Below are 115,343 nucleotides of genomic sequence, written 5' to 3'. Positions count from 1 at the left end.
CTCATCGGTTTCCCTCCTTTCGAATTTCAATCTCAAGCAGATCGGCCAGCTCGTAAGCGGTAAATCCAATCTCCGGGCGGATCATCCGATAGAGCGGAATCGCCTCGGCCAGCTTAGCCGTCAAGTGGAAGTGCCAATCCAGCTTGTTCAAGCGTTTCAAGAAGAGATTGCGGTACGTATGTTGAAAAAGAAGGTTCATCCGCGCAAGCCCGGTCACGGGGGCAAGCGTCGGCTTGGGAACGGCTTTCTTGGTAAGCTCGAAGATCCCTCCGAACGGAAGGGAACGGGACGCATAGCGGTCTCCGACCGGAACCGCGAATTTCGTCTCGCGCTCGAAGAGCGGCTTGAGTCCCTCCGACGGTCGGCCGAAGGCCTCCAGGCTTTCCTGCCACAGCTTCTGCTGAGGGTAGGAAGGCGTCACAAGCGGCATCCCCGCCGCATCAAAATGCACGGCGATCACATCGTCGCTCGCCAAAGCATGCCCTCTTTCCATGAGCGCGGAGGCGAGCGTGGACTTGCCCATGCCCGATTCCCCCACGATGGCATACGCTTTGCCGTCCAGGGCAACCGCGCTTCCGTGCAGCGGGAGAATCCCCCTCTGCATGAGCACCGCCCCCATGCACGTGCCGAGCAGGTACAGGCGCACCTTATCCAGGTCGGCACCCGCCAGCGGAGATACCTCAATCACCCGCCCCTCGCGAACGGCAAAAAGAGCGAGCCCCGGGATATGGAGCAGCAGTCCCGTCTCCGCCGCGACGATTCTCCGGGAGGAGGCGGTCATCTGCTTCCATTCGTCAGCCAGGGGCAGGAGTCGAATGGAGAGTTCCTCCTCGTCGAAGGCATCCGCGGCGGCCGGCAGTTCGGGGAAGGGGAGTTCGCTTCGGATCCGCAGGCCGAAGGCCGTTACGCAAGCATCCTTTGTCATCAGTGGCATCGTTCTTCCTCCACGCTCATGTTCGAGGCTTCCGGTAGAACGTGTTGGCAACGAACACGTTCTAAGGAAAAGCCCTCATACCTTTTGAGGAGTACAAGGGCGTTTGTCTGCTTCTAAAGCATTTAGAATCCTTAGCTGTGATTGAGGTGGGCGACTTCGTCCTCGTCTTCAATGAAGCTGTCCGGGAATGCTTTGCCGGGACCAGCCATCGTCATTTGAACGCTGAGCACTTCCAGCTCGGGTTGTTTCCACTCCTTTTTCATCGTCTCACCTCCTTTCAAAGCGTGTGTGGAGAAAGCGGTATACGATCAGGCTGCGCATGAGAAGCCGCAGCTCGGGATCGAAAGCATCACTCGCCTTGGGGCCGCCGCGAAAGCGGGCAAGGCTCCCCCGAAGGGCATCCAGGTTCACATACTCCCGCATGAGCGGACTCTGCAGCATCTCTTCCAGCTCCGAGAGGAAGGCGCTCCAGCGGGGCGTGATCCGGTGCAGCCAATCCGCAGCCTGCACCCCGCGCTTCCGCTGATTGAGCCGGACCTCGTCGGCCAGGATGCCGGGAGTGGCCCGCCGGATCAGAGAGCGCCCCGCACCGTCTCGAACGAACTGCTCGAGCGGCAGCGACAGGCAGAACCGGATGACCCGGAGGTCGTTGGTCGGATCGCTTCCATGCACACCATGGCGCAGGGAAAGCTGGGTGAAGGACGTCCCGCTCGCATTCCAGAGGCTGTTCACCGCAAAATGCTTCTCTCTCGCCTCGATGGCGTCCGCCGCCTTGAGCGTGGCGTGGCCATCCACGGCAAACCCGCGCGCCTCAATCCGTTCGAAGGCATTCGTGCGGGCGGCAAAGGCGGGGTGAATCCATTGAGGGAATTCAAGAGAGGGAACGGCCGATTGCCTCAGAAGTCCCTGGAGAGCCGGAAAGGCCTTGCTTCCTACAACAGAGAGAACACGTCCTCGCGGAACCCCCATTTTGCGACTGTAAGCGGTCAGCTCCCGCATAAGCCGGATGAGCTGAAGCCTCTTCAGGATCAGGCTGTAGTAATCGAGGGCAGGCCCCCATGAGATCGTATAATTGCCGCGCGCACCGGTGAACAGAAACCCGATTCCCCGCTTGCTCGCTTCTTCCATGATCCCTTTCAGCCAATAGGAGTTCTCGAAGAACTTGTAGGGCATTTCCATCAGATCGAGCCAGAAGTCGATCACACCGAGCGGATCGCTTCCGGGAAAATCGCAAAAGGTCGTCTCCATATTGGGATGATGGGCGACAGCCGCCTGCATGAACTCTCGCTCATCCGCCATCAGATGGCGCGGCGTCCAATCGAGGAAGTCGGCAGCCGGCACGTAGCTGAACGTCTGCAGCGTCCGCCCTTCTTCCCGAAGGCCGAGAGCGGCGAAGCTGGCTACCGTACCGGAATCGAGTCCGCCGCTCAGTTGGGCGCCGATGGGAAGGCGCGAGCGGAGACGAGGCTTGATCGCCTGAGCGAGCACCTCGCGAAAAGCTTCCTCGTACTCGCCATCGCTTCGCAGCCGGAGCGTCTCGTTCGGAAGAACGCGGACATATTCCCTGAGAGCAAGAGCCCCGCCAGGGCGGCAGACAAAGCAATGTCCGGGAGGAAGCTGCCGGATGCCCTCATAGACCGTCAGGGAAGCATCCGCGGTGTCCACCATGCCGGTGATCGCCAAGTACTCGGCGAGCCATGTCTCGTTCAGCCTCCGCTCTGCTCCCGGCAAGCGAAGAAGGGGCTCCATCCTCGTGCCGAAGGCGAAGGAGCGGCCTTCGTGGCGGTAGTACAGCGTTCGCTTGCCGGAATGATCCCGGGCCCCGAAGAGGGCTCGCCTCGTCTCATCCCAGATGACGAAGGCAAAATCCCCGACCAGCCGAGCCGGCGCCTCTTCCCCCCACTTGCGGTAGCTGAGCCGAATCAGCTCGCTGTCCGTCACGCCATCACGCCGGTGAGCTGGAATCCCGAGCAGCCCGGTGAGCTCCTCCCGATTGTCCAGAACGGCATCCGCCGTGATGACGAGTCCGTCCTCCCCCCGATAGGGAAGGCTTTCCCCTACGGCCTCCGGGGTAAGCCAGCGGGCTCGGCATGCGAGGAAAACGCCGTCCGCCGACCAGGTGCCAACCCGATCCTCCAGCATCCCGTCAAAGCCCGCCAGCAACTGGCGGCCCTCCTCAACGGAGACGGGCTCGCCCGTGTAGCGATAGATCCCGGCGATTGCGCTCATAAGGCTATCTAGCTCCCTGTGATCGTGTTCGTTGTCGTTCGTTCGGTGTTCTTTATAGCGAACATGGGACTAGTGTATCAGGTCCATTTTCGGTTGTCAACTGTTCTCAATCAAGAATATTTCCAAAATAAGGGGCGACCGCCGACGCGCTTTTTTGCGCCGGTGATCGCCCCCTTTTCCTAATGGTGCCGCTCATTTCAGGATGTTGCCCGAAACCAGATCGTTCGCTTTTGTCTCCAGGACCGCCTTCACCAGCACATTATCCGTAACGGTGTATGCCGGTGCTCCCACTCCCGCGTAGAGGGTGGAGATGCCCTTTGCCGCAATATTGGTCACAACGGTGTTTCCGGTGAAGCGTGCCGAGGCAACGGTATACGGATTGGTTCGTTTCGAGGCGTCATTCAGTCGAATGACCCCGGCGGAGGTGCTCGTCAGCTTGTCGAGGCGGAAGGTACTGTTCTCCACCACGACCTCTTTGGCCGCCTGAATCGTCAAGGCCGGGTTGTTGCTGGCCACCTCGAAGGTGGAATTACGCACGATCAAGCTCCCGTCCTTGTTCTCAAAATACAGCCCCATCGTCGTGGAGCGGAAGGTGCTTCCGTCCAATACGGTCGATCCGGAGTAACGCGTGCTCAACTCCCGCAGATTCCCCGGAGCCGATTCGAAGACACTGTCGATATAAGTGCCGCGCGGAAGGTTGCCCCCGCTGTGTCCGATGAGCCGAAGCCGCTCGTAGATGCTGCCGTCCTCGATCCCGCCGCCGATCGTTCCGATCTTGGTTTCCCCATAGACGGTGACATCCCGGAGGGTGATCGGCTTGCCCCAGAGGGCAATCGCGTTCTGCTGCTTTTTGTTGTTGTACATGACGACATTCGAGACGGTGACCCCGAACGGAACCTTGCTGCTTATGCTGAGCACCGAATCCGTGAACGTCATCCGGTCAATGACGATGTTCGGTCCGTCGAAGGTCGTGTAGGAATCGTTCATGCGATTGTCGCGCAGGGTCACATCATGCGAAGCATTAATCCGCGTTCCGTCGAAGTGGTTGTTCGTCACCATTACGCCGGTAAACGGATCGGAGACCGCCAGCCCAATGGCTCCCTTGGAGGCGAAATGATTGTCATCCACCGTGGCATTCTGCCCGTCATACAAGATGAGGTCATAGGCGGCATTGTTCCAGAACTTGTTGCCCCGCACCGTGATGTTGGTGTTGCGATGGCCGTTCTCGCCGAAGCCCCCCTCCACATCGATGCCGGACTGGGGAGCCGTTCCTTTCATATCGTGAAGGTAATTGGCTTCCACCAGCACGTTATCCGCGCCCCCGATGGTAATCCCCTGTCTGCGGTTGTAAGCGAACTCGGAGTTTTTCACCGTCACATTCTTGGACACGGCCTTGTTCCACAGCTCCATATAGATGCCCGAGGTCGTTGTTTTGGCAAACACCGCCTGCGCATAGGCAGCTCCTTGCGGCAAAGATATGATTGTCCGCGCCTTCTGCCCCTTGAGCGCCGTAAGGAACGTGTTGTCCGCCTTGTAAAAGTAGAGGTCGAACCTCGCGGGAAGGTTCACGAGAGTGGACAGCTCGAACTCCTTCTCTCTCTGGATGACGGAATTCGTCAGCGGAAGAGGAGAGACCGTGCGGATTTTGCTCGTGCTGGCCACTGGCTTGCCGCTGTCGTCGATGCTGCCCAGCGTGAAGTGCGCCGGGTAAAAGTCTTTGGCCATCGTTCCCTTGCCCCCGATGGCAAGACCGTCCCCCGTGAATTTCAGCGCTTTCAAGCTGTTGATCGTGACATTCTTTGCTCCCTCCACCACGATTCCATAGCCGCTCTCATGGGTGCCGGAGGTGTAGAGGCTTTCTTTTTTCGTATAGTCGTGCTGGTCTCGATCTCCGCGATAGGTGCCGCCCTGAATGGTGACATTATCTGCACCGTAGCCGATATAGAGCGTCTGATAGCTTTCCTTGTCGTTCGGCTCCTTCTGAATGACGGTGTTCGCATCGAGCGTAAACGTCATTTCGCCCACCATTTCAATCCGGCTGTTTTTGTCGATCAGGTAGGTGCCCTTCGGCAGGCTTGTGGAGCGAATGCCTTGAGACTTGGCCCACACGAGAGCTTTGTTGATCCCTTTTGTCGTCTCAACGGGGTGTGTGCCATCCTTATAAATGCCAAATCGGGCGAGTTCAATCTCATAATGCGGCACACCGAGCGGGGTGCCGATCACCGTCTCCTCGTTTCCGTCGGCGCGTCCGTCGGCGGGTGGCGCCAAAAGGGCCGCCGTCGCCAGCAGCAGGAGAGCCAGCATGCCCTTTCGCCATGTTTTCATATCCTCTTCCTCCTTCAAGACTAGAGAGTGGAAGGCACAGAGCGCACAGGTTAGATCGTTGTAACGAACGATCGCGATCGGGGATACGACCGGCAGCGAGGGTAGAAAGACACGCTCTAGTTCAATATACGATCCCTTTACCCAGCTCGTGCTCAGCAGACGCTTATCTTGCTTTCCCGCCTGCGCGGAAATGTTTCCCGTTCCCCGGCATGCGCCTTTCCGTTCTTCTTGACGAACAAACCTTACCATCTTTTTCTATTCCGACGCAATAAGAAAGGGCGGCTATTTTGGAGGGAAGGTTCTCCTATTTTGTCGATTTCTGAGCAGGGTTCCCCCGTCGTTTTGTCGAAAAGGGTAGAGAACAAGGAGGAATGAACTTGCTAACCCACACGAAAACCGCACGCAGCAAACGCCGTTTTTTTCGCCGCCGCGTACTGGCTGTAGCCCTTCTGGTTGCTCTCTTAACTGGAGTATCCGACGGCTTCGCCTTCCGCACGGCCTCCACCACCGCCCATGCCTTGAGCAGCGACAGCTCGAGCTATACAGCCGATCAGTTGGATGCGCTGACTTACCTAAATGAGGTCCGAAAAAAAGTCGGGCTTACCCCTGTGAGGCTGGATGCCAGCCTGACCAAGGCCGCTCTTGCCCATGCCGCCTATTACAACCAGAACAAAAAAGTGTTTGAAACGCTGTCCTTCCATTACGAGGCCCAAGGGACCCCCGGCTTTACGGGAAGTCGCGCAATTGATCGCATGAAGGCGGCCGGCTGGACGCACAGCAAGTCGGGAGTTGCATGGGGAGAAGTGATGAGCTTTCAGGAGCCGAACAGCCCCGCCGCCATCACCTCATGGCTCGATACCAGCTATCACCGCACGAACATTCTCAATCCCCTCTTCGATCAGGTCGGCATCGGCATCGTGGGGGGAACCGTCGTAATGGATCTGGGCGGACCCGGCACCGCCTATCCAATTGAAGGAGGAATATCCGTCTATCCTTACGACGGCATGACCGCGGCTCCGATCGGCTTTTACGGGAATGAGGTGCCCAACCCGCTTGAACAGTTCCAAGTCGACTATTCCGGCTACGTCGTGTCCGCCGTCACCTCGGATGAGATCACTGCATACCGAGCGGTCATCAAAGACGAAGCCGGAAAAGAGGTTCCTTTCTTCCACGAACAAGATGGAGAAAATACCGTCTTCCTGTACCCCAAGAAAATCTTGACCGGCTATCATACCTACACCGTAACCTTGAACTACCAAATCGCAGGCTCATCCGCTCCCCTCAGCAAAACGTGGTCCTTCAAGACGGGAAAGGGACAAACCCTGACCTACCTGCTGGCTCTTCAAGAAGAGGTCATGGTGAACGAGGGCGGCAAAGCCTCGCTTCTTGCCCAGGGGATCTATAATGATGAGGTAAGGGAGCTGTTGACGAACGGAGTCCGCTATTCCAGCAGCGCCAAAGAGCTCCAGGTTTCCTCTCAGGGCGTCGTTACCGCGACCAAAGCCGGAACCTACAAAGTTACCGCAACCGCAGGCGAAGGTAAGGGCAAGAAGGCGACGTTCACCATCAAGGTTTATCCGAAATGGAAAACGAAGTCGTACGCGGTGTCGTCCGTACGCCTCCCCTCGGTTGCTACCAAGCATCCGCTGAAATCCAGCATCGAATGGGGATTGCGGAACGGGATCGTGGCCGCAGGCAGCGACGGCCTGCTCCGCCCGGATACTCCGGTCAGCGAAGCTGAATTCTTGACGATGTTTCTGAAAGCCTACAAGGTGAACATCGGGGCCTATGCTCCCAAGAAGGTCAGCCACTGGGCCGATGCCGCTTATGTGATCGCCAAGGATCGCAACTTCCCCTTAAGCGGCATTGCCAAACCCGCGAATCGGAACACGCCCATTCAGCGGCTCCGCATCGCCGAGCTCGTCAGTGCTGCAGACGGCTTGAACTTCACCGGCTGGAGCGCCGTCCAATACGTGCTGGGCCACGATTACATCAAAGGAAAAACCGGCTCCTCCCTAGACGGGTTTGAGGCCTATCAAACCGTGACGAAGGCGGAAGCGCTGGATCTGCTGCAGCATTTGCAAAAGAAACTAATAGAAGTGAAAGGCCGGCCGGTCGATTCCAGCGCGAAGACGCTGCTTCCCGCCATGCCGCCGGAGCAGCTCTACGCCGTTCCCGCTGTTCTTCCAGACGGAAGCCTCTACGCCCAATTCCGAAAGGATCGCACCTTGGTTGTAGACGGCCGGTTCTCGGAATTCGCCGGACAGACCCTCACGTTTCGGGTACAGGAAAACGTGTCAAACAGCAGCTCAAAGGCCATCGAGGACATTCCCATTACTCTGGACAGCCAAGGAAGGTACCACCTCGAGACCGGGCCCTATTCCCCGGCTGTGCTGAATCTTTTCCTGGAGACCGGGAAGGTCATCTACGGCTTGACGGTGTACCACAATACGATCAACGGTTGGGCAAAGTAAGCATCCCCGGCCTGACTACACAAAAAGAGCGAGGCGAACGGAGGGTACCTCCGTTCGCCTCGCTTTTCAAGTTCCGCTTAGGATTCGGGCATTCCGCGGCCGATCTCTCAATCAGCTTCGCACAAACCCTTCCTCCTGCAGATACTCCACTGCTTCCTCATAGGTCTCGAAGGCGGAGTCGATCATGTCGCCTGCAAAGGTCATCCACATCTCATCCTCAGGTTCAAAATGCAGGTCGAGCCGATGGCCGTCTGCATTGCGCCACTCCTCGCGCAGCTCCGTGAAGACCTCCTCATCTTCTGCGGAAGAAGCTCCTTCCACTTCGTCGAGTTTCTCCTCTTCTTGGGCATCCTCCGGGCCGAGCGAACGAATGGAGCGGCGAATCAGCGTTTTCAGCTCATCCGCAGTCAATTCCCGAATATTCGCAAACCCCTTCTCGTCAGTTGGAACACCGCCCAGGAGTCCGGCATACACAAAGCCGTTGCCGTTTGGATGCAGGTGGTAGACGACGATCTTTTTCTCCTGAATACTGCCTTCAAAATGATAATTCACTCGTCCCATCGACACTTCTTTCCGAGTAAGCTCGGGGAACGAAGCGGCGATGGCGTCTTTTTCCTCAAATGAGATCATAGGCTCCTCCTCTTGCTCTGAAGCGCGTTGCCATCCTTTAAGTATACCCCAAAATCAGCTTCGGTTTATAGCTTATTTACATAGCCGGCTACACTTTGTTTCATATTCGCCATTTCCGAACATTAACTGCACCTTTTCTATTAATCTTTTGTAAATTCCCTCCCTTTCGCATTGAAATTAAGATAGAATATCAATATAATAGAATAGTTTTATAGGATAACATTTATAACGCAGAGAGGGATGAAACGTAACGTGAAGAACGGGTTCAGAGAGAGAATCACCAAGATCGGCGCATCTACGCTGGTCGCCAGCTTGCTGACCATGCCATTTGGCGGGTTGTATGCAGCGGCAGCAGACGGCAACTCCACGTTGAAGATGAGAATTCTGGAGACGACCGATGTGCACACGAACCTCATGTCTTACGATTACTACAAGAGCGCGGCCGCTCCGACCGTAGGGCTCGTCCGTACGGCAAGCTTGATCAAGGAAGCCCGCAAGGAAGTGCCGAACACGGTCCTCGTGGACAACGGCGACCTGATTCAAGGCACCCCGCTCGGAACCTACAAGGCTCTGATCAGTCCGACCAAGGCTAGTGAAATTCATCCGGTCTACAAGGTGATGAACGCGCTCGACTATGACGCCGCCACCTTCGGCAACCACGAATTCAACTACGGTCTCCCTTTCCTGGAGCAAATCATTCAGAAGGCTGAATTCCCCTATGTGAACGCAAACGTGTACGTCGATGACAAGGATAACAACCCGGACAACGACGTCAACAAATTCGTTCCCTACAAGATTCTGAACAAAACCTTTACCGATGAGAGCGGCAACACCCAAACCGTCAAGGTGGGTGTACTCGGCCTCGTTACTCCGCAAATTCTGCAATGGGACAAAGCGAACCTGGAAGGCAAAGTCATTGCCAAGGACATCGTCGCCACGGCTGAGAAGTTCGTGCCGAAGATGAGAAGCGAAGGCGCGGACGTCGTCGTTGTCATGTCCCACTCGGGCTTCAACGGCAATGCCAAAGCCGGCGCTCTGGAAGAAGACGTCGTGTACCCGCTGAGCAAGGTTCCGGGCATCGACGCCATCACCTTCTCCCACACCCACAAAGTATTCCCGGCTGCTACCGAAAAGGCGCTTGACGCGCTCTTCAAGGATGCTTCCGGCAAGGTATACCCCGGCGTTGACAACGCCAAGGGCACGATCAACGGAGTCGCCGCCGTCCAAGCCGGCTACGGCGGTGCCAACCTCGGCGTCATCGATCTGACGCTGACGAAGAAGGACGGCAAGTGGGCTGTTGAGTCCACGCAATCGTCCACGAAGGCGATCTACGACACGGCCGCCAAGAAGTCGCTGGCTGACGAAGATCAAGCCTTGGTGAGCCTGGTGAAGGCCGATCACGATGGAACGGTTTCCTACGTGAACAGCCCGATCGGAACGACGACCGCTCCGATTCACAGCTACTTCGCCCTCGTGCAGGACGATCCTTCCGTGCAGATCGTAACGGCTGCTCAAAAGGATTACGTCGCTACTTATTTGAAGAAGAACCTTCCGCAATATGCGACCCTTCCGATCCTGTCGGTCGGCGCACCGTTCAAGGCTGGACGCAACGGCCCTGAGGAATATACCGAAATCGCCAAGGGACCGCTCGCCATCAAGAGCGCCGGCGACCTGTACCTGTATGACAACACCCTGAAGGCGATGCTCGTCAAGGGTTCTGTCGTTAAGGAATGGCTGGAAATGTCGGTAGGCAAATTCAATCAAATCGACCCGACGGTGAAGGACGAGCAAGCGCTTCTGAACGGCTCCTTCCCGGTCTATAACTTCGACGTCATCGACGGCGTAACGTACCAAGTCGACGTGACCAAGCCGGCGAAGTACAAAGCGGACGGCACCGTAAACGACGCCTCCTCCAGCCGGATCGTTAACCTGGCATACAACGGCAAGCCGGTTGATCCGAACCAAGAGTTCGTCGTTGTCACCAATAACTATCGCGCAAGCGGCGGCGGCAACTTCCCGGGTGTGAAGGCCAGCAAGATCATCCTCGACTCCCCGGATGAAAACCGCCAAATCCTGATGGACTACATCACGGCCAAGAAGGAAATTAACCCGACGGCTGACAACAACTGGTCCATCGCCCCGATCAAGGGCGGCGAAAGCCTGAACGTTACCTTCACGACGGCTCCGGTCGCCGAGAAATACGCCAAGGATACGACCAACATCACCTACACCGGCAAGACCGACGACAAGGGCTTCGGTATTTTCAAAATCGACCTGTCCAAGGAAGTAACCCCGACTCCGGAACCTGCAGCCGAATTCCCGGACGTTGCCAAGACGCACTGGGCTCATGAAGCGATTCAAGCTCTGACTGGCAAGGCCATCGTGAACGGCACCCCGGAAGGCACCTTCAAGCCGGAAGCTTCCGTAACCCGCGCTGAATTCGCCAGCATGCTGGTTCGCGCACTCGGCCTCGGCGCCACCACGAAAGCTCCGTTCAAGGACGTAGCGGAAACGAGCTGGTATGCCAGCGCCATCGCAGCCGCTTACGAGAATGAGCTTGTCAAGGGCGTCAGCGCTGACAAGTTCGCTCCGAACCAACCGATTACCCGTGAAGAAATGGCCGTTATGGCCAAGCACGCTCTCGACGTTCGCGCAGCAGAGAAGCTGACGACGACCACGAAGGCCGTCTTCGCCGACGGAGCTTCCATCAGCTCCTGGGCATGGGACGCTCTGAACGTCACCGTCGATCGCGGACTGATGCAAGGCCGCGGCAACAACTCCTTCTTCCCGAAAGCCACCACCACCCGGGCAGAAGCAGCCAAGGTCATCTACACGCTGATCACGGACGTCAACGTTCAACTGCTCAGCATCAATGACTTCCACGGTCAACTCGACTATAAGAAAGTAAACAAGGATGCCACCGGCAAAGTAACCTCCACGCTCGGCGGCGCCGATTACCTGGCCGCTTACCTGAAGGCACGCGAAGCCACGAACCCGAACACGCTGCTCGTCCACGTGGGCGACGCCGTAGGCGCCAGCGCTCCGGTTTCGGCTCTCCTCCAGGACGAGCCGACCATCGACTTCCTGAACCGCCTCGGCTTTGACGTAGGCACGCTCGGCAACCACGAATTCGACAAGGGTGCCGAAGAAGCCCTCCGCCTGATCTACGGCGGCAAGAACCCGAAGACCGGTACGGACTTCGCCGGTGCAAGCTTCCCGTATGTCGCAGCTAACGTCCTGTACAACGGTAAGCCGATGCTCGATCCGTACGTCGTGAAGAAAGTCGGCGGCGTGAACATCGGATTCATCGGACTCGTCACCAACATCACCCCGTCCATCGTCAGCCCGGCCGGCTTGAAGGGCGTTACCTTCACGGATCAAGTCGAAGCCGTGAACAAGGCTGTTAAGGAACTGAAGGCACAAGGCGTTCGCGCCATCGTCGTTCTGGCTCACGATCCGTTTGAAGGCACCGCAGCCGCTCCGACGGGTGAAGTCGTCGACCTCGCCAACGGAGTAGACGATGAAGTCGATGTCATCTTCGCCGGTCACAACCACGGCAAGCTTAACACCACGATCAACGGCAAGCTGGTTCTCGAAGCCAACTCCTACGGCACCGCCTTCGGTGACGTAGAGCTGACGATCAACCGCGCTACGCAAGACATCGTCGCGAAGAAAGCCGAAGTGGTCGATGTCGTTCAAGAAGGCGTTACGCCAGACCCGGAAATCAAGAAGATGGTTGCCGACTACATGGAAAAGAACGCACCGGTCATGAACGCCGCCATCGGCAAGGCTGACGCCGCAGTAACCCGCGAAGTGAACGCTTCCGGCGAAAGCGCGCTCGGTAACCTGATCGCCGACGGCATGCGCGACGTGATGAATGCCGATTTCGCCTTCATGAACTCCGGCGGGATCCGCAACGACCTGCCGCAAGGCACGGTTACCTACGGCAACATGTTCGCCATCCAACCGTTCGGCAACGTCCTCATCAAGATGACCCTTACGGGCACTCAAATGAAGGACCTGCTGAATGAGCAATGGTCCGGCACCGCAGCGAAGATCGGACAAGTCTCCGGCTTCACCTACACGTACGATACCAGCAAGCCGTACGGACAAAAGATTCTCGAAATCAAGAAAGCCGACGGAACTGCTCTGAAGGACGATGCTACCTACACCATCGTCGTGAACGACTTCATGGCAAGCGGCGGCGACGGCTACAAAACGCTGATCAAGGGCACGAACCGCATCGCAGGTCCGGTTGACCTTGACGCGACGATCGACTACGTCAAAAAGAAATTCGGGACGGGCAGCATCACGGCCAAGATCGAAGATCGCTTCAAGAAAGTGAACTAATCCTTCCCACATCCCGCGTCGTCCCTTTCAGGGCTTGAGCGGGCGGGTAACCAAAGAGGGCATGACCGACAGCCGCAGAAGCGGCCGGGGTCATGCCCTCTTTTTTATCGGAGGGAAACAGTTCGGAATAAGAGTTGATCAGCACGAGGAGTGCAACTCTCCACTCCCGGCTCACTCAGAACGGATAGAGCAAGGGCAGCGCCGCGACCATCACGAGTCCCATCACGATCTGCAGGGGCAGCCCGACCTTCAGGTAGTGGCTGAACCGATAGCGTCCCGCCGACATGACCAGGGCGTTCGGCGGCGTCGAGAACGGGGAGGCGAAGCACATGCTCGCCCCGATCGCCACCGCGAAGAGGAACGGATAGGGGCTCGCCCCGTACTGGACCGCCGCTCCCAGGGCGATGGGCGTGAGCAGCACCGCGCAGGCGGTGTTGCTGATGAACATCGTGAGCACCGAGGTGGCGGCGTAGATGCCGGCGAGCAGAGCGAACGGGCCCAAGTGGCCCAGCGACTCCACGAGCCCGCGGGAAAGCAGCTCGGCGGCGCCGGTCTTCTCGACGGCGGTGGACATCGGGATCATCGCGGCGATGAGGACGACGCTCTCCCAGTTGATCGTGCGGTAGGCGTCCTCCATGCCGCGGACGCAGCCGAAGACGACCATGAGGACCGCTGTGAGCATGACCGCCGCGACCGGAGGCACCAACTCGGTGACGAGCAGAACCACGAGCAGGAGCAGCAGCCCCGCGGCGATCGGCGCCTTGTTGTCCCTCGTCAGCTTGCGGGATTCCTCCTGCGGCTGTCCCACCACCACAACCTCGGAGCCGGATGCCGCCAGCCGCGCGATATCCTCCCACGTGCCCTGCACGAGGAAGGCGTCGCCCATGCGCATCTTCTCCTCCTTGAGGTTGTGAAGCAGGTAATTCTGCTGGCGCTGAATCCCCAGCACATTCAAGTGGTACTTCTCCCGGAAGCCGGAGTCCTTCACCGGCCTGCCGATCAAGCGAGAGCCGGGGGCGAGCAGCACCTCGGCAATTCCGATGTCGCTGGTCGCATACGGCCTTTCCTTTGCAGGCAAGCCCTCCTCCAGGCCCTCGCGGTCGAGCAGGTCCAGCCCGTCCTGGTGGGCGAAGGCCTCCACCTGCTCATGAGCGCCGTGCAGGTAGAGAATGTCGTCCGCCTGAATCATTGTCTCCGGGCCGGCGATCTCCTGGTTGATCGTCAGGAGGATTTGATCGCGCGCAGATGTTTTCCGCCGAATCTCAATGATGGTCAGCCCGTAATGGGCGGCGATGCCCAGCTTCAGCAGCGTCTTGCCGATGAGCGGCGAATCGCGGCGAACCCGGACGCGAAACAGGTTTTGCGCTAGCCGGTATTTCTCCGCCAACTCATCCGGCGAGCGCCCGCTTCGCCCGGTTCGCTTCTCCCCTTCATTCTTGGGCAGGTACCGGCGCAGGAAGAGCATGCCCAGCACACCGGTCGTCACGCACAGGATGCCGGTCGGAGCGAAGGAGAAGAACGACAGCTTGCCGTAGCCTCCCTTCAGGAGTGCGTCCTGAATGACAAGGTTGGGCGCCGTTCCGATGGAAGTCAGCATCCCGCCCAGGCTGCTGGAAAAGGCAAGCGGCATGAGCAGCCGCCCGGGATGCGTGTCGGCGCTAAGCGCCAGGCTGACGACAATCGGCATCATAACGGCGACCGTTCCGGTGTTGCTGACGAACGCGCCGATGCCCGCGGTTACCAACATGACCATGACCAGCAGCTTCGTCTCGCTCTTCCCCGCGAGCTGCAAGAGCTGCCCGCTCGCCCGCTTGGCAAGTCCGGTCTGCAGCACCCCGCCGCCGACCACAAACAGCCCAATCATCATGATGACGATTGAATTCGAAAAGCCGGCGAGTGCCTCCTCCGGCGTCAAGATATCCGATACCAGCAGGACGAGCAAAGCCCCGATCGCCACGAGATCCGAGCGCAGCTTGCCGGAGACAAACAAGGCGGAAGCGACGGCCAGCGTCGCCAGGGTAAGGAGCATCGGTCCATTCACAGAGGCTCTCCTCCTCTTCTAGTGAGCTTTTCTAGTCAGGTGGACCCTCTCCTATTCATTTGGAGAGGTTGTCCGTTGTCCCTTGCATTTTACCAAAAGCAGAGAGACCCGCGCCACACGGCCCCGTGCATTCATGAAATTGCCGCAAACCGGAACATGTTGGGGCAAGCAGCCATGGTATAATTTGGTCATCTCTACCGATAGAAAGAAAGGGAGACTCGCTATGAACGTTCTCGATATCAAACCCGGCGTGAAGTGGCTCGGGGTTCAGGATCATGAGATTCGCGTATTCGACATCATCATGGTGACCGAGTTCGGCACCTCATACAATTCGTATCTCATTCAGGGAACGGAGAAAACCGCCCTGGTCGAAACGGTGAAGGTGAAGTTCTGGGATTCCTACCTCGCCAAGCTTCAAGAGACGGTAGACCTGAAGTCCATCGATTACGTCATCGTGGATCACACGGAGCCGGACCATGCGGGCTCTTTGGAAAAGCTGCTGGAGCTCATCCCCGATGTAACCATCGTCGGCTCTCCAGTGGCGCTCAAGTATTTGAAAGCCATCACCAACCGCGAATTCAAGGCCATGCCGGTGAATGCCAAGAGCACCCTGGACCTCGGCGGCAAAACGCTTTCGTTCATCCCGGCTCCTCTGCTGCATTGGCCGGACTCGATGTATACCTACCTTCACGAAGACAAGGTGCTGTTTACCTGCGATTCCTTCGGCGCGCACTATGCGTTTGACGAGGTGCTGCTGTCGAAGGTCCAGGATCGGACGGATTATTATTCCGCATTGAAGTATTACTACGACTGCATCATGGGGCCGTTCAAGTCAAGCATGACCTCCGCCATCCAAAAGATCGAGCATCTCGACCTCGACGTCATCTGCAACGGCCATGGTCCGGTGCTGGATGTGAACCCGCGTGAAATCGTCGAGCTGTGCAAGGAATGGTCCGTGGAGACCAATCCCAACAGCGGGCGCTCTGTGGTGGTGCCCTACATTTCGGTCTATGGCTACACCGAGCTGATGGCCCGCGAGATCAAGCGCAGCATCGAAGATACCGGTGAAGGCATCGAGGTCACCCTCTTCGATCTCACCGCCTGCGAGCTGTCCGAGGTGCTGGACAAGATCTACTGGGCGGACGGGCTTCTGTTCGGTTCCCCCACGATCAACGCCGATACGCTGCCGCCCATCTGGAACCTGCTGTCCCACCTGAATCCCATCGTTCATGGCAAAAAGCTCGCAGGCGTCTTCGGCTCTTACGGCTGGAGCGGAGAAGCGATCAAGAACATCGAAGCCCGGCTCGGCCAGCTTCGGCTCAAGGTCGTCCCGAATCTGAGGACCGTCTTTAAGCCGAGCGAAGACGAGCTGACGGAGGCCTACGAATACGGGCGGCGGTTTGCTCAGGAGCTGGTGAACCCAGGCACCGGCTTCCCCGTCGAAGCCGAGGCAGAGGCCGTCGTGTGAGCTTGTTCGACATAGGCCCCACGATGAAGAGGGAACAGCTTTTCTGAAGGAATAAACCCAATGGAATGGGCAGGAAAGGACCGAATTCGGACAATTACCTCCGAATTAGGGTCCTTTCTTTTTTCACTAGGACATGCCAAATTATGATAAAGTAGAGAAAATCGGATACATGGAACGCGCACTCGATTGGCTTGAAGACAAAATACCTGACATGAATGAAATTTTTTCACTCATTCCCCGTAGTATCTACCAACACCTAGCGAATCGTCTTTACCATCTGAATGGCGCTCGGAAAGGAAGCCCGTCTCTCTCATTTCCGAACAATGCCGTCCATTCGCATAAGGAGGGATTCTATTCTCGATGAACAACCGATTTCTCAAGCTGCTGGTCCTCATTCTCGGGGTGGCCGCTCTCAATATTGTCGTCTTCTCCCCCGGTCTTCTCGGGGTATCCATCGGCAGCAATGCCCTGGCTACCGCCTCTGGCGTTACGATCCTGGTCGCGAGTGTCCTCACGCTCCTTTATGGCAGCTATACCTTGCTGCAAGCACCCCCCAGCGCCCCTCCGATTCGCGAGATTCAGTCGCACGAGGATTACGTGGAAGCGTTCCGCCGCTATCGGCGCCTTAAGCCGCTGGAGGAGGAGCTGACGCTCGGGCTCGGTCAACTGGAACGGATGCAGAAGAAGAAGGAAACCCTCCTCGGTGTCCTCGACCAGCGCTTTTCCCCGGAGGAGCTCAGCTATCGTAAATTCGCCACCGTCATTCAAGAGGTAGAGAGCTTGTTTTATCGCAATGATCGAAGCCTCCTCAATCGGCTGCAAGTGTTCGATGAGGCGGAATATGCCAGCCTGTCCAAACCGAAGACATCCTCCCTCGCTCCGGATGTCCTCCGTCAGCGGGCGGAAGTCTATCAGGATCATTTCTCCTTCGTGCGCGGTTCCTTGGAAACCAACGAGGAGATTCTGCTCAAGCTCGACAAGCTGTTGCTCGAAATCTCTCGTCTGGACAGTTTGGAACCGGACGAAATCGAGAAGATGCCCTGCATGCAAGAGATCGACGTGCTCATTCAGCAAACCAAATACTATAAGAATTGAGAGGTACCGCCATGCGGAACAAAGGCAAGTTCTTCATCATCTCGGGACTGATCGTGGCACTCGTCTTCGTCCTCGTCTACTACGGCGTTAATCTGACCTCCAACCTCGGGAAAACGGAGAAGCAGGTAACGGCGGAGAGCGCGTCCAAGCAGCTCGACAAGCTCTATTCCAGCATTGACGTCATCCAAGGGGAACCGGTCAAAGGACAGATCGACCTGAATCCGGCCGATGTGGCCGAATCGCTTCCCGACATCTCGAAATACCCGATCACCGTCGAGAATAACACGGACGCGTATGTCGAAGTCTTTTCCTCGACCGAGAAGTCCGGTTCCGGCGTAGACGGCTGGCTCACCGAAGCCGCCCAAGCCTTCAACCAGGCCGGCATCTCGGTGAACGGCAAGCCCGCCTCCGTGAAGCTGCGCAACATCGCCTCCGGGACCGCTGCCGACTACATCCGATCTGGCAAATACATTCCGGATGGCTTCACCCCTTCCAACGAGCTGTGGGGCGAAATCGTAAAAGCGAACGGCGTGAAGACGGAGCTCGTCGCCAAGCGGCTCGTCGGCAACGTGCCGGGCATTGTGATCGCGAAAGCCAAGCATGACGCCCTCGTCGAAAAGTACGGGGCCGTCAACGTGAAGACGATCACGGAAGCCATCGCGAATAATGAATTTTCCATGGGCTACACGGACCCCTTCGCCAGCTCGACCGGTCTCAATTTTTTATTGACGGCGTTAACTACGTTCGACAGCAGCAACCTGCTCAGCGAAAAGGCTGTCCAGGGCTTTGAGAAGTTTCAGGCGAACGTCCCCTTTCTCGCCTCCACGACGATTCAAATGCGAGAAGCCGCCAAGTCCGGCATGCTGGACGGCTTCGTCCTCGAATACCAGACCTACGTCAACGCTGCGGACCTGAAGAGCGGATACGTCTTCACCCCCTTCGGCGTGCGGCATGACAGCCCCCTCTACGCACTCGGGGACCTGTCGCAGGAGAAACGCGATATTCTGAAGGCTTTCGCGGATTTCGTCACGGAGGCCAAGGTCCAGGAAGCCGCCAAGGAAAAAGGCTTCAACGCCCTCAACGAGTACAAATCCGAGCTCCCGGCCGTCGATGGAAGCACCCTGTCCGCCGCCCAGAAGCTGTGGAAGGAGAAGAAGAACGGCAGCAAGCCGATCGTCGCCGTCTTCGTCACCGACGTCTCGGGCAGCATGGACGGCGAGGCGCTGAACCGCCTCAAGGAATCCCTCCTCAAGGGGCAGAAGTTCTTGGGCAAGGACAACAGCATCGGGCTCGTCTCCTACTCCAGCAACGTCACCATCGAGCTGCCGATCGCTAAGTTCGATACGAATCAGCAGTCGCTGTTCGTCGGTGCCGTGAACAACCTGCAGGCCGGCGGAGGAACCGCCACGTTTGACGGAATAACCGTGGCCCTTAAGATGATCCAGGAGCAGATGGCCGTCAATCCCTCTGTGAAGCCGCTGATCTTCGTCCTGAGCGACGGAGAAACCAATGAAGGCCATTCCCTGAAGGACATTCGCAGCCTTGTGGAAACCTTCAAGATCCCGATCTACACGATTGGCTACAATGCCAACATCAAGGCGCTGGAGAGCATCTCCTCCATCAACGAGGCCGCCAGCATCAACGCGGATACGGACGACGTCGTGTACAAGATCGGCAACCTGTTCAACGTCCAAATGTAGAAACCACCACATCTTAAAAGGGGGATGGAAGAATGACATTTTCGATGGAAGTGGCTAGCCCGGATACGATTAAAGCGGTGATTGAGGAGGAGGTCAAGCCGGTCCCGGAGGAGGTTGCGAAGCTGCAGGAGATTGCGAACAGCAACGTGGCGGCAATCCTGCAGCTCGACCTCGATTCCCTGGAGAAACGCAAAGACATCCTCAAATCCATCGACTCCTTCGGACTCGATACCATGCAGACATCCTCCACCAAAAACTCCCTCCTGCAGGTGACCGTGGGCAACCTCTCCAAATCAGGAGATGAGGGCGGGCAAGTCTCACGCGGCTTAACCGAGCTGCACACGCAGCTCAAGGATCTTGACCCCAGCATGGTCGACTTTGCAAAAACCGGCTTCCTCGGCAAGCTGTTCAACCCGATGCGCGCCTACTTCTTGAAATTTCAAAAGGCAGACAGCGTGATTGCCGACATCGTCACTTCGCTCGACAAGGGGAAGACGACCCTAAAGAACGACAACACGACATTGGAGCTGGAGCAGCAGACACTCCGGGAGCTGACCAAAAAGCTGCAAAAGGAGATCCAGCTTGGCTTGCTGATGGATACCACCATTGAAGCTCAGGTGGAGGAAGCTCGACTCCGCGCCGAGGATGCCGAACGCGTCCGCTTCATCACGGAGGAGGTTCAGTTCCCTCTGCGCCAGCGGGTCATGGATATGCAGCAGATGCTGGTGGTGAACCAGCAGGGTATCATCGCCATCGAGGTGGTCATTCGGAACAATCGTGAGCTCATTCGCGGCGTGGACCGCGCCAAGACGGTCACCGTCTCCGCCTTGAAGATCGCGGTGACCGTGGCCAGCGCCCTCTACCACCAGAAGATCGTGCTGCAGAAGATCGATATCCTGAATCGCACGACGAACAACCTGATCGCCGGTACAGCCACCATGCTCAAGGAGCAAGGCGCCGAGATTCACAAGCAATCGCTTGAATCGAGCATCTCCGTGGAGACGCTGCGTCAGTCGTTCGCCGACACGCTGTCCGCGCTCGAAGCGATCAGCACCTACAAGCAGAATGCCCTCCCCCGCATGCGCGAGACGATCCTCCAGTTCCGCGAGCTGGCCGACACGGGCGAGAAGAGCATTCAGCGTCTGGAAAAAGGACACACGCTGGGCTTGTAGGCCAGCCGACCGGACGGATATTCGCATTCTCCCAACCTTCCTTGATTCCGTGAAGCTTCACCTTAACGCGTAAATGCTGCACCTTATCACAAAAAAGCTCCACCTCCGCTTCATACACGGGGTGGAGCTTTTGCATGGGTTAGAGCCTTTGCACGGTTTGAAAGCTTTTACACGGGGCGGCGCTTTAAACGGTTGCCATCCCTTCCTAAATCCCAACGTCCCTTCTTCCGCTTAGGTGACTCGAAGCGCTGGGGTTGCCGTTGTCTCATGGAAGACTAGCCTTGTCCCGCCTTCTCCGTTCAGTCTTCACCCACCAGCAGTCGGGCAAGCTCGGCGTAGCTGCGTGCCACTTCGGTCGGTGCGCCTTCGGATTCGGGCTCTACCTCGCGGTGATTGAACCAAATGACGTGCCAGCCCGCCGCGAGTGCCCCCACCACGTCATTGCGCCACGAATCGCCGATGTACACGCTGGACGAGGCTTCTGTTCCCGTGACCTCATTCGCATGGGCGAAGATGCGCGGGTCCGGCTTGTCCCAGCCGACCGCAGCGGAGATGAACCGATGGTCCGCCGGAATAAGTCCATCCATGCCAAGTGCGCGGATCTTATTCCGCTGATGCTCCGCCGGCCCGTTCGTGATCAGGCCCACGACCTTGCCTTCTGCGAGCAAGCGCTCCATCAGCTCCCGAACGCCGGGGTAAGGCTCCAGGGAATACTGGCAGGCGATGTAGGCCGCTTGCATCGCTTCCGCTTCTTCCTCCGTGAGCGCGACATCAAAGTCACGGAAAGCGAACCGAAAGCGATCCCGCCGCATGACCTCCATCGCCGGGCTCCCTTCCATCGTGCCTGCACCGCCATAATCGGCAGACAGGGTATCGCTGTAGTACCTCATCCGGTGGTAAGCCTCTTCATAGGGAAAGGCGTCATTCGGGCCGAGCACCGCCTCTACCGCTTTTTGAAACGGCCACAAATGGTCGTACAGCGTATCATCCACGTCGAAAAAAACAGCCTTTGTCTTCCTCAAATCCTTTTGCATACCATCCCATCCTGTCTACGAGTGTGCATGCCCCCATCTTATCACATTCGTCCTTAGATGGATTCGTCAACCCTTCAATACCGCTTTCACATAATGACTCAAGGAGTCGGTCCCGCCTTCGCCCTCCAGCAGGATCACCTCCATCTCCGGAACGCCGCCCCGCATGGTCACGTTCAGCAGATGATGGATGTCGCCTTTGCCCTTGAACGAGCTGAGCCCGCCCGTTTTCCCCATCTGAATGTACTGCGATCCGCTTTTTTCGGTAACCTCCAAGTGATGGATATGCCCGCTCACCACCGTGTACCGGCGGCCAGCAAGTAGCTGTTCCAGTCTTTCAAATGCCGGATTGCTTTTCTTCCAGGCAGGCTGGTGCAGGAGGAGGAACGTCCACTCCACATCAGCATGCTTCTCTACCACATCTGCAAAGAATGCGAGCTGCTCTTCCCCGATATGCGGATTAATCAGCGCATCCTCCGTATAATGCGGATCGTACTCCTCGCGGATCGCTGCCTTGTACGCTTCCTCATAGGAAAGCTGCGGGTTCGCCAAGAGACAGCGGTTCACTCGCTGCCCCGACGCAAGCTCCTCTGCATCCGGCTCCGATTCTGCCTCCGTGTTGGCCACGAGGAACAGCGTCTTGCCGTACCGGAAGGCGTAATAATCCGCTCCCTTGCGCTCCCGCCACACCTTCCGCATCGTTTCCGTGCCGTAATCGTGATTGCCCACCGTCTGAAAAAGCGGAATGCCGACGCCCGACAAATAAGCGTCCACGCGCTCCCACTCCTCATGGGCCTCCCCCTCGTCTGTCCAATAGCCTTCCACAAGATCGCCAATGGTGAGAATGAAAGCCGGATTCAGCTTTTTGGCCGCCTCCAGGCCTCGTTCAAACACGCCAGAAACCGCTCCTCCGGTCCGGTCGCCCATAATGACGAAGGAATAATCCCCGCTCATTTCCTCGGGAAGCCTGCCAAACCATGGTCGCAGGGCGGTAAAGGCAAACGCATCGGCCATCATCATGCTCGTATTTTCCATGAAACCTCCTCCTTTCCTATTTGATACCCGATTGCATAAAGCTATCGATAAACTGCCTCTGGAATACGAAGAATCCGATGAGCAGAGGGGAGATCACAAGTAAGGTAGCCGCGCTGACCTCCGTCCACTGGGCGCCGGTCTCGAAGGACTGGGCGAAGATGGCAAGCCCAACGGTGAGGGGACGGTTGTTTACCGAGTTGGTGACGATCAGCGGCCACAAAAAGTTGTTCCAATGATAGCTGACCGAAACGAGCCCGAAGGCGACATAGGCGGAGCGCGCCAAAGGGAAATAGATCGTCCACATGATTTTCCACTTGCTGCAGCCTTCCATCACGGCGGCCTCATCCAGCTCGGAGGGAATCATTTTGAAGGTCTGGCGGAGCAAAAAGATGCCGAAAGCGGAAGCGAAATACGGGATCATGATGCCAAGCTTCGTATCGAGAAGCGAAAAGTCCCTCAGGACGATATAGTTGGGGAAAATCAGAACATCCGCGGGAATCATGATCTGAACGGTAAAAAGCAGAAAGACCACATTGCTGCCCCAAAACTTAACCCGTGAAAAAGCGAACGCCGCCATCGTGGAGGTAAGCATCTGAATGAGGAAAATGCCGACAGCGATGAGAATCGTATTTCGATAATAAATAGAAAACGGCGCAGCGGACCACACGGTAGAGAAATTATCCAAGGTGAACTGCCACGTCCACTTCGGCGACAAGGCCAAATCCTTGGGGCGGAACGCCGTCACCAGCACCCATCCGAGCGGAACCACCCAGACAACCGCCATCAGGTACATAAGCATATAGAGGGGTGAAACCCGTTTGATTCGATGCAGCATCCTGCGCAGCTCCTTGCTTTTTGGTCTTATTGGTAATGAATTTTTTTGTCCATGCCGAAAAACTGCAAAGCGGACAGCACGAGCAGCAGCAACACCATCGCCACCGTCAGGGTGGAGGCCATCCCTTGGTCCCAAAAGCTGAAAGCCGTTTCGTAAATGTGATAAAGCAGCAGATTGCTCGCGTTGTTTGGACCGCCTTTGGTCATGATCCACAGATGGTCCATCAGCTTGTAGGAATTCGTCAAAGCGACGATCAGGACGAATAGCGTCGTCGGCAGAAGCAGCGGGAACGTGATTTTGCGAAAAATGGTCCATCCCCCTACCCCGTCCGTCTCAGCGGCTTCGTACAGCTCCTTGGAGATGCTTTGCATACCCGCCAAATAGAAGATCATGAAATACCCGGCTTCCTTCCAGACGATCATCGCGATCATCGCCCACATGACGAGATGAGGAGAGCCCAGATAATTGTGTTCCCCACTGCCGATCACCGACACCAGCCGGTCCAGCAGCCCATACTGGGGTGTGTAGATGAACAGCCAGATGTTGGCGATGGCGATCATGGGAATGATGGTCGGATAGAAAAAGGCGGTGCGCACCAGGCCTCTAGCCTTCAAAGCCTTGTTGGCGAAAACGGCCATGGCCAGCGCCAGAGCCAGCGCCGCCGGGATCGTCCCTGCCGCAAACCAGAGGTTGTTCATGAACACCTTGCGGAAGATCGGGTCGTGCAGCATCGTTTTGTAATTATCGAAAGCGACGTAGATCGGTTCACGAATCGATAAATCCGCTTGATAGAAGCTCAGCTTTATCGTGTTGGCAATGGGATAGTACGTAAACAGCACCAAAAAAACGAGAGACGGGAAAAGCAGCATCCAGGCGAATGCGTTTGTTCGGATCCAGGCCATGCGCTTACCTTTACTCACGAGATCTCCTCTTCTTCCGGTTGATTTGTTCTTGTCGGATAAGGAGCGGGCGCGGGCAAGGTTCCCGTCCAATCCGGAAACGTCCCGCGCCTGGCATCCTTTTTCCTGCCTGATCCGATTATTTGTTGAACGGGGCCAGCGCCGCCGTCGCTTCTTCCTGGGCCTTCTTGAGCGCCGTCTGGGCATCCATGCTTCCCGTCAGAACCGCCTGCAGATTGTCGCTGAGGGCTTTGGTCACTTTGCCGTTGTTGTGGGTAGACAATTCCGCCGCGGCCACCTCCAGTTGATCCCGGGCCACTTGCGCTGCGGGGAAATCGGCGATATAGGCCTTCATCGTCTCCGTCTCGTAAGCGGATTTGCGCACGGCGACATATCCGGTATCCCGGCTCCAGGCCGCCGCTCGCTCCGTCTCGGTCATGAACTTGATGAATTTCCAGGCTGCGTCCTGCTTCTTTTTGTCGATGTCTTTGAAAATATAGAAGTTGCCGCCGCCCGTCGGCGAGCCAAAGGTTTTCTTCTGCGGCAGGAAGGATACGCCGAAATTGAATTTGGCGTTCTTCTTGACGTTGGTCAAGTTCCCTGTCGTGTGGTACATCATGGCCGTTTTCCCTTGAATGAAGTCGGAAGGAACGGTTGCCCAATCCGTAACACCGGTGGGCGTTGCCTTATGCTTGCCGGCCAGATCCGTCCAGTATTGCAAAGCTTCCACGTTTTCCGGCGTATCGAAGAAAACTTGCTTGCCGTCTTCGCTCATCAGGTTTTTGCCGTTTTGCAGAGCGAAGGTTTGGAACATCCAATAGGAGAAGCCGGATACTGGAATTTCCAACCCCCATCTGGCCTCTTTGGTCAGCTTCGTCGCATATTGGGCCAGCTCGTCCCAGGTTTGCGGCGCCTTTTCCGGATCCAGTCCAGCTTCCTTGAACATATCCTTGTTGTAATAAAGCACGATGGTACTGCGTTGGAACGGAATGCTGTAGGTCTTCCCTTCCGTCTGCGAGTTGGCCATGAACGCCGGGTAAAAGTCAGTAAGGTACGATGCATCTTCTTGGGCGATGTAATCGTCCAGCGGGATGACAGCATCCATGTCCAGCAAGCTGTACAGCTCGGTGCTGAGCAGCACGGCTACATCCGGCGGGTTCTTCCCTTGGACCCCGGCTTGGGCCTTGATCGTCGTATCCGAGTAGCTTCCCGTATAAACCGGTTTGACGACGATGTTCGGATGTTGCTTTGTGAATTCCTCTGCCATTCCTTCAATGGTTGCCGTCAGAGGACCGCCTACCGCGATAGGGTAGTAGAAGGTCAGCTCCACCTTCTCATCCTGGGATGTTGCGCTGCTCGTTGGTTGTTCTCCTGCGGCCGTCTCTGTCGGCTTGACGCTTGCTGCGCTGTCTGCCGGAGCACTCGTCTTCCCACATCCTGCCAGCATGGCGGCGATCAGCAGCAGCGGCATTGCTATTTTCTTCATACGCATTTGGTTCTCTCCCAACCATTTTTTATTTTGTCGCGCTACCGGCATTCCGGCATAGGAACGGCGGGAAGCGGTACAATACCTTGCCATTACTCATTCCTTGCACCTATTAAGGGCATAGCTCTTCCAGCGTAACTAGCGTGTAATCCGGCCGGATCCCGGTGGCGTCCACATCCCGGGTAGAAGCTGCACCCGTCAGCACGAGGGCGGTGGACACGCCGTTTTGAATCCCGAACAGGATATCCGTCTCCAGCCGATCTCCTACCATCAGGCAGCGGTGGGGCGGCACACCGACCTTCTCGAACACCTTCCGGGCGTAATAGGCCGAGGGCTTGCCGATGACGAATCCGGCTTGTCCGCTGCTGGCGGCCTCGATGGCCCGGACCATAGACCACGTATCCGGTAAGACGTCATCCTGGACCGGACAGAACGGGTCTGGATTGGCGGCGATCAACACCGCCCCGTTGCGGACGGCCTTCATGGCCGCATGGAGCTTCCGGTAATCGAAGGCGCGGTCCATGCCAACGAGCACGTGGGTGGCGGCCAGCGGGTCCCGGGACAGTCGGATTCCGGCCTCCTCCAGCTCTTCCATCAGAGCGGTTTCCCCTACCGCGTAAATCAGCGAAGCCGCACTGGTTTCATGAAAATATATCGCGGACAGATAAGCAGCCGTGACGATCTCGTCCAGCTCCGCCGCAAGCCCCAGCCCTTTCAACCGTTCCCGGCACTGCCAGCGGGTTTGCGTCGTCGTATTCGTCAGGAACATGACCCGCTTCCCCGCCCTCCGTAAGTGTGCCAGCGTCCGCTCTACCCCCGGAAGCAGTCGATTCTCCAAATAGATCGTGCCATCCAGATCGAAGAAGTAAGCGTCAAAATCCCATGATGGCAGCAAAGCCAGACTCAACTCCTTTGCGGCGGACAACGCAAATAACCCTTTATCCAATAACGACAGGTCCGCCGAATTGAAGCGGCACACGTCCCGTTCATTGCATAAAGGGTTTTCTCATCGTCTCAACCCTCATTGTTCAATTGGTTGTTTCCTAATTCCACTATAAAATGCGATTGTTTTCAGAATGTTTCTCTTTTTTGGGGATTTCGTAAAGAAGACAGTCAAGTCCAAAGCCCCTTGTTCCCCGCCGATACGGCCAGTGCGCCTGCGTTCAGCGCGGCCTCGACTTCCTCCGGATGCTTGATCAATCCGCCCGCGATAATCGGCGTATCCAATTCCTGGCGCAGTTCCCGGATCACTCGCGGGATCAGCCCCGGCATCACTTCGATCGCGTCCGGCTGGTTTTGCCGGATCGCATTCAACCCGTGCTCCAGCGCCGCCGTGTCGATCAGAAAGACTCGCTGGATAGCCAGGAGTCCGCACTTCTTTGCTTGCTTGATCAGATGGCCCTTGGTCGAGATGATGCCCGCCGGCTTGATCCGTTCCGCCACGTATTTGACGATGATGGGATCGCTGCCGAACCCGGCGATAAAATCGATGTGGATGAACACTTGTTTGTTCCGCCGGGCCATCTCGGCAACGTAATCCCCGATCGTAAACAAATCCCCCGATAGCAGAAAAATGACAGGAAGTTCGCTTTTGCAGGCGATTTTCAAGTCCTCCGCCTTCAGGACGGACGGAATGATCCGGTTTGGCCCCAACCGCTTTTGCAGATTCCCCACCGTGTTCGGCTCCTTTCGGCCTTCTTTATAGAGAAGTGTACCGAAGGAAGGTTTGCCGAGCATAAAGGCTTGTCCGTAATTGTGTAAACGTTATCCATTGCCTAAATGTACTGAGAAGGCGCTAGTCAGACGAAGGGTAGAAAGGAGCTGACTTACGCTCCCTTCACCACTTCTGCAACGCCTTCCTCTAGCGAAGTTACCGGACGCCCGAGGAGCGTTTCCAGATCGTTCGAGTGCACCTCAAGCTCTCCGCTACGGATGGCTTTTTGGATCAAAGACAGGATTTCGACCACTGGAGCAGGCAACCCGGCACCCGCAAGAATCTGCTCATAGGCCGCATCATCTACATGTTGAACGGTTACTTCCCGGCCGATTGCTTTGGCAATCGCTGCTGCGTACTCGTCGTAGGTGGAAGGCTTTCCGCTCAGCTCATAGATGCGGTTCTCGTGACCCGTTCCGGTCAGAACGGCAGCGGCAGCTTCCGCATAGTCCTCCCGGGTCGTCCATCCCGTCAAGCCCTGACCCGCGGATGTAACCAAGGGAGCGCCTGCCAGCACACCTTTTACGGTGTTGGTCTCGTTCTCCACATACCAGTTGTTGCGGAGGAAGGCATACGGAATGCCGGTTGCCTGGATCTCCGCTTCTGTCACTTTGTGGACCTCAGCCAGAAACAGCTTGCTTTCTGTCGCTTTGCTTACGCTCGTATAAGCGATGAATTGGACACCGGCCTTCTTCGCGGCAGCTACGGCCGTTTTATGCTGAGCAATCCGCGTGTCATTATCGCCCTGCGACGAAATGAGCAGGAGGCGCTCAATGCCTGCAAAAGCCTTATCCAGGGATGCCGCATCCTCGTAGTCGCCCTGACGAACATCCACGCCGAGCTTCGCCCACTCTTCCGCCTTATGAGGATCTCGAACGCTGATCGCAATCTGTTCGGCCGGAACCCGCTTCAAAAGAGCCTTTACCACTTTGTTTCCCAGAAGTCCGGTTGCACCGGTTACCAAGTATTTTGCCATGTGAGGCACCTCCATAAATTTGAATTTCGTAATAACCGCATCGGTTACAACATAGGGTGAAAAAGAAGCTCCGAAGAGCGTACTGCCTGCCGTAACCGCGTGGAACGATGCACCAGCTTTGCGCCCACACAGAAGAGGGTTCTTCGGGGAATGCCTTAGCTTCCCCGAAGGATCTTTTCCTTATTCCTCATCAGGCTTCCAGCAAATGCGGTTTGAGTCCGTCCATCAGCTGACGGATCGTGACGCTTGCCAAGCGAGCCTCAAAGGCTTCCTGTGCCGCACGCATTTCAGCCCGGAGAATGGACTCAATGTTGCGCCCGACCGGACATGCCGGGTTCGGATTCTCATGAAAATGAAACAGTTCTCCCTCCGAAGCGGAATCAACCGCCCGAAAAACAGTAAGAAGCGTGATTTCCTCCGGGGGAACCTTCAGCTTCGCTCCGCCTATACCGGCACGAACCTCGATCAAGCCCGCCTTTTTCAGCATAGCGGAGATTCGCCGGATGATCACCGGGTTCGTGTTGACGCTCCCTGCGAGGATGTCGCCTGTGCATTGCTCGGGATCGGGTGAAACCGCGATGAGAGACAGCACATGGACCGCGATGGAGAACCGGCTGCTGATCTGCTTCATGCTTCCCAGCCCCCTTTCGATGTAACCATTTTAGTTCTATCAAAAATGGATTGTCAAGTCTGCTCCATTATCCCGCCATGTTGTTGATGGAGTCCTGAGGCGAGAACACCGAAATGTGATCCACCTTGCCCTCTCCACCCGGAACGGCAAACTTGAGCTCATATTGATCACTCACGCGATAGATGTAGATGGTGTCTTTTCCGCTCTCCTTGGTGTCGGTCGGCTTTCCGAGCTCCGCCTTTACCTCGCTCCAGGTCAGCTTTTGAATCTCGGGTGCGTTCGACCGAACGTCGAAGATGAGGCTCCCCTTGTTCCAGCCGATGACGGCGTTCTTGCTGCTGTAGGTCGAATAGGTTCCTTTGCTGCCTGCGGGGTAATCTTCCTTGTCCGGCTCGCCCCAGTCCTTCTTCACGTCCTCGATCAGTCCGATATGCGCAGCATAGGGAACACCGGGCACCTTGCCTTCCTTGGCCACCTTAACGAGCTCGCGGATTTGCTTCTGCGCAGCGGTCGCTTCTCTAGATGCTGTCGGCTTCGGTGTCGTCTCCGATGTAGGAGCAACGGAGGTGGAAGCGGAAGCAGCGGGCGACGCTGTCGGCACCGTTGTCGGGGCAACTGAGCTTGTGGGAGCCAAGGCGGAAGGGGCTGTGGAGGGGCTTGGCGCCTCACTCGTGTTGGAAGAACAGGCGGACAGAGCGAGCACGCCCGATAGGGTCATTGCGGTCAGAATCCTTTTGGCTGGGGTCATAACAATCGTCTCCTTGGTGTGGAATGGGCAATGTCGTAAAAAAGACGAAACGGCCAAGACAAACGTTGCGGTTCGCTTCTCTACTTATTCTTACCCTTTCCAATTGCATTGAATTTCAGTTAATTCCGATATGGTAACTTTATATAACGCATAAATCGTAGTTATCACTTATCAACTCTATATTCTACCATTATGCACTTATATATTCTCTTTTTCAGGATGATTAAGGAATTTTATACCTAACCAAATGTCAAAAATATTAACACATTATATAGATTTTCTAGAACTCTGGTGGTAGAATCTTGGTATTCTTTCTCCTCATCTTGGAAAATATCAAAGCCGGACGTGAGAGAGGAACGTCTTCTGTTTCCGATATGAGAGAAAAGAGACTACATAGTATATCGTGAATATGGAGGGGAATTGATTGGAGAAAGGTATTAAGAAACTTTCGCTTCTTGCGCTGGCCCTCGGGGTTACGGTAAGCGGCATCCCGGGCCTTGCATCCGCCGCGAACCTGCCACTGTCCGATAGAGCTCTGGCAGAGGCCCTCAAAGCTGTTCAACCGGTCATCTCTTCGAAGATCGATACGACCTCTTCGAAGAAAGTTCGTGTCGTCGTTCAATTGAGCGCTCAACCCGCTGCTGTTGGAAAATACGCTGCCAAGCAAGGTCTGAAATCCCTAGCTGCCGAAGCTACGGAAGCCAAGGTTCTCAGCCAGCAAACCAGCGTCTTGAACAAAGCAGAATCCAAAGGGATTGATCTCGAGGTCAACTATCAATACGATACGGTACTAAACGGCTTCGAAGTAACCATTCCGGCCAACGAACTGCCGGAGCTCGCCAAGATTCCGGGTGTAGCCTCGATTCATGAGAACAGCACTTGGTACGCCGAGCCGGATCAAACCGACACGACGGTTACCACGGCAACCTATGACAATGCTCCGATCAAGCAAGTCAGCGCCGATTGGGCTTGGGCTCAAGGCTATACAGGTGCCGGCCTGAAAATCGGCGTCATCGACACCGGGATCGATTATCTGCATCCGGATATTGCCCCTGCATACGTAGGCGGCTATGACTCCTTCTACAAGGACAATGATCCCTACGAAGAGCACCCTGTATGGGAGGAAGACTTCCCTGGAACGAGCCACGGTACCCATGTTGCAGGTACAATCATCGGACAGTTCAAGAACACAGGAGAGTATGCTCAACAAGGGATCGCCCCTGGAGCCAAGCTGTATTCCTACAAGGTACTGGGACGAGACGCGGAAAGACCGGATCGTGCCAGCGGCTCCACCGCACAAGTTCTGGATGGAATCGAGCATGCAGTGAAGGACGGCATGGATGTTCTGAACCTGTCCCTCGGCTCCGATGCCGAGAAGGATACTAACTCTCCAGAAGTCATTGCATTGAATAATGCAGTTCTGTCCGGAATCACGGTCGTTGTTGCGAACGGCAATGCCGGTCCCGGGTATAAAACAATGGGCTCTCCGGCATCCACTCAACTGGGTATTTCGGTTGGCGCGGTTACAAGTGAATCCAAGCATTACGATGCAACCTTCACCCCGATCGTTGTTGACGACAGTGTTAACACGGCGACCTACGCTACTTATGGGAAAACCAGCCTTATGGCTTGGACAACCCTCGAAGATGATTTCGTTAAAACCTTTGGAACAGATCCCATTCCAGTTGTTTACGTAGGCTTGGGAGATGTGGCGGACTATTACGAGAAGGATTCCGCAGGGAAACTTATCAAGGACAGCAACGGAAACTTTGTTCAGAAAAATATTGAAGGAAAAGTAGTCCTCATCTCTCGCGGATCGTTGACTTTCGTGGACAAAATTGCGATTGCTAAGGAGTTTGGAGCAAAGGCTGCGGTTATCTTCAATGGTAACGCTGCCGGGACCCAAGCCGACTTGAGGGAGTCCATCAATGGCCGTGACGGCTACATGAATGTATCGCTCGGCGACAGCTTCAACTTCCTCCCGACCTTTGATCTGTCCGGTAAGAACGGACGGGCTCTTGCTCGATTGATCGTTCAACAAGGCAAGTCTCTCGAATTCAAATTCAGCCCGGACTATCCTTCTACTATTATTGCCGGAGATGAATTGGCTACCTTTACTTCGATGGGACCGAACTTTGACAGCAACCTGAGCATCAAACCGGATATCAGCGCACCTGGTGTGAATGTGATGTCTACTGTCCCGGCTTACGGAAAAGATTTCGAAGGCGTTTCGTACGATTATGCCTATGACAGATTGAGTGGAACCAGTATGGCTACTCCTCACGTGGCCGGTCTTGCCCTTCTGATCAAGCAGGCTCACCCGACTTATACCCCATTTGATGTTCGAGCCGCTCTGGCCAACACGGCGGATGCTCTGGATGCGACTGGACAATACGGGTCCCACGATTACTACTTTGCAGGTCCTGGCCGTGCGAATGTCAAGAACGCCATTCTTACCCCAGGGCTATTGACAGCCGTTGAACCGATCTCCATCGTTAGCCCTGATTACACCTGGAAAGATGTTGTCAATTACAATCCAACGGCGAGCTTCGGGCTTGTAACAGCTGGTTCCGATGCAACCAAGCAGCTTCAACTCAAGAATACCTCGGACAAGGCCCTTTCGTACACGGCATCCATCGAGTGGCTGGAAGGCCTGTCCGATCCTGACAATGTAAAAGCAACGGTTCCGAGCAAGGTTTCGGTTGCCGCAGGCTATGGCAACAGCCAGACCTTTGACCTGGCACTGACGGTTGGAGAAGACACCGCTCCAGACTACTGGTATGAAGGTGCGGTAGTGCTTACGCCTGATAACGGCGGACAAACTCTTCGTCTTCCGTTCGTCGTACACGTTGGCGATACCGAAACTCCCTTCATCGACATCGATCAAATCACGCTTACCAACAAGCTCATTTACCCGAATCGAGTTTCTCAAAACACGACCGACCTTTCTTACCGCCTGAACTCAACGGAGGCGAACCTCCTCCAAGTGATCATCGTGGATCTGGACGGGAACGAGATCGCAGTTTTGGATGAACTGTATACGGGCGACAAGACGATCCCAGCCGGAACCTACAAGCTGGACGGCATTGACGGGACCTACTACGATGCTGAAGGAACTCTCCGAAGCTTGAAGGATGGCACTTATTCGATTTATATCTTTGCAACTCTTCTCGATTCGAGTGGAGAACCGGTTAGAGAATCTGACGATTCTCTCAAGGTAAACTACATCGGCATCACCTCTTTCCATGTTGATAACACCTCTACTTCCGGTGGCGGCGGAGTCTTCATTCCTGCTCCTACCACCAATGAAGCAGCCTCCTCGGTTGTCGACCAAGGCCTGAAACAACAAGCCGTCACCTCCGCTTCCGAAACCAAGGACGGAGTAGCTACGGTAACCGTTAAGGACGACGCCCTGAAGGCAGCCGTGACTGCAGCTGGAACTTCTCCTGCAGCCATCGTGATCACCGACAGTGCGGCGAATGCCAAGCTGTCCCTTACGGCAGATCAAGTCAAGCTGCTGAGCGCCCTTCCGGCCAAGAGCACGATCGTCTTCAGTGCAGGCACCTCTGCGGTCGCCCTGCCGACTGCTCTGCTGGCAAATGCACCTGCATCGGCTAAGCTGGAACTGGTCGTTAAGCCTTCGGAGGAAGCCAAATCTTCCTTCACGGCTAAGCTGGGAACCGGCACTCTTGTCGGAACGCCTGTGGCCTTCGAAGCCAACTGGGTAACCGAAGCCGGCAGCAAAGCAGTAAGCACGCCGAACAATGTCTTCATCAAGCGCTCCTTCACCGTACCGGGCAGCATCGAGCCGAACAAAGCCGGTGTTCTCTTCGAAAAAGACGGTGTTGTAACGCCAGTATCCTCCGTCTTCAAGAAACAAAGCGATGGCAAGACCCTGGTGACGGTAAACCGTCCGGGCTTCTCGGTCTATGCCGCAGCAACCCGCACGATTGCCTTCACGGACATCGCTGCCTCCGCTGCTGCTGACCAAATTCAAGCTCTTGCCAACAAGTGGATTATCGACGGAACGTCGGCCACTACCTTCTCTCCGAACGCAAACCTGACGCGCGCTGAATTTACGGCCCTGCTGGTTCGCGCACTCGGGTTGAAGGCAACGGCGGCAGCCTCCTTCACCGATGTGAAGTCCAGCGACTGGTTCGCTGCTGATGTAGCAGCTGCTAGCGAAGCTGGCCTGATCAAAGGCATTGGCGGCGGCAAGTTCGCCCCGAACGACAAGGTAACTCGCCAAGAACTGGCTGTTATCCTCGACCGTGCACTCAAGCTCACCGGTATCGAGCTGAAGCCTTCCGATCTCAATCCGAAGGTTCCTTACACCGATGAAGCGTCTGTTGCCGGATATGCCAAGGACAGTGTGAAAGCACTGACCGAAGCCGGCGTCATCAAGGCAGACGGCACTACCTATCGTCCGAATGTCGCGGCAACTCGTGACTTCGCAGCAGCTGCTCTCTACGCTCTGCTGACAAAGACCGGGCTCTCGGAATAAGCTTCTTACCAAGTTTTATCTGTTGGCCTCCCCATCTCCGATTTATCGGAGATGGGTTTTTTTCTTCTATATCAAAAACACAAATAGACCGGATCACACCTCTCTAGAAGCGAGGATGATCCGGTCTATTTGTGTTTCACAGTCAAAAGAAGCAACCGTGTCATCTTTACCACAAATCAGGCACTACCTCAACCGCCGCCATTTCATCCAGACGGCGTCGAGCACATCCACGAGGAGGAACAGAACAAAGCCGCCTGCGCTCAAGACGAGAATGCCCGCATACATCTGCGCATAGTCCATGCGCAGCCAGGCGTCCATGATGAAGTAGCCCATCCCGTACTGGGTGCCGTAAATCTCAGTGAAGAAGAGCACCGAGATGGCCGTGCCGAGGGAAATGCGGACCGTGCTCAGGATGACGGACAGCGCGCCCGGCAGGGTAACATGCCGGAACTTGGCCATGCTCCCTGCTCCAAGGGTCGTGAGCACATCGTAGCTCTCCTCCGGGATCGCCTTCACGGCATCTCGGACCGAGATGATGATCTGAAAGACGAGAATGAGTCCGATCAACAGAATCTTCGAGGTCTCCCCCAATCCGAACAAGAGCATCGCCACCGGCAGGAGGGCGATCTTCGGAATCGGATAGGTCAGGTACACGACAGGGTCCAGTAGCTTGTTCCAGAAGGCAGAGCGGCCCATGAGGAGGCCGATGGCCAATCCGATCACGAGGGAGCCTGCGATCCCCGCTGCGATCCGGTAGAGACTGTACGCCACATGGCGACCGATTCCTGCCTGAACAAGCTCGTTCATCGTCCCGTACACCGGAATCGGCGATGGCAGGATCGGGTTGTCGATGAGGAGCGCCAGGACATACCAAAGGATATGCATGCCGGCGAGGACGCCGACGAGAGAGAGCAGCCGATTCATCATCTTGCGCTTCGTGTTCACCATGCGTCTCGAATGACCCTCCGCACGAGGTTGGCCTGCTCGAAGAAGCAGGCGCTCTCGCGGCGCCCTTCCCATTCCAGTTGGCTTGCCGGGTTCTCCAGAAGCCGGATGTCGGCTTCCGGGTTCTTCGGCATGACGAGGATGCGCTCGCCCAACAGCACCGCTTCCTCTACGTCATGCGTGACGAAGAGGGCGGTGGCGGGATGCTCGCGCCAGCTCATCCAGAAGAGCCGCTGCATGCTCTCGCGCGTCATCGCGTCGAGAGCGGAGAACGGCTCATCCAGCAGCAAGAGCGACGGCCGAAGCGCAAACGCGCGGGCGATCGCCACGCGCTGCTGCTGGCCGCCGCTCAGCGAAAGCGGATAGCGGCTCCCGAGCCCGCCGATGCCCATGGCGGCGAGCCAACGGTCCGCTTCCGCCTCTCGCGCCTTGCGGCCCGGCGCAACTCCCGTCCCGGCGAGTTCCATCGCCGTGACGATGTTCGCCCGCGCGGTCTTCCACGCCAGCAGGCCGAAGTTCTGCGGCACGAAGCCGATGCGCGTCTCCTTGGGGCGGACGGGCCTTCCGGAGAGGCGAATCTCGCCCTCCAGCGGCTGAACAAGCCCCGCCACCGCCCGCAGAAGCGTCGACTTGCCGCAGCCCGACGGGCCGATGATGCAGGTGATGCGGTCCTTCGGCAGCGTCAGCTCCAGCCGATCCAGAGGACGTTGACCATTCGGGTACGCAATGGTCAACTGCTGAAAGCGAAGCCCTTCCTCAGTGTCGGTGCCGGGAACTGCCGCCGTCCTATCCTGCAAACCAGCAGCAGGAACGGCCCCCGACACCCCCTCCGATGCAGCAGCGGATGCGGCCTCCGCCGTTGCAGAAGAAGCAGCTGTTTTACTTGACCCCGACATCCGAAATCACATCTTTCGGGGCGAGGTCCTTCTTCAACAGCCCCTTGGTCTTGGCCCAGGCAAACGCCGCTTCCACCTGCGCTTCCTCCATTTGAACCGCATGCGGGTACTCCGGCAGGGCGATTTCGCTCTTCAGGTCTTCCGGATAGCCCACTTCCTTGATGAACACATCGAGATAATCCGCTTGATCATGACTCTTCATATAGTCGGAGGCTTCATTATAAGCGGCGTACATTCCTTGAATGGCTTCCGCCTTGGCATCGATCACCTTTTGCGGAACCGCCAGAACGAATGGACTCAGGCCCGCTTCCTTCTCGGTAGACAGCACGCGCAGTCCGGCAGCCTTGCCCATCGTCACGAACGGCTCCGGCAGAATCGCAGCGTCGGCCTTGCCATTCTTCAGCAGCTCCAATCGAGTCGGGATTTGTGGAACTTCCGTGGCCGTGATATCGGCATCCGTCAAGCCAGCTTGCTTGAGCATCTGCGAAATGGTGTATTCCGTCGACGTGTTTTTAGAGAAGATGACCGTCTTGCCCTTCAAGTCTTCGACCTTCTGGATCGAGTCGTTGCCGGTGAGCAGGCTGAACCCGCCGATGGTGGTGCTGGCAATCTTCACGTCCAACCCAGCCTGATTGTAGATGGAGATGGCGACGAGGTCTGCGCTGATCGCATCGAGCTTGCCGGCCTGGAAGGCCGCATCGCGGTCTTTGGCACTCTTGAAGGTCTGGATGTCGAATTTCACGCCGTGCTTCACATCGAAGCCTTGTTGCTGAGCGATAACAAAGGGAACTTCGTCAATGGACGGAAGCATGCCGAGCGTAACGGTAACCGGCTCCTTCGCCGTATCGGCCGGCTGAGTCGCCCCGTTCTCCGACGAGGTCTTGCTGCCGCAACCTGCAAGAGCAAGGGCAAGGGTAGTTAAAAGAAGTCCGCTGCGAATAAAAGGTTTCATAGGGTTTCCTCCACGAATGAATGAGCATGCACTCCTGCACGCTCCTCATGTTCTCTGATTGGTCTTAGAGCGTGTTCGCAAGCCCATGAATGAACCCGGTTTGCCAACACGTTCAGGATGAATGATTATAGAAAAGCATCGAGCACACCGCAGGTCAAAAAAACAATGCTCACCAGCTCGTTGATGTTGTACGAGGCAAAGGTGGCATGCTGGAGATGGTCGGGCTTGACGACGCGATGCTCCACAAGAAGCAGCAGCAAGACGAAGACCATCCCCGTGTAATAAATCCAGCCGAATTCCGGGCGAAGCAGGCCGACGACGATCAGGCAGATCATCGCTACCGAATGAAGCATACGGGAGATGACCAGCGCGAAAGCCACGCCGAACTCGGTCGACATCGAGTACAAGCCGTTGGCATGGTCAAACTGGGCATCCTGCGCGCCGTAGATGATGTCAAAGCCCGCCACCCAGCACATGTTCGCTCCCGCAAGGAAGATCGCCGTCCAGGAGAAGTGGCCCGTGACGGCCAGCCACGCCCCGACCGGTGCAATCGAGCAGGTGAACCCGAGCACGAGATGGCACAGCGGCGTAAACCGTTTCGTATACGAATAAATTACCATAAAAAAAATCGCCGGGGGAGCCAAAACGGCACACAGCGGATTCAGCATCAGGGCAGCGGCGAGCGTCACGACAAAGCAGACGACAGAGAGCCAGAGCGCTTCCTTCTTGCTCATCTCTCCACGCGGTATTTGCCGGTTCGCCGTGCGCGGGTTGCGCCGATCGAACTCCGCATCGATTACCCGGTTGAGGGCGTTAGCCCCCGTTCGGGCGGCCAGCAGCGCCACGAGAATAATGGCCAAGAGGTCCCAGGAAGGCAATCCTCCCGCTGCGAGGAGCAGTGCCACGATGGCGAAGGAGAACGAGAAGATCGTGTGCTGGAACATGACCAGCACCCCGTAAGAGTGAAGCTTCCCATAGAAGCGGCCGAGAAGGCTCATGACAGCCGACCTCCGTTATCCTTGCTCTCATCAGAGCCTGCCGCAAGCAAGCCTTCATCTCCATCTCCTGCAGACCTTGCCTCCGCTCCCTGCGGCTCCTCATACGCTGGTTTCTCCACGGTCCCTTCTAAGATGAAGTCCCGAATCATCTGGCGTGCTTCCATCGCCTCCGGCATCGGAAAGAGCGGCCAAGCATGCATCATATCCGAAAACTCCGCATAGCGTAAGGCAACATGCTCCTGCTCCAGCTTCTCTCTCAAAAGCCGGGCATCCGGCAGCAGGCAATCCGCCGTCCCGATCAGCACCAGGGTTCGCGGAAGTCCCGCGAACGGACCGAACAGCGGGCTTGCGAGCGGGTCTCGCACGCCAGGCTCGCCCGCGAACCAGCGGCCCACCTCCGCGAGCCCGGGCGGCTGCAGGAATACATCCGCTTCCGCGAGCCGTTCCGCCTGGATCTGCGGATTGTTCGTCGCCACGTCGACCCATGGCGACAGCAGGGTCAGGCTCGCTGCCTCACGCCCGCTCTCGATCCCCCGTTTTGCCGCATTCAACGCAAGCGCGGCTCCGGCAGAATCTCCGATCAGGTGCACCGGTCCGTTCGTCTGACTGTGAACAAAGTCATAGTACCCGGCAAGCAACCGGTTCAGCGGAGCTGCGGTTGTCGCCGGGACCGTCGGATAGTTCGGAACAACAACGGCAAGCCCGGTTAACGCATGAAGGGCTTCCGCAAAAGCAAAGTGCGGGGGCAAAATCTCTTCAATATAAGCCCCGCCATGGTAATAGACGAGCACGCCCGAATGGGCTGACTCTTCGCCATAGCGATAAACCGCCATCTGTTCGCCATCCGGAGCTTCGTAGCTCTCGGTCTGCCAGTCCTTCCTCCGCACCTTCAAGGCCGGGTAGGGTGGCAGGCTCTGAACATAGTCGCGGATGGTCTCAGCACTCTGCCATTTGGCGTGAAAGCCCTCTTGAAGCAGTCGTCTCTTGATCTCGACGCTCTCCACGCTTGGCATGATTCCACCCTCTCTTCTGTGAAACGTCTCACACACATACCTCAGTATAGGATTTGCCTGTCCAGATAGCAATCCAAGAATTTGCCAGATGCCGCCTCGTGGTATACTGTGGAGGGAAGGGTGATTGAGATGAGCTCCATGACATTTAAGGCCTACGCCATAACCAATGAAATCGACTTAAACAAGATGGCGCTCGACTGCGGAATCCCCAAGAAATACACCTGGGAAGAGCCGCTCGTCCTCCAGGATGAAATTCTGGACACCATCCTTCGCAAAAAGACCGCCCCACAGCAAAAGGTGCTGGTCTTCTCCTTCGGCAGCGTCGTATTCCTCAACCACACGCAGCCCGATGAAATCACAACTTTTTTGAAATACGTGCAAACCTTCGAGCCCGAAATCAACCTCGCGGACTTTGATCGGTACACGGACGATTATCGGCTCCATATAGGAGAGACGGAGACGCTTCATCTTACAGACGAGTACGTCATCGTGCCGACGTTTGAACTGTTCTATCCCGAGTTGATCTCCACGGTTTTGGCCAAATCCGTCGCCCTGGAGAAGACGGAAGAGCAGCTCGGCAAGATTCTCGATCGGCTGGAGTCCATGATCGATCGTCTGGAAAAGGCCAACCTGCGCATCAGCGACAAGGAGCTCGCCAAGACAACAGCTCGAATCGTCCGCCACGAGTACAACACGATCGCATACATCATGATTCTTGATAAGCCGGACATCACCTGGACGAACAGCGAGGCGGGAGACTTTTACCACCAGATGTCCGAATTCTTCGAGCTTACCGACCGTTATGAGATTCTGAAGAGCAAGACAGAGATTCTCTATAACATCATGGAGGGCTTCTCCACCATCAGCCACTCCAACCGCGGCCTTTTTGTCGAGTGGGTCATCGTGCTTCTGATCGTCGCTGAGGTGATCCTCATGATCATCGAAGCGTTCCGCTAGGAGGGAGCACCATGCCGACCCTGAGGTTCAAAAGCTGTGTGATCGGCCCCCCGATTCCGCTCGACAAGCCCGCTTCCTTCTTCCGAATCGAACGGACGGCAAGCTGGAAGGAGTATGTGGAGCTTACGGGGCGCCATCTGGAGAGCATTTTGCAAAAGCCATGCGAGGACAAACGCGTCTACCTGTTCGAATATGGCTCGATCGGCTTCCTTAACTTCAATGAAGGGGAGCTGCAGATCTTCCTGGATTTCTTCGCCGGGCTGGTGGACGAAGTGGATTATTCCATGATCGCCCGTTACACGGAGAGCCATGTGTTCCAAGTTGAGGAAGACGGAACCTTTGCGCCCTGGGAGGGAGCCACCCGCACCTTCCGCCTGGAGGAATCCATCTTCCCGCTCGTGGCCAGCCTCCTGGCCAAGTCGGCCGCGCTCACCAAGGTGGAAGCGGATGTCAGTACCCACATCGACGAGTCCGAGCCCTACATCGACAAGCTGCGTCGAGGAAGCCTTCGCTTCAATAAGAAAGGCTCCTCGCACATGCAGGCGAAGTTCCTCAAGTTTGAATACACCAGCATCATGACCATCCGTCTGTTCGATCGCGCGACCGCCGATACGGACAGCCCGAACAGCCGGGCGCTCTACGATGCCCTCGCGGAGCATTATGAGCTGAATGACCGCTTCGATGTGCTGAACAGCAAGATCAGCAGCCTCCGTACGACGATGAAGACGTACAATTCCCTCAGCTACAAAACCAATGAGAACCGCCTGTACGTGCTCGAGATTTTCCTCCTCGCCCTCTTTCCGCTGGCGAGTCTCGTGCGAATGTGGCTCTCTCATTGACGGATGGACCCATTCAACATCAGAAAAAGGCTCCCTCCTAGGCGGCAGGCGATTCGTTCACCTGACCTCCGGGTAGGGAGCCTTGCTCGTTAACACCACCGGCATTCAACAAATATTCCATTTTCTTGGAGCTGCCAGCCTGCTACAATGAGGAAGATTCTGTATTTTACTTCAAGAATGAAATGGGGCTCGTTAATGTCGGTAAAAGGTCTGTTTTCTCGAAATACTTTGGTTAGTATCATTTTGATTTTTCTTATTGGGTCGGTACCTTCTCAAGCCTTCGCACAACAAGCGGATAGGGCTACCGCCGCTTCTTCACCGTCCACGAAATGGGAAACCGTTATCCCAGGTGAGTGGGACAAGATTTATCCTGTATCTGGCTACTATGTCGTGTTCAAGAACAAAAAGCTCGGGCTGTTTGATTCGGAGGGCAAGCTCATCCTGCCGGCGACATACTCCAACATCGTCTGGTCTGACACCGGCAACTTCCTTGGCGTTCGTTCCCTTTCCAAAGAAACGAATGAATACGTAAATCCGAAGGGAGAAGTGGCCTTTGCGCTTCCTGCCGATAAAGAAGTCTCCTCGTTCGTGAGCGGACGGGCCATCGTAAAAACACCCATCCGTCTCTTTGATGATAGCATACCCTCTGCGGGTGTAATTGACGAGAGAGGGACACCCATTATTCCATCGGGAAAGTTTTTAATGCTAGAGCGCGGCTCAGATGGAAAGGGAAAGCCGATTTACTTCTCCTACACCCTAATCGATTCCGGAAAAGAGGATGAAGAGGAAGAGCAAACCTCTCTTAAAGTCGGCATAATCGATGAGAGCGGCCGCGAGCTGGTTCCACCCATTTATGACCGTTTTTATGGTGAGTACCTTCCGGAACAAGGGTACCCTTCCATGAAGAGTGATTTTCTCTTTGCAAAAAAGAACGAAAAAATCGGAGCCATCAACCTGAAGGGTGATGTGGTTCTGCCCTTTGCCTATGATGAGATCCCCGACCCACGCGCCGTTAGTGCAGATTTCATTCTGGCAGAGGGCTGGAGCTATTTTGAACGTGGCGTTCAGGTGGTAACCCAGAAAAACAAGGTGGGACTCATCGACAAGCAGGGAAGAGTCATCATCCCGTTTCGCTTTGACGAGATCAAGGGATTCCGGAAAGGAACGTCAGCAGCGGATACCTGGTATCAAGTGACCTCCGGTAATAAGAAGGGTCTCTTTACTGGAGCTGGCGAGAAGCTGGCCGAACCGGTGTGGGACTCCATCGAGCTTCTGACGGACGGACGCATAGTGGCCACCAAAGGCAGCAAAATCGGCTTTTTTGATCAAACCGGCAAAAAGCTTACCGATGCCATCTACGATTCTGTCCCTTCTCTCACCGCCGCTTTGTCAGAGAAAGTGGACGGTGGACTGTATCTTATGAAAAAGAACGGAAAGTTCGGCTATGTCACGTCCTCCTTCCAGGAAGCTGTCAAATTCGAGTATGATCAAGCCTTGCCCTATCGAGAGGGGAAGGCAGCCGTAAAGAAAAACGGCAAATGGGGCTTTCTCGGAAAAGACGGCAAGCTGGCACTCCCCCTCCAGTGGCAGGAGGCGCAACCGTTTGGCGAGGGGCTTGCTCCTGTCAAATCGAACGAGAAGTGGGGATATATTGCTCCAAGCGGCAAGCTTATTCTCTCCCCGCAGTGGGATGAAGCCGAACCCTTCCATAACGGAATGGCCCGTGTACGGAAAGGAAAAGTCATTTCTTTTATCGACCCTAAAGGGAAGGTTCTTTTTGGTGAAGGAACCCTGCGAACACAACTACGAAAAATCGAAGATTACCCGGATGTTCTGTATATGACCGCCTTGGACTCTTCAGGAATCGGCCGGGTATTAACCCGCTCTGAAACCTACCTGTTCAATAAGTCCGGCAAGCTTCTGACAGGAGAAGGCTATACCACCATCACCCCGTTTGAGAAAGGAATTGCGCTCGCCTTCAATGGGGAAGGGGCTTATCGGAGAGGGCGAGAAGATGAGGGGAAAGCCGTCCCCTTCACCTCGAATTTCGTTGACGAATACATGGATTATTCCTACCGTCTAGCCGGGCCCTTCATCCCCGAACCGTTTGATAGCGAGAATGGGACCTTCTACCTTGTAAATGAAAAAGGGGAGCAGCTTGCTTCCGTTCCTCAGTACATTGGAGAGATGTGGTTCGAGGAAATTCACGCCATGAAAAGTCACCCGCAAGCGGTCGAATGGTTTGCGAAAGTGAGTGCCAGGGAACCATTCATTAGCGGAAAGACAGGCTCTTACGGGGTTTACCGGTTGAAGCAAGTAACGAAATAGACCCATCCCGCATCAGAAAAAGGCTCCCTCTCGGGCGGCAGGCGATTCGTTCGCCTGACCTCCGGGTAGGGAGCCTTCCTTGTTAACTGAATTAATCTTCGAATTCGACGTTGTGGTAGACCTGCTGGACGTCGTCCAGGTCCTCCAGCACATCGATCAGCTTTTCAAATTGTGCGACCGATTCGGCCGGCAGCGTGACGTAGTTTTGCGGGAGCATGGTCAGCTCGGCGACGGTGAAATCGTTCACGCCCGCTCCGCGAAGAGCTTCCTGCACGGCGCTGAATTGATCCGGCGCGGCGTAGACGATCACGGAGTCCTCTTCCTCCAGGATGTCGCGGGCATCAACGTCCGCTTCCATCAGGATTTCGAGCACTTCCTCGGCGGTCTTGCCTTCCAGACCGATGACCGCCGTCTGGTCGAACATGTAGCTGACCGATCCGCTTACGCCCAGGTTGCCGCCATTCTTGTTGAAGGCGGAGCGCACTTCGGAAGCGGTGCGGTTCACGTTATTGGTCAGCGCGTCGACGATGACCATCGCGCCGTTCGGCCCAAAGCCTTCGTAACGGAGCTCGTCGTATGTCTCGTCCCCGGCACCCTTGGCCTTGTCGATGGCGCGATCGATGATCGCCTTCGGCACGTTGTAGGTCTTGGCACGCTCTAACACAAATTTCAAAGCCTGGTTGGAATCCGGGTTGGGTTCCCCCCGTTTGGCCGCAACATAAATCTCCAAGCCGAACTTTGCATACACCCGGCTGACGTTGGCATCTTTGGACGCTTTCTTTTCCTTAATGTTGTTCCACTTACGACCCATCGGTTATCGCTCGCTTTCACGGTTTAGTACACAGTCGCTATCTATTATAGCTTTTCCCGTCGCTTCCGCCAACTCCATCCAGCCCCATTGTCGCTTCTTTACTGGCGCTTCCGAAAGAGCGATCGCCACCCGAACACCCTCGCTCGCACGAACACCCGCGACGCAATGGCTGCCAGTGCATAGAGCAAGACGAGCAGGAGTACAAACTGCCGTAACAGAATTACACAGAGAAACCAAGAGAGATACAATTGCCACCGCTTCAACTTTCGAGTAGAGGTGGGCAGATGCAGCACCCGATAGATCCAGTACCGATTTTGAAGGCTGCCCAGATATTCGTCACGGATCTGCTTGTTCTCCGGGTTGAGGCGGACGGCATTCTCCATATACAGCGTTTCCTTCTTGTAATCCCTGCGTACATGCGCCGCCCAGCCGAGGTACAGGAACACCAGAGGGCCTTCGGGATTGATCCGAAGGGCAGCTTCCTCTGCTTCCACGGATGCCGGATCGTTCTGACAGTTCGCCTCGAGGTAGCTGAGAGAGGCGAGGTACAAGGCATTTTCCGGATCCAATGACAGCGCCTCTTTCAACGCAGCCCTCGCGTCCGATACTTGTCCCTCCTTGTGATAAACATTGAACAGAAGATAGGGATAATGAGGTTCCGTGGGATCGATTCGCCGGGCTTCCTTCACATCCCGATGGAACTGAAAGTAATTTTTTTGATCGTAGAAGAGATTCACTCGGACAAACCAACCCAATTCACTGGCTGGATTCAGTCGCAGCGCCTCGTTGGCCCAATGAAGGGCCTCCTCATACCGCTCCTGCTTCAGGAAGATTCTCCCCATGAACGCATACGGCGCATCAAAATCGGGATCGTCCCGAATCCAATCCTCCGTTTCGCGGATCGCCTCCGGGTATCGCTTCCAGTCCAATAGTTGAGCCGCCCGTTGCGCGTGAGCAGACAATGCCATCGCCAGTTCTCCTTGCTGCCTATTTGATCCGGTGCGTGCGAATATAATCCAGTACCAGTTCGTAATCTTTATTCGTGTCGCTGAAGGTGGCGTAATTCTTCGCGGTGGAAAACCATTCCAGTGTCGTGGCCTTGCGCGCCTGGAAGACCGCCTTCAGATCTTCATCCGTAATCGGCTGAATGCTGCCGGACTCCAGAGAGCGCTCCAGTGCCTTTTCGACGGCATCGCGCACGATCTGCTCCAGATCCGCTCCGGAAAAGTGCACCGCGCCCTCCGACCATTTCTTCAGGTTCAGCTTCTCCTGCGGCTTGCCGGCGAACTTGAGCTCCAGGATGCGTTCTCGTTCTGCCGGCTCAGGCGGGGAAACAAAAAGTAGATGATTGAACCGGCCCGGCCGGCGAAGCGCCGAATCCAGGTACCACGGCGTATTGGTCGCCCCGATCACCATAACCTCTTGATTGTACGAGGACACCCCGTCCAGCTCGGTGAGCAGTTGATTCACGAGCATGCGGTCGTGGTGCTGGCGCATCTGATGACGGCTGCCGCCGAGGGCGTCGAGCTCGTCGATGAAGACAACGCACGGCTTTTCCTCGCGGGCTTTCTCAAAGATATCATGCAGGTTGTTCTCGCTGCCGCCCACGTACATATTCAGAATGGCCTGCAACTCGATATGGATGAAGTTAGCCCCGATCTCTCCGGCAATGGCTCGTGCCAGGAAGGTCTTCCCGCAGCCGGGGGGGCCGTAGAGCAGCATGCTGCCTCCTGCGGTTCGGCCGAAGGCCTCGAACATCTCGGGCTGCTTGAGGGGAAGGATGAAGTTCATCCGTATTTTCTTCTTGAGCGCTTCCATTCCGCCGACATCTGCGAAGGTCGTTTTGGGCTGCTCCGTCTCCACCATGTCGCCTTTTTCCCGGTTAAAGGAAATAACCTTCAGGTTGCGTCTTTTTTCGTTGTTCGGGCCCTCTTCCCCGTTCGGGGGCAAGCTGTTGTTGTCATCCGCCATGCCTGTTCCTCCTTGTGTTCACCTGCTGCGATCGATCTTGCATCCTAAGATAATTTCATTCTACCAAAACCAGCAGCGATCCCGAAAGAGAGAGCCGCTTTCTTCTGTGTCATATCCCGTTGATCTATTCTACGGAAATGTAAGCCGTGTCTTCGTCTGGAAAATCATCCGGGAACGCCTCGCAAGGCGTTTCCCCCGACAAAAAGCCGTAAAGAAAGTCTGTCATCCTCACGGGGTAGACGTGACAGTCAGGAGATCTCGATTCGTAGACGACAACCGTCCATTGATCGGGCGGCCCCTCGGTGAGCCAATAAAGTTCGTCTCCGTTATCTGTATAAGCCCAAGGAAGCAATCCTCCTGGCGCAGGATAAGCCTCGTATGGGTAATACTCGGGAAAGTTCGTTTTGGATACTAGATACGCCTCGCACAGTTCGCGCTGCCTGATCGACAAATTGATATTGACGTCCGGATCAAACGGCGTCAGAATCCACAAAAAGTCACCGACCCCTCCCGTGCCATAAATACGCAGAAACTCCTTATAATCCGCCGGGAGGTCCGTTCCCAACTGCTCCGCTGCCTCCCGCCACTCTTCTACGCTGCCAGGCTTATGCGGCGTCTCAGGTGGTGTAAGAATTGCGATCAACTTGTCCATTTTGCCAGTCTCCTCTCTTCCTCGGAATCATGCTGGCTGCAAGAGTTTCAATGCGAGATTCCAAATGAAAACCGCCCTGCCCAAATAAGCGTTGGGAAGAGCGGCGATTTCGATGCATTCCCATCGGATGCGCTAGTCACGATCTCATTCGTTGTCTTACTCAAAATCCTTCTCTCCGGTTACCGTTACCGAGTCGGAAGGCGTAAGCTCAACCGATACGGTTCCCTTCGCCTTTTGGCCGACCAGCTTGATCCGGGACGTACCGCCGGGTACATCCAGGGTCATCTCTCCTTTACCTTCCCCCTCAGCCAGCACCTGAACCGTACCGTCCGGCGGCAGGTAGACCAGCTTCGTCTTCCCCTTGGAGGCGGACAGCGTCCAGCTTATCTTGAGGGAGCCCGCATCGCTCTTGGGGTTATCCAGAGTCCACATCGTAAGCATGCCGCTGAAGCCTCGGTAAGACAGCTTTCCTCCGTTCGCATCGTTCTCTCCCTGCTTATCGGCAAAGGTGAAGCTGTCTCCCTCTCCTGCGATTTTGGCGGAATCGTTGTACACGGACACTTGCGCTGCCGATGTCCTCGCCCCGCACCCCCCGATGACGAGGCAGAGCAGCAGCACACCCCATACGCTCCAACGAGAACGCTTCGCTCTTGGGTTCATCTGATCTCTCCTCCGAGCCATTCTCCTTTTCCTCACCATACTACCAGATTGTTCCTTAAACACGCTAGTGCGTTCATTCACAATCCTTTCGCTCTTCGGATCGGAAGTCCAGTTCTTCTGCCATTTCCGAGGAAAAGGCTGATCGTCCTGCGGGAGAACCCAACTGGGAGGACCTGCTCCAAGCATGATCTCGCGTTTCCCGATGTGGAGCTTCCTGCTTCAAACGAGCAGAACGCTGCCTGCGGGCAACCAGCGCGTATCCTGCTCCATATAAGAGTACGAGCGAAGCACCCGCCACGAGCCCGCTCCCCTGTCCGGGGATGAGCGGCATGCTGAGCATGATGACGGCCAGACTGACGATGGCGATCCAGGAGGTAACAGGAAACCCGTGAAGACCGTAGGCTTCCACGAGGGGCTTCCGGTTGCGGCGGCGAAGCCGCCAATGGCTCAGCATGATCATCAAGTAAGCGAAGAGCAGGGTGAAGCCCCCGGAGCCGACCAGGAACAGGTAGACGTTCTGCGGCAGCAAAAGCCCCAGCCCGAGCGCAGCCAACATGGCGGCACCCGAGAGCAGAATTCCGCGCCGCGTGGATCGGCCGCTATCCCGCATCCAACGGGGAGCATGGCCCTCTTCGGCAAGGGAGCGCAGCATACGGCCCAAGCCAAACAGTGAAGCGAGCATCGTGGAGAGGATCGCCGAGACCAGCACGAGGTTCATGACAAAGCCCGCCCAACCGAACCCGTGCAGGGACAAAGCACTGACGAAGGGGCTGACGGAGGTGGACACGCGAGAGGAAGGCAGCAGCAGGAACAGCGAGGCCATGGCTCCCAAGTACAGGACAATCAGCAGCCCGATGGTTCGGTTGATCGCGCGCGGGATGGTTCGCTTCGGGTCTCGGGCCTCGGATGCGGCGAGTCCCAGCACCTCGAAGCCGGCATAGGTGAACATGACCATCAGCATGCTGCCTGCGATGCCGCGGATTCCTCCGGCGAACCAGCTTCCCCCGGTAAGCTGGCGCAAGCCCTCTGTGAGGGGAGAGGCTCCAGCGGCGGCTCCGGTCCTTCCCGTCAGTAGGCCGATGGCAAGAAGCAGGGCAAGCAGGATGAAGCCGGCAATCGCCGCCAGCTTGATGGCGGCCAGCCCGCTCTCCAGCTTGCCGAGGTACTCGGCTCCCAGCAGATTGAGCAAGGTGACGCCGACGATGATTCCGGCTCCTACAAGCGGCGTAGACAGCCCCGGGTACCACTCCCGAAGGAGCGTCGAGGCGGCGATCGCTTCGCTCGACATGGCGAGCACGAGGCCGGTCCAGTACACCCACCCGACGGTGAAGCCCGCCCCCCGACCGAAGGCCTTCTCCGCATAGGTGCGGAATGAGCCGGCTGCCGGGTTGGCGACTGTCATCTCGGAGAGAGCGGACAAGATCCAATACACGAGCACCGCCCCCACAACATAGGCGATCAGTACGGACGGTCCTGCCGCCTGGATCGCCACCGCTGAGCCGAGAAAGAATGAGCCGCCCACCACCGTCCCGAGCGCCATCATGGCAAGCTGCCACGCGGTGAGTCCCTGATCCTTTCGCTTCCCTGTCATGCGCTTCCCACCCTTGATTTTTTGCTGTCAGTATTTGCTTGCAGCGGGGATGTTAACCGCGATGCCCCCTCCCTATCTACTCATTCCGTCTGCTCAAAAAAGGCGTGGGGCTTTGCCCCACGCCTTTCCCCATGATTGAATTTTTCCGCTTCTGCCGATCCATCCGGCTGTCGTACGAGGCTCACACCCGGGCGTCAAAGCTGCCGTCCGGCTGAATTCCGCCCGTTCCCGGAGCGGGGCCGTTCATCTCTCCTGCGGGTGGGGCAGTCGGCGCAGATCCTCCCGCTCCTCCGGCAGAGGTTCCTTCTGATACGCTCGCCTTCTGTTGGGTAATCTGCTGCTCGAGCTGCTGGATTTGCTGCTGAAGGGCCTTGATGTTCTGCTCCTTCGTCTTGGCATCCTCCTGACTCGCCTGCTCCTTGCGAATCTCCGCCTGCAGCTTGGCCTTTTCCTTCTCCAATGCGGCCGTTTCATTCGTCGAGTTGGATGAACTTTTGGAATAAGCTGTAGATGCGGTCGAACTTCCTAGGGATGACACATTCATGAATCGTTCCTCCTGTGGTATAGGGTTACGGTCAACCCTCACGTTACCAGAGGCGCCTTAAATGAACCTGAAATGGGGTATAGGCAATGCCTATCAGGCAGATAGCCTTTTGATCTTAGACTCGTGTGCCCTCCAGCCGTATAGTAGGAGGCAAACCTGTTGATCGGAGGAAAATCCGCTTTGCTCTCATCCGTTCTGCTCACCCTGCAGCATGTCAGCCTGCCCCTGATCATTCCCATTGTTGCCGGAGCCCTGCTCGCCCGCTTCAAGGGGCTCGATACGAAGCCACTGCTCACCTTGTATCTGTACGTGCTCAGCCCCGCCATCATCCTGGACACGCTTCTCACCGCGGAAGTCTCCGCCCAGGATGTCTCCGGCATTGTCGCCTTCGCTGTGCTCAACCTGCTGGCCCTATGGGGCCTTGCAAGCGGGCTTAGCCGGTTCCTGCGGGCCGACCCCGCGCATACAGCGGGGCTCACCCTCATCACCACCTTCACCAACAGTGCCAACTACGGCCTGCCGCTGGTGCTGCTCGCCTTCGGACAGGCGGGGCTGGACAAAGCCTCGGTCTATGTCATCACCCAGATGATCATCGTGAACACGGTCGGCATCTATTTTGCCGCCCGCTCCCATTTCACAATCCGGGGCGCGATCCGTTCCGTCTTCTCGCTTCCCGCTATCTATGCCGCGCTGCTGGCTCTGGCGCTGCGCCTGCTTGCCCTGCCGGTTCCGGCAGATCTCGCCCGAGGCGTCTCCCTGCTCGCGGATGCCTATTCGCCCGTCGTCCTGATCGTGCTGGGGGCGCAGGTCGCCCGCATTCGCACGCCTGAAGCTCGTGAGCTGCCCGCGCGGCTCTTCTGGACCGGACTGGTCGTGCGACTCGTGCTGGCTCCGCTCGTCGCCTTGCTCCTCCTGCTCCTTCTCGGCATCGACGGGACGCTCTTTGACGTCCTGCTCGTTCTCGCGTCGATGCCGGTGGCCGTTAACGCCGTCGTCCTCGCCGAACGCTTCGGCGCGGCCCCCGTCTTCGTTTCGAAATGCATCGTCTGGACGACGCTCGCCTCGTTCCTCCTGCTGCCGCTCCTCATCACGCTGACGAGCTGATCGACACGCAGGCAAGGCTGCACACAGCCAGCTTGTTACAGCCAGCAATATTGCTTCCGGTAGCTGGAGGGAGAGACGGAGGTGTGCTTTTTGAACATTCTCCAAAAATGAGTGGTATCCCGGAACCCCACCCGCTCCATGATTTCAGAGATCGGAAGCAAGGTGTCCCTCAGCAGCGTTGCCGCCAGTTGGACCCGGTACTTGATCAAGTAATCGATGACGGACAGGTGGGTGTGCTGATAGAATTGTGCATTCAGCGTGGTCCGGTTCACGTGAAAGGTCCGGGACAGCTCGTTCAGCGTGATTTTGTTCGGGTAATGGGTATGCAGATAAATGAGTACTTCGTTCACGATATCCGGACTTCCCGCCGTCTCCTCCTCTGCCGAATGCCCCGCTTGCTCCTCGACTCGGGAGAGAAGGACAAGCACTTCCAACAGCAGAGAGCGTGACCGGCACGGCCAGTTAAACCCGATTTGAGCCTCCAGCACTTCAGAAAGCTCTGTGAAGGTCTTGGCGATGTGCCGGGCGCTGGCCGCATCCATCGGGAGGAGGAGGGGGTAGGGCCCGCTTCTTTGCGTAAAGGGGGAAACCAGATAGCGGTCCTGCTTTTCCGTGTCGGAAAAATCGGATTCGGGAGACCGGACATTGTGGAAGTCGAATTTGCTGTTCACCACAAACGGGTCGAACTGAACCGCCTTCATCTCAATCTCGGAGGAAGCATGCAGCTTGGGGTATTCCGTCTCGTTGATGCACAAGACCACCGGAGCCGTCCAGGGGGTATCCACTCCTTCGAACGACAGATGCCCCGAGCCCTTTTCGATCACCACAATACTCCAGCAGGGCGATTCGGGCAGCTTCTCCAGAAAAGAAGCCTCCTCCGAACTGGATAAAGGCAGTCGGTACCCCTTATGAATTCCCCTGCCGATGGTCACAAACTCCACGGAGCTCACCTCGGATCGTTCTCTCATTCCTCCTGATTATACAGTTCATTTCCAGTTTGTTGGTAGCTTTCCGAAAAAGGAACCTGTGAAAAACGTTGCAGAAAAGCAAACTCGTATTGCGGATCAACCATTCTCGCTGCAGGGACTTCCCCTTATGATGAACTCGTAGCAACCATTAATCATAAGGAGAGGGTTGAGCCATGAAGGTTCGGATCAATTCCAAAGGAGTGGCTTCCATGCTTGCGGTTGTTTTGTGTACGGCTTTGCTGGGGGCTTGTTCAAAACCGGACGAGGGCAAGGAGGCGGCAACCGAGAAGCCAACGGCAGTCGCCAGTGTTCTTCCATCGCTTGACAGCAGCAAGGCAAGCGAGAGCCCGAGCCCCAGCAGCACCCCAAGCGCGACACCGTCCCCTGCTCGTACCATCCCGGCCAAGCCGGTCGAGAACGGCCCGCTCACCATCCAGTATGTGGGCAATTCGTGCTTCTACCTAACCTTTCCGGACGGCACCACCCTCATCACCGATCCCTACCCCCACAAGTATGATTCGCCATTCGGGCCTGCTCCGGAAATGGATGTCGATGCGATATCCATCTCGCACTATCACCCCGATCACATGCCGGACGCCGACCAGTTCAAAGGAAATCCGATGCAGCTCCTTCCCGGTCAGATGAAGCAGCCCGTGCAAGTCGGAGGGGTGGAGGTCACCGGGTACAACTCCAAGCACGTCGCCCATGCGGGAGACAACGAAATCTTTGTTTTCCGGTATGGCGATCTGAAGATTGCTCACATGGGAGAGACCGATAAGATCGAGACGCCGGAGGCCATCGCGGCTGTCAAAGACGCGGACGTGGTGTTGGCTTATGCAGGAGGGTATGGCTCGGATACGGTGAAAAATGCAGTGCGGTTCAAAGCGCTCTATGACCTGGGAGTAAAGGTTTTGATCCCTCAGCATTTCAGCAATGACCCGAAGAATATCTTTTATGATGGTCCCACCATCGACCAGGTTCTGGCGGATGTGCCGAAGGGCGTCAACATCGTCAAGACGGATAAGTTTGTGGTGACCAAGGAGACGGAGAAGCAATTCATTCAACTGGACCCCATCAAGCGATAATAGAAAGAAGCCTTCGACTCCACGAGAAGTGGGGGAGAAGGCTCCTCTTACTACTGCGAGATCGAACGTTACGCAAACGGACTACCTTTCCACTTTGGGAAGCGGCAGGGTGGCAGGACCGGTCACAACCTTGCCCGTATAAGTGAAGCGCGAGCCATGACAAGGGCAGTCCCAGGTGCGGTCTCCTTCGTTCCATTCCACTTCGCAGCCCATGTGCGTGCATGTGGCGTCTAGGAGGTGAAGCTCCCCCTGCGGATCCCGAAAAGCCGCCGTCCGCCGCCCGTCAACCCGAAGGATCGCTCCGTCGCCTGGTGCGAGATCATCCAGCTTCCTCCAATGCCATTCCAGCTTGGCGCCTGCAAAATGTTGGGCGACGGTCCCCACATTGCTTGCAAGGCCCGGTACATCCGGGTCCAAATGAAAGCGGCTCGGGCTGTACAGCTCCTCATAGGGGGTCGCCTGGCCGGTTAACAGATCACGAAACAGGAGAGCGGAGATCGTCCCCGTCGTCATGCCCCATTTGCGAAAGCCGGTCGCGACATAGCTGTGGGTTCGTTTGGAGCTGACCCGTCCGATATACGGGAGCTTGTCTGTCGTAACATAGTCGTGGGTGGACCACCGATAGGGGAATTCGGATACGCCGAGCTGGTCGCGGGCCCATTTCTCCAGCGCTTGGTAATGGCGGATCGTACACCCTCCCTCTCCCGTGTGATGGGACTCTCCGGCGATCAGGAGCAGGCGATCCTCCCCATACGACAGGGAGCGTACCGAACGGGTTGGTTTGTCCGCACTGATATACATACCGGGGATGAGGGAGCCCGGAGCTCGAGCCGCGAGAATGTAAGAGGACTCCGGATGAACCCGCGCGAAGAAAAAGCCGCTTTCGTACACTGGATAATGCGAGCACGACACCAGGTCCCGGCAGATGATCTCAAGCCCCGGCGCAAGGATCGCCCGCATGGGCTCCTCTTCCTTCACTTTTTCCACTTCCGTATGCTCGAAGACTCGGCCGCCCCTATTCACAAACTCTTTGACGAGATAAACCAGATAGGGAACCGGGTGAAACCGGGCCTGTCCCGGCATCTTCAAGGCGCAGCGAGCCGAAACGGGAAGAGGCATCTCGGTCACAAGCTCTCCCGGTATCCCCAGCTCCTGATAGGCGGCGAATTCCTTGCGAACCTGCTGCTCTCCCTCCTCCGTGGTTGCATAGACGTAAGCATCCTCTTCGACCAGATCGCATGAAATTCCGGCCTCCTCCACCACCTTCCGAACGAAGGCGATCGCCTCCTGGTTGGCGCGGTAATAGAGTCCTGCCTTTTCCCGACCAAAATGCTGCATGTATTCGTCATAAATCAAGTCGTGCTGGGCGGTCAGCTTCGCCGTCGTATGCCCGGTGGTCCCTCCGAGCAAGCGGCCGCTCGTCACAAGAACGACCTCCTTGCCGGCTTTGGCCAGCAAATAAGCGGTGGTAATCCCAGCGATCCCTCCCCCGATGACGACAATCTCGGTTTCGAGCGTTTCCGTCAGCTTCGGGAACTGTGGAACTTCGGCGGAAGCAAGCCAATACGACTGCGGAAAAGGCGACAAGCTCATGTTCCATCCTCCTTGGCCACTAAAGTGTAAGGGGAGTTCCCTTCACAATGGGTTCTTCTCTTTCCACAGTTTGGCTATTCAGAGAAAAAAGATACGTTCCCCCGCTTATCTTCTCTCTCTTGTTTTTAAGAGTAGGGGATCGGAGCCGTTTGCATAAAAAAGACACGGCCTCTCTCGAGGGCCGTGCTTTGGTCTAGTCTTCTGTAGGTTCGGGAGGTCCGGTAGGTTCCGCAGGTTCGGCTGAATGGCCGGCAGGCTGACCAGGCTCGTCGGCTTCGGTCGCCAACCGCTCCACAAACGGCACATCCGCGGGGGCAAAAGTGTAATTCCTTAGCTCCGATCGTTCCGCCCAGCACCACTCATCATGGTCAATCAGCGCAACGCTTCCTTCTCGATATCGGGCCACCCAAGCGATAAGCCGGATCGAAAACGTACCGTAATCGTGCTCGTGGGTACCGAAGCAGGCCAGAGGCTCGATGACAATGCCCATCTCCTCCTTCAGCTCGCGAATCAGGCAGTCCTGCGGCGATTCTCCCGGCTCCAGCTTCCCGCCGGGGAATTCCCAGAACCCCGCCTGTGATTTCCCGGGAGCGCGTCGTGCAATCAGCACTTGGTTCCGCTCGTTGCAGATAATCGCCGCTGCTACCTCGATCAAGGCTTGTCCCTCCTCTTCCTGACAGGTTGCAATGCATCAAATCAGCTTATGTTCATACCACTTCGTGCCGCGGTATCTCCAAAGGAAGATCGCCCCGCGCACGCCCCATTCGGCCATCATGGCAACCCACACGCCAAGGATGCCGAAGCCGAACACGATGCCGAGCAAGTAGCCCAGGATCACCCGGAACAGCCACATCGTCAGCATGGAGGTGATCGAGGTGAACTTCGAGTCTCCGGCCGCGCGCAAGGCCGACGGGGTGATGAAGCTGACCGGCCACAGCAGGACCGAGACGATGGTACAGATCAGGACGATGAGGAAGATGTCGCCCACAATCTCGGCAGGCGGGCTGAATAGGTTCACCAGCGGATGGAAGAAAGGCATGAGTACAAGGCCGGTTATGAACAGCAGTCCGGAGCCGAACCACAGGAACGAGCGGATAAATTTGCGGGCATCGGGGATGTCCCCGCTGCCGATGCATTGCCCGACGACCGTCACGACGGTCAGCGAGAGTGCTGCCGCAGGGACTTGGAAGAATCCCGCCAGGGAGGAGCTGATCGCATTCGTGGCGATGGCGTTCGTGCCGAGGCTTACGATGAAGGTCTGCGTCAGCAGCTTGCCGCCGTTAAAGAACATCTGCTCCGCCGCAAACGGCAGGCCGATGAACAGGATTTTGCGCAGCATCGAGATGGGGAAGTGGAACAGGTTCCACACCTTGATCCGAAGAGAAACATCGATCTTGAACAGATAAAAGAGAGCGCAGGCAGCCCCGGCATAGCGAGCGATGTTAACCGCGAGGGTCATGCCGTAGACCCCCATGTTCAGCCACGTGATGAACACGATGTTCAACAGCACATAGGTGAGGTTCATGATGAGCGACAGCATGAGCGACGCTCTCGTTTTGCCGATGCCGCGAAGCGCTCCGCACACCGCCTGCACAACCCCAATCCCTGCATAGGAGATGCAACTGCCGATCAGGTAGGTGCGCGCGCTGTTCAGAACATCCGGTTCAGCGGAGCCGAAGAGCACATTCAAGACCGGATTATGAAAGGCAACGAAGAGCAGGCCGATGACCAGCGAGAGCAGGGTTACCGATGTGACAGAGCTTGCGGCCGCCTTGGCGACCATCTCCTGATTGCCGCTGCCTTTGTACTGGGCCACCACAACCGTACCCCCGGTTGCAACCGCGACAAAGACGTTGATGAGGAATATGTTCAGCGAGTCGACCATGTTGACCGCACTGACCGCTGCCATCCCGGATGAGCTGATCATCGCGGTGTTGACCAGGTTAAGCCCGACGATAAACGCCTGGTCGATCAGGATGGGCAGGAACAGCGCGATAATCTGTCGATAGTCCATCGATTTCCCGGAGAGGTGCCGGGTCAAAAAGCTTTTGCCTCTCTCGCTCACTTGCATGGAGTTCAAATCATCACATTCTTTTCTTAAGATTGTTGGGAACTATTACCCTATAAACGAAAAAAAGACTCTTCCACCGAAGAGCCTACCCCTGCGCTTCGATATAAGGTCAGGTCTATGCTTCAGGCCTGGGTTGGCATTCCGTTTGAAAAGTCTGACATCGGCTAGCGGATGCCATCGGGATAGAGGATACCACCGGGGGGACGCTTTTGTCAATGAAAGCGTTCGGTCCTCCTCGGTCCACCCCGGGCAGGGAAGAACCCCGGCATTTCTAGTTGCCATCCCCCCCCGCCCCCGTCCCACTCGGCCTTCCGCTCAGCCATTCGGGGGGGCAGGGGTTTCTATCATTCCTATCTGACGGAAACCGAGAATTTCCTCTCGTTCCCTAACCACCGACAACCGAGAGTTCTCTCTCTTTCCCTATCTCACCGGGAAACGAGACTCCCCTCTCGCTTCGATTCCTGCTTCTCTAGGCCATTCCGTTGCCATCCAGCATCCGGTATCCGACGCCTACCTCGGTGACAATGTATCGGGGCTCTGCCGGATTCTCCTCCAGCTTGCGGCGGATATTGGCCATGTTTACGCGGAGTGCCTGAGTTTCATTGGTGTAAGGACCCCAAATTTCCTTGCAAAGGTAAGCATGCGTAAGAACCTTGCCCGCATGCTTCGCCAACAGCAGCACGATCTTGTATTCGATCGGCGTGAGGTGGACATCGGCGCCGGCTACCGTGACGCGGCGCAGCTCATCATCGATGATCAGCTCGCCAGCCGAGAAGCGGAGACTGCCGCCAGCGGCCTCCGAATCCTGGGGCCGCTGGTTATGGCGAAGCGCCGTGCGGATGCGAGCTAGAAGCTCCGAGGTGCCGAACGGCTTTGTCACATAATCATCGGCGCCAAGGTCGAGCGCCTCCACCTTCTCGCGCTCGTGGCCGCGGGCCGATACCACGATGATCGGCACACGGCTCCACCCGCGGATGGTCTCCAGCACCTGGACTCCATCCACGTCCGGAAGCCCGAGGTCGAGCAGCACGAGATCCGGGCTGCGGGATGCCGTGAGCGCAATCGCCTCCTTGCCGCTTCCCGTCCGCACAACCTGATAGTCGTTGGAATGGAGGATCGCCGTGATGAAGTTGCTGATTCCTTCCTCATCCTCTACGACGAGAATGAGCCTCTTGTTGCTCATGGCGTTTCCCTTCCTTTCATCGGCAATGTGAAGCGGAGAATGGCGCCGCCCTCCGGGTGATTGCCCGCCTCCATCCTTCCTCCATGCGCCTTGATGATGGACATGCAGATCGACAGCCCGATACCCATTCCCCGCGAGGAATCCGCTTGTTTTCGTTCGGGAGAGATGTAGCTCTCGAATAAGTGAGGCAGGTCCTGTTCCGGGATTCCTTCCCCATTGTCGCGGACTTCAAATACGGCGAAAAGTCCTTGCTTACGGACACGGACTTCGATCAGGGTGTCCGCCCCCGAATGCCGAACCGCATTTTCCACCAGGTTGATCAGTACCTGCTCGATCAGGGTCCCATCCATGGGGACAAGCAGCAGCTCGTCGGGAATCGTCACCTGGATCTTCCGCTCGGGGAATCGCTTGCGAATGCGGCTGATCGCCTCCGCGACAATCTCCTCTACCGCCTCCGGCGCCGTTGCCACGTTCGCACCGCTTTCGTTGATGCGCGTCACCGAGAGCAGGTTCTCCACGAGCCGAATCAGCCATTGGGAATCCTCCTTGATGTCAGCCACCAGCTTGCGACGCAGCTCAGGCTCTAGCTGCTCCTCGCTTTCGAGAAGGACGGAGCTGGCTCCCAGAATGCCGGTTAGCGGCGTGCGGAGGTCATGGGAGATGGCCCGGAGCAGGTTGCTGCGCATCTTTTCCTTTTCCGATTGAAGGAGGATGTTGCGTTGCTCGTCAGAGAGCGCCTGCCGCTCCAGCGCCATGGCAACCTGAGAAGCGATCATGCGCAGGAAGATGCGATTCATCTGATCCAAGAGCCTCCCGTTCGTGCAGGATAAGCCGATGACACCCAGCACCTGCCCTTGCGCCATGACCGGCATGTAGAACGCCTTCGCCCCCCTCAGCGTGTCGGTTCCCGCTCCAGCCCGCTTTTGATTCGCAAATACCCAGTGGGCAACTGCCCGCTCCTCCTCCGTCTTCAAGAATGCTGCGTCTTGTTCTTCTTCTGGAGCGGGTTGGATCGTACAGCCCGCCCAGCCGTCCATCGGGTCCTGGGTATAGAAGACGACCGACCGCTGAAAGAGGTTGATCAGGTAGTCATTGGTCAGGTTCACAATGGGCTCAAGCCCGCGGGTGACGAGCAGCTTCTTGTTGATCTCGTACAGGACCTCCGTTCGCCTCTCCCGTTCGGCAGCGAGCTTCGCCTGTGTCTTGATCCGCACCGTCAGGGCGCTCGTCACCAGCGCGACGATCAGCATGATGACAAAGGTGATCGGGTAGCCCGACTGAAACGCGCGCAAGGAGAAGTAAGGCTCAATGAACAAGTAGTTGAACGACAGGACGCTGAGGATCGACGCTGCTACCCCGTAGACATAACCGGGGGTGAACCGGGAGATGACCAACACCGACAAGATGTCGATCATCATGATATTCGGCTCTCCAATGCCAAGCTCCCGGAAGGCATACGACAAAAGGGTAGCCGCCGCCAGCACCGCCAGCGTCTTCATGGTATCAAACCCATTGATGTTCAACTGGTGCAGGAGCCGGGGAGAACGGCTCTTCTTTCGCTTGCGGCGAGGGGCTTCGCTGTCCGCGATGATGTGGATCTCCACATGGCCGAGCCGATCGATCAGTTGATCGGTGAGGTCGCTTTCGAACAGGCTGCGCAGGCTTTTGCGCCCTTGGGTCTTGCCGATCACGATGTTCGTTACGCCGGAATGGCGCACATATTCCGCCACAACGGACGCGATCGCATGGCCGTTCAAGGTGACGATGTTGGCGCCAAGCCGCTCCGCCAGCTCCAGATGGGCGCGAAGTCGTTCGCGCTCCTCCTCATGGAGCAGCTCGCTGTCCGTCGTCTCTACATACAGCGCCGTCCAAGGCGCATGGAAAGCCTCCGCCGTCCGGGCCGTCCAGCGGATGCATTTGGCCGAGGACGGCGAGGAGCTGATGCAGACGAGCATCTTAACGCCCGCTCGGCTGTCCGTATGCCGCGATGCTGCTCCAGGCTCGTGGCTAACTCGGTCAGCCGCCCGACGCATCGCGATCTCGCGCAGATGGCGCAGGTTCGAGACGGTGAAGAAATGCTCCGTCGCCACCTTCGCCCGCTCCGGCCGGTACACCTTTCCCTCTTGAAGCCGCTTGAGCAGCTCCTCCGGCTCAATGTCAATCAGCTTCACCTTGTCCGCCTGATCGAAGACCGAGTCGGGGATTGTTTCCCGCACGCGCACCTCCGTGATGCCCTGCACGATATCGTTCAGGCTCTCCAGATGCTGCACATTCACCGTCGTGTAGACGTCGATTCCCGCACGCAGCAGCTCTTCGATGTCCTGGTATCGTTTGCGGTTGCGAACACTGTCCGCATTGGTATGGGCGAGTTCGTCGACGAGGATGAGCTCGGGTCTGCGCTCCAGCGCCAGGTCCAGGTCAAACTCCTTCAGCTCCATCCCCTTGTGCCGAATGGTCTTGGGCGGCAGAGCGGGGAGGCCGCTGAGCAGCTGCGTCGTCTCCGGTCTCGTGTGCGGCTCCACGTAGCCTGCCACCACATCGACGCCCGCCTGGAGCTGCTCCTGGGCCTCGTTCAGCATCGCATACGTCTTCCCCACCCCGGCCGCATACCCGAAAAAGATCTTCAACCGGCCGACCCGCTTCGATTCCTCCGAACGAATCCGCCGCAAAATCCGGTCGGGGTCGGGCCGCAAGTCTTCTTCGTGTTCCATGATGAGCCGCCTCCTGTGGGGAATGTCCGTCCGTTCGCGTGATGCTCGCCAGCTTGGTCGATCTATATCGGTCTGATGCGCCTGCCGCATTGCGCGGGTGATTGTCGGGTATATGTGGGGGGGCGCTTTGTTTTTGCGGCAAATTAACGATATGAAAAATCATTATTTCACTCTTTGCGCGCCGATTGGATCAATTAAGGATACCGGAGATCGCTATTTCAGCAAACATGCTTCTTTACGGGCGCTTTGGAACAAGTAAGGATATGAAATATCGTTAATTGATCTTTTCCGTGCCATATTCGCTGAATAAAGATAGAAGAAATAACTATTTCTGTAGCACAACGCCGTGCAGCTGCGGGCAAGAGAGGCACGGCCCATTGAGAATCCCATTGGCCTTTACGGGCCTTCCCCCCCAACTCTCGCTTGCATCGGCCGCTAGCGGGTTAAGCCGTCCAGCTCTGCATTCACCCGCAGCACGTTCACGGCCGGCTCGCCCCAGAAGCCAAGGAAGCGCTCCGTGGTGTGCCGCTCAATCATGCGGCGGACGTCGTCCTCCGCTATTCCCCGTACGCGGGCGATGCGGGCGACCTGATAGTCCGCCGCCGCAGGCGAGATCCGCGGGTCCACTCCGCTGCCGGACACCGTCACGAGGTCCTGCGGGATCGCTGCCTTGTTACCGGGATCAAGTGCCTGCCACCGGGCGACTCGCTCCGCAACAGCGGCTTCCTGCTCCTTCCCCGTTGCGGAGAGATTGGAAGCCGCTTGAACCGGGCGGCCGATCAGGTAGCGAGGATCGGCAAAGGATTGGCCGAGAAGCTCCGAGCCGATCGCCGCCTTTGTTCCATCTTTTAACGTTACGCTCATTATACTCCCATTCGCTTCGTGCGGATAAGCCAGTTGAGCAACGCCTGTAACCAGGCCGGTGTAAGCCACCCCCGTCAACAGGGTCAGCAAGGCGAAGCTGACCAAGGTCGGTCGGAGGAGATGCAGGAAAGTACGCATGAGAACCAGACTCCTTTCGAAATAAAGACACAGCATGTTCATCTCAAGCGATTAGCAATCAAGCATTCGATTACCAACCATTCAAGCGATTCCCAGAGCGGTGAGCAGCAGGTCAATTCCCTTGATGGCCACAAAAGGAGCCACTACGCCGCCAAGCCCATAAATCAGCATATTGCGGCCGAGAAGCTTGCCCGCAGGCATCTCCCGGTATTTTACGCCGCGCAGAGACAGCGGGATCAAGGCGACGATGATGAGCGCGTTATAGAGAATAGCGGATAGGATCGCGCTGGTGGAGCTCGTTAACCCCATAAAATTCAGCTTGGCCAGCTCCGGGTAGATGCCGAAGAACAGCACCGGGATGATGGCAAAATACTTCGCCACGTCGTTCGCAACGCTAAAGGTCGTGAGCGCGCCACGGGTCATGAGCAGTTGCTTGCCGATCTTCACGATGTCGATCAGCTTGGTTGGATTGGAGTCGAGGTCCACCATGTTGCCCGCTTCCTTCGCCGCCTGCGTGCCGGTGTTCATCGCCACGGCCACGTCAGCCTGTGCAAGCGCCGGAGCGTCGTTCGTGCCGTCGCCGGTCATGGCGACCAGGTGCCCCTTCGCCTGATAGTCGCGGATGAGGTCCAGCTTCGCCTCCGGTGTCGCCTCGGCGAGGAAGTCATCCACGCCTGCCTCGGCGGCAATGGCGGCAGCGGTCATCGGGTTGTCGCCCGTGATCATGATCGTCTTGATGCCCATCTTGCGAAGGTCCTCGAAGCGCTCCTTCACGCCGTTCTTCACGATGTCCTTCAGGTAGACCACCCCGAGCACCACGCTGTTCTTCGCCACGACGAGCGGAGTACCGCCCGCATTGGCGATTTGCCGAACAAGCCGGTCGCAGGCGTCCGGGTATTCCCCGCCGCGCTCCAGCACAAACGCCTTTACGGCATCGGCTGCACCTTTGCGTATTTCGTTCCCCTGATAATCGATGCCACTCATCCTCGTGCGGGCGGAGAAAGCCACGAAGGAGGCCCCGAGCTGTGCGAGCTCCCGCCCTCTCAGGTTGAAGCGCTCCTTGGCGAGGATAACGATGCTGCGGCCCTCTGCCGTTTCGTCCGCCAGCGAGGACAGCTGCGCCGCGTCGGCGAGCTCTTCCTCGCTCACGCCGGGAACCGGGAGGAATTCGCTCGCCTGGCGGTTGCCGAGCGTGATCGTGCCGGTCTTGTCGAGCAGCAGCACGTCGACATCTCCGGCCGCCTCGATCGCCCGACCGCTCATGGCGAGCACGTTCGACCGGTTCAGGCGGCTCATGCCGGCGATGCCGATCGACGAGAGCAAGGCGCCGATCGTCGTCGGCGCAAGGCAGACAAGCAGTGCGACGACATTGGTGATGGAGATGGCGCGTCCGCTTCCGGCGAGGCGGCTCGAGAAGTCGGTGAACGGCAGCAGGGTAACCGTCACCGCGAGAAAAATGAGCGTTAGGGTGACGAGGAGAATCTGCAGCGCGATCTCATTCGGCGTCTTCTTGCGGGCAGCTCCCTCCACCATCGAGATCATCTTGTCGAGGAAGCTCGTACCCGCCTCCGCCGTGATCTCGATGACAAGCCAGTCGGAGACAAGGGTCGTGCCGCCGGTAACCGCGCTGCGATCCCCGCCCGACTCCCGGATGACCGGAGCCGATTCGCCGGTTATGGCGCTTTCGTCCACGGAGGCGGCTCCCTCGATCACATCGCCGTCCATCGGGATCTGGTCGCCTGCTTGCACGTAGACGAAGTCCCCTTTTTTCAGCGCGCTGGACAGCACTTCTACAAAATCCTCATGGTTCCTTGCGTCTTTCAGCTTGCGGGCCAGAACATCCTTGCGCGCACTGCGCAGACTGTCCGCCTGCGCCCGGCCTCTCCCTTCTGCGAGGGCTTCCGCGAAGTTCGCAAACAACACGGTGAACCAGAGAATGATCGCTATGGCCAGAACATACCCGGCCTTCTCGTCATGATAGCCCGCGAATGTCAGGCCATACAGCACCGACACCAGGACGGCTCCCAAATAGACCACGAACATGACCGGATTGGATGCCTGGACGCGGGGCGAAAGCTTCGCGAAGGATTGCTTGATCGCATCCCGGTAGATGGCCGATTTGGAGGATGCTCCGTTGTTGTCTGTCATGGAATTCACCTCATTAATAGTTGGTCAGGAAGTCAGCGATCGGCCCCAGCGCGAGCGCAGGCAGAAAGCCGAGTGCGCCGACGAGCAGAATGACGCCGAGCAGCATGCCGATGAACAGACCGCTTGTGGTGGACAGCGTTCCTTCGCTTGCCGCAACGGTTTTCTTCTTGCCCAGGTTGCCTGCAAGAAGCAGCACGGCAACCAGCGGGATGAAGCGCGCCGCCAGCATGATGAAGCCGCCTGCCACATTGGTAAACAAGGTGTTGGCGGCATACCCGCCGAAGGCGCTGCCGTTGTTATTGGCCATCGAGGTGAACGCGTACAGCACCTCCGAGAATCCGTGCGGCCCGGGATTGGTCAGCCAGGAGGATGCCGCAGGCAGGCTGACGGCGACGGCCGTCCCGATCAGCGTTAAGAGCGGCGGGGTGAGCACGATGAGGCACACCATCTTCATATCGTAGGGCTCGATCTTCTTGCCGAGATACTCGGGGGTTCGCCCGACCATCAAGCCGGCGATGAACACGGTGAGGATGACGAATGCGATCATGCCGTAAAGCCCGCTCCCCACACCGCCAAAAACGATTTCGCCGAGCTGCATGAGGAACAGCATCATCATGCCGGAGAGTGGCGTGAAGCTGTCATGCATGGCATTAACGGCTCCATTCGAAGCAGCTGTGGTTGCGGTCGCCCACAGGGATGAGGTGCCGACCCCATGAATGACCTCTTTCCCCTCCATGCTTCCTCCGGCGGCAACTCCGCTGTAGACCGGGCCCAAGCTATGCTCGCTGAAGGTTACGATAGCCAAAGCGGCAAGGAACAGGACGAGCATGACGGCATAGAGCGTGCGTCCTTCCTTCCGCTTCTTCACGGCAACGCCGAAGGAAACGCACAGCGCAGCGGGTAGAAGCAGGATCGCGAGCAGCTCCAGCAGGTTGCTGAAGGCGGTGGGATTCTCGAGCGGATAAGCCGAATTGGCTCCGAAAAAGCCCCCGCCGTTCGTTCCGAGCTGCTTGATGGCGATCTGGCTCGCCGCCGGGCCGAGCGGCACCAGTTGATTCACGCCATCTGCCAGCGTATGGACCCAACGGTAGGAATCGAACGATTGCACCACACCTTGAGAGACGAGCAGGAGAGCGAGAACGAGAGAGAGCGGCAGCAGAATGTACAGCGTCCCCCTCACCAAATCGCGCCAAAAGCTTCCGAGCGTCCCTTTTCCCGTACCCAGAAACCCGCGGATCAAGGCGAAAACAACGGCCAGTCCGGTTGCCGCGGACACGAAGTTTTGGACGGTGAGGCCTAGTGCTTGCGTAAGATAGGACAGAGTCGCCTCACCGGAATAAGCCTGCCAATTCGTATTGGAGACGAAGCTGGCGGCGGTATTGAAGGCAAGACCCAGGCCGAGCGCCCCTTTGTGCTCGGGGTTAAACGGCAAGCCTCCTTGCAAAAGCTGCAACAGCAGGACGACCACAAGCCCAACGCCGCTGAACAGGAGGACGGACCCGGCATAGCGCCAAGCCGTCATGTCCTCCTCCGGTTTCACGCCCATGCAGCGGTAGATTCCTCGCTCTACGGGAGAAAGTACGCGGCTGAGCCACACCCTTTCCCCTGCCATTACTCTGGCCATATATCGGCCGAGAGGAATGGAGAGTCCAATGAGGAGAAGCAGGAACAGGCCATCCTGTAGAACAAAACCTTTCATGGCGAATGCCAACCTCCCTTTTTCAATAAGGAGCTGCGAGGAAATGAGCGATACTTATTTCGTCGCAGTCTCTCAGCCCCTGGTACGTGTTTGCAAACCCGCTCTGGGACACGCAGTTCGTCAGCAGCCCGCCCCGGGATCAGAAGCCCTATGACTCCATCTTACGAAGAAGGGGATAAATACAGGGTTAAGAAGCGCGGGATCGCCATAAAGATGGTGTTAAGACGCATGAAAGCGGATTATGACAATATTTTACAGTTGAAACATTGTTCTTGCGGTTGTCTTTCTTTATAATAGAGAGGGATCGAGTACCGAATTGCCAATAAGAAACGGAGGTGGCTTTTCATCGTGGACGATGAACCTGAGAGTGCTCCTCACAGGGAGTGGATGATCAAGCACGAGGCAATACCCGTTCTTCCTCCTCAACGAACGGCGAGATTTTACCCGCGGATTTGAGTTTCACCTACACCCCCGCCTATTGAATCTCACGAACATGGAGGATGAACGAACCACATGATAGCCATTATTGTTCTTGTCTTGCTCATCGTTTTGAACGCTTATTTTGCCGCTTCCGAAATTGCCCTCATCTCGTTGAATGACAACAAGATCCGGGCCATGGCCGAGAGCGGTCATAAGAAGGCCAAATCCCTGCAGAACCTTCTCAGCGAGCCGAGCCGTTTCCTCGCAACCATTCAAATCGGCATTACGCTGGCCGGCTTTCTTACCAGCGCCTTTGCTGCAGACAGCTTTTCCACGGACCTGGCGGCTTGGCTTCTGTCCCTCGGCGTTCCTCTGTCGGAGGGCGTGCTCCAGACGCTGTCGCTCATTCTGATCACCTTGATCATGTCTTACTTCTCTCTCGTGTTTGGGGAACTCGTCCCCAAGCAGCTCGGGATGCGCAAGTCTGAAACCATCGCCATGATGGCGGTTGGTCCGCTGACCTTCCTATCGAAGGCCGCTTCGCCCGTCATCAAGCTGCTGACCGGGTCGTCGAACTTGCTGGTTCGCCTGTTTGGGGTGGACCCTAAGGACAACCAGGAGCAGGTGACCGAGGAAGAGATTCGGATGATGGTCGACGTCGGCAACGAAAGCGGCGCCATTCAAGAAACCGAGAAGCAGATGATCAACAACATCTTCGAGTTCGACAACAAGACCGTGTCCGACATCATGACCCACCGCAGCCGCGTGGTCAGCCTGCCTGTCGACCTGCCTCTTACCGAGGTGGCCCACCTGGCCAATCTCGAAAAATACTCCCGCTTCCCCATTTACGAGGGGAATGTGGATAACATCGTCGGCGTCCTTCACACGAAGGACCTGATTCAGTACTTGGACGGCCACAGCGGCATGAAGGAAGAGTTCTCGCTTCGAGCCCTTATGCGTGTCCCCTATTTCGTCCCCACTTCAAAACGCATTCACTTCCTGTACCGCGAGCTCCAGAAGAACAAGAACCACATGGCCATCGCAATCGACGAATACGGCGGCACCGCCGGGATTGTCACGATGGAGGACCTTCTGGAGGAGATCGTCGGCAATATCTTCGACGAGCATGACGAGGAGGAAGAGCTGGAGATCGAGACGGTGGCGGAAGGCGTTCACCTGATCAGCGGCATCACCAGCCTGCGGACACTGAAGGACTTCCTGGACATCTCGCTCCCTTATGAGGAATACGACACGCTAAGCGGGTTCCTGATCGGCCAGTTGGGCCGAATTCCGAAGACAGGCGAAGAACCCGTAATCGAATTCGGCGGGTACCGCTTCCTGGTGCAGGATGTCTCTGACAAACGTATCCTGCGCGTGAAGGCCAGCCGAATGACTGCTTCCCCCAATGAAGCGGACGCATCGAACCCATAAAACAAAGCACGATCTCCGGACCACAGCCTGCTGGCGGACGGAAATCGTGCTTTTTTCTTTGGTCAGGGTGGTGCTGTGACAGCGGATGACTTGGGTTAACCCATTTTCTCCCTATTCAGCACAGTTCCAATCCTTATACACTGGAATTATCGATGACACACACGATCAATAAGCCAACTCAAAGGAGAAGACGCGCTCATGTGGATGAAGCAATTGGCAGAAACGACGGCTCCAGCCGCCTATGAAAAAGGAACAGCCCAGATGTGGACGGACCCCTACATCTCGGAGCAGCTGCTGCATGCCCATTTGAATCCGGACATCGATGCGGCAAGCCGCACCAAAGAAACCATCGAACGGTCTGTGTCATGGATTCACGAAGAGCTTTGCGGAGGGGATCATTCTCTCGCCATTCTCGATCTGGGCTGCGGCCCCGGCCTCTACGCCAATCGATTGGCGCAACTGGGACATCCCGTTACGGGGATCGACTTCTCGTCCCGTTCCGTAGACTATGCTCGGCGGCAGGCAGACGAACAGGGGCTCCGTACGGTCTTTGAAGTTGGAGATTATTTATCTTGCGAGATCCCGGGCACCTACGATCTCATCCTGTTGATCTATTGCGACTTGGGTGCGCTGAATCCCCAGGAGCAACATCTCCTTCTCACCAGGGTCCAACGTGCATTAAAGCCAGGCGGGCGGTTTGTATTCGATGTCTTTCAGCCCAACCGGTACCGCGATCACCGGAACGCCCGCACCTGGCATGCCGCCGAAGGCGGGTTCTGGAGAAAGGACGCTTACCTCTGCCTGGAATCCACTCGCTGGTATGAACAAGAAGGTGCCCATCTCCATTCCTATCACATCTTGGATAAGGAACAGCGGATGGACACCTATCTCATTTGGGACAAAACATTCACGCCGGTGGAGCTCTCGACCTTGCTTGAGCAGACCGGATTCGGTCAAGCGGCATTCTGGGGAGATTGCACGGGCAGCCTCTATAAAGCTGAAGCGGATATGCTATGTGCCGTGGTACCGCGGGATTTCAGTTGTTAATCGGGCTTGAAACTTTCTGTCCTCCATCTTCGTTATATAGATGCATCTACTAATGATTAGGAGGATTCCCATGAAAAAGAAAAGCCAATGGATCTCGGTTGCTGTCACATTCGGGCTGCTCGCCGCGGGGAGTGCGGAAGCAGCATCGGATTCGGCAGCTGCCGACACGACGATATCCGCTTCAACTTCCGCCCCCCTTGCTGTTCCTCCGTCTTCTCCCATTCAGCCTTTTGGCATCTATACCGGTTACGTTTATTTATCTAGTTCGTCCGATAGCCTTCAGTTATTGGGAAGCGGCTCTCTGTCCATTACCGCCTCTACCTTTGCCAAAATTCCGGTAGATACCATCGGGGCCAAGCTTCAACTGGAGCAATGGAACGGCAAGGATTGGGTAGCGGCAAGTGCGGAAACGAACCAAAAGGGAAGCCGTGTCTCCACTTATCGAGCCGCTACCACCTGTTACGTTACGAAGGGAGGTATTTATCGGGCAAAGGTTACTCATTACCTGGTACACAACGGCTTAGCGGAACAGGTTGTGGAATATACGGAATCGCTCTACAACTATTGAGCCATTATTCCTTAATTCCTGCCATGAAAAGGAGCGTATCAGCCGGAACTGCCCCTCTAAGGGTTACATATAGATCGCCCGATAGAAAGTCAAAGCTGCTCTGTCCATCCAATGTCTCAAACAGGAAAGCGTCATTTCCTCGGAACTTTAATACCCTTAGACTTCCGTCCTTGTCCTTGTAGTCCATTCGCATTTTGCTTCCGGGACTGAGCCATTCGATGCTTAGGTGGATCACATGCTTCTTCGCTTCATCCATATAGGTGAAGATAGCTGCAGCTTGTTTCGCCGGAGCCGTCGGACTGGACAAGTAAATATCCGCCGTATCGAGAGCAAAGCCCTCCGGTACCTTAGGCTTCAAAGGGAGCGGATAGGGAAAGGCCCTCTCCGCCTCTTCCCAGGTGTGAAAAGCCGTCTGCACAACCTCGCTGTCTACCAATTGAATGAGGTGATCCTCCTCAGCCGGTTCATCATCAGGCGGGAGGGACACCGGAGGCGATTCATGAATCATATCCTCCGCACCAAACACAACTCGAGTCACTCCATCCCGAGCTTGGATCAAGGAATCGAACAGAGGCGTGAACGCCTTGGTCAAGCCCGGGCTATTAAAGAGGAGAGCTCCTATCAGGAACGAAGAAGCCACATACGGAAGGACTCGCAGCCGATTGCTCCGCTTTCGGCTGCGCTTTAATTTGGCATCGACACGTTTCCACGACTCTCCGGGATCAGGGATATCGCCCTTGTTCTTCACGGCTTGGTCCATCGCTTCCTCAAAAAGCCGATCAAATGGATCTTCGCTCATCGCGTTCCTCCTTCCAATCGCGGTTCAACCTCTTCTTCATCGCTTCCCTTGCCCGGTATAATTTATACTTGACGACTTCTTCTGTGATGTCGAGCTCGGCCGCGATCTCTCGGTAGCTGAGCTCTTTCTTCCACCGAAGCTCGATGAGGACCCGGTATTCCGGCTTAAGTTCAAGCAGGCACCCCTCAATCGCTTCGGTCAGTTCCATAAGCTCCACTTGCTTTTCCGTAGAGCCGGGCTCGGTTGCATATTGAATGCTGTCACTGATATAAACACTCTCCGGATCGACTTCGTTGCGCCTTTTTTTGGATTTTCGCAAATAATTATAAGTCATATTCTTCACCACAACGCGGATCCATGCCCACATCCGGCCTTCTTCCTCCAGAGGAGGAAGATGACGCACCACCTTCAAAAAGGCATCCTGCAGGACATCCTCCGCTGTTGCGTGATCATTCACTACATAAACAACCATCCGGTAAAAGGTCCGGTAATAGTCCTGATAAATCTCCTTTTGACAAGCCGGGCTCAGCGATTCAAACTTCGCGTGGGCCAAGAGTTGGAGCTTGCTCGCCATGTCCCGAAGCCTCCTCTTGGGAAAGAAAACACTACAGATACAGATATATCCATAAGACCTCGTCCATTATAGCAAAAAACAAACCTCCCACACGAGGAGGTTTGTCCATATCGTCCATATTTTCTTAATTTTTCACACCTCATCCCATTTTTCCCTCTTGATCACAAGAATGGGAGGGCGCATCTTCACCAGGCAGCGTGCTCTTATAGAACGTTCCCCAATCATACATCGCCCGGATGACCGGCTCCATCGTAAAGCCCAGCTCAGTGAGCTCGTATTCCACACGGGGCGGAACCTCGGCATAGACGGTTCGTTTCACAATCCCGTCCTCCTCCAGCTCGCGAAGCTGCAGCGTCAGCGTCCGATGAGTCACGGCGGGCATCATCTTTTGCAGCTCGTTAAACCGCTTCTTTCCCGCCAGCAGCCGGTACAGGATGACGCCCTTCCACTTGCCGCTCATGATGCGGAGAGTCGTCTCCACCGCGCACGGCGGCACAGCTGAAGCAGACGAGCGCGTTCGACGATCCATCTTCATTCCCCCTTGAACTTTAGGATAAAAAAAGATACCTACGTTTCTATTTGTATATTATGTACCAAAGTTTTGCGTACTTCAATTCTGAATCGCGACCGTCTATACTGATACCAAAACCGAAGAAGGAAGGGTTGTTCCATGTCAGACGTCCGCAAGCAGATTCTCGACGCCTTTCAATTCCGCCACGCGACCAAGCAGTTCGATTCCTCGAAAGCCATCCCCGAAGAAGATTTTGAGGTCATCCTGGAGGCCGCCCGGCTGTCTCCCAGCTCCTATGGCTTTGAGCCTTGGAAATTTCTCGTCGTGAACCGTCAGGAGCTGAAAGATAAGCTCGGGCCGATTGCCTGGGGAGCGCAGAACAGCTTGAAGGGAGCCCGCCGTTTCGTCATCCTGCTCGCGCGCAAAAAGCCCGATACTCATTACGGCTCCGCCTACATTCAGCACATGATGAAGGACGTCCAGCATCTGTCTGACGAGGTCGCCGGGATGAAGCTGGCTTCGTTCGAGAACTTCCAGAAAAACAACTTCGAGCTTTTGGAAAGCGATCGTGCCTTATTCGACTGGGCCTCCAAGCAAACCTACATCGCCCTCGGCAACATGCTGACCGCGGCTGCTCTCCTCGGGATTGACTCTTGCCCGATCGAAGGGTTCCATCGCGCCGCTGTGGACCAGTTGCTGGCGGAAGAGGGGCTCCTCGATTCGGAGCATTTCGGCGTCTCGGTGATGGCCGGCTTCGGTTATCGGGCCGTGGAGCCGTATCCGAAGACTCGGCTTACCCGTGAGGAAGTCGTTCAGGTTATCGACTGAGCTGAGCCGGGGAAGCCAGTCGGGCGATCCACGTACGACAAACAAGCGAAAGCGCGAGAGGCCTAACGGCTCCTCGCGCTTTCGCTTGTTTCAATGCCGGACAGTCTCACTTCTTCCAAAACGAGAAGAAGGAGCTCTTGACGGCCGGGCGGCGGTTCGGGTCTACCACCTCGCGGTAGGAGGGACCCTCCAGCTTCTCCATGAGCGCTTCTGCGCCGTGACGCAGCTTGTGATCCATCTCCTGTGTATAGAGCGGCAGCACGTTGTAGATGCGCAGGGTCTCCCCGCTGTCCATTTTAAGCTCTGGAAAAGCCGGTCCGCCGAGCGTCGGCGGCATCAGCATGACGCCGCTAAGCTTGGTGCGGGACGCAAACGGCTCGGCCGGATCTCCGTTCGGGACCGTATGCCCCGGGCCCAGCCAGGTCTCGTACTCGTGAGGCAGGCGAGAAAGAATCTTCAGCCACCGAATCGGCCAGTAGTGATTCTCATCCTGGAAGGCATCATCGGTCAGCGGCCATGAGGAAGGCAAGGCGATCATCAGCTCCGCAAACCGGTAATCCGGCAGCTCCTCGGGCGTCGTCATGGGCAGATAGCTCATCCCGGTCGTGAAGAGTACGGTATAATCCCGCTCTGCGGACGGGGGAATCACATGGACGTCCACGTGAATGGTGTCCGACAGGATTTCGTGGAAGACGCCCTCCGATTTCCCGATGTGCTTCTCGAAATGAGCCTCGATCTGCTCGCTCCACCCTTCCCTGCCGTAAGACGGGGCTCTCCACTCCTCGGTTTCACGACCTTGATGCCGGTAGATCGGCTGGCCGGATGGGGAATACTCCGACGGTTCTGACATGCCTTCTCCTCCTCATGCGTTGTTCTTCCTCTTTCTTACCCCGCGAAGCGGATTAAATCACACCTTGAGCCAGCATGGCATCCGCTACCCGGCGGAAGCCGGCAATGTTCGCGCCTACGACCAGATTGCCCGGATGCCCGAACTCCTCGGCCGCTTCCACCGCCTGCTGGTAGATGCTTCTCATGATGCCATGCAGTTTCGCGTCGACTTCCTCGAAGCTCCACGCCTGCCTCATGCTGTTCTGCGCCATCTCCAGCGCCGAGACGGCGACCCCGCCGGCATTCGCCGCCTTCGCCGGGCCGAACAGCACGCCGGCTTCCAGGAAGACCTCCGTGGCCTGCAGCGTCGAAGGCATGTTGGCGCCTTCGCCGATTGCCTTCACGCCGTTCTGAACCAGCACGCGGGCGGCTGCTTCATCCAGCTCGTTCTGCGTGGCGCACGGCAGCGCGATGTCACAGGCGAGCGACCAGATGCCGTCGCAGCCTTCGTGGTACGTGGCGCCGGGCCGCTCCTCCACGTAAGCGGAGATGCGCTTCCTCTCCTGCTCCTTCAAGCGGCGCACCAGCTCCAGGTCAATGCCGGCAGGATCGTGGATGAAGCCGCCGGAGTCGCTACAGGCAATCACTTTCGCCCCAAGCTCCTGCGCCTTCTGGATCGCATAGATCGCCACGTTGCCCGAGCCGGAGACCACCACGGTGCTTCCTTCGAAGCCGAGGCCGCGCGAGGCAAGCATCTCCTGCACGAAGTAGACACAGCCGTAGCCTGTTGCTTCGGTTCTGGCCAAGCTGCCCCCGTACCCGAGGCCCTTGCCTGTGAGGACTCCCGCCTCATAAGCCCGGCGAATGCGCTTGTATTGCCCGAACAGGAAGCCGATCTCCCGTCCGCCTACTCCGATGTCTCCCGCCGGAATATCCGTATCCGGCCCGATGTGGGCATAGAGCTCCGTCATGAAGCTCTGCGCAAACCGCATGACTTCGGCGTCCGACTTGCCCTTCGGGTCGAAATCGGAGCCGCCCTTGCCGCCGCCGATCGGTTGACCGGTGAGCGCGTTCTTGAATATTTGCTCGAAGCCGAGGAATTTGATGATGCTGGCGTTCACCGACGGATGAAACCTCAGTCCGCCTTTATACGGTCCGATGGCACTGTTGAACTGAGCACGGAATCCGCGGTTCACCCGCACGACGCCTTGATCGTCCACCCAGGGGACACGGAAAGAAATGAGCCGTTCCGGCTCGACAATACGCTCGAGGATGCCCTGCTCCTGATAGATCGAGTGCTTGGCCAGCACGGGAGCCAACGAGTCCAGCATTTCCTTGACCGCTTGGTGGAACTCCGTCTCGTTCGGGTTACGCCGCTGTACCGTCTCAAAGACGGTTTCAATGTACTCTCTTGCCTGTGCTTCCTTTTCTGCTGCCATTTTCGCTCGACCACCTTTTGATCTGATGTGGAATACATACTCCTACATTTTCGCAAATCATGAGATGGATCGGCAACCAAAAAGAAGCTTTCAGTGTGACAACCAGATAAAATACCCGCGCTTACAGGTGTTTCACCATGGCCTTCTGCCCGGCGCTCTCGGCAAGCACCTCAAAGCCCAACTGCTCGTACAACGCATTCGCGGCTGTATTCTTGGAGAAGACGTTGAGAACAAGCTTACGGAACCCTTCCAACTCGGATCTCTCCGCCAGATAGGTCAGGATCATACGTCCGTACCCCGCTCGGCGAAACGATTCATAGATGAACAGGTCATAGATGAACGCCACTTCCGTTTCGAGCATCTGCCTCTTCTCGTACCAGAGAAACCCAACCTCTTCGCCTTGCCCGTTCGCCATGATGTGCAAATGCTCACACACCGTTTCCTTCGGAAGAAGCCTGTCCACCTCTGCCTCGGCCAACGCTTCGGCTTCGTCACTCTCCTTGAAGCCCGAGTTCACCAACTCGATCCTGTACTTTTCCACGACATCGGCCCGGTAACGGCGGTACTCCTCCCGAGTCATCTTTCGAGATGCAGTGACCTCGCTCATTCAGCCTCCTCCTTCCCTTTTTCGATGCGTTTCCCCTTACTATAACAGTCTAAGCGATCCTTTATCTGTAAAATTCTCCACTTCACGACGAATTTTGTCTGCGGATTGTGCAACCAGAGGGAACGGTGCGGAGTTTCTTTAATGAGGGTTTGACATGAATGGATTACAAGTGTAGGATTCAACTATCAGGATTACACGTGTAAGATTTCAGGAGGAGAATGGCCGTGCCTACGGAATTGCCTCGCATCTCGGATGCGGAATGGGAGATCATGAAGGTGCTGTGGGGGCGTTCCCCGCAAAGTGCGAACGAAATCATCGATGCCCTGGATGGAAAAAGGGACTGGAACCCGAAGACGGTGCGGACGCTCATCAAGCGGCTGACCGAAAAGAGAGCCATCGGCTATAGCCAGGAAGGACGCAGCTATGCTTACTTTCCACTCGTCCGTGAAGAGGATTGCGTGAAGTCAGAGACTCACTCGTTCCTGAAGCGGATTTACGGCGGAACCCTGCAGCCGATGCTGGTTCATTTTCTGCGGGAGGAGAAGCTCTCCCAAGAGGAGATCGCCGAGCTGCGCAAGATTCTGGATGAGCGAAAGGAATGATGGCCGTGCTAGCGCTTTTGGAAACCGTATTCGCCAAGACGCTCCTGCTCTCCGCCATGGCGAGCGTGCTCATCTTGCTCCTTCTGGCTGTCCGCCGACTGCTGCGAAACCGAATCTCCCCCGATTGGCTCTACCTGCTATGGCTTCCCCTCTTGCTCCGGCTCCTTCTCCCGTGGACCCCGGCAAGCCCGGTCAGCGTCTTCAATCTGCTGCCCCTGGAAAGCCATCTTGAACTCGGGCAGACGGATGCAAACGGGACACTTGATTGGGGACGGTTGATGATTCCGCGGACGCTCGTCCCTTCATCCCCCGGTGAATCTCTGCCGAACTCTTCTGCACCGGCCAGCCTATCTAGGGAAACACCCTTATCCCCGTCAATTTTGCAAGAGGCAGGGGAAGCCCCCGCTGCCGCTAATCCGACGGCCGATGATCCGGTAATCGGCGCCACCCGCATCCCTTTCCCCGCCTTCACGGTCGCAGCCATGCTGTGGTTGGCCGGATGCGGCGCATTGCTCACGGCGATGGCCGTCACGGGCCTGCGCTTCCGCGCTCGCATCGGTTCGGATGCAGCCACCCCGTCGCCGGATATCCAGCGGCTGTTCGAGGAATGCCGCCGCGAGATGAAGGTTACCCGGCCCATTGCCCTGCTGCAGACCGACCGCGTTGGAGTGCCGACCTTGTTCGGCCCGTTCCGCCTGAAGCTGCTGCTGCCCATCTCCTGCTGGCAAACCCTCCGCATAGAAGAGGTGCGCCACATCTTCCTGCACGAGCTCGCTCACGTGAAACGGCGGGACATCCCGCTCAATCTCATCGCCGGCCTGCTGCTTGCGGCCCATTGGTTTAATCCCTTCCTCCATTCCGCGCTGCGGCTCATGAGAGAGGATCAAGAGACCGCCTGTGATGCACTTGCCATGACTCGGCTCGCTCCCGGCGAGCGCAAGGAATACGGCCTCACCATCTTGAAGCTGGCGGAACGATTGGCCTCTCCGCTGCTTCTCATCGAGGCAGCTCGCATGTCCACGAGCCGAAAGGAGCTGCGAAGACGAATGACACTCATTGCCAAACCGAGACAAGGATCCCTCGCCAGTACGCTAGCCGGTCTCGCGGCCCTCTTGGTCTTGACCGGCTGCACCTTGACCGGGGCCAAGCTCAGCGGCACCCAGTCCCCGGTGTCTGCCGCGGCATCCTCGGTTCCCCCTTCGGGTCCATCCGCATCTGCGGCTCCGACAGCCGCCTCAGCCTCCGAAGACACCCTAACGCTTCAATCCGGGAAGTACACCCTCACAGTGAAGCCGGTCGACTCTTCGTCTCTGGGGATGGACCATTCCTTCACGATAAAGACAGGTGATCAGGAGCAAGCCTACCTGTGGAGGTATGGAGGAGCCGGTGCGACTCCATCACTAGAGGAAGCGGATGTGACCGGAGACGGTCAGCCGGAGATCGTCGTCCACGTGCCGATCGGCAGCGGAACCGGCGTTTCGGTGCATGACGTGCACATTCTTCGGGCGGATACCTTGCAGGAACTGCCGGTCCAGGACCCGATCGAGGCCCTGAACAAACGCATCCGCTCTTCGATCACAGTTCATGAGGACCACACGGATGTGGATGTCGAGCTGGACGGAAAGCATGTGAGCCGGGTATACACTTATGGGAAGAGCTCTTGGGGAAACGGAGTCGGTTTCGGCTCCATCGTTTCTTATGACGTCGCGGATGGACGGCTTCGCTCCCTTCTCGCCGGGCAAGCCTCCATGAGCGAATTTCCCGTTCAGGTGGTGGTGGAGTATGACCACTCCCTGAAGCTTCAAGCCGCCGCTCTTTCTTACGGCGGGAACTTCTCGCTGCCACTTCGGGAAGAAGCCATTCGGGAGCAGTTGAAGCGCAAGCTTCCTGTTCAAGATTGGACACTTAGCAAGGATCGCGAGGGGGTCCACTATACCGTCTCCTTCCCAGCTCCGACGGACGGCGGGGAAGCTCTGATCCTGAAGGTCAATCCGCTTACCGGCACGGTACACGACCAGACCTCAGGCTCCCCCCTCTTTAACCTCGTTAACGAGGAAGCGCCTAGCCTGTATGAGCTCACCAATGGAACGAAGTATCAGGCTGCGCTGCAAGGGCTGATCCAACCGCTTCTGAAAGCAGCCGGACTGAAGCCGGCAGCGGCAGACGATGGTTTTGCGGGCTTCGAAGGCGATGGCAGCGTTCTCCTGGATGTCGTGCAGGACGGCAAGGCGTTCACGGTCAAGCTCGATCCGTTCGTCGGCCAGTGGGAGGTCAAACCCTGAAGCCCTGACACGCGCTTTTTCCTTAAGCTTCTCCATCCGTTGGCCTCCGGCTCCGAAATGCACAAAAAAACCGCCTCTGGTTAAGAGGCGGTTTTTTGCATTCGATTCCGGTATTCCAGATCGAATCCCTTACGCTTGCTTGAACTCGATCGTATCAATCTCAAGACCCGGCTTGACGAAGTCAAGCTTCATCTCGTATGTCCCGACCTCAAGGGCGATTCGGACGAGGCGCTGACGCACCCACTTATCCTGCGTTCCGTTGGTCTGAACAGTCGTGAGCGGCTCTCCGTTCAGCGTCACGTTGCAGGCGCTTTGCGCGAGGAACGCACCTGGAGACTTCATCTTCACGTCCACCCAGTATTCTCCGGCTTCTTCCGCCCGGAAATAGGTCGGGCCGTCCACGTTCGGCTTCACTTGCCCATCATCGGCCAGCGACTGCGCATTCTCCGGCGCAAGCGTCGAATGGGCAGCAAAGGTCGGAGCCGCTTCTGCCGTCTTGCGTTCACGGGAGAACACCGGCGCTTCCATGATGAAGCGGCAGATGTTGATCGCCGAGCGCTGCAGCTCGCCTCGCGTCAGCGTGCCGTTCGCCAGCGATTCCAGCGTGTTGTCTTCGTTGGCGTTGATATCCGCACCGTAGTTGCTGATGACCATGTACAGGTCGTTCTGCGCCCGCACCATCGCATTCGTAAGCTTGGCACTCGGCTCTCCGCCTGTGACTACATCGTTCATCATCGCCCACCAGTCGGTCATGACGATGCCTTCGAAGCCCCATTCCTGGCGGAGTATGGTCGTGTTCAGGTCATAGTTCGACGCAGCCCAGTGGCCGTTGATCGGGTTGTAGGACGTCATGATGCAGTTGGCGTTGCCGGATTTCACGGCAATCTCGAAGCCCTTCAGGTAAATCTCGCGAAGAGCGCGCTCGGAGACAACCGCGTCCACGCGGCTGCGATGCTTCTCCTGGTTGTTGCAGGCGTAGTGCTTGAGCGTGGAATTGGAGCCGCCCTTCCGTATGCCGCGCGTCGTGGCAGCGGCAAAGACTCCCGTCACCAGCGGATCTTCCGAGAAATATTCGAAGTTCCGGCCGTTCAGCGGACTGCGGCGGATGTTCATGCCCGGGCCGAGCAGAGCGTCGATCTCGTTGCGCACGAGCTCCTGGCCTTCCAGAACATACTGCTCTTCCACCAACTCGACGTTCCAGGTCGCAGCTTGCAGCGTGCCGATGGCCACCTGGGTTGACTTGTGTCCGCTGTCCATGCGGATGCCGGACGGACCGTCCGCCGTGCAGGCGACCGGAATACCGAAGGCAGCAAGGCGATCGGTCACGCCGCCGAAGGCAGACGCCGTTCCCGGCGTGACGAGCGGACTGCTCATGCCTTCTCCGCGCACGAGAGCGGCGAGGTCTTCATCCCTCAGTTGGGCGACGAAGGCTTCCAGGCTGACCTTGCCAGCCCGCACGTCCTGCAGCTTGTGGCCAAGGTCGCCGGTCGGCGCCAACGTCTCCGGCAGGTTCTTCTCGATTCGCTCTGCGAGGGACACACTACGCTGAGGAACCGCCGCATACGTCAGTTCATACGTGCCGTCTTCGCGGCGAGCTCCCGGTACCATACGGGTGAAGGCCTCCGTCGGAGCGCCCGCTTCCTGGAGCTGCTCGACCACGCGAAGCTCCTCCAGGGCATAGCCGATTTGACCGTCCACGAGGACCTCCTCGAGCTTTCGCACGCTCGTTCCGACGAAGAGGCGGTACGTTCCCGCTTCCAGCACATACGCCGAGGCATGGCCGGTCACGCCGCTGTCGTCATACGAGGCGAGCGATGCAAGCGGGACCCGTACCGTAACCCGGTGAGCTTGTCCGGGCTGAAGCACTGGCGTCTTTGTGAAGCCCGCAAGCACCTTAACCGGCTTGCCGAGCTTACCTTGCGGCGCTTCGACATACACTTGCACGACTTCCTTGCCGACATACGAGCTGCCGGTGTTCGTGACGAGGGCCGCAAGCTCAAAGACTTCTTCCCCGCCCTCCACCACAAGATGCGCGGCTTCCGTCTCTACCGAGAAGGTCGTATACGACAACCCATATCCGAATTCAAAATGAACCTTTTCCGGATGGAAGGTTTCAAAGTAGCGATACCCGACGTAGATGTCCTCTTGGTAGAAGTTCTTGTGCTCGTTGCCGTAGTTGACGGTGGAAGGGTAGTCTTCAATGGAATAGGCAATCGTGTCCGTCAGCTTGCCGCTTGGGGTTACTTCCCCCGCCAGCACGTCTGCGATAGCGTTGCCGCCTTCCATTCCTCCTTGCCAGGAGTAGATAACCGCGCCGATCGGGTGAACGTAATCCGGTTCATCCAGCCAGCTCATGTCGATGATATTCGAGACGTTCAAGACCACGATCGTCCGCTCAAAATGAGTGGTCACTTGCTTCAGGACCGTCTTCTCTTCCGGAGTCAGCTGGTAGCTGCCCGCTGTGTCGGCATTGTCCTGGTCTTCGCCGGCGGTTCGTCCGATGACGATGATCGCCTTGTCCGACTTCGCCCGTGCACCCGCCAGCAGCTCATCGGTGAGCACCATCTCCTTCTGATGCCAAGGCTCGGCAGCCCAGCCTCCGCCTCCGTTGTCGAACGGATTGGCTTCAATCCACTTGGCGTATACGGCAGCGAGCTCTTCATTTACGCGGATGTTCGCCTTGCTTCTGAGTCCGTCGAGCAGGTTGGTCGTATAGGTTACGTGCACGCTGCCGCCGGATCCCGTACCGCTGCGATAGTAGTTCACCTGCGTACGGCCGAATACCGAGACGGTTTCTCCATCCCGAAGCGGCAGCAACTGACTGTCATTCTTCAACAAAACTGCGCCTTCTGCGGCAACCTTCCGGCTGAACTCCGCAAAGCCTTCCAAAGGAATCCCCAATTTCTTCGTTGTCAAATGTCCATCCTCCTGATTGTCTTCAAAAACTGATCGAGCGTCCTATCAAGATTACCTTGTTCCTGTCGAAAAAACCAGAGAGGCTTGCCGAAAAAAATCGAAGGATTGTCGAACTCAGCGGCAGGTTCCATCCGCATCACAGGATAATCCCTCCGGGCCTTCGGATGCTTCCAGCGCTTGCTTGTTCAGTTGATCCTCAATAACCCGTTCCAACTGTTCCTTGCCCGCAATGCCCTGGATCACCTGATCTCCAATGAAAAAGGTCGGCACTGCCCGAATGTTCGCCTCGTATGCGTGCCGGAGCGCGGCCTGGTGAGCCTGCTTGTAGGTCCTTTCCGCGAGCGCCTGCCGAAACTCCCCTTCATCCAGCCCCACTTCCCCCGCCAGATGAGTCAGCACCTCGGGCTCTCCGATATTCTGTTCCTCTCCGTAAAAGGCCCGGAATACGCGGTCGTGATACGCCTTGCCCAATCCGCGCTCAAGCGCAAACTGGTAGCCCTCAAAAGCGAGATGCGTATACGGATGGGGCGAAACGTGCGGAAGCTTCATGTCCACTCCCCACCGCTTGGCGTATGGAGCAATGGTCGAATCCCAAGCCGCTTTCTTGGGAGGATCGTTCCATGGATCGAGAGGCTCGGCCGGATAGGGGCGCAGCTCGAACGGCATCCATTCCACCTCCACATCCTTTCCTTCAATGGCTTCCTCGAACGGACCCTTGCCCAGGTAGCAGAAGGGGCAGACATAATCGGAATACACTTGAATCTTGAGCGTCATCAGAATCTCCTCCTTGGAAGGAACGATTTGTAACCATTTTTGTTACAGGTTATAGATAAAAAACTAGGCAGGGAAAAGGATCGCCTGCATCATATCACTCAAGGTAACTTGGCTGAGTTCTCTCTCCATGGCCGTCTGAGCTCGGCAAAAGGCTCCCTGCAGCGCGGCCTGAATGTTCTGACCGACTGGACAGTCCGGATTCGGATGCTCATGAATGGCGAACAGCCCTTCCTTCGGATCGTCTTGAACGGCCCAGTAAATGTCCAGAAGGGTCAGCTCCTCCGGCAATCGAGTTAAACGAGCTCCCGCTACGCCGGGCATCGTCTGCACAAGCCCCGCTCGATTCAGCATGCCTATGATCCGCCGGATGACGACCGGGTTGGTGTTTACGCTCTCCGCTATTCGATCCGAGGACAGCCTCTCATCACGTTGGGTCACCAACAGCGACAGAATGTGCACGGCCACGGCAAATCGGCTGTTTCCCGTCATCCTCTCGCCCTCCCTCCACATTCAACACCTGTAACCATATTAGATACAACTATTCCTCCTGTCAAGCGAATCACCTCCAGCATGTCGGCGAGCTCCTCCCATGCCTCATCCCGGCTTTCGGCGGCGAAGTACTCCTCCCCCTCTTCCCTTAGCTTGGCATTCAGTTGGTCGCGGTATTCGGCTTCTTCCAGCACGCGCGTACGGCACACGCGGCCGCTCTCTCGGATGATCTCGGGAATGCCGTCCCGAACCAGCTTGGGGTAGGTCTTCATGGTTGTACTCTCCTTTTCCCAATGAAAACGGACATCCTCCACCCTTGGCCGCCTGAGTGTCGGCATCGGATGGCGTCGAGCCATCGCTAAGGTGTGGGGATGTCCGTCGGTTCTGTTAAGCGGACGACTAGGCCAGCTTGGTGCCGCAATTGGAGCAGAAATTCGCCCCTGACGTCTTCGTGCCGCAGTTCGGACAGAAGTTCGGCTTCTGTCCAGCGCCCGCTCCGGCAGGAGCATTCGCCGCACCCGCGCCACCGGCATTGGCTGGCCCGGCGTTGTTGGGGTTCAGGTTATTCAGCATCTCCTTGGCCATGTTCATGCCCATCATCATGCCGGCCATGTCCGAGGCTGCGCCCCCTCCCTTCACCTTGCCTGAAGCGATGCCGTCGGTCATGCTCACCTGCTGGTACTTCTGCAGGTTTCCGATCATTTCATGCGAAGCGGTCTTCGTAATCATGTCCTGAATTTCCTGCGGGTAATTGAAGCTCATCACCTGGAAGCCCGTGATCGACAGCCCGCTGTCCATCACCTGCATGTCGAGGTCCTCGCGAATGCCCTTCGCGATCTCATAAGCATTCGCCTGCAGGTTGAACATGTCCTTGCCCTCGCGGCTGATCCATTTCATGAGCAGTTGATCGAGCACCGCCGTGATGCGCAGCTTGACGTCCTCGACAAGGTAGCTTTCCTTCACGCCCGCTACTCGATCAATCAGCGTAACGTAGTCGCTCACCTTGAATTGGAACGTACCGTTGGCGCGAATCGGCATCCCGCCCGGAAGCTGGGGCGTCGGGATGAGCACCGGATTTTGCGTTCCCCATCGAACCGTGAACTCCTTCGTATTGACGAACAGCACTTCCACGCGCATGCCGCTGTTAAAGCCGAACTTGAAGCCCTTCAGCGTCGACAGGAACGGGATGATCTCAGACTCGATGTTGAAGGAGCCGTCCTCCTGGAAGATCCCCTCCACCTTGCCGTTGTTCAGGAAGATGGCATCCTGCCCCGGACGGATGATCAGCTTGCTGCCCTTCTTAATTTCCCGGTTGCTCCACTTCCAGAAGATCATGTCATCGCGGAACTCTTCCCATTCCACCACGTTGGAAAACTGATTTTTGAAAAAGACCATCTTGCTCCCATCCCTTCTCTTCGCTTAGTAGGAACCCCGGCTTCCGCTGTGCGAGTGGCCTCCGCTTGAGGTTCCACCGCCTCCTCCGCCGCCGGAGTTGTTGTCGTTTGAAATTTTGGTTTTGGTCACGGTTGTGCGAATGTAGCGATCTTCCTGATCCAGCAAGGACGAGCTATTGTGATTGAGATACGTCCCTCCGGTTACCGTTACCCGCCCGCCGGAGCGATAAGCCATCAGGCCGACCACCACTCCTCCGATCACCAGCGCTCCGCCAAGCTGAACCCAAATGTTAAACAGCGGGTTATCCGGGTTCACGCCCGGCTTAAAGCCCATGTAGCGGTTTGCTGTTTTGAGGTACTCCTCAAATGCCATTTTGTAGTTGTCATCGGACAAGTAAGGAGTGATCCGAGCCTTGATTTTATCCAGCCGTGCGTCATCCAGGTAGGTCTTCGCTTTATAGAAGCCCGCCAGGTAAAGCTCCCGGTTCTTCGTGTCGAGTGTTAGGATCGCCGCATTGCCATGAGTTTTATCATACCCCGGGCCATGCTCATCATAAAAATCCTCCGCCAGCTTCTGGACGTCTGTATTCTCAGGATTCAAGGTCGTGTAGATGATAAAATCCGTCTCCCGATCCGGTCCGTACTGATTGGCGAGCTCGTTCAGCTCCGTGCGCTCTTCCGGGCTTAACAGCCCGGCTTCGTCGTAGACTAAGGTCTTGTTTTCCCCTGCTGCCATCGTTGCCGGAATCCAAGCCGGGATACCGCTGAGCAGGAGGAATGCGACCAGAGCGAGAAGCAGCCTTTTTGTTCTCACAGGAATCCTCCTCCCATCAGCCATGCGGCGATCTTCAGAACCAGGAAAGAGGCAGCGGAGACGCCAGCAAACCAGCCAGCAACCTTCCCCTTGCTGATCGGCGGCTTGCCGACCACCTTGCCCGTCTGCCCATTCATGGCGAAGGTGTACTCCGCCCGATTGTAGTCGTACGCGACCATCCATACCGGAAGCAGAACGTAATCGGCCAAGTCAACTTCCGTATCGATCCGGTAATCGATCAAGCTTGCCGTCGTATATCCGGTGACCGTAGAGGAGACATAAGACTCGATGTAAGGCCGAACCTTACCTTGGGCTCGGGGGAGCAGTTCCTCGTCGTCGTAGCTGTATTTCTCGGCGAGATAGCCGGCCAGATAGGGCGTTTTGAATTCCTTCAATTCTTGGTAGGGAAAAGGCTCCAGCTTATCCATCAGCCCGTCGTTCATCTTGGCTGAAGCATCCACCGGCAACCGGACGAAGTTGGCCTGGACCTTTCGGTAAATCTCATAGTGCTGCGTCTCGGTATATTGGTACTCCCCTTTGACATAGGAGCGGACGCGAGTGGCTTGACCGTGAGCCTCTACCCGATGATTCAGGTCATACAGCCAGAAGGGTACATAGATCCCGGTGACGCTCTTGATTCGGTCTGCTGTCATGAAGCCCCTCGGGGTCAAGAGGCCCCGGCGGCACCACTTCTTGAACGCTTGCATCGCCTCATTCTTGCTGATGGCGAAGGGAATGACCAGCGCCGGAGCCAGCGCCCCCGACAGCCGATCGCTCAGCACGACGGCCGATCCGCAGAAGCTGCACGTCGTCGCGCTCGTCTCCGGTTCGGTGACGAGAACCGCTCCGCAGCTCGTGCAGTGGTACTCCTTGATTTCCTTATCCTCGAATACCTGTTTCTTCACAGGCTCGGTCAGCTGTTCGATGTTATCCTTCCGCCCGCAGCTCGGACAGGACAGCATTCCCGTCGCGCTGTCAAACACCATGCCGCTTCCGCAGTTCGGACATTTGTACTCCAAGACCGGCAATCCGCTCACCTCTATGCGCCCAACCGTCACTCGGTTGGCTTATTCAACTTCGCCTTCAATGCCTCCAGCTCATCACGAGGATTCGCACTCATCCGCTGTGCTGCGGCTTGCCGCTCCGCCGGGTCTCGATCCAGCTCGGCCAGCTCCCGCTCCAGGCGATCCCGTTCCCCGTTGCCTCTGAGCTCAGCCAGCGCCAGCGCCTCGTCGAGGGCCAGGCTCGTTTGGTCCCGAAGGGTTCCGAGCTTCGCCGTACCATCCGAGCCTGCTTGAGCTTTCCAGGCAGTTTGTCGTTCCGTCAGCTCGCGGATGTCTTCCGTCAGCTTATCCAGAAGCTGCTTCATCTTACCCGCATTGGACGACGCTTCCTCGTGGGCCGTTTGTAAGTCATTCCACAGCCCGACCTGCTTTTCCTTTTTCTCCAGAAAACGGAGCGCCGCATCGTCTTCCCCGTCAGCAACGGATTTCTCCGCATACCGCTCCAGCTTGCGAATCTCCGCCGTGCATTCATCGAGCGCCCGCTTGGCCCGGTTCTCCGCCGCCATAACGGCCGCTGTCTCTGCCTTGACGCTGCCGAGATCCTGATTCAGCCTGCGCATGTATTCGTCAATCCGAGCCTCCAGATCGTCGCCTCGCTTACCCAAATCCCCGATGTTCGCCTTCATGATCTCCGTAAACCGGGACAGAATCCCCATTCGCCAAGCCCTCCTTTGGTCGATGATGCTTCTCCCTCTATTATACCGAAATGGGCTGCTGTTGGTTTCATACCGACAAAAACCCTCCCCCTAGAGGTGTGTTTGGAATCCGAAGAAACCGATCAAATTTGACCGAAGACTCGGGATCGCCAACACGCTCTTGCTCAAGGGAAGGGCTTCTTTTCTTATCGAGGGAGAAGTTACAGCTTGCGAGCGAATTCATTGAGCCGCTCCGCCATGCGGTAGATGTCGTCGATGAAGGAGGCAATCTCCCGCGAGGAGCTGTCCTGCTCCCCGACGATCTTCGTGATCTCCTGAATGGACTCCTCCATTCGGCCGGAAGCGGAACGAAGCTGCCCGAGGGTATCCTGAATCGTCTGCGTAGAGCCGACGGTCGCATTCGCCAGCTTGCGAATCTCTTGGGCGACAATGCCGAAGCCCCGGCCCTTCTCTCCCGCATGCGCAGCCTCTATCGCCGCATTGATGCCGAGCAGATGCGCTTGGTCCGCCACTCCCTTGATCAGGGAGAGCACTGCCGACGTTCCCTTCACCTCGGTAACGGTCTGCCCGGCAAGAGCACGCAGATCAAGGGTGAACTGGGACAAGCGGGCGGAGCCTTCCGCCACTCGGGTCAACTCTTGGTTGGCGTGGCTGAGGGAGCGAGACAGCTCCTCCGAGATGTCCTTCAGCTCGCGCTGCCTGCGAAGCTGGACGGCAATACCGCCGATGACCTGTCCCTGGGAATCGTGCAGCGGCACAGCCGTCCCCGTAAACTCCACGCCGTAGAATTCCTTGGGGACATCGGCCCGAAGCGATACGTTCTCCTGGATCGCCCGCATGAGCGGCTCGTCGGGGCTCAGCTTCTGCCCTGCTTGGATATGCAGATCGAGCTCCTCTCCGGGCCAATAGCCGAGAAAAACCTCCCGGTCGCATACCGCTACAGACAGATCGGCGGGAATGGCTGTTTTCCAGACCGGCACCATGTTCACAAATGCTTGAAGAGAGGAAATGACCACTGTTTTGATCTCCTATTAAATGATATTTATTATCATTTAATATATCGACATCTCTTTTGCCGGAGTGTAGAGACCTCTCAAAATTCAGTCCGCAGAGGATGCCTTGTCGACGCGGTTCTTCCCTGGTCTCCTCTGGTTGGTCACTCCGTAGGGAACATGGGCACTTGGGGAAATGCTGGCCACCCCTTCGATATGGGAGATTTGATCGTCAAAAAAGATATGCGGACGGAATACCTTCAGAATCCTCCCCTTGTCGATCCCTCCCAGAAAGAAGGTCTCGTCCACATAGATTCCCCTTTTGCGCAGCGTGGTCACCACCCGCTCATGGGCCGGTGCGTTGCGGGCGGTGACGATGGCAATCCGAATGCAGGGGACATAGTCCGCTTCCTGCTCCATTCGCTTCTTCTCCCACTGCTGAAGCTTGGACAGCTCCCGAAGCAGAGGGCCGAGCGGTCCCTCCGGGAGCGCTTCATGCGCCATGTCCCTCTCCCGCGCATGGAAGGCATCCATCCTCTCCTGCTGAAAGATCGCTTCTGCCGAATCGTCGGCCAGAATGCCGTCGAAGTCGAAGGCGATGCGCAGTTGCTCTTCCTCATCGTCTACAAATTGCGTGGGAAACACCTTGGCAGCCGGCAGCCCCTTGGCCACGGCCGCCTCCACATCCGCCGTATTGCCGGAGAGGAACAGCGAGGCATGGAACGCCTCCATGTATTCGATGGGATTGGCCCCTCCCACAAAAGCAGCCCGAGAAATGTTCAGTCCGTATTGCCGAATGGAATTCATGACCCGCAGACCGGTGTCGGGATCATTGCGAGAGAGCAGCACCACCTCGACCGGCTTGTCATCTTCCGCTTCCCCATTGAGTCGCAGCAGCCTTTTGATCAACGGAAACGCTACCCCCGGAGTCAGAAGCTGCTCCTCATGCTCCCGCTGGTAGTCCCGATAGTCAGCCTCTCCCTGCTCGCGAAAATTCGATCCGACTCCGCCGGAGCGTGTTTGCAAACTGATTTCTGGCCGAAGAGGTGGAATGATTCTCCCTGAATCTAGTCATTCATGGCTAGTCTCCAGGCGATGTAGACCTGCTGTTCAGCCGTTTCATGGGTTTGCAAACACGCTCTAGATCAAACAAGGCGCTGGATGCAACCGAAACCACGAACTTTTTGTCAATGGGATACCCCATACCCATCTGGCTCCTCCTCTTTACCGCTTGTCCCTCTGGTTGTGTTTTCAAATCGGCTAGAAATCGCTATAGTTATCCTTATCATAAAGCGAAATGTCCAAAAGGAGAATCCTTGCATGACCCTTTACCTTGTTGTTCTGATCATCTTGCTCATCAGCGGCTCTCTCATGCTGGCGGTGGCGAATGGTGAGCCGCGCACCTTCATCGGCCATCGCACTCCGGCGAGCACGCGAACCCCCTTGACCTGGCGGTACGCCAACCGCATTGCCGGCTGGGTGACGATCACCGCATCCGTCGCCGCCATCGGCATCGGATTCCTGCTGCGTGATTCCATCGAGGCGCGCCGCAGCCTCGCCGCCCTCATCGCGGTGGCGGCCGTCGTCGTCGTCAACCTCATCGTGACAGAGACGGCGCTTCAGAAGCAATTTGATGCGGAAGGCAATCGACGAAACCGCCCGAATCTGGGGCCGTGAGAAGCACAAAAGGACGTCCGCCCCGGACGTCCTTTTTATACGGTCCGCACAGGCGGACATGAAACCTTTTCCAACCCCCTGCTGTCTACCTACTGAATCCCGATCAAAAGGTAGGTTTCGAATGCTGCCCCTTAACGTCTGAACACCACAACCAACATGGTGGAAGAGGTCAAGCTGATGGTTGCGATTCAGCAGAATGAGCAAGGAGCTTGGACCATTCAGCCCATCGATTCATTCGCCGGTTCCTCGTACCGAATGAACCATTCACCCAGAAGAGCATCGCTGGTGTAAGCCTCTGCAGGCAATTCCTTCTCGACGAAGGCTCGCACCGCATCAGACTCCAGATCGTACATCACTTCCAGCTCCTTAGAGAACAGCAGCTTCTCCCTCGGAAGCAGCTCCTTCAATGCGGGTACGGGACGCGCCGTCGGCGTCTCGTTCCGTACCTGCTTCAACGCCTCAATGTATTGCTGCAAGGAGCGGGCCCCGACCACCTTAACCCCCTGCTTTTCTTCATTGAGGAAAATGAGAGTCGGGAAGCCTCGTACACCGAGCGCTCTCGCCAGAGCGAAGTCTTCCTGCAAAAGGGAATGGCCCGCGCCATGCTCCGCCTCATTCACCACCGCTGCACCGTCCAGGCCGAGCCCCTCTACCAGTTCAATCAGGATCTCGTCCTTCCCAATGTTCCGGTTGAAGGCAAACACCGCTTCTCTTGCTCGGCGCAAAAATTCGTTGGCGAGTGCCGCATCCTGGATCTGAATCACTTTGAACACCCGGGAAGGCGGATAAGAGGATAGCACCGGATCGAGCCTCCACAACGAGCCGTCAATCGGCATGCGGGAGTGCTCGCCGACTTCCTTCCAGTGGAGCTCTACATCGGCCGGCTGGCTGATTCCGTTCTTGGCATCCCCAAAGCCCTCCCAGCTCTCCAGAAGCCCTCCCATTACCGTATGGAATCGGAAGAATTCCCCGTACTGTTCCTCAAACCGCCGGAGCACAGGCTCGAGCGCCCAGCAATGCGAGCAGATCGGATCGGTCACGTAATACAGATCTACCTTCTTCTGCGGTTTGCCGAGATCGATCCACTCCGTGCTCTCGTCGCCGGCCTCGCCGCACGTTCCTGTCTTCCAGTCACACGCCATGTTGTTCATGCGGATTCCTCCTTGTTTGACTCTTCATTTCGATTGGTACTGCTGCGCCCACTGCTGAACCGGTCCAAGCGCTTCGGTCAACGCCCTTCCCTTCTCTGTCAGTCGGTATGCGATAACCACCGGGGTTCCGTTCGTGACGACCTTCTCCAGCAAGCCGTGCTCCTGAAGCTCAGTCAGCTTCAAGGAGAGCGCCCGCGGTGTGATGTCCTTCAAATCGCGCTGAATCTCGGAGAAGTGCGCCTCCCCTTTCGGAAAAAGCGACAGGTAGTGAAGGATGAGCCCGTTCCATTTCCTCCCGAGAATGTGAAAGGAGTACTCCAGATAGGGACAAACTTGGATCATAAACGCGACCTCCTTTGACAGAAGTGTATCATATATATTTTATATTCGATATACTTTTTATAGTCGAAATTCAAAAAAAGAAACCCACTCATCGAGAGCAGGCTTCTTCTCCTAGCAAAAGGATGCTATTAATTGCGGATGAGGTAATCGAAAGCGCCGAGAGCAGCCGTAGCCCCCGAGCCCATTGAGATGATGATCTGCTTGTAGGCGCTGTTGGTGCAGTCGCCTGCGGCAAACACGCCGGGGAGGCTCGTCGCACCGTGACGGTCGACGACGATCTCGCCGAAGCGGTTGCGTTCAACGCTGTCGCCCAACCATTCCGTATTCGGCACGAGGCCGATCTGGACGAACACGCCCTGCAGCTCGACATGGTGCTCGGCTCCGGATTCCCGATCAATGTACGTGATTCCGTTCACTTTATCGGTGCCGGTGATTTCCTTCGTCTGCACATTCTTCAGAACCGTTACGTTCGGCAGGCTGAGTAACCGTTCCTGCAGAACAGAATCTGCCTTCAGCTCCGGCATGAACTCAAGCACGGTGACATGCTGGACGACGCCAGCCAGGTCAATGGCGGCCTCAATACCGGAATTGCCGCCGCCGATAACGGCGACATGCTTGCCTGCGAACAGCGGACCATCACAGTGCGGGCAATAAGCCACGCCCTTGTTCTTGAATTCCGCTTCGCCGGGAACGTTCACGTTACGCCAGCGAGCACCCGTCGAGAGGATGACGGTTTTGCTCTTCAGCACCGCTCCGCTCTCCAGTTCGACCTCGACGTAGTCCTTCTTCTCCACGCGTTTCGCGCGTTGAAGCTTCATGACGTCGACACCGTACTCGTTCACGTGCTCTTCCAGGCTCGCCGCGAGCTTCGGCCCTTCGGTGTATTTCATGCTGATGAAATTCTCGATGCCGAGCGTATCGAGCACTTGACCGCCGAAGCGCTCCGCCACGATGCCGGTACGAATGCCCTTGCGTGCAGCATAGATCGCCGCGCTGGCGCCGGCAGGGCCACCGCCAATGACGAGCACGTCATACGGCTCCTTGTCTGCGAGAGCGGATGCATCCGGCGCACTGCCGAGCTTGGCGAGAATCTCTTCGAGCGACATGCGGCCGCTTTCGAAGAATTCCCCGTTCAAGTAGACCGACGGGACCGCCATGATGCCCTTGCCTTCGACTTCATCCTTGAAGGCTCCGCCCTCCACCATGGTATGGCGGATGTTCGGATTAAGCACACTCATGACGTTCAGCGCCTGCACCACATCGGGGCAGTTGTGACAAGTTAAGCTAACATAGGTTTCAAACTGGTAATCGCCCTTGATCGCCTTGATCTGGTCGATCACGGCTTGCTCCACTTTGGGAGCCCGGCCGCTCACTTGAAGGAGGGCCAACACGAGGGAAGTGAATTCATGCCCGAGTGGAACACCCGCAAACGCGACACCGCTGTCTTCACCGACGCGGTTCACGCTGAAGCTGGGCGTCCGGGGCAGAGTAGCCCGTTCCACCGAAATCCGGGGAGAGAGGCTGGCGATCTCTTCAACGAGCGCCAGCACCTCTGCGGACACGGCGTCGGACCCTGCGCTTACCCGAAGGACGAGATCGCCTTCGAGCAGCTGCAGGTACTGGACCAATTGGCCCCTGATATCCGTATCCAACGCCATACGATCAGCTCCTTATGAGCTGCGAGGGAATTAGTATCCGCTTTTGCTGGCAAAAGCTCCACGATTTTAGGAATTTTGTCAGCAAATTAGCGGTACTTATTTCGTCGCAGTCTCTTAGATTTTGCCGACGAGGTCGAGGCTCGGCTTCAACGTAGCGGCGCCTTCTTGCCACTTGGCCGGGCATACTTCGCCGGGATGATTCCGCACGTATTGAGCGGCTCTGATCTTGCCTACCAGAATGCTGGCGTCGCGGCCGATACCGCCTGCGTTGATTTCAACGGATTGAATCGCGCCGTCCGGATCGATGATGAACGTGCCGCGATCAGCGAGACCGGAAGCTTCGTCCAGGACTTCAAAGTTACGGCTGATCGTATGGGACGGATCGCCGATCATGGTGTAGGTGATTTTGCCGATGGCTTCGGAGCTGTCATGCCAAGCCTTGTGGGTGTAATGCGTGTCCGTCGAGACGGAGTACACTTCCACATCGAGTCCCTTCAGGGTCTCGTATTGGTTCTGCAGGTCTTCGAGCTCGGTCGGGCAGACGAAGGTGAAGTCGGCCGGGTAGAAGCAGACCACGCTCCATTTGCCTTTAAAGTTCGCTTCCGTCACTTCAATGAACTTGCCGTTGGTGAAAGCTTCGGCTTTGAAAGGGAGCACTTCTTTTCCGATGAGAGACATATTCGAATTCCTCCTTGGATTTTGGTGTACAACCTTATTATACAGGTTTTGCTTCCCGAATTTCTAATCGAGATGCCCATGAGAATATAGTATCACCATTTCCGAATCCGTTCATGAAGCCACGATGAAGGATGGATTAACATTTGATGAGGCATCGCCTCTCTACAGAACCTTCCTTCACTGCCCGTTCTCTTATTAGTTCCCTCCTCGTTCTATGGGGATTGCCCTCTATAAAGCTATACCAGATCAATGCCTTGCTTGACCTCTGCCTCCTTGCATTCCAACTGAAACCCTTCCATGCGAACAGCGAGCAGTGGAGTAATCCGCCTCAGATCGGGAAAATAACGCTCATCTACCGAATCGATACGAATCCGTGCGAGGCGCGCCCGTCCCGTCCCTTCCAACCGCGTCAGCATCACCTTTCCCTCATGCATCTGACAGAGCGAGAAGCGGAAGAGTGAGGTCGACACCGGGAAGCGGGGACCGTAGGCTTTTGCCTTGGCCGTAAAGAAACAATCCTCCCCTGCGGCGATCCGAATCTCCTCTTCGTTTGCACTCCGCCCAGGCGAGAAGTCGAAGTGGGCGAGCTCCTTCGGAATCCCCCAATTGCGCCTTCCGTTCACCCTGCTTTCCTCGCTGGACACGTAAATTTTCGAGATGGAGGAGTAGGACTTTTTCTCAAACTCATACTTGCCGGGAACCAAAAGGATTTCCCGATACGGACCTGCGTCTGATGATCGATAATCCGCCAGCATGACACAGCCAAGCCCGCCTCGATAGGGAAGGTCTGCGTTGTAATGACTGTACCGATTTTCCGCAACGTCCTGCTTTTTGAACTTGTAGATGAGAAGGTACCCGTCTCCCTCAAGCTGCCAGGGAGCCGGTATTCGATGCGACATTGCTTTCCCTCCGTTTCCGCCATTTTCTTCTCCATACAGGATGGCCCATTTCTTCTTATATATCGGTGATGATCGGAGGGTTGATTAGCAAGCAAGCCGCTTCACGCAAAAAAGACACGGACGAGGAGCCGTCCGTGTCTTCCAGGGTTATCCCTTCCACAGCAGGAAGGAATACTCGTTAGTTGCTGCTCAGGTTAACCTGCTGCGTCTTCTCATTCCAGCTTACCGTAAGACCAAGAGACTGAGATAGGAAGCGAACCGGTACCAGCGTGCGGTTGTTCTTGAGGATGGCCGGCGCATCCAGGGTCACGCTCTTGCCATTCACTTGGGCTGTCTTGCTGTTCACGGTGAGGGAGACGGTATTTCCGCCGAGAACGGCGGTTACTGTCTGGGTAGCTTGATTCCAGCTCACGTTCGCCCCAAGCGCTTGCAGAATGGAGGAAACCGGCACCATTACCCGGTTATTCTGCTGAATGGGAGCCTGGTCCGGGAAGCGGATGACCGCCCCGTTGTAGGAGACCGTAATCCCCGTGCCAGCGCTTCCCGAAGGAGTCGCTGTCGAAGGGGAGGGGCTCGGCGCTGGCGTCGTACTGGTGCCCGTCGACGGGGAAGCCGTCGCGGTCGGCAGCGAAAGCACCTCGCGGCCGAGCTGGCCTTGCAGGTTTGCGAGGCGATTCAGCGCGAAGGTGAGAATCGAGCCGGACGCCATCGTCCCGCCTCCTCCTGGACCGCCGGCCGAATTGCCCGGTGTGCCGGTATTGGCGCCGGGTGCGCTCGTTCCCGCCGGAGGAGTGGCGGTGCTGCCATCCGGCCGTGCGGGCGGCGTTCCTCCGTTCGGTGCCTCGCCATTCGGCGGCGTGAATCCTTCCGGCGGTGCTGCCCCGTCCGGAGGGGTCATGCCGTCTGGCGGCGTCATCCCGCCTGCATCGCCGGCCTCCCCGGCAGAAGAGTACACGAGGTTCGATTCGAACTGTTCCATCGTATAGAACTTCGTCGGATCCGCCTTCACGTAAGGCCGAATCAGGCTGCTCAGCTCCGTGATGCGGGTCTGAATGGTCTCCAGATAATCCGTCAACTCATTGACGTAGGTCAGGTACTTCGCTTTGTACTCCGGTACAGCGAGCAGGTTTTTGATCAGCGGTACGCTGTCCAGGCTGATGCCGAGCACCGGTTCGTCGACGGAGACGGTCGTAGCATTGGTCGCCGTCGCAGTTCCGGTTGCGGTTCCGCGCCCGCCGCCTGTGCTGTACCCATTAAAGGACATATTGAAGTCCCACGGAACGACCGTGAAGTTCCCATTCGCGTTGCTGTACAGCATGTAGTTATGGCCTTTGTCGCCGTTGTAGCTGTCGTAGTTGCCGAATACAACGTTGCCGGCGATGTACTTCAAGGCTGAATCCACGTCCAGGACGCTCTCGATGCTGCCCTTTTGTCCATCCGGCATCTGGTTCAGCGTTTGGATGAACGCTTTCAGCTTAGCCTTGTCCTTGTCCGTGCCTAAATCTTCGGTCAGGGTGCTGTAAGCGCCATTTTCTTCATATTGGAGGTAGCTTTTTTCATCCGTGGCGTAGAGGACACCCTCCTTGTAGTCCTCGCCGTAATTCCGCTCCAGGTAGCTGTCGTCAATGGCCTCTACGCCGGTGTAGAACCCAAACAGCTCGCCATTGATGTAGAGGTTGACGAAAGTGGTCATCGGCACATCCATGCCGATGCTGCGCAGCGCCTCATAGTGCAGAACCTCACGCAGGTAGGACGGATCGGTGTAGTTGTTGTTCAGAACCATCTTGTCCAGCCCGAGCAGGGTTTGTTTCTTGTCATACTTGTCAAACTTGAGCCGGAAGCTGTAGCGGTCGGAATCCTCCATCCCCGCCACGGATTTCAGGGTCATGTTCCCTTTGGTCGAGAAGCCGACGTTGTCCAGCTTGTTGCCGTCAACCTCGACGCTTACGCTCTTGTACTCCTTGTCCAGCGGGCTGGCCAGGATGCTTTTCCAGTCCTCGTCGGAGATGGTGATGTTCACGGTAATGACTTGATCGGTTTGAAAAAGAGCGGCATACGCCGGAGTCGAGCTCTTGCTCTGCTCCGAGGCTGCTGTCGCTTCGGACGGGCTTCCCGTCCATGCCAACGGTGCGGTCACCAGTACCAGGGACAGAGCCCCTACGGCAAACCGCTTTAGTAAGCTGTTCACGGATTAAGTCCTCCTTTATAGGGTTTGAAGGGAAAGATCCCCTTTCATGAAGAAATTGTAAAGGAGAAACCTTTAGCGAAACTTAATTCAGGTAGCAGAAATTGACTTGCCGCTTGGGCTATGGAACGATAAGGAAAAGGGAGATGAGACGAATGCGGCCTACATATGGAGAGAGTTTGGAGTCACCTCCGGATCAAAGAAGCGGGCGCCGCAAGGGAGCCGGTCGAAAGCCGATCGGCGTCACGCGCAAGCTGTCCTTGACCCTGCCGCAAGCCTGCTGGGAAGAGATCGACCGCTGCCGCCAGAAAGGCGATTATTCGATATCCGAGGTTCTGCGATCCATCATCGAGGATCACCTGCAGAATGCCGACCTCGTATAACCCAAGGGGGAATAGCTCGCGATGAACGAAGGCTATGTGGAGGTCTCCCAGGGAAGGATCTTCTATCGAAGCACCGGACAAGGGGAACCTATCGTACTCATTCATGGAAATTTTAACGATCATCACATCTGGGACGAGCAGGTGGACCCGCTTTCCTCGCTCGCTCAGGTCATTTGCTACGATTTGCGAGGCTATGGCCTCTCGAGTACACCGACCACTGCCTTTTCCCACGTGAAGGACTTGAAGGCGCTGCTCGATCACCTGCAGGTGGAGGCGGTCACCCTCATTGGCTCTTCGCTTGGCGGAAGCGTCGCCGTCGACTTCGCTCTCGCCTATCCGGACCGGATTCGCAGGCTGGTGCTGGTTTCGCCCTCGCTATCAGGCAGCCGATACCCCACGAAGATGATCTGGCACGGGATCGCAAATGCCCTGCGGTTGCGCTTCAGGGGACCGGACAAAGCCATTGAGGCCTTCATCCACTCCCCCTTCTGGCAGTATTTCTTTCCCTCTGTGCACAAAGAAGAAGCAAGAAGGAAAGTGCTCGCAAACGTTCGGAACCCTCGCAATTTCTACCGCTTCCCGCTTTCCATCTCGGGTGCAGAGAAAAAGCCGGCCCTTCCGCGGCTGCATGAGCTTGATTCGCCCACATTGATCCTCATCTCTGATCAGGATCATCCCTATAATCAGAAGACCGCCGACACCCTGCATCGCCAAATCCACGGGTCAGCCCTCGCCGTGTTCCCCGGTTGCGGGCACCTTCCGTTCGTGGAGGAACCTGAGGAGTTTCAGAAGCAGGTATTGGGCTTTTTGAGAAAGGAAGGAACCCGATGAACCCCTATCTATTCGAATCTGAGCTCATCCGGCTCAGGCAAACGCAAGCGGAGGAAGTAGAGGTTGTATTGGCTTGGGAGCAGCATCCCGACCACGTTCCTTTCGTGGGACAATGGACGCGGGAGCAGCACCTCCGTTCACTGACCGACGAGGATCTACTGCATCTTGTTGTGGAAGATACTGCATCTGGACAAGCAGTCGGCTACCTCCTGCTCGCCGGACTCCTCCATCCCCACCGCAGCCTGGAATTCCGCAGAATCGTCATAGCACGAAAAGGCAGCGGCTTCGGAAGAGCCGCCCTGCAAGCAGTGAAACAACTAGCCTTTGAGCGGTATCACGCTCATCGCTTATGGTTGGATGTACGAGAACCGAATCGGCGTGCCTACCACCTCTACCGGTCCGAGGGGTTCGTCGAAGAGGGGACCCTGCGAGAGTGCATTCGGGTCCACGACGGTACCTACGAATCACTGATTGTCATGTCCATCCTGAGAAGAGAGTATGAAAGCTAGGAATCCATCACATTTCATCATTCGAAGCTATGCTATAATCCCCCTAAAGAGAAAGGATGTCGAATGATGAAGGATGCCGAGGCACTACATAAACTGCGCCAATCGCTTGAGCAATCGCTGCCGCTCGTCAAAGCGGTATTTCCAATCGATGTCATGTTTGCACTGACGAACCGAGAGCATTTTCTTTTCTACTTGCCGGGGGAAGAGATTGATATCCACGTTGAGGAAGGAACCCCCATCCCGGCAAGGAGCGGAATCCGAAAAGCACTTGATCAACAAGAACCCGTCTCCGTTGCGTTGGGCAAGGAAATATACGGGACACCCTTCAAGTCCACTACCTTACCGGTGAGAAACGAGGGGCAGGAGGTCATCGGCGCCTTTACCATCGGCATCAGCCTGACCCATCAGACGATCCTGAACGAGGCGGCGGAGCACTTGGCAACCAGCTCCGAGGAGATCCGAAGCGTCTCCGACGAGATTGCCGGCACCGCGACGGAGCTCGCTCAAGAGATCAGCCTGCTGAAGACGCTCGGTGAGCGCGTTGTCGCCGATTTGAGTAAAACTGACGCGATTCTGGCGTTCATGAAGCAGATTGCAGACAGCTCCAACCTGCTCGGTATCAACGCTTCCATTGAAGCGGCTCATGCGGGAGAGCATGGACGCGGCTTCGGGATCGTCGCCAAGGAAATTCGCAAGATGGCCGATTCCAGCGGCTCCTCAGCAAAGGAAATCAAGGAGATCGTGGACTCGATCCAGGATAGCATCACTCGACTCGGCAAGAAATTGGAAGGCAGCTACCTGCTAAGCGAGCGGCAGGCCGCCGCTACCGAGCAGATTGCCGCCTCCATGCAGCAGTTGTCTGCCTCAGCCGAAGACATTCGCCGGGTCGCGCAGCTTCTCTAAGCGGGAGCGGCACTCGTGCCGATTGAGAAAGACAAGAAACCGCCAGGCCTCCTTCTACGGGGCCTGGCGGTTTCTTGTTCTCTCCTATAGTCCTGCCGCAGATCCGCTGCAGGTTACAGCCTCCGTGCAGGTACAACCTATTCTGACAGGGCCTTCCCCTCTGTTTGAAGCCTTAGAAGCTCGCTCACGGTGACGAGCCGATAGCCCTCGGCCGTCAGCTCTTCCGCCAAGATGCGTACGGCTTCTACCGTTTGCTCACGCTCGCGGTCTCCGTCGTGGAAGATCAGGATGCTTCCTGGCTGAACAGTGCGCCTCGTCTCCTCCACAATATGGGGGACCCCAGGCCGGTCCCAGTCCTTGGCCGCCCCGTTCACCGCGTCGATGGAGGCATACCCCATCTCTGAGGCTAAAGAGAGCAGCTCTGGATTAACGGCCATGTAGGGGGGACGAAAGCTGGCAGGCGAGGATCCCGTAATGCTCCGAATCCTCTCGTCCGTCCGTTCAAGCTCCGCACGAATCTCCTCTTCTGCTAATGAAGGTAAAGCCGGGTGGGTTTCCGTATGATTGCCTAGCTCATGTCCTGCCGCGTGCACTTGCTTGGCAACCTCCTCATGGCTCTCGATTTCCTTACCGACCATGAAGAACGTAGCCTTCCCGTTCACCGATTCAAAAATCTCCAGAAGCTGTTTCGTATAGAGGGGATGCGGCCCATCGTCAAAGGTAAAGGCGATGACCTTTTCTTCCACGGGGACATGTTTGAGTAACGCGGGTATCGGACGATTCATTTCTCTTCTACTCCTTTTCGGCATAGAAACATTCCGGATGTTTTGCTGATGTGTAAGCGGCCACCCTGTTGGTGCATTTGCTCATTGAGGAAGTCCAAAAAGCGTTCCGCGCTCTCCGGGGGCAGCACCTGACGATCCGGATAAAGGCTGTTCAAGGAAAGTGCGTACTGAACAAGTGCATTCGAATCCGTCACCGACAAGGCATCCTCGTACGGGACCAGTCGAACATCCTCGAAGAAGTTCAGCAGCTGCTCCTTCCCATTTTCCAAGGAAAAGCTTGCAGTCAGGCTGCTTGTCACTAGCTCATAACCGGAATGCGGGTCGAACGCACGCATGAGCTCCTTAAGCTCCCGCATATTTCGGCTGCCTACCGTGCTTGCGTAAAAGACGCCGTCTGGCTTCAAAACGCGTGAGATTTCGGACAATGCCTTCTCTCGGTCCGGGACATGGTACAGCATATGGTTGGCAATCACCTTATCAAAGGTGGCGTCGGGAAACGGGATTTCCTCCGCATCGATGACGCGGAAAGAAACCCGGTCCCCGAGCCGTGCAAGGCCCCGCTCCGCATCCTGCATCATTCCAGGAGACAGATCCGAGAGCGTCAGCGTCCAGTCCTCCGGAATTCGCTTTTCATTAGCCAGCCAGAGCATTCCGTTGCCGCAGCCGAGCTCCAACACATGGGCCCCTCCGCACGGACTGAGCTGATCAAACACCCAGAAGGGCCATGGGTACGGATTGGTGCCATACTTCTGATGCAGATGAATGCGGGCATTAAAGTTTCCCGAATCGGCGTATTGGTTGTGCTTTAGCTGCTCTTTCTTCTCCTCATTCATCCGAATGCTCTCCTTTTGTCTTCTTCTCTCCAGACAACCGCCAATCCTTCATCGAATCGGTATAACGGGACAAAAAAGCCGCAAGAGTCCGGACGTCGTCCTCCTCCCACCCCTTCAGGATACGGCCCACTCCCTCGACGCTCCGATCAAAAAAATGCTGAAGCGCCTCTTCCCCTGCAGCGGTCAATTCAATCAGGCTCGACCTCAGATCGTTCTCATCGGTTACCGTGAGGATATGCCCGGATTGCTTCAGAGCTTGGACACGGCGAGTGATGGAAGAAGGGTTGAATTCCAATTCGTTCGCAATGGCCGTGATGCGAATTCGTCCCGTTCGCTTGACCAGAAGCAGGATTTCAAAGGCCACCCGATCCAAATCAGACCGCTCGTTCTGCGCATGCTGAAATTCCTTTACCAGGATCAACGTTGTATAAGCCACCTGCTGGAGTTCGTTTCGTTCAATAGGCATAGCTTCCTCCCATTCATACCGGTTGACCCCATTATCCATCACTTGCTTGCGTAAAGCAAATATATTTTGGGAGAATAGCGACCGTTCTGGGTCACTGTCCTCATCAGGCTGAAGCGAGGTCACCCTCAGAGCTTCCAAGGTCTTTTTGCGGTTGTGGCAACGGCTACTTGTACTTGCTCATCGGACGCAAGCGGTCCGAAGATCGCGCAGTTCGAAAGACAAAGGCCCGCTGTGCCCAATAGCTGAATGCAAAGAGAAGGCCCTCGGTCAGAAGCTTCGCCGGAAATAGCGGAACGCCGATCTGCTCATGCAAGAGAACCATGAGTCCGTAGTTAAGCGTCAGGATCAGCACGACAAGGGCAAAGTATTTCGGGGCCGACGAGCGAACCGCCTGCTTGTGCCCGCCGCCGAACACAAAGCTGCGGTTCATCGCGAAATTAAAGAGAGAGCTGAGCACCCTCGCCCCGACGACCGAGAGAAGCAGGCTCGCTCCAAGGAGCGGAAGCCCCATCACGAGGGCGAAGTCCAGGACAGCCGAGAGCACGGAAGACGAGCAAAATTTCAAAATCGGTGCGTACACCTTGGCGGAATCGGCAATGGGTCGAAAGTGCGACGATTGGTTGTTCTCCAGGTAGACGGTGTCGATCGCGACCTCATGAAGCGGGTACCCCTCCGCCTTGGCCTGCAGGAGCATGTTCATTTCATACTCGAAGCGCTCTCCGGGAATCCGGCACAGCCAGTCCAGCAGCTCCGGAGAAAATCCGCGAAGCCCGGTCTGCGTGTCCTGGATGCGCTGCCCGGTCGTAAGGGCATAGACCCAGCGGGTGGCATCGTTGCCGAAACGGCTGCGAAGCGGCACCTTTCCGGTAAAGTGGCGGCAGCCGAGGACGATCCCCTCCGGGTGCTCCGCTACTGCATCAGCGATCCGCTTGATGTCTCCCGGCAGGTGCTGCCCGTCGCTGTCGGCGCAGATGATGCCCTCCCGTTCTCCGGCTTCCAGTAGATAGCGAAACCCGGTCTTGAGCGCCCGCCCTTTGCCAAGGTTGGCGTCGTGGGTAAGAACGATGCAGCCTTCTTCGCGGGCGGAATCGAAGATCGGGCGATAGGCTTCGCCGCTTCCGTCGTTGACGATGAGGATCCTCGTATGAAGGGAAGCCTTGAGCTTCGCGATGAGGGATAGCAGCCGGTGGTCAGGTTCATAGGCGGGGATCAGGATCGTCATGGGGTTCTGCCTCCTTTTTCATCATTTGCTGTTGAACTGGACAATGTACTAATGGGCGATGTAGAGAATGTCGCTGACACCGCGCTCTTGCCCCTTGCTGCCCGGGCTGTTCACCACCCGACCGTTGAAATACATCGTGGACGAACCGCCTCCGTCCAGGTTGTAAGCCTCCTTCGCCCCCATGTCCTCGAACAGCTGGGCGAATTCCGTGAGCGTCATTCCCTTGCTGTAGTTCGCCTGTCTTCCGTCTACCACCACGAACACGTAATGGTTGGCGGAGAGGATACCGATGCCCGTCCGCGGATTGGCCCCGCCGATCGAGCGATTGCCGAAGTTGGTGTCGATCTTGACGTTCTCCAGATCGGTTACAGCTTGACCGTCCTTAACCAGCACCGGTCCGAAGGAAAAGGTATTCGTTACGCCTTGGGCGATCAGGTCCTCCGCGTTGACCTCCTCCTCGTTGTAGGCGGCCATCGTGCCGTCGTCATAGAGCGCGAGTCCGTCACGAGCCGGTTCGTTGCGGTAGAGCGTCCCGTTGCGGATGATGACTCCATCGTTGCGGAAGCCGTAGTAATCTCCGTTTATGGCCAGAATGGCGTTGTTTGCGGAAGCGATCTCCGAGGTATCCTGGGTAATGTTGCGGCCGTATGCATTTTTGGCGAAGGCCGTCAGCAGGCTGGACGCATCCTTGACCTGAACATCTGCAACGTAATAGGTGACCTTGTCTGAGCCGCTGCCGGTCTCCACTTTTTTGATCGCGATTTGTGTATCCTCGCTCTTGTAATTCCAATCATCCGCAGTGGCCTGCTTGGTTGATTCGTCGGCTTCTGCTGAAGGAACCGAAGTAGAGGACGCCCCGGAAGATGACGAGTTATTGTTTTCGGATGAAGAGGAGCTTGCTGTCGTTTCCGAATCCGAGTTAACGGCAACGGTATTCGGCGTCACGACCGCTTCCACATGCTCGATCAGGTAGCGATCCGCCAACCCGTAGGCCACACCGCCCATCGTCAGAAGCGAGACGACCAGCCCTGCTGCCAGCAGCCTTCGTCTTGGTTTTCGTTTCTCATGGGTCATCAGCCGATCCCTCCTTGGATGAGACGATGGCGAGCAGAGGCTCGCTTTCGTTCGTGTCTTTAGGATAGAGGGCGTTGCTTAAATGGAACTTAAATAGCCGGGAACGAAAAAAAGACCCTTGGGGTCTCTTTGGTAGGGAATACTCACCTATTGTCTTCGTGGGTCTCGTCCAGCTTAATCTTCTTCCGGCAGCAGCCTCTCTACCGCTGTAAAAAACACATCGAGCAGCTCCGTATCGAATTGAACTCTGACGTACTCCTCGATCTCTTCCAGCTCTTCCGCATTTCCATACTCCAGGCAAGGACGCCCTTCGCTCCACAAGACCCGGCATGGAAACTGCTCTTGCACACGCTCTATGATGTAATCCTGTTCCACATATCCACGACGGATGGTCACGAATGTTCTTCCTCCTTGGTTCCTACTATGGCTAGTATCAGGAATTCTCTTTTACGATTACTGTGATGTTTGTCACACGTAGATTCGGAAGAGAGAACGCCTACTCCTCATTGCTCATGGTATAATTTAGTGAAATGGATAATTAACCACGTGAACCCGAGTAGGAGATGAAAGGCTAATGGAAGAAAGGCTTCATTTGGATTGGATTGCATTCTATTCCGAGATGGCAGACAAGCTACTGCCTTACAAGAACAATCGTCAGCTCCTTCTGCACCACCTACAGGAAATCTATGAAACAGCCAATATGAAATACCCCTTTATGGAAGAGGGACAGCCTATGGATGACATTTGTCCTTTTACCGTGTTTGGCAGCATAAATAAAGGCATTAGCAATGAGAATCGAGTTGCCTTACTATCCGCCTTCGCAGATAAATTGAAGGTCCAATCTCCTGTCCCCTCGGGTTTTGACGGTGTTCCGGTACTCAACAATTTGAGAGCCTGGTTTTTTGCTTACCGGAACGATCGGGGAGCCGACGACATATCGAGTCTATGGAGCTTGTTTGAATCCGCAATCGCTTTCGCAGACCAGCCTGCAGCCGAAACTCAACAGGCGTTCACCACCCTCTACGATAAAGTAAGCAAACAATCCGGGATTAAATGGAGTATGACCATAGGACTTTTTTGGATTCGCCCCTACTCCTTTTTAAATCTGGATGAACGGAATCGAAGTTACTTGACTAACGGCCATCATTCGTTGGCTCTGGAAATACCCAGTCAAACCAAATTAAAGCAGTTCCCCAATTCGTCGACTTATCTACGTCTCATTGCCATATGCCAAGGGGATTTCAAAAGAGATGGAAGTCCCTATCAAAACTTCCCGGAGCTATCTTATGCTGCCTGGCAATCTTCCACGGCCGACGAGGACTTTAGGGGTTCTAGTGCAAGCCTTCTTAAATGGTTTTCCCCTCTCATTCTCGCACTTCGAAAGCTCGGTGGTTCTGCAACCCCCGAACAAGCTCGAAACCAGATCGCAAGAGATCTGAACTTACCGGAATCCACGATCACAGAGACACGCGGTAAAACAGGATCAAAGAAGTTTGATAATGAAGTGGCTTGGGCGAGAAATTATTTAGCCTATGAGGGGTTTATCGACAAAGCCGATAGGGGCGTGTGGACGTTAACGAATAAGGGGCTCACTGAATCCATGGACGAGGAACTCGCATCCGCGATCTTCCTGAAATGGGTCGAGATCTTAAGAGAACGCCGCAAAAATCGCCAAAACAATGCTGCAGACGATCAGACTCGGGAAATTCGCTATTGGCTATATGCACCAGGAAGTGACTCCTTTATGTGGAGTGAGTTTTATAAGGATCGGATTATGGCGATCGAATGGGATGAAATGGGCGACTTGAGGCAATACCCGAGTAAAAATGCGGTGAAGGCCAAAATGAAGGAAGTGTACGGAGACAAGTATTCCTACACGAACTCCGTTCTCGCCACGTGGCAATTCGCTAACGAGCTTAAGCCCGGCGATATCGTATACGTTAAAAGAGGTCGTCAAAAGATTGTCGGCCGGGGGATTATAGAATCGGATTATCGCTACGATTCCCTAAGGAAGTCCTTTAAGCACATCCGGTCCGTAAATTGGACCCATTACGGCGAATGGGATTATCCTGGACAGGTCGCGTTGAAAACATTGACCGATATATCTTCCTATACGGATTATTTAGATAAATTAAAGTCTCTTCTGTCGATGGATGAGGTGGAAGAACTAGTAGAAGAACAGGATTTCCAGTATGAATCGTATTCCGAAACCGACTACCTGAATGAAGTATTCATGGACGGCGAGAAATACGACAGCTTAGTTCGCCTTCTCCGAGCCAAGAAAAATATCATTCTCCAAGGGGCTCCAGGCGTCGGAAAAACCTTTACAGCGAAAAGGCTGGCCTACTCCATGATGGGGAACAAGGATACTAGCCGTGTCATGATGATTCAATTCCACCAGAGCTATAGCTATGAGGATTTCATCATGGGATTTCGGCCTTCTCAGGATGGGTTTGAGTTGGCCTATGGGCCCTTCTACGAATTTTGCAAAAAAGCTCAGGATGATAATGAACGGGAATACTTTTTTATCATTGATGAGATCAATCGGGGAAACTTCAGCAAGATCTTCGGAGAACTCCTGATGCTGATCGAGAAGGATAAAAGGGGAGATCAAATACGACCTCTCTACTCCAATGAGAGGTTCTCTGTTCCCGAGAATGTCTATATTATCGGCATGATGAACACGGCCGACCGCAGCCTCGCCTTAATTGATTATGCCTTAAGGAGAAGGTTTGCTTTCTTTACCTTGGAACCCGCTTTTCATTCCGATGGATTTCAAGCGATGATCGCCGAAGCCCCTCATACTCGCCTTCAAACATTGGTTGACCAGATAACGGCATTAAACGAAGCAATACGAATGGACGATTCACTGGGTGACGGATTTCAAATTGGACACAGCTACCTTTGCACGACCGATGAGATCACCGATGAATGGTTGAAATCTGTCGTTACCTTTGAGCTTTTGCCCCTGCTGACCGAATATTGGTTTGATGAAAAGGTCAAGGCCGAACATTGGAAAAAAAGACTTTGCGGAGCATTGAATGATTAAGATTCAAAATATCTATTACATGTTGTCGTATGCTTTCGGTGTGCTTCAACAGGAAGGCTACCAAACGGTAACCAACGAGGAATTTGATCATGTGGGGGATCTGTTAGCGGCTATCCTTGCAAAAGGAATTGCACATCAGATTAAAAGGGGATTGGGCCGCGAATATTCAAGCTGTAGCGAGCCCTTATCCTCCTTATCGGGTAAGATCGACGTAACCGCCACAATCAAGCAACAAACGCTGCGAAGAAAGCAGCTGGTCTGTTCATTTGATGTGTTTTCGGAAAATGTTTACCTTAACCAAATCTTGAAAACAACCACATTTGTCCTTCTGGGCAGTTCAGAGATTGCCACTCGGCAAAAAAAGGCTTTGAGAAAGGTCATGCTTTACTTCGCCGAAGTGGACGTCCTAAATCCACGACAAATCAAATGGTCCGGCATCACTTATCATCGAAATAATGCTACCTACAAAATGTTGATTCATGTCTGCTACATGGTCATTCAAGGACTGCTGCTTACGGAAACCACAGGCTCAACGAAACTTGGCCGGTTTTTGAATGATCAAAAGATGCACTCTCTATTTCAGAAGTTCGTCTTGGAGTACTACCGCAAGCATTATCCGAATTGTAAGGCTTCAGGGGCTTATATCCCTTGGGATGTAGGGGATGGAGCTAGCGATTGGCTTCCCGTCATGAAGACGGATATCACCCTCGAGTACAAAGGCAGAACCCTAATCATCGATACCAAATACTACTCCCGTACCATGCAAATGAACAGCTTGTATAACAATCGCACCTTGCACTCCAACAATCTTTATCAGATTTACACTTACGTCAAAAATAGAGATACCACGCATTCCGGTAACGTCAGCGGCCTTTTGCTTTATGCAAAAACGGATGAGGAAATCACGCCGAATCATGACTACACCTTAGGCGGAAATCGAATAGGAGTAAGGTCGCTAGACTTAAACACGGACTTCACTGAGATTGCAAAGCAGCTAGATCGAATCGCTAACACCATTTTCAGCTAAAACGAGAAAAGCACCTCGTCAGGTGCTTTTCTCGTTTAGCCCCAAATATCCACTATTGGAACCTCATTCTCGATTCTAGCCCTGCTCTCAGCAATCCAGTCCTTGAACCACCCGTTATCCGAGTTGCTGAAGGTCTCGTCGACTCCATCCCAGTTCCGGAAAGCCCCGATATAGACGATCAGCTCCCTCAGACGCAAGAACAATGGGATTTGCTTAATCCAACTTTCATCCAATGGATTCTCATGAAGGTATCCTTTCATGAAGGGTCCCATGAACCGGCGTGTCTGTTCCTCCCTGAGCTTTTGTCCATCCCTACCGCCGTAGACATAAACCAGATAGTACAACTGGATTGCGATCTCCTCGACAAACCAGCTGTACTGGGCTTCATCAAAATCAAAAAGGGTAAGGACACCCTGTTCATTCACCCGAAAGTTCCCGACATTGATGTCTCCGTGGATGAGGCCGAATGAATCTGAAGGTTGGGGGAGGGAGCGGATCGATTCCATTAAGCGAAGGCCGCTGTTTCGAACGGCAGTATGCGAGATGGGGAGCAATTCCATATTCTGCAGAAACCAATTGCAGCTCCAATCATGTCGCCTGCCATTCTGCTCATCGGGACGATATCTCTTGGATAGAGCATGCAGTTTGCCGGTGCATCGACCCAATCGTTCATAGAGGTTCGCATCCTGTAGGCATTCTGGGTACTCGATCTGTTTTCCTGGTGCTTTTACAAAGGAAACACACGTATACCCCTCTCTCGGCGTATGGACTTCTTCGGTCCAATTTCCATTCCGGGAGAGGATCGGCGTGGACACTGCCACGCCTTCCCCCGCTAAGTAGTGGATCCAATCCAACTCGCTCTTGATCATTTGCTCGGATCGGTGAGTCAATGGGGTGAACCTCAACATGTACTCTTGTTCATTCTGCTGATATTCGTACACGAGGTTTTGAGATCCGCCGATGAACGATGCCTCGGAGGAAGAAGTGCTAAACGCGTTAAATCCTCGCTCAAGATCGGTTCGCATGGAGAGCCCCCTTTTCCAAATAATGCTTAATGAACCTCATTGTATCTTGATACCGAATTCTGTTCAAAGTTAAGATTCGTTATAAATCAACTGGACCAAAGTCGGGAAGCCTTCCCATTCCTTAGGACCTTCCCCTTGCAGGGAAAATCATCTACTCTAGAACAAGAGTTCATGAAAGAGGTGGTCACGATGAACAAACCAAGCATTCTGCAATCCTGGCAATTGCTCCTGATGTCCCTGCCGAAAGGCATTATCACGTTTGTTATTGCCATTACCGGCATCTGCCTGAGCCTGCCGCTCATCATTGTATGGGTGGGCATTCCCATATTGGCCGCAACCCTTGCGTCATGCTCCTGGATGATGAGGAAAGAATCATCGGCGGTGAACAACTGGCTGCGCGGCCAAGCCCCTCAGCCGGATTCCGCGGAGCCCTCCGTACCGCTGCAGGGCGGCGGGTGGCGGTCGTTGCTTTCCCTTCTTAAGCAAGGCCAGAGCTATCGGGGTATCGTCTACAGCATCGCCCAACTGCCGATCGGCATTGCCGGCTTTACCCTTGCGGTCGTACTGCCCGCTACGGCCTTCGCCGTGCTGCTTTCCCCGCTCGCTTATTGGGTGAGTGATCGTTTCTTTTCCTTTGATCTGTTCGCGATGGACTCTGACCTGGCCTTCCTGTTCCCTGACCTGTCTTCCTATACGCGGTCCTGGATAGCGGCCGGTATTGGTCTCATCTTGGTGCTTTTGCTGCCTCTTCTCTTGCGAGCACTTGGCCGTCTGTATGCCTCCTGGGTCCAATTGATCGCCCGCGCGTAACCATCCTGCTTCTCTTGGCATCCATCCAAACCATCCGTCCCCTCCTGTTTCACAGGCAGGGGATTTTGGGCTTCCTCCCTCAGAATCCAATCAAGTTTCCGGGTTATGGCTAGATCGTTCTAGTTTTTGTCCGAATAATGAAGGATTCCCGCCCCGCCCTCTTGCTACAGTCTTCTAGACAGCAACTAAAACTCTTCACCAAACAAGGAGGAACCCTACAATGCCTAACCCCTACTTGCCTTCTTGGGAGTACATCCCCGACGGCGAACCCCGCGTCTTCGGTAATCGCGTCTACGTCTATGGATCGCATGACGAAGCCGGCTCAGACCGATTCTGCGATTTCAAGCTGAAGGTATGGTCAGCCGATGTGAACGATCTCGCGAACTGGGTCTGCCACGGAGACAGCTTCCACACCCGAGTGGACCGCGATCACGCGAGCAACACCGATTGGACAGACCGAGAGCTGTATGCCCCCGATGTCATCGAGAAGGACGGAAAATACTACTTGTACGCCTACATCATCGGATCTGTGGGCTGTGTAGCGGTAAGCGATCGGCCGGAAGGGCCCTTCGAGCTGCTGTCGACCTATCAGGTTCCGGACCATTCCGATCCCCTGCTGACGGAACGCATCATGATCGACCCGGGTGTATTGGTTGACGACGATGGACGCGTGTATATCTATTGCGGATACCTGCGTTCCTATATGGCCGAGCTGAATGCTGCCAATATGGTGGAAGTGCTGCCGGGTACCTTTCAGAAGGATTTCATCCCGGTGGAGGAGCCGTTTTCCTTCTTCGAGGCTTGTTCCCCCCGGAAGGTCGGCGATACCTACTACCTGATTTACTCCCCGAAGCAAGGCAGCCGGCTGGACTACGCGACCAGCAAGTCGCCCACCGGTCCCTTCGAATACGGCGGAACGATTGTCGACAACGGGGTGGATTATCCCGGCGGGAATAACCACGGCTCGATCTGCCAGATCAACGGCCAGTGGTACATCTTCTATCACCGGATGACCAACAACACCGTCATGTCCCGCCGCGCCTGCGTGGAACGGATTGAGATTCTCCCGGATGGGCGAATCCCGCAGGTCGAGATGACCTCCCTGGGCTTTGACCGATCCCTCTCTCCTTATCGGTATACCCCGGCGGATTACGCCTGCGTCCTGAAAGGCGGATGCTACATTACCGAGAGAAACACACTGGAGCGGGCCATTGTTCATATTGTAGATGAATCGGTTATCGGCTTTAAATATTATGATTTCGGAGAGGATTACTCCAGCAAAACGATGGAATTCACGGCAAAAATAAGGGGCTGCGGGAACAAGGGAACGATGCGCATTCTCCTGGACGATGCCGCGGAAGGAACCGAAATCGGAAGCTGCGAGATTGGGCCGGGGGATGGTATTGCAAAAGCGGTGGTGAGCTGCGTAACCGGAGTCCATTCCATCTACTTCGTGTTTGATGACGGATACAGCGGGTACTTCGGGGAATTCTTCGAGGGCCGCCCCATCTGTGAGCTGGAGGGCTTCGTGTTTCATAAGTAGGCAGCAAAGAAAAAAGCGACCGAGCGTTCGGTCGCTTTATTTCTTCTTCGAGTGATTGGGACTGGTGTTTTCCAAAATGGAAAGCTTCCTCTCGCCCTTTTCCATGAGGGAATTGCATTGGACACACCTCGGCTGAGCCGAAAAAGCAAAATTATCCCTCATCCACCCGTTGCATTCTTCATTGGTGCATGACCAAATCGCCGTGACTTCCTGCGGAAGATCATCCGGTTGTCTTTTTCGTGAATAGTACAAGTTGCATCCCTCTTTCTCCCCTGGAATAGTTGGCGAAAAAAAAGACCCCGACCCAAGAGTCGGGGCTTGAAACCTTCTTACAGCTTAACGACGTTAGCTGCTTGCAGTCCGCGGTTACCTTGAACCACTTCAAATTCCACGCGTTGACCTTCGTCCAACGACTTGAAGCCGTCGCCAAGGATGGCGCTGAAGTGTACGAATACGTCTTCCTTGCCTTCTACCTCGATAAAACCAAAGCCTTTTTCTGCGTTAAACCACTTTACCGTTCCTGTTTCCATGATCAAAAAACCTCCACCTGTTTGATTTATACATGACCTTCCAATAAAAATCACATATTGGGCAAGGTTAGGCCATCAAAATCATAACCCTCTCCAATATGTGACTTCAGGTCAAAATTCCAATACCTTTACTATACCATAACAAGCGCCAATCCACAAATTTTTACGACTGCGAAAATACAAATAACCATAATTTTGGGATGGGGAGCCGCCTGTTTGGGGCAAGCTCCCGTTTCTTTGGCGCCTAGAATTCCATCCAGAAAAATTGGCTGATGGCGAGAACGAGTCCGATCCCGTTCGCCACGACAAAGAACCATCTTTTGGCCCTGCGGCTGACAGGCTCCAGCCCCGTAAATAACGTCCAAGCCACAATACCGTTTAGCACGACCATGATGATGAGGGCCAACCACCAATTCGCTGCCATGCGGATCCGTCCTCTCTTGATTGGAATGCCTACTTCGGCCTGCTTGGGTTACAACTGCTCGCCGCAAACCCTCATGAAGCGCAGCAGCTTAACGATCAACACGATAGCACCGACAAACAAGGCAAGCGCCAGCACAAGAAACAGAGGAGGAATAACGATCGTGAGCAAGACCACGAAAGTCGCGATCTGAAAAACAAGGAAGAAGGTCCAGTTCTTCTCCGCATGCTCCATCAGATCATACCGGTTCACCCGGGATGCCATGTCTTTGACACCCATTAGCAAATGGTAGACCACAACAAGAAGCAGAACGGTCGAAATCAAGCTTACCACGAAGCCGATCAGGGTTGTGCCAACACCGGCCTCTTGGGGCTGCTGGTAGATGGTGAAGATCGAAAGGATCAACAGCGGCCAATTGTAAGTCTTCGCTTTGGTGAAATACTCACTTTGCTCGGCAAGGGCATTGAACCCCATCACGAACAGGAGGTACCCGATGAAATCCGGTAAAATATCAAAACCTTGAATTCGGAAAGAAAGCAGAATGAACAGAAATCCCCAATAAAATTTATGAAATCCCCTTTGCACCGACAGCCCTCCTGTACATCTGATCCTAATGGATATGCTGCACCTTATCCGCATGATTCCCTAATTATAGCAGAAATTGATTGGATTAGGAGGGGTGGCTTACGCGCTGATAAGGAATTTGCAAGGTATCCCAACGATATAGGACGCTTTGGTCATCCTGATTCGTGGTCTTCAAGAACGAAACGGTCGTGTCACAAACCTCACAGGAGAAGACAGTCCGGTCCGGCTCATCCGAAACGAGATGGATTTGGAATTTTTTGCGTTTGGCCTCTTGAAGAAACAAGCGATCCAAGTAAAGCTTCCCCTCTTCGAAGCTTACGGCAAACCGCCATCCCATGGGTGCAAACCCATATTCCCCGGCAAGATGCGCAAAGCTCGAATAATCAACCTCGAGGAGGGGGTGAGGCCGGATCACGACCTCCGGTTCCAAGTGAAACAGAATGCTCTTGATTCCCTCATTGATTCTTCCAAGAGGTACCGCATCATTATTACTGAGCAGAATTACGCTATAGTCTCCCTCCAGGTATCTATGTACGCTGCAGGTAAAGCCAAAAATGTTTCCGTTAACAGACACCACATCCACGGGATCTCCGCTTACTGAGCATCCATAGCCCATGGATACACCCAGGTACGGCAAGTATCCGTATGGCGTTATCATAGCCCGATAGGAGTTTATGCTGAGGATAGAGGCTTCCGAAGCAAGGGCTCTCCCCCACCGGAAGAGATCTTCCGCAGTGGAGTACAAAAACCCACTCCCATAAGCCCCGGACATGTCGTAGTACTCGGCCTGGACAATCCCTTCACCGGAATAAGAATAGCCGTATGCTCGATTTGGAATCACGTCTTCGTTCTGATAGATTCCCGTATGAAGAAGGCCGGCCGGTTTGAATAGGTATTCGGTAAAGTACTCTTCCAAACTCAACCCCGTGACCTTCTCTACGACTTTGGCCAAAAACACAAAATTGGTATTGCTCTTTTGAACCCCTTGTCCCGGCTCAAAATCAAGCGGTCTGCGATTCAACCATTCTATGATCGTCTCAACGGACAAGTGCGCTCTCGTGCTGTACTCTATAACCTCTGTATAATCGGGTACGCCAGATGTGGAAGACAACAGTTGATGGAGGGTAACACTCGCCGAATGCTTATACTCCGGTAAAAAGGACTCCAAGCGATCCTCCAGCCTTAGCTTTCCTTGTTCGACTTGCTGCAAAACAGCCGCAGCGGTAAACTGCTTCGTTATGCTCGCTATGCAAAAAATGGTGTCTTCTGCATGGGGAACTCGATGCTCCACGTTGGCGTACCCGTACCCCTTTTTTAGCAGAAGCCGGTCGCCTTGGGCAATGAGAGCTGTTCCACAAAACCGGTTTGCAGCCGCCCAGTCCGACATGTACTGATTCAGCCTTTTCTCGATTGCGATCACACCAATTCCTCCTTGGCTGCCGGGATCACCATCGTTTGAATCTCCTGTACTCCCGGCATGAAGCCCAGCTGTACATAGACGGATTCGGCGTCGTTTCCTTCCATGACATAGAGCCTCACCAAAGGATAGTCTCCCTTCAAAAGCGTCAGGGCTCTTTGCAGCATGCGTGAAGCAAGTCCTCTCCCTCGATAAGCGGGGATGACCCCGATGCTATAGACGGCGGCTCCATCGCCCTGTAAGCAAAGGCGGCAATTGGCAACAAGCTGATCCGTCTCTTTGTCAAAAACCAACGTGGAAGCATGAGCTAATATATCATTCGTATAGTGGGGATCTTCCCTTGGAATGAAATCCTCGAAAGAGTCCTTTCGCCGCCTCGTGGCTTCCAGGCCTCCTCGATAGCTTTCAAAGTCACAGTGAGCAATCTTCTCCTCGTGAATGTACCGCTTAGCCCCCGCCTCATTCTCCTCCATGCGGAGACTTTCAATCCTTAGCCCATCCTCCCAGATAACGTCGAAGCGGTCGGTAGGCCGCTGCATCCAGCGGCATCGGAACTCATCCGGCCAGAAGCCCGCCCTGGCAAACCAATCCACCTGGTCGGGAAGGATCTCGAAGGCTTTGATCGGTTCCGCTTGATTGGACCAAAAGGTTAGCAGCTCCTTTAGCTGCCTTAGCACCTTATCGAAATCATGGTATGGAGGGATGAAGAACAAATGGTAGATCACGTTGGGAGACATTCGAACCCCGCCGATCTTGACATCCCCTCGATAAATCCAAAATGCATTTCTTTGTGGATTCGCATAGGTTTCTTCCTTAAAGAAACCCGTGTATGGCATGTTATAGTAAACCGAACAATACACTCCCCACTCTTCAGGCTCCGCACTTTGGATCGAGAATTCACTCGACAGCTCATACCGTTTGGTATCAGTAGACCAATCCCTTGCTGGCACAGGTCCTTCCTCCTCATGACGAGTGATTCTGAATCGAGAATACCCGTCTCTTATGCAATCTCTTTTTCTATAGTACCAATAAGGAGGAAGGGCCTCTACGGAACAAATCTTTATAAAAAAAAGCTACAAAAACCCGATTTCTCCTTATTTTCGGAGTTGTTCCGCCAGACCAATTAGAAGTCCACCCTTTCCACGAATGTAGCAGAGCCGATACGAGTCCTCGTACTGAACCACTTCGCCAACAAGCTCGGCACCTTGCTTCATGAGCCTGGATACCATTTCGTCAATATCTTCAACGGCAAACATGACGCGCAGATACCCGAGGGCATTGACAGGAGCATTTCGATGATCGGCTATAGTTGGCGGGGTGAGAAATTGCGAAAGTTCCAATCGGCTGTGGCCTTCTGGGGTAACCATCATCGCAATCTCTACACACTGTGAACCCAGCCCGGTTACGCGACCCGCCCATTCCCCTTCCACCGTCGCTCGCCCTTCAAGCTTCAAGCCAATCTCCTCCAAACATTTCGGATGGATTGCACCTCCTCAACAAGCTTTCAACATCGTGCGCTTCCCAGAATGCCTGGTATGGATTTTGCAAGGAATGACACACTAAGCTTTACTGCGTATTCATAAAGGTGGCCAATGGGATGGAAAAAAAACGCGACTTAGTCGCCCTTTCCTCAGTTCCGCTAACCATGACACTGGGTAACTCCATGCTGGTGCCCATTCTCCCGCAAATCTCACGAGAGCTGGGCATTACCTCCTTCCAGGTTAGCATGATCATCACCGTGTATGGGCTTGTTGCAATCTTTATGATTCCGGTCGCCGGCTTCCTCTCGGATCGGTTCGGCCGCAAAAAGGTCATCCTGCCCAGCTTGCTGCTCGCTGCTGCCGGTGGTGCCGTAAGCTTGGCAGCCGCCTGGTTCATGAAAGGCACCGGCGCATATGGTGTGATTCTGGCGGGGCGTTTTCTGCAAGGGATTGGGGCGGCGGGAGCCTTCCCCGTCGTCATCCCTCTGATCGGCGACCTGTTCCAGGACGAGAAGCAGGTCAGCAAGGGCTTGGGGATTATCGAAACCTCTAACACGTTCGGCAAAGTACTGAGCCCGATTATTGGCGCTTATCTAGGCTCCCTGCTCTGGTTCGCCCCTTTTATCGCCATCCCCGTGCTTAGTGTTCTCGCGTTTGCACTGGTCGTGTTTCTGGTGAGCAAGCCGAAGGAAAAGAAAACCGACAAGCCGGTCCCTTTCCGCGAGTTCCTTCACGGGATTCGCCACATTCTAAAGGAAAAAGGCCGCTGGCTATATGCCATCTTTGTTGTGGGCGGCATCTCCATGTTTATCATTTTCGGCATGCTGTTCTATTTGTCGGAGACGTTGGAGTCCCCTTACAAGCTTCACGGGGTCATGAAAGGTCTGGTTCTCGCCATTCCGCTGACCTTGCTGTGCCTCGCCTCTTATGTAAGCGGAAAAATCATCGGCCAGAACAAACTGCGGATGAAATGGCTCGGCTTTGGCGGCATGGCCTTGCTGACAGGAGCCTTGGTCATGGTATGCCTGACCAAGTCCATTATCTGGATTATGGTCTACCTCAGCCTGGGCGGCATCGGCATCGGCTTGGCGCTGCCGTGCATGGATGCCTTGATTACCGAGGGCATTGAGAAGGAAAACCGCGGCACCATCACTTCCCTCTACAGCAGCATGCGGTTTATTGGAGTAGCCCTCGGTCCGCCCGTGGTCTCCCTGCTGCTGCCGATGGGACAAAGGGTGCTGTTCGGTACGCTCACCGCAGTTGGTGCCCTGGGAGGTTTGTTGATCTTACTTGCCATTCGACCGGCGAAGGAGAAGCAAGAGCCTGATCAAGAGCGTGCCAAACCGACAGCCGAACGAGCAGGAGCCCGTTGATGGTAGAGTGCATGGGCTTGGCAGGCTAAACCTCCCTGAAAACGCCACTTGGGATCATTGAAGTGCACCCCTTAGAATAGACATTGGAAAAACCCCCTGGGAAAATCCGATGAAAATCTAGGGGGTGCAATTTTTATGGCGAGAAAAGGACAGAAGTTCCAGTCGTATACGGAAGAATTGAAGATGGAGGCAGTCCGGCTGCATAGGGAGGAGAAGTGGACCTATCAAAGGATAGCAGAACACTTGAAGCTAACCGATAAGGAACGGGTCAAAGTATGGATGCGAAAGTACAGGGAGAAAGGCGAATACGGCCTGTTGGATCAACGAGGACGACGAAGCGAATACCAGGATCAAGATCGATATGTGAACCAGTTAAAACGGGAGAATACGCTGCTAAAAAAATGTTTAGAAATCTGGATGCGGGAGGTGCGAAGCAGAAATACAACATCATAC

General features: G+C 55.9%; 103 protein-coding genes (1 of these 103 running past the window's edge). 29 read left to right on the top strand and 74 right to left on the bottom strand.

The window, feature by feature from the left end; all coding sequences use genetic code 11:
- The 5 genes from AAFN83_RS07935 to AAFN83_RS07915 form a co-directional block, all read right to left on the bottom strand.
- On the bottom strand, positions 1–5 hold the beginning of the coding sequence (locus tag AAFN83_RS07935; RefSeq protein WP_347768420.1) for a lasso peptide biosynthesis PqqD family chaperone. 289 nt of this gene lie to the left of the window's left edge; 5 of the gene's 294 nt are visible here — the first part of the coding sequence; its start codon is at positions 3–5; its stop codon lies off the left edge, out of view.
- The gene (locus AAFN83_RS07930; protein WP_347768418.1) at positions 2–934 is read right to left on the bottom strand and encodes an aldolase; all 933 of its coding nucleotides are present in this window, start codon (positions 932–934) and stop codon (positions 2–4) included. The genes AAFN83_RS07935 and AAFN83_RS07930 overlap by 4 nt, the downstream gene beginning before the upstream one ends.
- Before the next feature lie 131 nt (positions 935–1,065).
- Positions 1,066–1,197: a paeninodin family lasso peptide gene (locus AAFN83_RS07925; RefSeq protein WP_347768417.1), complete on the bottom strand. Its 132-nt coding sequence runs from the start codon at positions 1,195–1,197 to the stop codon at positions 1,066–1,068.
- A gap of 4 nt (positions 1,198–1,201) precedes the next feature.
- Complete coding sequence (locus AAFN83_RS07920) at positions 1,202–3,163, bottom strand: asparagine synthase-related protein (protein ID WP_347768416.1); 1,962 nt, start codon at positions 3,161–3,163, stop codon at positions 1,202–1,204.
- A gap of 192 nt (positions 3,164–3,355) precedes the next feature.
- A complete protein-coding gene (locus tag AAFN83_RS07915; RefSeq protein WP_347768415.1) occupies positions 3,356–5,488 on the bottom strand; it encodes a right-handed parallel beta-helix repeat-containing protein in 2,133 nt (710 codons plus the stop codon).
- 377 nt (positions 5,489–5,865) lie between these two features.
- Here AAFN83_RS07915 and AAFN83_RS07910 point away from each other — a divergent pair, with 377 nt between their 5' ends.
- Positions 5,866–7,962 (top strand): CAP domain-containing protein, encoded by a 2,097-nt coding sequence (locus AAFN83_RS07910; RefSeq protein ID WP_347768414.1) that lies wholly within the window; start codon positions 5,866–5,868, stop codon positions 7,960–7,962.
- A gap of 111 nt (positions 7,963–8,073) precedes the next feature.
- Here AAFN83_RS07910 and AAFN83_RS07905 read toward each other — a convergent pair whose 3' ends face one another.
- Positions 8,074–8,592, bottom strand: a complete 519-nt coding sequence (locus AAFN83_RS07905; RefSeq protein WP_347768412.1) for a hypothetical protein — start codon at positions 8,590–8,592, stop codon at positions 8,074–8,076.
- A 240-nt stretch (positions 8,593–8,832) separates the two neighbouring features.
- Between AAFN83_RS07905 and AAFN83_RS07900 the strand changes: the two genes are divergently transcribed.
- Positions 8,833–12,942 (top strand): bifunctional 2',3'-cyclic-nucleotide 2'-phosphodiesterase/3'-nucleotidase, encoded by a 4,110-nt coding sequence (locus tag AAFN83_RS07900; RefSeq protein WP_347768411.1) that lies wholly within the window; start codon positions 8,833–8,835, stop codon positions 12,940–12,942.
- Between the two features lie 175 nt (positions 12,943–13,117).
- Here AAFN83_RS07900 and AAFN83_RS07895 read toward each other — a convergent pair whose 3' ends face one another.
- Positions 13,118–14,983, bottom strand: a complete 1,866-nt coding sequence (locus AAFN83_RS07895; protein ID WP_347768410.1) for an SLC13 family permease — start codon at positions 14,981–14,983, stop codon at positions 13,118–13,120.
- A 223-nt stretch (positions 14,984–15,206) separates the two neighbouring features.
- Here AAFN83_RS07895 and AAFN83_RS07890 point away from each other — a divergent pair, with 223 nt between their 5' ends.
- From AAFN83_RS07890 to AAFN83_RS07875, 4 genes are all read left to right on the top strand, one after another.
- Positions 15,207–16,451: an FprA family A-type flavoprotein gene (locus AAFN83_RS07890; protein ID WP_347768409.1), complete on the top strand. Its 1,245-nt coding sequence runs from the start codon at positions 15,207–15,209 to the stop codon at positions 16,449–16,451.
- A gap of 360 nt (positions 16,452–16,811) precedes the next feature.
- The gene (locus AAFN83_RS07885) at positions 16,812–17,546 is read left to right on the top strand and encodes a hypothetical protein (protein WP_347768407.1); all 735 of its coding nucleotides are present in this window, start codon (positions 16,812–16,814) and stop codon (positions 17,544–17,546) included.
- A gap of 11 nt (positions 17,547–17,557) precedes the next feature.
- Positions 17,558–19,246, top strand: coding sequence for a substrate-binding and vWA domain-containing protein (locus tag AAFN83_RS07880; protein WP_347768405.1), 1,689 nt, complete (start codon positions 17,558–17,560; stop codon positions 19,244–19,246).
- A 32-nt stretch (positions 19,247–19,278) separates the two neighbouring features.
- Positions 19,279–20,418, top strand: a complete 1,140-nt coding sequence (locus tag AAFN83_RS07875) for a toxic anion resistance protein (protein WP_347768403.1) — start codon at positions 19,279–19,281, stop codon at positions 20,416–20,418.
- Positions 20,419–20,717: 299 nt separating this feature from the next.
- On the opposite strand, the gene AAFN83_RS07870 is transcribed toward AAFN83_RS07875, so the two are convergent.
- The 10 genes from AAFN83_RS07870 to AAFN83_RS07825 form a co-directional block, all read right to left on the bottom strand.
- A complete protein-coding gene (locus tag AAFN83_RS07870) occupies positions 20,718–21,452 on the bottom strand; it encodes an HAD family hydrolase (RefSeq protein ID WP_347768402.1) in 735 nt (244 codons plus the stop codon).
- A gap of 66 nt (positions 21,453–21,518) precedes the next feature.
- Positions 21,519–22,484, bottom strand: a complete 966-nt coding sequence (locus AAFN83_RS07865; protein ID WP_347768401.1) for a metallophosphoesterase family protein — start codon at positions 22,482–22,484, stop codon at positions 21,519–21,521.
- Between the two features lie 16 nt (positions 22,485–22,500).
- Positions 22,501–23,319 carry a carbohydrate ABC transporter permease gene (locus AAFN83_RS07860; protein ID WP_347768399.1) on the bottom strand — a complete coding sequence of 273 codons (819 nt, stop codon included), beginning with the start codon at positions 23,317–23,319 and terminating at the stop codon, positions 22,501–22,503.
- A gap of 26 nt (positions 23,320–23,345) precedes the next feature.
- The gene (locus tag AAFN83_RS07855; RefSeq protein WP_347768801.1) at positions 23,346–24,221 is read right to left on the bottom strand and encodes a carbohydrate ABC transporter permease; all 876 of its coding nucleotides are present in this window, start codon (positions 24,219–24,221) and stop codon (positions 23,346–23,348) included.
- A 136-nt stretch (positions 24,222–24,357) separates the two neighbouring features.
- Positions 24,358–25,710 carry an ABC transporter substrate-binding protein gene (locus AAFN83_RS07850; protein ID WP_347768398.1) on the bottom strand — a complete coding sequence of 451 codons (1,353 nt, stop codon included), beginning with the start codon at positions 25,708–25,710 and terminating at the stop codon, positions 24,358–24,360.
- A gap of 106 nt (positions 25,711–25,816) precedes the next feature.
- Positions 25,817–26,599: an HAD-IIA family hydrolase gene (locus tag AAFN83_RS07845; protein ID WP_347768396.1), complete on the bottom strand. Its 783-nt coding sequence runs from the start codon at positions 26,597–26,599 to the stop codon at positions 25,817–25,819.
- 218 nt (positions 26,600–26,817) lie between these two features.
- The gene (locus AAFN83_RS07840) at positions 26,818–27,378 is read right to left on the bottom strand and encodes a glycerol-3-phosphate responsive antiterminator (protein WP_347768394.1); all 561 of its coding nucleotides are present in this window, start codon (positions 27,376–27,378) and stop codon (positions 26,818–26,820) included.
- Between the two features lie 152 nt (positions 27,379–27,530).
- Positions 27,531–28,394, bottom strand: a complete 864-nt coding sequence (locus AAFN83_RS07835; protein WP_347768392.1) for an SDR family oxidoreductase — start codon at positions 28,392–28,394, stop codon at positions 27,531–27,533.
- Positions 28,395–28,584: 190 nt separating this feature from the next.
- Entirely contained in the window at positions 28,585–29,025 is a 441-nt protein-coding gene (locus AAFN83_RS07830; RefSeq protein ID WP_347768391.1) for an Rrf2 family transcriptional regulator, read from the bottom strand.
- A gap of 67 nt (positions 29,026–29,092) precedes the next feature.
- Positions 29,093–29,773, bottom strand: coding sequence for a YjgB family protein (locus AAFN83_RS07825; protein ID WP_347768389.1), 681 nt, complete (start codon positions 29,771–29,773; stop codon positions 29,093–29,095).
- 424 nt (positions 29,774–30,197) lie between these two features.
- On the opposite strand from AAFN83_RS07825, the gene AAFN83_RS07820 reads away from it, so the two are divergent.
- Positions 30,198–34,277 (top strand): S8 family serine peptidase, encoded by a 4,080-nt coding sequence (locus AAFN83_RS07820; protein WP_347768387.1) that lies wholly within the window; start codon positions 30,198–30,200, stop codon positions 34,275–34,277.
- A gap of 183 nt (positions 34,278–34,460) precedes the next feature.
- On the opposite strand, the gene AAFN83_RS07815 is transcribed toward AAFN83_RS07820, so the two are convergent.
- From AAFN83_RS07815 to AAFN83_RS07795, 5 genes are all read right to left on the bottom strand, one after another.
- Positions 34,461–35,225, bottom strand: a complete 765-nt coding sequence (locus AAFN83_RS07815) for an ABC transporter permease (protein WP_347768386.1) — start codon at positions 35,223–35,225, stop codon at positions 34,461–34,463.
- Entirely contained in the window at positions 35,219–36,118 is a 900-nt protein-coding gene (locus AAFN83_RS07810; RefSeq protein WP_347768384.1) for an ABC transporter ATP-binding protein, read from the bottom strand. Before AAFN83_RS07810 ends, AAFN83_RS07815 begins: the two co-directional genes overlap by 7 nt.
- The gene (locus tag AAFN83_RS07805) at positions 36,102–37,070 is read right to left on the bottom strand and encodes an ABC transporter substrate-binding protein (protein ID WP_347768383.1); all 969 of its coding nucleotides are present in this window, start codon (positions 37,068–37,070) and stop codon (positions 36,102–36,104) included. The genes AAFN83_RS07810 and AAFN83_RS07805 overlap by 17 nt, the downstream gene beginning before the upstream one ends.
- A gap of 125 nt (positions 37,071–37,195) precedes the next feature.
- On the bottom strand, positions 37,196–38,068 hold the full coding sequence (locus AAFN83_RS07800) for a 4-hydroxybenzoate octaprenyltransferase (RefSeq protein WP_347768381.1): 873 nt from the start codon (positions 38,066–38,068) through the stop codon (positions 37,196–37,198).
- Positions 38,065–39,081, bottom strand: a complete 1,017-nt coding sequence (locus AAFN83_RS07795) for an alpha/beta hydrolase fold domain-containing protein (protein WP_347768379.1) — start codon at positions 39,079–39,081, stop codon at positions 38,065–38,067. The genes AAFN83_RS07800 and AAFN83_RS07795 overlap by 4 nt, the downstream gene beginning before the upstream one ends.
- A 129-nt stretch (positions 39,082–39,210) precedes the next feature.
- Between AAFN83_RS07795 and AAFN83_RS07790 the strand changes: the two genes are divergently transcribed.
- The 3 genes from AAFN83_RS07790 (at position 39,211) to AAFN83_RS07780 (ending at position 43,205) form a co-directional block, all read left to right on the top strand.
- The gene (locus AAFN83_RS07790) at positions 39,211–40,038 is read left to right on the top strand and encodes an RMD1 family protein (RefSeq protein ID WP_347768378.1); all 828 of its coding nucleotides are present in this window, start codon (positions 39,211–39,213) and stop codon (positions 40,036–40,038) included.
- Positions 40,039–40,049: 11 nt separating this feature from the next.
- Positions 40,050–40,877: an RMD1 family protein gene (locus AAFN83_RS07785; protein ID WP_347768377.1), complete on the top strand. Its 828-nt coding sequence runs from the start codon at positions 40,050–40,052 to the stop codon at positions 40,875–40,877.
- Between the two features lie 390 nt (positions 40,878–41,267).
- Positions 41,268–43,205 (top strand): WG repeat-containing protein, encoded by a 1,938-nt coding sequence (locus tag AAFN83_RS07780; protein ID WP_347768376.1) that lies wholly within the window; start codon positions 41,268–41,270, stop codon positions 43,203–43,205.
- A gap of 91 nt (positions 43,206–43,296) precedes the next feature.
- Here the strand turns inward: AAFN83_RS07780 and AAFN83_RS07775 are convergent, their stop codons facing one another.
- From AAFN83_RS07775 to AAFN83_RS07745, 7 genes are all read right to left on the bottom strand, one after another.
- Positions 43,297–44,016, bottom strand: coding sequence for a YebC/PmpR family DNA-binding transcriptional regulator (locus tag AAFN83_RS07775; protein ID WP_347768374.1), 720 nt, complete (start codon positions 44,014–44,016; stop codon positions 43,297–43,299).
- Between the two features lie 98 nt (positions 44,017–44,114).
- Positions 44,115–44,984: a tetratricopeptide repeat protein gene (locus tag AAFN83_RS07770; protein WP_347768372.1), complete on the bottom strand. Its 870-nt coding sequence runs from the start codon at positions 44,982–44,984 to the stop codon at positions 44,115–44,117.
- 19 nt (positions 44,985–45,003) lie between these two features.
- Complete coding sequence (locus AAFN83_RS07765) at positions 45,004–45,987, bottom strand: ATP-binding protein (RefSeq protein ID WP_347768371.1); 984 nt, start codon at positions 45,985–45,987, stop codon at positions 45,004–45,006.
- 124 nt (positions 45,988–46,111) lie between these two features.
- Positions 46,112–46,639, bottom strand: coding sequence for an SMI1/KNR4 family protein (locus AAFN83_RS07760; RefSeq protein ID WP_347768369.1), 528 nt, complete (start codon positions 46,637–46,639; stop codon positions 46,112–46,114).
- Between the two features lie 156 nt (positions 46,640–46,795).
- Entirely contained in the window at positions 46,796–47,299 is a 504-nt protein-coding gene (locus AAFN83_RS07755; protein WP_347768367.1) for a hypothetical protein, read from the bottom strand.
- 73 nt (positions 47,300–47,372) lie between these two features.
- Entirely contained in the window at positions 47,373–48,890 is a 1,518-nt protein-coding gene (locus tag AAFN83_RS07750; protein WP_347768365.1) for an amino acid permease, read from the bottom strand.
- Between the two features lie 181 nt (positions 48,891–49,071).
- Positions 49,072–49,434 (bottom strand): FlxA-like family protein, encoded by a 363-nt coding sequence (locus AAFN83_RS07745; RefSeq protein WP_347768363.1) that lies wholly within the window; start codon positions 49,432–49,434, stop codon positions 49,072–49,074.
- A gap of 180 nt (positions 49,435–49,614) precedes the next feature.
- On the opposite strand from AAFN83_RS07745, the gene AAFN83_RS07740 reads away from it, so the two are divergent.
- Positions 49,615–50,538, top strand: a complete 924-nt coding sequence (locus AAFN83_RS07740; RefSeq protein ID WP_347768800.1) for an AEC family transporter — start codon at positions 49,615–49,617, stop codon at positions 50,536–50,538.
- A 35-nt stretch (positions 50,539–50,573) separates the two neighbouring features.
- Here the strand turns inward: AAFN83_RS07740 and AAFN83_RS07735 are convergent, their stop codons facing one another.
- Positions 50,574–51,506, bottom strand: coding sequence for a helix-turn-helix domain-containing protein (locus tag AAFN83_RS07735; protein WP_347768361.1), 933 nt, complete (start codon positions 51,504–51,506; stop codon positions 50,574–50,576).
- A 173-nt stretch (positions 51,507–51,679) separates the two neighbouring features.
- On the opposite strand from AAFN83_RS07735, the gene AAFN83_RS07730 reads away from it, so the two are divergent.
- The gene (locus AAFN83_RS07730) at positions 51,680–52,591 is read left to right on the top strand and encodes an MBL fold metallo-hydrolase (protein ID WP_347768359.1); all 912 of its coding nucleotides are present in this window, start codon (positions 51,680–51,682) and stop codon (positions 52,589–52,591) included.
- A gap of 81 nt (positions 52,592–52,672) precedes the next feature.
- Here AAFN83_RS07730 and AAFN83_RS07725 read toward each other — a convergent pair whose 3' ends face one another.
- The 8 genes from AAFN83_RS07725 to kdpA form a co-directional block, all read right to left on the bottom strand.
- On the bottom strand, positions 52,673–54,184 hold the full coding sequence (locus AAFN83_RS07725) for an FAD-dependent oxidoreductase (protein WP_347768358.1): 1,512 nt from the start codon (positions 54,182–54,184) through the stop codon (positions 52,673–52,675).
- A gap of 193 nt (positions 54,185–54,377) precedes the next feature.
- Positions 54,378–54,839: an 8-oxo-dGTP diphosphatase MutT gene (gene mutT / locus AAFN83_RS07720; RefSeq protein WP_347768356.1), complete on the bottom strand. Its 462-nt coding sequence runs from the start codon at positions 54,837–54,839 to the stop codon at positions 54,378–54,380.
- 36 nt (positions 54,840–54,875) lie between these two features.
- Positions 54,876–56,264, bottom strand: coding sequence for an MATE family efflux transporter (locus AAFN83_RS07715; RefSeq protein ID WP_481810491.1), 1,389 nt, complete (start codon positions 56,262–56,264; stop codon positions 54,876–54,878).
- A 460-nt stretch (positions 56,265–56,724) separates the two neighbouring features.
- On the bottom strand, positions 56,725–57,438 hold the full coding sequence (locus AAFN83_RS07710; RefSeq protein ID WP_347768354.1) for a response regulator: 714 nt from the start codon (positions 57,436–57,438) through the stop codon (positions 56,725–56,727).
- Positions 57,435–60,149 (bottom strand): DUF4118 domain-containing protein, encoded by a 2,715-nt coding sequence (locus tag AAFN83_RS07705; protein ID WP_347768352.1) that lies wholly within the window; start codon positions 60,147–60,149, stop codon positions 57,435–57,437. Before AAFN83_RS07705 ends, AAFN83_RS07710 begins: the two co-directional genes overlap by 4 nt.
- Before the next feature lie 435 nt (positions 60,150–60,584).
- Positions 60,585–61,151, bottom strand: coding sequence for a potassium-transporting ATPase subunit C (locus AAFN83_RS07700; protein WP_347768351.1), 567 nt, complete (start codon positions 61,149–61,151; stop codon positions 60,585–60,587).
- Between the two features lie 81 nt (positions 61,152–61,232).
- Positions 61,233–63,299: a potassium-transporting ATPase subunit KdpB gene (kdpB, locus tag AAFN83_RS07695; protein ID WP_347768349.1), complete on the bottom strand. Its 2,067-nt coding sequence runs from the start codon at positions 63,297–63,299 to the stop codon at positions 61,233–61,235.
- Between the two features lie 13 nt (positions 63,300–63,312).
- Positions 63,313–64,998 carry a potassium-transporting ATPase subunit KdpA gene (gene kdpA / locus AAFN83_RS07690; protein ID WP_347768348.1) on the bottom strand — a complete coding sequence of 562 codons (1,686 nt, stop codon included), beginning with the start codon at positions 64,996–64,998 and terminating at the stop codon, positions 63,313–63,315.
- Between the two features lie 513 nt (positions 64,999–65,511).
- On the opposite strand from kdpA, the gene AAFN83_RS07685 reads away from it, so the two are divergent.
- From AAFN83_RS07685 to AAFN83_RS07675, 3 genes are all read left to right on the top strand, one after another.
- Positions 65,512–66,849 (top strand): hemolysin family protein, encoded by a 1,338-nt coding sequence (locus AAFN83_RS07685; RefSeq protein WP_347768347.1) that lies wholly within the window; start codon positions 65,512–65,514, stop codon positions 66,847–66,849.
- 198 nt (positions 66,850–67,047) lie between these two features.
- Positions 67,048–67,896: a class I SAM-dependent methyltransferase gene (locus AAFN83_RS07680; RefSeq protein WP_347768345.1), complete on the top strand. Its 849-nt coding sequence runs from the start codon at positions 67,048–67,050 to the stop codon at positions 67,894–67,896.
- 70 nt (positions 67,897–67,966) lie between these two features.
- On the top strand, positions 67,967–68,464 hold the full coding sequence (locus AAFN83_RS07675) for a hypothetical protein (protein WP_347768344.1): 498 nt from the start codon (positions 67,967–67,969) through the stop codon (positions 68,462–68,464).
- Between the two features lie 4 nt (positions 68,465–68,468).
- Here the strand turns inward: AAFN83_RS07675 and AAFN83_RS07670 are convergent, their stop codons facing one another.
- The 3 genes from AAFN83_RS07670 to AAFN83_RS07660 all read right to left on the bottom strand — a co-directional run bounded on the left by AAFN83_RS07670 (position 68,469) and on the right by AAFN83_RS07660 (position 70,366).
- Complete coding sequence (locus AAFN83_RS07670; RefSeq protein ID WP_347768343.1) at positions 68,469–69,263, bottom strand: hypothetical protein; 795 nt, start codon at positions 69,261–69,263, stop codon at positions 68,469–68,471.
- Positions 69,244–69,837 (bottom strand): RNA polymerase sigma factor, encoded by a 594-nt coding sequence (locus AAFN83_RS07665; protein WP_347768342.1) that lies wholly within the window; start codon positions 69,835–69,837, stop codon positions 69,244–69,246. The genes AAFN83_RS07670 and AAFN83_RS07665 overlap by 20 nt, the downstream gene beginning before the upstream one ends.
- A 139-nt stretch (positions 69,838–69,976) precedes the next feature.
- On the bottom strand, positions 69,977–70,366 hold the full coding sequence (locus AAFN83_RS07660) for a winged helix-turn-helix transcriptional regulator (RefSeq protein WP_347768341.1): 390 nt from the start codon (positions 70,364–70,366) through the stop codon (positions 69,977–69,979).
- Between the two features lie 141 nt (positions 70,367–70,507).
- Here AAFN83_RS07660 and AAFN83_RS07655 point away from each other — a divergent pair, with 141 nt between their 5' ends.
- A complete protein-coding gene (locus AAFN83_RS07655) occupies positions 70,508–71,176 on the top strand; it encodes an NAD(P)H-dependent oxidoreductase (RefSeq protein ID WP_347768339.1) in 669 nt (222 codons plus the stop codon).
- Positions 71,177–71,282: 106 nt separating this feature from the next.
- On the opposite strand, the gene AAFN83_RS07650 is transcribed toward AAFN83_RS07655, so the two are convergent.
- The 3 genes from AAFN83_RS07650 to AAFN83_RS07640 all read right to left on the bottom strand — a co-directional run bounded on the left by AAFN83_RS07650 (position 71,283) and on the right by AAFN83_RS07640 (position 74,050).
- A complete protein-coding gene (locus tag AAFN83_RS07650; protein WP_347768337.1) occupies positions 71,283–72,026 on the bottom strand; it encodes a suppressor of fused domain protein in 744 nt (247 codons plus the stop codon).
- A 52-nt stretch (positions 72,027–72,078) separates the two neighbouring features.
- Positions 72,079–73,443 (bottom strand): NADP-specific glutamate dehydrogenase, encoded by a 1,365-nt coding sequence (gene gdhA / locus AAFN83_RS07645; RefSeq protein WP_347768336.1) that lies wholly within the window; start codon positions 73,441–73,443, stop codon positions 72,079–72,081.
- Positions 73,444–73,564: 121 nt separating this feature from the next.
- Positions 73,565–74,050, bottom strand: a complete 486-nt coding sequence (locus AAFN83_RS07640; RefSeq protein WP_347768335.1) for a GNAT family N-acetyltransferase — start codon at positions 74,048–74,050, stop codon at positions 73,565–73,567.
- Between the two features lie 224 nt (positions 74,051–74,274).
- Between AAFN83_RS07640 and AAFN83_RS07635 the strand changes: the two genes are divergently transcribed.
- The gene (locus AAFN83_RS07635) at positions 74,275–74,652 is read left to right on the top strand and encodes a BlaI/MecI/CopY family transcriptional regulator (protein WP_347768334.1); all 378 of its coding nucleotides are present in this window, start codon (positions 74,275–74,277) and stop codon (positions 74,650–74,652) included.
- Positions 74,649–76,934 carry a M56 family metallopeptidase gene (locus AAFN83_RS07630; protein ID WP_347768332.1) on the top strand — a complete coding sequence of 762 codons (2,286 nt, stop codon included), beginning with the start codon at positions 74,649–74,651 and terminating at the stop codon, positions 76,932–76,934. The genes AAFN83_RS07635 and AAFN83_RS07630 overlap by 4 nt, the downstream gene beginning before the upstream one ends.
- Positions 76,935–77,063: 129 nt before the next feature.
- On the opposite strand, the gene AAFN83_RS07625 is transcribed toward AAFN83_RS07630, so the two are convergent.
- The 10 genes from AAFN83_RS07625 to AAFN83_RS07580 all read right to left on the bottom strand — a co-directional run bounded on the left by AAFN83_RS07625 (position 77,064) and on the right by AAFN83_RS07580 (position 87,059).
- Positions 77,064–79,850, bottom strand: a complete 2,787-nt coding sequence (locus AAFN83_RS07625) for a glycoside hydrolase family 3 protein (RefSeq protein WP_347768330.1) — start codon at positions 79,848–79,850, stop codon at positions 77,064–77,066.
- A 114-nt stretch (positions 79,851–79,964) separates the two neighbouring features.
- Complete coding sequence (locus AAFN83_RS07620) at positions 79,965–80,624, bottom strand: DsbA family oxidoreductase (RefSeq protein WP_347768329.1); 660 nt, start codon at positions 80,622–80,624, stop codon at positions 79,965–79,967.
- 63 nt (positions 80,625–80,687) lie between these two features.
- Complete coding sequence (locus AAFN83_RS07615; RefSeq protein ID WP_347768328.1) at positions 80,688–81,113, bottom strand: Rrf2 family transcriptional regulator; 426 nt, start codon at positions 81,111–81,113, stop codon at positions 80,688–80,690.
- On the bottom strand, positions 81,110–81,385 hold the full coding sequence (locus AAFN83_RS07610) for a nucleoside triphosphate pyrophosphohydrolase (RefSeq protein ID WP_347768326.1): 276 nt from the start codon (positions 81,383–81,385) through the stop codon (positions 81,110–81,112). The genes AAFN83_RS07615 and AAFN83_RS07610 overlap by 4 nt, the downstream gene beginning before the upstream one ends.
- 127 nt (positions 81,386–81,512) lie before the next feature.
- Positions 81,513–82,508, bottom strand: coding sequence for an SPFH domain-containing protein (locus AAFN83_RS07605; RefSeq protein WP_347768325.1), 996 nt, complete (start codon positions 82,506–82,508; stop codon positions 81,513–81,515).
- A gap of 24 nt (positions 82,509–82,532) precedes the next feature.
- Positions 82,533–83,345, bottom strand: a complete 813-nt coding sequence (locus tag AAFN83_RS07600; RefSeq protein WP_481810490.1) for a TPM domain-containing protein — start codon at positions 83,343–83,345, stop codon at positions 82,533–82,535.
- Positions 83,318–84,349 (bottom strand): TFIIB-type zinc ribbon-containing protein, encoded by a 1,032-nt coding sequence (locus tag AAFN83_RS07595; protein ID WP_347768322.1) that lies wholly within the window; start codon positions 84,347–84,349, stop codon positions 83,318–83,320. Before AAFN83_RS07595 ends, AAFN83_RS07600 begins: the two co-directional genes overlap by 28 nt.
- Before the next feature lie 26 nt (positions 84,350–84,375).
- Entirely contained in the window at positions 84,376–85,041 is a 666-nt protein-coding gene (locus AAFN83_RS07590) for a PspA/IM30 family protein (RefSeq protein WP_347768321.1), read from the bottom strand.
- A 200-nt stretch (positions 85,042–85,241) separates the two neighbouring features.
- Positions 85,242–86,057, bottom strand: coding sequence for a methyl-accepting chemotaxis protein (locus AAFN83_RS07585; RefSeq protein ID WP_347768320.1), 816 nt, complete (start codon positions 86,055–86,057; stop codon positions 85,242–85,244).
- An 84-nt stretch (positions 86,058–86,141) separates the two neighbouring features.
- Complete coding sequence (locus AAFN83_RS07580; protein ID WP_347768318.1) at positions 86,142–87,059, bottom strand: 5'-nucleotidase; 918 nt, start codon at positions 87,057–87,059, stop codon at positions 86,142–86,144.
- Between the two features lie 294 nt (positions 87,060–87,353).
- Here AAFN83_RS07580 and AAFN83_RS07575 point away from each other — a divergent pair, with 294 nt between their 5' ends.
- Positions 87,354–87,710 (top strand): SdpI family protein, encoded by a 357-nt coding sequence (locus AAFN83_RS07575; protein WP_347768317.1) that lies wholly within the window; start codon positions 87,354–87,356, stop codon positions 87,708–87,710.
- A 218-nt stretch (positions 87,711–87,928) separates the two neighbouring features.
- Here AAFN83_RS07575 and AAFN83_RS07570 read toward each other — a convergent pair whose 3' ends face one another.
- From AAFN83_RS07570 to AAFN83_RS07545, 6 genes are all read right to left on the bottom strand, one after another.
- The gene (locus AAFN83_RS07570; protein ID WP_347768798.1) at positions 87,929–88,867 is read right to left on the bottom strand and encodes a DsbA family protein; all 939 of its coding nucleotides are present in this window, start codon (positions 88,865–88,867) and stop codon (positions 87,929–87,931) included.
- Positions 88,868–88,885: 18 nt separating this feature from the next.
- The gene (locus AAFN83_RS07565; RefSeq protein WP_347768797.1) at positions 88,886–89,200 is read right to left on the bottom strand and encodes a winged helix-turn-helix transcriptional regulator; all 315 of its coding nucleotides are present in this window, start codon (positions 89,198–89,200) and stop codon (positions 88,886–88,888) included.
- Positions 89,201–89,331: 131 nt separating this feature from the next.
- Positions 89,332–90,861 (bottom strand): alkyl hydroperoxide reductase subunit F, encoded by a 1,530-nt coding sequence (gene ahpF, locus AAFN83_RS07560; protein ID WP_347768316.1) that lies wholly within the window; start codon positions 90,859–90,861, stop codon positions 89,332–89,334.
- Positions 90,862–90,975: 114 nt separating this feature from the next.
- A complete protein-coding gene (gene ahpC, locus AAFN83_RS07555) occupies positions 90,976–91,539 on the bottom strand; it encodes an alkyl hydroperoxide reductase subunit C (protein WP_347768315.1) in 564 nt (187 codons plus the stop codon).
- A gap of 236 nt (positions 91,540–91,775) precedes the next feature.
- Positions 91,776–92,438 carry an acetoacetate decarboxylase family protein gene (locus AAFN83_RS07550; RefSeq protein ID WP_347768313.1) on the bottom strand — a complete coding sequence of 221 codons (663 nt, stop codon included), beginning with the start codon at positions 92,436–92,438 and terminating at the stop codon, positions 91,776–91,778.
- Positions 92,439–92,616: 178 nt separating this feature from the next.
- Positions 92,617–94,626: a CotH kinase family protein gene (locus AAFN83_RS07545; RefSeq protein ID WP_347768312.1), complete on the bottom strand. Its 2,010-nt coding sequence runs from the start codon at positions 94,624–94,626 to the stop codon at positions 92,617–92,619.
- Positions 94,627–94,778: 152 nt separating this feature from the next.
- On the opposite strand from AAFN83_RS07545, the gene AAFN83_RS07540 reads away from it, so the two are divergent.
- The 4 genes from AAFN83_RS07540 (at position 94,779) to AAFN83_RS07525 (ending at position 97,249) form a co-directional block, all read left to right on the top strand.
- On the top strand, positions 94,779–95,006 hold the full coding sequence (locus AAFN83_RS07540; RefSeq protein WP_347768310.1) for a hypothetical protein: 228 nt from the start codon (positions 94,779–94,781) through the stop codon (positions 95,004–95,006).
- A gap of 21 nt (positions 95,007–95,027) precedes the next feature.
- Complete coding sequence (locus AAFN83_RS07535) at positions 95,028–95,837, top strand: alpha/beta fold hydrolase (RefSeq protein ID WP_347768309.1); 810 nt, start codon at positions 95,028–95,030, stop codon at positions 95,835–95,837.
- Positions 95,834–96,346 (top strand): GNAT family N-acetyltransferase, encoded by a 513-nt coding sequence (locus AAFN83_RS07530; protein ID WP_347768307.1) that lies wholly within the window; start codon positions 95,834–95,836, stop codon positions 96,344–96,346. The genes AAFN83_RS07535 and AAFN83_RS07530 overlap by 4 nt, the downstream gene beginning before the upstream one ends.
- Positions 96,347–96,412: 66 nt before the next feature.
- Positions 96,413–97,249, top strand: a complete 837-nt coding sequence (locus tag AAFN83_RS07525) for a methyl-accepting chemotaxis protein (protein WP_347768306.1) — start codon at positions 96,413–96,415, stop codon at positions 97,247–97,249.
- 137 nt (positions 97,250–97,386) lie between these two features.
- Here AAFN83_RS07525 and AAFN83_RS07520 read toward each other — a convergent pair whose 3' ends face one another.
- From AAFN83_RS07520 to AAFN83_RS07495, 6 genes are all read right to left on the bottom strand, one after another.
- On the bottom strand, positions 97,387–98,034 hold the full coding sequence (locus AAFN83_RS07520; RefSeq protein WP_347768304.1) for a polysaccharide deacetylase family protein: 648 nt from the start codon (positions 98,032–98,034) through the stop codon (positions 97,387–97,389).
- A complete protein-coding gene (locus AAFN83_RS07515; RefSeq protein ID WP_347768303.1) occupies positions 98,031–98,867 on the bottom strand; it encodes a class I SAM-dependent methyltransferase in 837 nt (278 codons plus the stop codon). Before AAFN83_RS07515 ends, AAFN83_RS07520 begins: the two co-directional genes overlap by 4 nt.
- Positions 98,860–99,333: a MarR family winged helix-turn-helix transcriptional regulator gene (locus tag AAFN83_RS07510; RefSeq protein WP_347768301.1), complete on the bottom strand. Its 474-nt coding sequence runs from the start codon at positions 99,331–99,333 to the stop codon at positions 98,860–98,862. The genes AAFN83_RS07515 and AAFN83_RS07510 overlap by 8 nt, the downstream gene beginning before the upstream one ends.
- A gap of 163 nt (positions 99,334–99,496) precedes the next feature.
- Positions 99,497–100,555, bottom strand: coding sequence for a glycosyltransferase (locus tag AAFN83_RS07505; protein WP_347768300.1), 1,059 nt, complete (start codon positions 100,553–100,555; stop codon positions 99,497–99,499).
- A 48-nt stretch (positions 100,556–100,603) separates the two neighbouring features.
- Positions 100,604–101,629, bottom strand: coding sequence for a phosphodiester glycosidase family protein (locus tag AAFN83_RS07500; RefSeq protein ID WP_347768299.1), 1,026 nt, complete (start codon positions 101,627–101,629; stop codon positions 100,604–100,606).
- Positions 101,630–101,803: 174 nt separating this feature from the next.
- Positions 101,804–102,025: a hypothetical protein gene (locus tag AAFN83_RS07495; protein WP_347768298.1), complete on the bottom strand. Its 222-nt coding sequence runs from the start codon at positions 102,023–102,025 to the stop codon at positions 101,804–101,806.
- Between the two features lie 178 nt (positions 102,026–102,203).
- On the opposite strand from AAFN83_RS07495, the gene AAFN83_RS07490 reads away from it, so the two are divergent.
- Together AAFN83_RS07490 and mcrC are read left to right on the top strand one after the other, a co-directional pair.
- Positions 102,204–104,678 (top strand): AAA family ATPase, encoded by a 2,475-nt coding sequence (locus AAFN83_RS07490; protein ID WP_347768297.1) that lies wholly within the window; start codon positions 102,204–102,206, stop codon positions 104,676–104,678.
- On the top strand, positions 104,671–105,705 hold the full coding sequence (mcrC, locus tag AAFN83_RS07485; protein WP_347768295.1) for a 5-methylcytosine-specific restriction endonuclease system specificity protein McrC: 1,035 nt from the start codon (positions 104,671–104,673) through the stop codon (positions 105,703–105,705). The genes AAFN83_RS07490 and mcrC overlap by 8 nt, the downstream gene beginning before the upstream one ends.
- 35 nt (positions 105,706–105,740) lie before the next feature.
- Here the strand turns inward: mcrC and AAFN83_RS07480 are convergent, their stop codons facing one another.
- Positions 105,741–106,730, bottom strand: coding sequence for a phosphotransferase enzyme family protein (locus tag AAFN83_RS07480; protein ID WP_347768293.1), 990 nt, complete (start codon positions 106,728–106,730; stop codon positions 105,741–105,743).
- 189 nt (positions 106,731–106,919) lie between these two features.
- Between AAFN83_RS07480 and AAFN83_RS07475 the strand changes: the two genes are divergently transcribed.
- Both AAFN83_RS07475 and AAFN83_RS07470 read left to right on the top strand, forming a co-directional pair.
- Positions 106,920–107,540, top strand: coding sequence for a sensor domain-containing protein (locus AAFN83_RS07475; RefSeq protein ID WP_347768292.1), 621 nt, complete (start codon positions 106,920–106,922; stop codon positions 107,538–107,540).
- 220 nt (positions 107,541–107,760) lie between these two features.
- Positions 107,761–109,083 carry a family 43 glycosylhydrolase gene (locus tag AAFN83_RS07470; RefSeq protein WP_347768291.1) on the top strand — a complete coding sequence of 441 codons (1,323 nt, stop codon included), beginning with the start codon at positions 107,761–107,763 and terminating at the stop codon, positions 109,081–109,083.
- A 36-nt stretch (positions 109,084–109,119) separates the two neighbouring features.
- Here the strand turns inward: AAFN83_RS07470 and AAFN83_RS07465 are convergent, their stop codons facing one another.
- From AAFN83_RS07465 to AAFN83_RS07435, 7 genes are all read right to left on the bottom strand, one after another.
- The gene (locus tag AAFN83_RS07465; RefSeq protein ID WP_347768289.1) at positions 109,120–109,335 is read right to left on the bottom strand and encodes a cold-shock protein; all 216 of its coding nucleotides are present in this window, start codon (positions 109,333–109,335) and stop codon (positions 109,120–109,122) included.
- Between the two features lie 77 nt (positions 109,336–109,412).
- Positions 109,413–109,613 (bottom strand): cold-shock protein, encoded by a 201-nt coding sequence (locus AAFN83_RS07460; protein ID WP_347768287.1) that lies wholly within the window; start codon positions 109,611–109,613, stop codon positions 109,413–109,415.
- 244 nt (positions 109,614–109,857) lie between these two features.
- Entirely contained in the window at positions 109,858–110,037 is a 180-nt protein-coding gene (locus AAFN83_RS07455) for a hypothetical protein (protein WP_347768286.1), read from the bottom strand.
- A 48-nt stretch (positions 110,038–110,085) separates the two neighbouring features.
- A complete protein-coding gene (locus AAFN83_RS07450; protein WP_347768284.1) occupies positions 110,086–110,619 on the bottom strand; it encodes a hypothetical protein in 534 nt (177 codons plus the stop codon).
- Positions 110,620–110,704: 85 nt separating this feature from the next.
- Complete coding sequence (locus AAFN83_RS07445; RefSeq protein WP_347768282.1) at positions 110,705–112,039, bottom strand: serine hydrolase domain-containing protein; 1,335 nt, start codon at positions 112,037–112,039, stop codon at positions 110,705–110,707.
- Positions 112,036–112,986, bottom strand: a complete 951-nt coding sequence (locus AAFN83_RS07440) for a GNAT family N-acetyltransferase (RefSeq protein WP_347768281.1) — start codon at positions 112,984–112,986, stop codon at positions 112,036–112,038. Before AAFN83_RS07440 ends, AAFN83_RS07445 begins: the two co-directional genes overlap by 4 nt.
- 144 nt (positions 112,987–113,130) lie before the next feature.
- Entirely contained in the window at positions 113,131–113,520 is a 390-nt protein-coding gene (locus tag AAFN83_RS07435) for a VOC family protein (RefSeq protein ID WP_347768796.1), read from the bottom strand.
- A 113-nt stretch (positions 113,521–113,633) separates the two neighbouring features.
- Between AAFN83_RS07435 and bcbE the strand changes: the two genes are divergently transcribed.
- Both bcbE and AAFN83_RS07425 read left to right on the top strand, forming a co-directional pair.
- Positions 113,634–114,890, top strand: a complete 1,257-nt coding sequence (gene bcbE, locus AAFN83_RS07430; protein WP_347768280.1) for a bacillibactin exporter BcbE — start codon at positions 113,634–113,636, stop codon at positions 114,888–114,890.
- 135 nt (positions 114,891–115,025) lie between these two features.
- Positions 115,026–115,343: helix-turn-helix domain-containing protein (locus AAFN83_RS07425; protein ID WP_347768279.1), on the top strand; the 318-nt coding region annotated here is incomplete at its 3' end.

Source organism: Gorillibacterium sp. CAU 1737, assembly GCF_039888655.1.
Lineage (GTDB): Bacteria > Bacillota > Bacilli > Paenibacillales > NBRC-103111 > Gorillibacterium.
This window is presented reverse-complemented; position numbering and strand designations above follow the sequence as displayed.

What these genes read in the sequence shown, in the direction of transcription:
- AAFN83_RS07930 (WP_347768418.1), bottom strand. Translation starts at nt 934, where the DNA reads ATGCCACTGATGACAAAGGATGCTTGCGTAACGGCCTTCGGCCTGCGG.
- AAFN83_RS07925 (WP_347768417.1), bottom strand. Translation starts at nt 1,197, where the DNA reads ATGAAAAAGGAGTGGAAACAACCCGAGCTGGAAGTGCTCAGCGTTCAA.
- AAFN83_RS07920 (WP_347768416.1), bottom strand. Translation starts at nt 3,163, where the DNA reads ATGAGCGCAATCGCCGGGATCTATCGCTACACGGGCGAGCCCGTCTCC.
- AAFN83_RS07915 (WP_347768415.1), bottom strand. Translation starts at nt 5,488, where the DNA reads ATGAAAACATGGCGAAAGGGCATGCTGGCTCTCCTGCTGCTGGCGACG.
- AAFN83_RS07905 (WP_347768412.1), bottom strand. Translation starts at nt 8,592, where the DNA reads ATGATCTCATTTGAGGAAAAAGACGCCATCGCCGCTTCGTTCCCCGAG.
- AAFN83_RS07900 (WP_347768411.1), top strand. Translation starts at nt 8,833, where the DNA reads ATGAAACGTAACGTGAAGAACGGGTTCAGAGAGAGAATCACCAAGATC.
- AAFN83_RS07890 (WP_347768409.1), top strand. Translation starts at nt 15,207, where the DNA reads ATGAACGTTCTCGATATCAAACCCGGCGTGAAGTGGCTCGGGGTTCAG.
- AAFN83_RS07885 (WP_347768407.1), top strand. Translation starts at nt 16,812, where the DNA reads ATGAACAACCGATTTCTCAAGCTGCTGGTCCTCATTCTCGGGGTGGCC.
- AAFN83_RS07880 (WP_347768405.1), top strand. Translation starts at nt 17,558, where the DNA reads ATGCGGAACAAAGGCAAGTTCTTCATCATCTCGGGACTGATCGTGGCA.
- AAFN83_RS07875 (WP_347768403.1), top strand. Translation starts at nt 19,279, where the DNA reads ATGACATTTTCGATGGAAGTGGCTAGCCCGGATACGATTAAAGCGGTG.
- AAFN83_RS07870 (WP_347768402.1), bottom strand. Translation starts at nt 21,452, where the DNA reads ATGCAAAAGGATTTGAGGAAGACAAAGGCTGTTTTTTTCGACGTGGAT.
- AAFN83_RS07865 (WP_347768401.1), bottom strand. Translation starts at nt 22,484, where the DNA reads ATGGAAAATACGAGCATGATGATGGCCGATGCGTTTGCCTTTACCGCC.
- AAFN83_RS07860 (WP_347768399.1), bottom strand. Translation starts at nt 23,319, where the DNA reads ATGCTGCATCGAATCAAACGGGTTTCACCCCTCTATATGCTTATGTAC.
- AAFN83_RS07855 (WP_347768801.1), bottom strand. Translation starts at nt 24,221, where the DNA reads ATGGCCTGGATCCGAACAAACGCATTCGCCTGGATGCTGCTTTTCCCG.
- AAFN83_RS07850 (WP_347768398.1), bottom strand. Translation starts at nt 25,710, where the DNA reads ATGCGTATGAAGAAAATAGCAATGCCGCTGCTGCTGATCGCCGCCATG.
- AAFN83_RS07835 (WP_347768392.1), bottom strand. Translation starts at nt 28,394, where the DNA reads ATGGCAAAATACTTGGTAACCGGTGCAACCGGACTTCTGGGAAACAAA.
- AAFN83_RS07830 (WP_347768391.1), bottom strand. Translation starts at nt 29,025, where the DNA reads ATGAAGCAGATCAGCAGCCGGTTCTCCATCGCGGTCCATGTGCTGTCT.
- AAFN83_RS07825 (WP_347768389.1), bottom strand. Translation starts at nt 29,773, where the DNA reads ATGACCCCAGCCAAAAGGATTCTGACCGCAATGACCCTATCGGGCGTG.
- AAFN83_RS07815 (WP_347768386.1), bottom strand. Translation starts at nt 35,225, where the DNA reads ATGGTGAACACGAAGCGCAAGATGATGAATCGGCTGCTCTCTCTCGTC.
- AAFN83_RS07810 (WP_347768384.1), bottom strand. Translation starts at nt 36,118, where the DNA reads ATGTCGGGGTCAAGTAAAACAGCTGCTTCTTCTGCAACGGCGGAGGCC.
- AAFN83_RS07805 (WP_347768383.1), bottom strand. Translation starts at nt 37,070, where the DNA reads ATGAAACCTTTTATTCGCAGCGGACTTCTTTTAACTACCCTTGCCCTT.
- AAFN83_RS07800 (WP_347768381.1), bottom strand. Translation starts at nt 38,068, where the DNA reads ATGAGCCTTCTCGGCCGCTTCTATGGGAAGCTTCACTCTTACGGGGTG.
- AAFN83_RS07795 (WP_347768379.1), bottom strand. Translation starts at nt 39,081, where the DNA reads ATGCCAAGCGTGGAGAGCGTCGAGATCAAGAGACGACTGCTTCAAGAG.
- AAFN83_RS07790 (WP_347768378.1), top strand. Translation starts at nt 39,211, where the DNA reads ATGAGCTCCATGACATTTAAGGCCTACGCCATAACCAATGAAATCGAC.
- AAFN83_RS07785 (WP_347768377.1), top strand. Translation starts at nt 40,050, where the DNA reads ATGCCGACCCTGAGGTTCAAAAGCTGTGTGATCGGCCCCCCGATTCCG.
- AAFN83_RS07775 (WP_347768374.1), bottom strand. Translation starts at nt 44,016, where the DNA reads ATGGGTCGTAAGTGGAACAACATTAAGGAAAAGAAAGCGTCCAAAGAT.
- AAFN83_RS07770 (WP_347768372.1), bottom strand. Translation starts at nt 44,984, where the DNA reads ATGGCATTGTCTGCTCACGCGCAACGGGCGGCTCAACTATTGGACTGG.
- AAFN83_RS07765 (WP_347768371.1), bottom strand. Translation starts at nt 45,987, where the DNA reads ATGGCGGATGACAACAACAGCTTGCCCCCGAACGGGGAAGAGGGCCCG.
- AAFN83_RS07760 (WP_347768369.1), bottom strand. Translation starts at nt 46,639, where the DNA reads ATGGACAAGTTGATCGCAATTCTTACACCACCTGAGACGCCGCATAAG.
- AAFN83_RS07755 (WP_347768367.1), bottom strand. Translation starts at nt 47,299, where the DNA reads ATGAACCCAAGAGCGAAGCGTTCTCGTTGGAGCGTATGGGGTGTGCTG.
- AAFN83_RS07750 (WP_347768365.1), bottom strand. Translation starts at nt 48,890, where the DNA reads ATGACAGGGAAGCGAAAGGATCAGGGACTCACCGCGTGGCAGCTTGCC.
- AAFN83_RS07745 (WP_347768363.1), bottom strand. Translation starts at nt 49,434, where the DNA reads ATGAATGTGTCATCCCTAGGAAGTTCGACCGCATCTACAGCTTATTCC.
- AAFN83_RS07735 (WP_347768361.1), bottom strand. Translation starts at nt 51,506, where the DNA reads ATGAGAGAACGATCCGAGGTGAGCTCCGTGGAGTTTGTGACCATCGGC.
- AAFN83_RS07730 (WP_347768359.1), top strand. Translation starts at nt 51,680, where the DNA reads ATGAAGGTTCGGATCAATTCCAAAGGAGTGGCTTCCATGCTTGCGGTT.
- AAFN83_RS07725 (WP_347768358.1), bottom strand. Translation starts at nt 54,184, where the DNA reads ATGAGCTTGTCGCCTTTTCCGCAGTCGTATTGGCTTGCTTCCGCCGAA.
- AAFN83_RS07710 (WP_347768354.1), bottom strand. Translation starts at nt 57,438, where the DNA reads ATGAGCAACAAGAGGCTCATTCTCGTCGTAGAGGATGAGGAAGGAATC.
- AAFN83_RS07705 (WP_347768352.1), bottom strand. Translation starts at nt 60,149, where the DNA reads ATGGAACACGAAGAAGACTTGCGGCCCGACCCCGACCGGATTTTGCGG.
- AAFN83_RS07700 (WP_347768351.1), bottom strand. Translation starts at nt 61,151, where the DNA reads ATGCGTACTTTCCTGCATCTCCTCCGACCGACCTTGGTCAGCTTCGCC.
- kdpB (WP_347768349.1), bottom strand. Translation starts at nt 63,299, where the DNA reads ATGACAGACAACAACGGAGCATCCTCCAAATCGGCCATCTACCGGGAT.
- kdpA (WP_347768348.1), bottom strand. Translation starts at nt 64,998, where the DNA reads ATGAAAGGTTTTGTTCTACAGGATGGCCTGTTCCTGCTTCTCCTCATT.
- AAFN83_RS07685 (WP_347768347.1), top strand. Translation starts at nt 65,512, where the DNA reads ATGATAGCCATTATTGTTCTTGTCTTGCTCATCGTTTTGAACGCTTAT.
- AAFN83_RS07680 (WP_347768345.1), top strand. Translation starts at nt 67,048, where the DNA reads ATGTGGATGAAGCAATTGGCAGAAACGACGGCTCCAGCCGCCTATGAA.
- AAFN83_RS07675 (WP_347768344.1), top strand. Translation starts at nt 67,967, where the DNA reads ATGAAAAAGAAAAGCCAATGGATCTCGGTTGCTGTCACATTCGGGCTG.
- AAFN83_RS07670 (WP_347768343.1), bottom strand. Translation starts at nt 69,263, where the DNA reads ATGAGCGAAGATCCATTTGATCGGCTTTTTGAGGAAGCGATGGACCAA.
- AAFN83_RS07665 (WP_347768342.1), bottom strand. Translation starts at nt 69,837, where the DNA reads ATGGCGAGCAAGCTCCAACTCTTGGCCCACGCGAAGTTTGAATCGCTG.
- AAFN83_RS07660 (WP_347768341.1), bottom strand. Translation starts at nt 70,366, where the DNA reads ATGGATCGTCGAACGCGCTCGTCTGCTTCAGCTGTGCCGCCGTGCGCG.
- AAFN83_RS07655 (WP_347768339.1), top strand. Translation starts at nt 70,508, where the DNA reads ATGTCAGACGTCCGCAAGCAGATTCTCGACGCCTTTCAATTCCGCCAC.
- AAFN83_RS07650 (WP_347768337.1), bottom strand. Translation starts at nt 72,026, where the DNA reads ATGTCAGAACCGTCGGAGTATTCCCCATCCGGCCAGCCGATCTACCGG.
- gdhA (WP_347768336.1), bottom strand. Translation starts at nt 73,443, where the DNA reads ATGGCAGCAGAAAAGGAAGCACAGGCAAGAGAGTACATTGAAACCGTC.
- AAFN83_RS07640 (WP_347768335.1), bottom strand. Translation starts at nt 74,050, where the DNA reads ATGAGCGAGGTCACTGCATCTCGAAAGATGACTCGGGAGGAGTACCGC.
- AAFN83_RS07630 (WP_347768332.1), top strand. Translation starts at nt 74,649, where the DNA reads ATGATGGCCGTGCTAGCGCTTTTGGAAACCGTATTCGCCAAGACGCTC.
- AAFN83_RS07620 (WP_347768329.1), bottom strand. Translation starts at nt 80,624, where the DNA reads ATGACGCTCAAGATTCAAGTGTATTCCGATTATGTCTGCCCCTTCTGC.
- AAFN83_RS07615 (WP_347768328.1), bottom strand. Translation starts at nt 81,113, where the DNA reads ATGACGGGAAACAGCCGATTTGCCGTGGCCGTGCACATTCTGTCGCTG.
- AAFN83_RS07610 (WP_347768326.1), bottom strand. Translation starts at nt 81,385, where the DNA reads ATGAAGACCTACCCCAAGCTGGTTCGGGACGGCATTCCCGAGATCATC.
- AAFN83_RS07605 (WP_347768325.1), bottom strand. Translation starts at nt 82,508, where the DNA reads ATGGTCTTTTTCAAAAATCAGTTTTCCAACGTGGTGGAATGGGAAGAG.
- AAFN83_RS07600 (WP_481810490.1), bottom strand. Translation starts at nt 83,345, where the DNA reads ATGGCTGATGGGAGGAGGATTCCTGTGAGAACAAAAAGGCTGCTTCTC.
- AAFN83_RS07590 (WP_347768321.1), bottom strand. Translation starts at nt 85,041, where the DNA reads ATGGGGATTCTGTCCCGGTTTACGGAGATCATGAAGGCGAACATCGGG.
- AAFN83_RS07575 (WP_347768317.1), top strand. Translation starts at nt 87,354, where the DNA reads ATGACCCTTTACCTTGTTGTTCTGATCATCTTGCTCATCAGCGGCTCT.
- ahpF (WP_347768316.1), bottom strand. Translation starts at nt 90,861, where the DNA reads ATGGCGTTGGATACGGATATCAGGGGCCAATTGGTCCAGTACCTGCAG.
- ahpC (WP_347768315.1), bottom strand. Translation starts at nt 91,539, where the DNA reads ATGTCTCTCATCGGAAAAGAAGTGCTCCCTTTCAAAGCCGAAGCTTTC.
- AAFN83_RS07550 (WP_347768313.1), bottom strand. Translation starts at nt 92,438, where the DNA reads ATGTCGCATCGAATACCGGCTCCCTGGCAGCTTGAGGGAGACGGGTAC.
- AAFN83_RS07540 (WP_347768310.1), top strand. Translation starts at nt 94,779, where the DNA reads ATGCGGCCTACATATGGAGAGAGTTTGGAGTCACCTCCGGATCAAAGA.
- AAFN83_RS07535 (WP_347768309.1), top strand. Translation starts at nt 95,028, where the DNA reads ATGAACGAAGGCTATGTGGAGGTCTCCCAGGGAAGGATCTTCTATCGA.
- AAFN83_RS07530 (WP_347768307.1), top strand. Translation starts at nt 95,834, where the DNA reads ATGAACCCCTATCTATTCGAATCTGAGCTCATCCGGCTCAGGCAAACG.
- AAFN83_RS07525 (WP_347768306.1), top strand. Translation starts at nt 96,413, where the DNA reads ATGAAGGATGCCGAGGCACTACATAAACTGCGCCAATCGCTTGAGCAA.
- AAFN83_RS07520 (WP_347768304.1), bottom strand. Translation starts at nt 98,034, where the DNA reads ATGAATCGTCCGATACCCGCGTTACTCAAACATGTCCCCGTGGAAGAA.
- AAFN83_RS07515 (WP_347768303.1), bottom strand. Translation starts at nt 98,867, where the DNA reads ATGAATGAGGAGAAGAAAGAGCAGCTAAAGCACAACCAATACGCCGAT.
- AAFN83_RS07510 (WP_347768301.1), bottom strand. Translation starts at nt 99,333, where the DNA reads ATGCCTATTGAACGAAACGAACTCCAGCAGGTGGCTTATACAACGTTG.
- AAFN83_RS07505 (WP_347768300.1), bottom strand. Translation starts at nt 100,555, where the DNA reads ATGACGATCCTGATCCCCGCCTATGAACCTGACCACCGGCTGCTATCC.
- AAFN83_RS07500 (WP_347768299.1), bottom strand. Translation starts at nt 101,629, where the DNA reads ATGACCCATGAGAAACGAAAACCAAGACGAAGGCTGCTGGCAGCAGGG.
- AAFN83_RS07490 (WP_347768297.1), top strand. Translation starts at nt 102,204, where the DNA reads ATGGAAGAAAGGCTTCATTTGGATTGGATTGCATTCTATTCCGAGATG.
- mcrC (WP_347768295.1), top strand. Translation starts at nt 104,671, where the DNA reads ATGATTAAGATTCAAAATATCTATTACATGTTGTCGTATGCTTTCGGT.
- AAFN83_RS07480 (WP_347768293.1), bottom strand. Translation starts at nt 106,730, where the DNA reads ATGCGAACCGATCTTGAGCGAGGATTTAACGCGTTTAGCACTTCTTCC.
- AAFN83_RS07475 (WP_347768292.1), top strand. Translation starts at nt 106,920, where the DNA reads ATGAACAAACCAAGCATTCTGCAATCCTGGCAATTGCTCCTGATGTCC.
- AAFN83_RS07470 (WP_347768291.1), top strand. Translation starts at nt 107,761, where the DNA reads ATGCCTAACCCCTACTTGCCTTCTTGGGAGTACATCCCCGACGGCGAA.
- AAFN83_RS07460 (WP_347768287.1), bottom strand. Translation starts at nt 109,613, where the DNA reads ATGGAAACAGGAACGGTAAAGTGGTTTAACGCAGAAAAAGGCTTTGGT.
- AAFN83_RS07455 (WP_347768286.1), bottom strand. Translation starts at nt 110,037, where the DNA reads ATGGCAGCGAATTGGTGGTTGGCCCTCATCATCATGGTCGTGCTAAAC.
- bcbE (WP_347768280.1), top strand. Translation starts at nt 113,634, where the DNA reads ATGGAAAAAAAACGCGACTTAGTCGCCCTTTCCTCAGTTCCGCTAACC.